The following is a 115,343-nucleotide window of genomic DNA, read 5'->3' on the forward strand; positions in this document are numbered from 1 at the left end:
AGCGGATAACAGCGCCCAATCTGCTCAAAACGCAGACCGGATGCCAGCGCAAAAACCGTCAATCAAATCGCCAAAAGCCAGAAATCACGGGCCACGCACATCAATTGACGGTTCTTCGATCCCTCCAGGTCGGTTCCACGGACCAGATCGCACCCGCGCAGGTCAGCTATGGCCGCGACATGGCACCGCGCCTGACCCCCAATGTGCGCAGCGGGCAGGCTGGCACCATAATGCTGGATTTCGCTGAAACGGATATCCGCGATGTCGTCGCCCAGATTCTGGGCGGTGTGCTGCATGTCAATTATACGATTGATCCGGCTGTTACCGGGGCGGTCACGTTGCATACGGCAACCCCCCTGCTACCAGCGGAAGTGCTGCCAACCCTGCAGATGCTGCTGGGGGAAGTGGGGGCAAGCCTGGGGAAGACCGGCGGCCTGTATCGCGTGCTGCCCGTGGGCGGGAAGGCGGGCAGTGGCGGCGGGGCGGGTGGAAGTATCAGCATGGCTGAAGATGCCGGACTGGCGGGCAGCAGCATGGTTGCCCTGCATTACGCCGGGGCGGAGGATCTGGCCAAGGCGCTCCAGCCTTTTGTGCAGGCGGGCAGCCGGGTTACACCGATGGCGGGCACCAACGCGCTGCTGGTTAGTGGTGATCCCGTTACGCGCGATACGATCGTCAGTCTGGTGCATGCGTTCGATATCGATCTTCTGGCCGGGCAGTCATATGCCCTTCTGCCTGTGCCTTCAGGCAGTGCGAAAGACGCCGCCACGGCATTGCAGGAAGCATTGCATGGGCGTGGGGGCGCCCTGACGCAGGAAGTGCGGGTCATCCCGATGACGCGTGTTGATGCGGTGCTGGTGGTGGCGGCGTCCAGCCATTACATCGACGATGCCCGGCGTCTGTTCGACCTGCTCGAACGGACACGCCGGACGACGATGCGGAACTGGCATGTCTATTACCTGCAGAATACCAACGCGAATGATGCAGCCTACGTCCTTCAGCAGGCTTTCACGCCGGACGACGTTACGGCCCAGCCCACCCAGCCGCCCCAGCCCAATATTCCTGGCGCGGGCAGTCAGCAGATGGGGCAGGGCACGGGGGGCTGACCGGTGGTGGTGGGCTGGGGACCGGACAGGCCATGACGGGCGGCGGCCTGATGGGGGGAGCGGGCGGGGCCGCCTCCCTTCTGGGCCAGCCTGCGCAGGCGGCGGGGACCGGGACGGGGCAGGCGGCCAACCAGAATCCGTTGCTGGGGGGACTGGATAATAGTGGCGGCGGCAACGGCGGGCGGCAGCGCGGTATGCGGATCATTCCCAGCCCGCAGCATAACGCCTTGCTGATCTATGGCACCGATCAGGAAAACGATACGGTGGAGGACATGCTGCGCAGGATCGACATCCTGCCCATGCAGGTCCGTATCGATGCCGTGATCGCCGAGGTGCAACTGAATGATGCCCTGCGTTACGGCACGCAGTTCTTCTTCAAATCAGGTGGGATCAACGGCGTACTGAGCGCCAACAGCCAGACCATCACCACCGGCAGGCTGGCTACCGCCGCGTTCAGCCATACCCTGCCGGGATTTATCATAGGGGGGGCAACGGGTGGCGGTGCGCCCTTCGCCATTGATGCGTTGCAGAACGTGACCAAGGTGCATGTCCTGTCATCGCCACAGATCATGGTTCTTGATAATCAGCCTGCGCGGCTACAGGTCGGGCAACTGGTGCCGATCCAGACCGGATCGCAGTCCAGCACGATTGGCACATCCATATACAATCAGTTTACCTACCAGCCGACCGGCGTCATCATGCAGGTTACGCCACGGGTCAATAATGGCGGGCTGGTCACGCTCGATATCTCGCAGGAAGTCAGTTCCGTCAACGATACGTCATCCAGCACCGTCAATCCTACATTCAACGATCGTTCCGTCACATCCCGCGTGGTCATACAGGATGGGCAGACAGTCGGTCTGGCGGGGCTGATTACCGATACGTCGTCACGTAACAATAGCGGTGTGCCATGGTTCAAGGATATCCCGGTTCTGGGGTTTCTCGCCGGGAACCAGAGCAATAATCACCAGCGTACGGAACTGCTGGTGCTGATCACCCCGCATGTCCTTCATGACCAGCGTGATGCGCAGGCCCTGACCGAGGATATGCGCGAAAGCCTGACCAGTGCCGCCGCCGTGCCAGACGAACTGGCGCGGATGCATTCCAGTGGCAGCGCCGACCCGCAGGCGCGCATAAGGCGCGGCGTGGGCCTTGGGCCATGAAGGCGCGACGGCTGGCAGGCAAAGATAACGGCTTTGCCCTGCTGGTGGTGCTGTGGACGATGGTGATGCTGTCCTTCCTTGCCTTCGCCATTATTGCCACGGGCAGGCGGCAGATGCGCATGGCGGCGCTGGAACGCCTGCACGTGCAGTTGCAGGCACAGGCGGATGGTGGCGTATGGGAAGCCGCGTTCCATCTTCTGGACCCCGCGCGTGGGCACTGGAGCGCGGATGGCGTGATTCATCACGTCCGGCATGATCGCATCGTTATCCAATATCGCATTGTCAGCGAGGGCGGAAAGGTCAATCCCAATCTGGCATCCCCCGATATGCTGGCCGCATTGCTGCGGGTTATCGGCGCACAGGATCGTATCGCACAGACGGTCGCTGCGAATATTCGCGCATGGCGCTTTCCGTTGCAGCAGGGGGCCACGCCCCCGGCGGGGAGTGCGGCTGCCTACGTAGCAGCCGGGCTGACCTATGGACCACCGGGCGCTCCCTTCCAGACGCCCGAGGAAACCGGTCTGGTTCTGGGTATGACACCCGGCCTGACGCGGCAGTTACTCCCCTATCTCAGCCTGTACTGGGATGCCGACCCGATCCTGTCCTTGGCATCGCCCGTTGTCCGGCAGGCTCTGGTCATGACAGGCCGCAATCCGGCACCCGACGATGAAGCGCGTGCGCAGACCATTGTGGGAATAGACGTAACTATCACTGACACGTCTGGTGCGCGTGCCCTGCGGCATGCGGTCATCACGACGCAACCGGGGGGGAATGCCGCCTTTCCCGTGCGGATCGTGCAATGGGATATGCCGCAGAATTACTGATCGCCGCATTTTATATCGATATAATTTCGAAAATTATTTTAACAATAAAGCAACTTGCCGGACAGTCGCCTCGTTCGAGGAGCGTGCGTCACCGGATGTATAGGTTATTGTAAGGAAGGGAACTTCTTCCTGAAAAACCGCATCGGGCGCAATAAAAGCCCATATTTTATAGAGGTCTAATGAAACCACAGAAATATGGCGTGATTGGAACAGTACCGTCGAGTCCATAACCTGCTCTTCGGCGGATGGTCCGAAGGCAGGGTGTACCTGATGCCGGAGGACATAACATGCAAAATACAAATAAAACAGAAAATACAGAGCAGGAACATCCGTTCCATTACAGTATGTTTTTCCAGCGGGCGCGATGGCTCCTGCTGGGGGCGGGCATGCTGGCAGCCAGCATGTCGGGCGAGCCGATAGCGGCCGGGGCGCAGACCGTTGGCGTGTCAGGCTATGCCCTGCCCACGATACATACCCAGCAGGCCTATGATCCCTTTGATACATATACGTCCCGCTGGACGCGCGCGGATGCCCGCCAGATCAGGGCGCGATCCAGCCTTACCAATCCCACGGGGGGCAATTCCCTGCCTGCCCGCCTGACCATGCCCGATATTCCCGCCAATTTCCCGCAGACCAACCCCGATGTATGGGTATGGGATACATGGACACTGATTGACGCGCAGGCCAATCAGTTCAGTTATAACGGCTGGGAAGTTATCTTCTCGCTTACGGCCGATCCCAACGCCGGCTATACTTTTGATGACCGGCATGTCCATGCCAGAATTGGTTTTTTTTACCGGCGGGCGGGTATTCCCGCATCCCGTCGCCCGCGTAACGGGGGCTGGATATATGGCGGGCATCTGTTCCCCGATGGTGCCAGCGCGAAGGTATTCGGATCGACGACCCTTACGCAGAACGCGGAATGGTCGGGGTCTACCCGGCTGGTTAAAGTGGGCGATAACCGGGTAAGCGTGTTCTATACGGCGCTGGGGTTCAACCGTACGGATGCAGGCGCTAATATTGCGCCACCGATTGCGATTATTTCAAAAACAGATGGTCGAATTCATGCGGATCTTACGCATGTATGGTTTACCGGGTTCAACAATCATGAAGGACTGCTGCAGCCCGATGGCGTCTATTACCAGACCGGCCAGCAGAACGAGTTCTATTCCTTCCGCGACCCGTTTACGTTTGAAGACCCGGCCCATCCCGGCTACACCTTCATGGTGTTCGAAGGCAATACGGCGGGTGAGCGCGGGGCTGCGGACTGCACGGCAGCGGATCTGGGTTATCGTTCGGGTGATCCCTATGCCGAAAATCTCAATGATGTTCTCAATTCCGGCGCCACTTACCAGAAAGCCAACATCGGTCTGGCCGTAGCCCTGAACCGATCATTGACCAAATGGCGTTTCCTGCCGCCGATCATTTCGGCAAACTGCGTCAACGACCAGACGGAACGGCCCCAGATCTATATTAAGGACAATAAATATTACCTGTTCACCATAAGCCATCGGACAACCTTTGCCGCCGGAATGGATGGTCCCGATGGGGTCTATGGATTTGTGGGGAACGGAATTCGCAGCGATTTCAAGCCTATGAACTGGGGCAGCGGCCTTGTTCTTGGCAATCCGACCGACCTGAACCAGGCGGCAGGTTCCGATTTTGATCCAAATCCCCTGCAGAATCCGCGCGCATTCCAGTCGTATTCGCATTACGTGATGCCCAGCGGACTGGTGGAATCGTTTATCGATACGGTTGAAAACCGTCGCGGTGGTGCGCTGGCGCCAACAGTCCAGATCAATATCAGTGGCCAGAATACGGCAATCAACCTGGGCTATGGACAGAATGGCCTGGGCGGATATGGTGATATTCCTGCAAACAGATATAATATTGATGTCGTGGCTTTCCTGCAGGATCTGACATCGGGCAACGGTTCAACGCCTACCAACCCACTCGTCGCCCTTGCATCGCTGGGGCAGTGATGATCTTCTAAGGGTAACGGATACGGTTCTTGATGAAGAAAAAGGTGATATTGATGACGCTTTTCTGCGCTGCGATGACAGGTTCCGATATGGCAGCGCAGAAGGCCGATGCCGCACCCCCTGCGGTGCAACCGGGCGAAACATCGCAGTGGCGGCCAATGTTGCATTACGCGCCCCGCCAGTACTGGATGAACGACCCAAATGGCCCCGTTTTCTACAAGGGGGTGTATCACCTTTTCTACCAATATAACCCCATGGCGGCTGAATGGGGGAATATGTCCTGGGGGCATGCCACCAGTACGGACCTGCTGCACTGGCAGGAACACAAGGTCGCCATGATATCCAATGCGGAGCGGGATGTTTTTTCCGGCTCTGTCGTGGTTGACCGGGATAATACGTCCGGACTGGGCACAGTGGAAAACCCGGCCATGGTGGCGCTTTACACCAGCGTGTTCAAGGCGGGGACCGGCCATGAACCCGGTGTGCAGGCGCAGTCACTGGCTTACAGCCGTGACGGCGGCTACACATGGCAGGCATATAAAAAGGACCCGGTCCTGACGCTTGCCCCGGCTTCCAAGAATTTCCGTGATCCTTCGGTAACGTGGTATGCGCCGGGAAAATACTGGGTCATGACAGCCGTCGTAGCGGACGCGCCGGTTATCAAGCTTTACAAATCGGATAACCTGATTGACTGGACCTTCCTCAGTGATTTCGGGCCTGCCGGTTTCGTGCGTCCGGGCATGCTGTGGGAAATGCCGTCCCTGTTTGCGCTGCCACTGGATGGCGATACGGCACGGCAGAAATGGGTCATGATGATTGGCGTGAACCCGTCGAGCATCGCAGGGGGATCGGGGACCGCCTATTTCGTCGGGTCCTTTGACGGGACAACCTTTCAGGCGGAAAACCTGCCACCGGCGGGGTCCGACCCTTCGGCCTATAACTGGGGGGATCATGGCGCGGACCGCTATGCTGTCATGCTGTTTTCAGGCCGCCCGACCGGCGTTCCGCTTACGATTGGCTGGATGAATAACTGGGACTACGCGACAGCGGTTCCAACTGCCCCATGGAAAGGTCAGATGACCCTGCCCATGACGGCCAGCCTCAAAACGGTCAGCGGTCGCCCTCAACTGTGCTTCGCACCGGATGCGCATTACACTGCACTGGTGGCAAAGCATCCTTCTCATTCCTTCAGCGCCCTGAAACTGGACGCGGAACAGCGGGTTCTGCCTGATGCCGCCCGTGGCGATGTGCTGGATATCCAACTGGAAATTCAGGCTAAAGGTGCAAAAAAGGCTGGGGTCGTGGTGCGTGCTTCGGCGGACGGTACAACGGGTACGCGGATCGTTTATGATTTTGAGCACCATACCCTGTCTCTTGACAGGTCCAGATCTGGAAAAACGGATTTCTCTCCCCATTTCAGTCCGGTGCATATCGTTAACATGCCTGCGGATCAGGCCATGTCAGCACATATCATCGTGGACCGCAGTTCTGTGGAGGTGCTGGCTCTGGACGGATCAGTCGTTATGACGGACCTTATTTTTCCACCGGCTGGCGCGGCTCATGTCATTGCCTTCGCAGAAGGCGGGGGCGCCGAATTCAAGCAGTTACGCATCACTCCCCTCAGTGACGGTATAGCGTCGGAATAACCGGGAATATCGTCTGTCTTTCTGTCCATGTTATCCATGGAATGATGATTATGCACCGACCGTTCAACATAAAAGGGAAAGCCGGTGAGCGATAACCTGCCTATCATTGAACAGCGGCGCATCGAAGCGGGCATTCTCAAGCACGTCTATAACACGCTGGTCCAGAGCCATGGGGAAGCCGTCGCCATCGAAACCATCCGTACCGCTGTAGCCCGCTCGGCCATTGAGCAGGGCGAGGCGATGCGTGCGCGGTTCGATCATATGCCCGACCTGCTGGACCTTGCGGAAATCCTGAAGTTCTGGACGGCGGAAGATGCACTTGAGATCGAGGTTGTGGAGGCATCACCCTCCCGGCTGGATTTCAACGTCAGGCGGTGTCGTTATGCTGAACTCTATCGCGCGATGGGGCTGGGCGCGATTGGCGGCCTGCTATCGTGCAATCGTGACGGTACGTTCTGTGAGGGATTCAATCCCGATATCGTGTTCGAGCGGGGACAGACCATTATGGAAGGCGCAACCCATTGCGATTTCCACTATACCCTGCCGCAGACTGAGACGGTGGACCCGGCCTGAATGGCCACCCGGCGCAGGGTTCTAATATGGTAGTATAGAAGATGGGAAGGCTTCAGATGGACCGTAGCTGGCCTGTTCCGTAATTTTTCGGGCAGCTTCATAGGCTGCGGACATTCATAACGTTCTGGTTGAGGTATGACCGTTATGATATCGTATCCTTTCGGTTGGGTTCAGTTCAGATGTAAGTCGGATTGGTGAGTGATGGGTGTTCTTGAAAAAATCAGCGGGTATCGCAAGGAACTGACGGCCATCCGTCAGGACTTTCATGAACATCCTGAACTCGGTATGGAAGAGTTCAGGACATCCGACATCGTTGCCGACCTGCTGGAAAAATGGGGTATCAGCGTTCACCGGGGCATCGGGGGGACAGGGATCGTCGGTGTATTGAAAAACGGGACGTCCGGTAAGTCCGTGGGCCTGCGCGCGGACATGGATGCCCTGCCGATGGATGAACTGGGCAGCGTTCCCTATAAAAGCCGCAATACCGGGCGCATGCATGCCTGCGGGCATGATGGTCATACCACCATGCTGCTGGGGGCGGCGCGTTATCTGTCGGAAACGCGCCGGTTTGACGGGACGGTCAATTTCATTTTCCAGCCCGCAGAAGAAGGCAGTACTGGCGCGGTCGCCATGATCCGCGACGGGCTTTTTGAGGAATTTCCCTGTGACTATATTTTCGGCATGCATAACTGGCCGGGACTTGCCGTAGGCAACTGTGCGATCAACAGCGGGCCGGTCATGGCAGGCGGTGGATTTTTCGAGATTACCGTAAAAGGTGTGGGGTCCCATGCGGCCCGGCCAGATCGCTCCATCGATCCGATGCTGACGGCCTGCCATATCGTTACGGCGCTACAATCCGTTGTTTCGCGCAATATCCCCACGGGAAAGGAAGCCGTGGTCAGCGTAACCAGAATTGAAGGTGGCCATGCCTATAACATCATACCGGAAGCCGTGACCATCGCCGGTACGTTCCGTTGCCTTGATACCGCCGTGCTGCATGAAATGCGCGCACGTATGAAAACCATCGTCACAGGTGTTGCTGCCGCTTTCGGCGCTACGGCGGAAATCCGGTATCCGGTCGAATTCCTGCCGACCGTGAATAACCCGACCTGCGCGGACATGATGGCGAATGCGGCGGCTGACATATGTGGCGATGGCCATGTCGACCGGCATATGAAACCGGTCATGGCATCGGAAGATTTCAGCTACATGCTGGATCGGGTGCCGGGGGCCTATATGTGTCTGGGTAACGGTAATTCGGAAATGCTTCATCACCCGGAGTACAATTTTAATGATGAGGCATTGGTATATGGGGCATCCATTCTGGCAAAAGTCAGTGAGGATGCGTTGTCGGTATAATTTGATAAGAGTATTAACAATTATAAACATTAATAATACAATGCAATTAATTTATAAATAATAAATTATTAATTTTTGTGAAATATATATCATGTATGAAAATAATACATCCACATTGAGCGATGGTATGATTCAGGAATTTATTTTTCACAATAAGTCATTGATGAGCGTTCACCATTGAATGGGTATCTGTTGATGCGATTTCTGCACAGGGAATGATCATGCAGGCGTCTTTCGCTCATAGGGGGGCCACGATCCAGTGGGCGTTGAACGTCGTGTTGGCAAGAAATGCCCCGTAATCCGACTGTTCAGAAAAAGAAACAAACTCGATCGGATCGTAATGCTGACCGGGGATGAGCGTGAGGTGGCGCTGACCCCGGTTGCTCACTCATGCTCCCCTGCGTTCTCTGTCTCTGTGATTTGCCAGAATGGCTCTCAGGGCGTGAAATCAATACAGCATGGGGCAGGAAAAAGGGACAGAAGGCAGGAAGCCGTCTGCCGTTTTATGCAGAGGGCCGTACTCCCTCCTGAATAAAGGGAGAAAATACGCTCGCTCCCTCGTGGCCGGAATCCATTCTGTATGAATTCATTGGTGTCCTGCTCAAGACCTGTGTCGGTCTCGCCCATGCCGGAGGTTTCCATCCCGGACTGTCTCACTATTGCGACAGTTTGGGTATCCTTAAACAAACCTGTGTGAATACGCATGACTCTGCCATGGCGTTTTTCTGTTCATTCATGCTGAACAGATGCCATGGCCGCCAGAAGCAGATGCGCTGCGCGGTTATGAAAAATTATAGAAAGAAACGCAGCATGCGGGAAAATAATAAGAGGTTATTGTCCATCATAACCCTGATCTTGCTCGCCCTGATGGGCCTGTTCCTGTTTCTTGGTGGTGCCTGGCTGCTCTTTCTGGGTGGCTCCTGGTTTTATGTTCTTGCGGGCGGCGTCATGCTCGGCGCTGCATTCATCAGTTTGCGCAAGCCTGCGCTGGCTACCGGCCTTTATGCCGCGCTGTTGCTGGTCGCAACCGTATGGGCCCTGTTTGAAGTGGGCTTCCATATATGGGGGCTGGAAGTCCGGCTGTTTACGCTGATGGGCGTTGGCCTGTGGCTGCTGCTGCCTGCCGTATGGCGGAGTACTGATGACTGGTTTGACGACAAGCGCCCCATTCTCGCAGCCCTTGCCATTTCCTGTGTCGCACTGGTTATCAGCGGCTTCATCCCATATTCCATAAACGGTACCGTTCCTGCCGACCGGATGGCGGCACAGGGGCAGCCTGATACGGCAGGTACGGGAATACCGGATGGTGACTGGACCGCTTATGGCCGCACAGTCGGTGGTGATCGCTATTCCCCCCTTGCGCAGATTACACCCGCCAATATCGGCAAACTCCGGCGCGCATGGCTGACGCGTACGGGGGATGTGCGACAGGGCGGCGAAGGAACGGCCGCAGGCCCCGATCAGGGGCATGAGTTCAATCTGGAGGTTACGCCCATCAAGGTTGGCGATACGCTTTATATGTGCACGCCCCATAGCTGGGTCGTGGCGATGGATGCGGCGACTGGCAAGATCAAATGGAAATTCGACCCACATCCCGATACGGCGGATCTGGCGAAGAATGTCTATGTCGCCTGCCGTGGCGTATCCTATTATCGCATTCCTGATGAAATACAGACTTCCTGCCGCACCCGCATCTACTCCCCGGTGGCGGATGTCCGTATTGTCGCGCTGGATGCCCAGACCGGCAGGCCATGCGATGATTTCGGGGATCACGGATTCATCTCCCTGCGCGAATATCTCGGCCATGTTCCCCATGGTTTCCATTTCGTGACATCACCACCACTGGTTGCCAAAAACCGGCTGATTACCGGGGGCTGGATATTCGATAACCAGGCCAATTTCGAACCGTCCGGCGCAGTGCGCGGGTTTGACGCCACTACGGGTGAAATCGCATGGGCATGGGATGCCGGTCACCAGCCCGAGACATGGAAACCCGGCCCCAATGATGAACTGACGCGCGATACGCCCAATGCGTGGGGCGTCTATACAGCCGACCCTGATCTTGGGCTGGTCTATATTCCCACCGGCAATGCGCCGCCGGATAACTGGGGCGGCACGCGGCGTCCGTTTGACGATGCCACGTCATCTGCCACGATTGCCCTTGATATCGTCACGGGGGAACGGCGGTGGACATACCAGACCGTGCATCATGACCTGTGGGATATGGATATCCCCTCCGGCCCGTCCATGGTTGACCTGCCGGGGCCTGACGGCACGGTCATTCCCGCACTGGTACAAAGCACGAAGCGTGGTGAATTCTTCGTCCTTGACCGCCGGACGGGCGAAACCGTGCCCGGCTATCCTGTAGAGGAACGCCGTGTGCCGACAGCGGGGGCCGCGCCGGATGATCACGTCTCCCCCACGCAGCCTTTCCCTGTCGCCATGCCCACCCTTACACCGCCCGACCTGAACGAACGGGATATGTGGGGGGCAACGCTGCTGGATCAGATGATCTGTCGCATCCAGTACCGCCAGTCCGCCTATGAGGGCCAGTTCACGCCCCCGCATGTGGGCCAGACGACCATCGTTTATCCCGCCTTCTACGGCATAGTGGACTGGCAGGGCATTACAATTGATCCTCAGCGCAAGATCATGCTGGCCAATGCCAGCTATCTGCCATTCCGTATTCGGCTTGAGCGACGGCAGAAGCTGGAGGAACCCGGCACCCTGCCGAAATGGAACGGGCAGGGGGAAGAACCGGCGGCCAAGGGCGATGCCCTGTCGGTCTCGCCTGATTACGGCACGCCCTATGTTGCCTTTACCGATGCCTGGCTCAACCCGCTTCAGATCCCCTGCAAGGGACCGATCTGGGGCACGCTGACTGCGATTGACCTGATAACGCACCGGATTGTCTGGCAGCATCCCGTCGGCACCACGCGCGATACGGGACCGTTCAGAACCCATAACAACCTGCCATTGCCAACTGGCATGTACAATATCGGCGGCAATATCGTAACAAAGGGCGGCGTCGTGTTCATGGCCGCGACGGCGGATGATTATCTGCGCGCCTTTGATCTGGCAAGTGGCAAGGTCCTGTGGCGTGACCGGCTGCCCGCAGGTGGGCAGGCCACGCCGATGACTTACGAAATCGGCGGCAGGCAGTATGTCCTGATCGCCGCAGGCGGCCATGGCGGACTGGATACCAGAAGTGGCGACTACATAATCGCCTATACGCTTGATGGCACCCAGAACGGCGGCACGGCGCAATAAGAACAATAAACCGGAGGTATCCGGCTTCGGCTGGATACCCCCGCCTTTTCATGGAAGTATCCCATGCGTCTGTCAAAACGGTCGGTATGGCTTTGCGCCATGCCCTGTCTTACCCTTGCGTTGGTCATTACCTGCGGCACGATGGGGGCACGTGCCGCGGATATTACGCTGGGTATCATCGGTCCCCACGAATACGATCTGCCCGTCGATTTCAAACCCTTCAACGTGCTGGTGCAGTATGGTGATGGCAATGCGGCGGGAAATACCTACAACAGCCTTGGCCAGCGCAATCCCGGTGGGGGCAGCCATACATGGTCGGGGCTAACAAAATATGTGCATTTCCGCAGTTTTGACGCCATTCCACATGTGGGATTTGCCTTCGAACTGATTCAGTCCGAAAGTTATACGCTGGCAAATGGTACGGATTTTGGTGGTCTAGGTCCGACGATCGTGGGGCCAGCCGCGTGGTTCAAACCCAACCGGCACAGTACCTTCGGTTTCCAGACCTTCATGCAGACCCCGCTGGGCACGCGTACGGCGACATCGACCAACTACTGGTCCAATATATCAAGCTTCATTTTTGATTATGAATGGAAGCATTTCAGCTTTGATGGCGATGCCGGAACGGTTGTCGGCTCCACCCTGCATGTAAAGGGGGCACACAGCTATTCTCCCGGCGTGGTATTTTACAGCAACCTGCGTTTTAGCTGGAAGGCCACCCGGCTGATTGAACCCTTTTTTGCGCTGGACTGGCAGAATGTAAAAGGCACGTATGACCGGACGGCATCCCGATATCTGGATGATTCAAGCAGCCGGGAAATAGCCCTTGGTCTGGGTATGATGTTCAATATTTCACAGCATCTGTCGTTTACGACCCGCTACACGCATTCCGTTGACGGGCGCAACATACCTGAAAGCAACGCCTATTACGTGAAATTTGTCTATCTGTGGTGACAGGGGTCAAGGCAGTTAGGGGCATTGGCGGGAAGGGGCAGCAGACCCTGTCTGTAGAGCATATATTATGGGGCAGGTGGCCTGGCAGCTAAAAAACACTCCGGGCGTATCCCAGCAGGGAAAACGGGCCGCCCTATATTGCCATTTGCCCCGGAAGCTTCCCTTCGGGCTATCGGGGGATGATGCCGGGTATGGCCTGCGATTGATCTTCGCGGTCCTTTATGGACTGTTATGCTGCATTCATAAGGGCCAGCCCTTCAGCGACCGATACAAATTCGCCGCCCATATCGACCCGTTCCCGGCCAAAGCGCCGGATGAACAGGTCGCGTACGGCAGGCACGAAAGACGTGCCACCCGTCAGGAACACGCGATCAATAGCCGTGGCGGGCAGGCTGGCGCGCTCCAGCGCGGTTTCGACCGCATTGTCAAAACGGATCAGGTCGGGCGCGATCCAGCTTTCAAATTCGGCGCGGGTGATGTCTCGGCTGATATGGATATCGCGGTGGTCATATGTCAGCGTGGTGCGGTCAGCCATGGACAGTTCCCGTTTCGCCGCCCCTACGGCGCGGTACAGCGCCTGTCCCTGCTGGTCTTCGATCAGGTTCATCAGGGCATGCAGCTTTTTAGGTTCTGCGGCCGTTCGGGCGACATCGGCAATGTTGCGCAGGGTCTGGGGCGTGCGCATCAGCGCAAGCCGGTGCCAGTGCCCGAGGCTTGCATACCATTCCGCCGGAACAGGCAGCGGCTGTCCGCCCATAACGCGATATGTGGTTGACCGGCCCAGTTCGGGTGCGATCACCCGGTCTATGATGCGATAGTCAAACTGGTCGCCCGCAATGCCTACGCCAGCATAGCCCAATGGTATGGCGCGGTGCGGGGCATCGGGGTCAAAGCGCAGGATGGAGAAATCGCTGGTGCCGCCGCCAAAATCCGCCACCAGAACCGTTGCGGGTTCTGTCAGCCTCTGGGCAAAGCGCCACCCGGCGGCTTCGGGTTCCAGTGCGATATTGACATGCTGGAAACCCGCAGCACGGAAACTGTCGCGCAGGCGCTGTTCGCCAAAATCATTATCCGCTATTTCCCCGGCGAACTGCACGGGGCGTCCCACCGTTGCGGTAACGTGGGCCGGATCAACCTGTATCGTGCGCATGAGACAGGTCAGGAAGCGGGCAATCATCATCTCCAGCGTCATGATCCGGCCAAGCAGGCGTGTCTGACGGAATGAAGCCTGCGCCAGATAGGATTTCATGGACATGATAAGCCGGCTTTCCGCCGGATCTTCCAGATAGGCGTCAATAGCCGCCGGACCGATCGCTTCGTGCAGGGCTGGCTGGCCGGGCCGTGCTTCCTCCTGCCACAGGCACAACAGGGTGCGGCAGGTTTCATCGGGCGGATGGTGGGGGAAGGTGAAGCGCGTGGGTTGCGGTTGCCCGTCGGCGTCAAGCAGGACAACAACCGTGTTGGTCGTGCCAAAATCTATACCAAGCCGCACGTTTCGGGAAGATGTTATGGAAGACATGGCGCCTGAATAAGCATCCCTCCGGCATGTGTCCATCCATCGGCGGAAAAAATTGCATGTTCCGTTATAACGTCATGATACTACGCTATTTTAATGTCCTGTCCTATCGACGGCGTGGAGCAAATATCTTCCGCTACCCCATGAACGGCTACGGTCTGTCCCTGCGCAGTCCCGCAACACAGACGGCAACGATCACCCCGGCAACCGAAAATGTCATGCACCACTCCACCATTCCGATGATGGTGCCGTCCCGCAAGGTGATCACCAGCGCCATGAGGGACGTAATCAGGCGGACTGCCCACATGCCAGTCCGATATGACGCAGAGGAAAGGGGTAACCCGTAACGCACCGGTTGCAGGCCCGCATGACAGGACAGGCACACAACCCACAATAGCAGGGATGCAAGAATGGTCATGCGGTGCGCGCCTGTAAACAGCGGACTGCATGAAGGGCGACAAGCCCGGCCACCAGCCCCATGCCATCCACGCCCATATGGATGGCTGCGTCATGTATCAGGGCCTGCGGTGCGCTGACCATATCCAGCAGCGGCAATCCACACCCCATGATTGCTGCGGCAGCAAGCTGTTCCTGCCAGCCGGACAGGGGGCTGCCGAAAAAAGAGCGGGACAGCGCATGCAATGCGCCCAGCCCCCAGACGGCAAAGAATATGTCAATCTCCATCCCGTCCCGATCGGGCAGCGTGGAGGGCAGCAGCCGATTGCTCCATAAAAAGGCCAGTATGGCCGTCAGCAGGCTGGTCATGCTGGCCACTGTCAGTCCTTCCGCCACGCGGAAGATGGCCAGATGGCCGGATTTGCGCCGCCGCTTCATAAAAAACAGCACCAGTCCGCTTGCGATGACAGCGGTGCCGAACAGGCCGGAGATAAAATAAAGCCATCGCAAGCCGGGGCCTGCAAAACGTGCATAATGCAATCCGTGCATCAATTGCATGGTCGTGGCGATCTGACCCGTATTGAGCGTAACCCCAAGCAGATGCCCATCAGGCAGGCTGAAATCCACATGGTCGCGGGTCAGGTAGGGAGCGGCGGCATCACTGGCAAAAATGCTCATCCGGTCAGGTCCGAACAGGATGAAACCACACGGTCGCCCCCCAAGATTCTGCTGCGCGATGGACAGAAGGGGGGACAGGGGCGGCACAGCTTGCAGGGGCGGCTTAGGCAGAGCGGACGGAGAAGATATCCTCCCCTTTTTCGTCTCGTGCAGCAGGCTATGGGCGGGCATGATTGTGTCGGCATGAACAAGGATGCCGGTGTAGGCAATCATGACCATGAAGGGCAGGGCCAGTACGCCCGCCAGAAGATGAACGTCCAGCCACAACCGGATGCGTGATGTGGACAGGCGCAGCAGGACCACATCAGGCACCAGTGCGTGCAGGTGGATGATGATGCCCGCCCCGACCACGACCAGCAGGCCCATCGCCAGCATATTGACCACACGGATGCCTGTCTCGTGCCCCCCGCGCAACGTATAATGGAAGTTATAGAAGAACTTTCCCCCTGCTGTCCTGCGCGTCGGAATCACCGCGCCGGTAGCGGGGTCGAGAACGTCCCCCACGAATTCATGACCGTTGTAATGGAGGACTTCCAGCATGGGAGACCGGACGGAGGGCAGGACAAGAAAGGCGGCAATACCCCGTGCCTGCTGGCGGCGTAATAGGGTCGTGGCATCCGACAGGGCCATATCGGTGGGATGAGTGGAAAAATGCCCTTCGGTTTCAGGCTGCATCCACCGGGTGATTTCAGTATCGAAAACCGCCAGTGTGCCGGTTGCAAAAACGCATAGCAGGCACAGCCCCGATACCAGACCGACCCAACCATGCAGCCAGCCCATCCGTGTCCGCAGGGTTTCGCGCATCAGGATACGACAAGACCGGAAAGGGCGGCAACGCCACCTGCCGTAATCACCACCATTGCACCCCGATAGCGGGTGTATAGCCCAAACCATGTCAGGATCAGGACCGGCAGGCATGCGAGGGCGATCATGTGACCTGCCGCCGCAGCATCGGCCGGGGTGGGGCGTGCCCGCTGGACAAGATCCATCAGCAGCATATGGGCGACCAGATATGAAAAAAGACAGCCCCCAGCCGCATTGACAAGCCTGTTGAGCATAAGCCGGGATTTCGGGGAGACCGTAACGCGGGACATGGAACTCTTCTGTTACCAAAGGACATATTAATGCGAATTATTCGCATGTCCTGTCTATGCCACAAAGCGACGAGGTTTGCGAAGGGTGTCATTTTGGGGAGCGGGCTTCATCGCGTGAGATAGAAGATGAAGGCGTATGCTTTGTGAGTGGTAGCCCTGAACATAGGAGAGCCGTTGCTGTCATGGAACCGGCCGCCTTCTGTTCGTCAGATAGGGCAGGGAAAGTCCTCTTTTTAGTGGGGGAGGCTGATGCCCGGTGAACTTTCAGAAGCATCGTATCAATCATCAGGCGCTTCAAATGACCGGTCCGTTCAGCTAGGGCAGCGAAACATGTTACTCGCAGGCCAATCCTCAACCCGCACCAGTGAGTCACGGAGTACTGGTCAATTCAACAGATTAATAAGTTCTGGCCCGCAGCAAGGCGCGCCTCGATATATCTTTTGCTGTTACGGAATGTATATTTTTTACACATAGGGAAGCTCTAGGATAAATCCGAAATTTGGATTAACTGTATCGTCATGTGCTAGAAAAATCTAAGAGAGTCATATGAATGTTGCAAGACGAGATATAAAAATACAGTAAAGATTGTATTAGGGATTTAAAGATGATATCAAAAAAAACTCGGATGATGCTATATTTATTATTATCTGCGGTAGCGTCCTGTGTATGCTTCATATTTGGTCAGCATCTTTATATTGATTCTGATGAGGCTAATTATGCACTCGCTGTACAGGACATGGCGCGTGGGAACTTTTTTTTAAAAAATTGGGTATTCTCTCCCGATAATTTTTGGACAATTGATGTCGCGGGCATGTATGCCCTCAGCAGTATATTCGGTAACAAACCGTTGATACCGCACCTTATGGCGGCCCTGTGGTGGGGAGGTATAACTTTTCTTAGTTTAATATTATGCAATATATCGAAAAAATATTACTCATGGCAGAGATGTCTGCCCGTTATATTATTTCTGGCGTTAATGCCGCTTTATGATCATGGTCCCGAAAGTTTCATCTCTTACATACCTTATCATGTAGGTACCGTTTTTTTTGGCCTATGTATTTTTGTATCCATACAGTCAGTGATTAATGGAAAAAATGTTCCATTTGCATTGATGATGATATTTTTATTTACAACGTTAATATCGGCATCAGACTTCTTTGGTGTTGTTGTCGCCATTGTCCCGGCAATCATGGCATTAATTGTGAATGCCAGATCATATGAAGAAAAAAGTTTTGTTCCAAAAATATCAGCATCAATTATATGTGGACTTGTTGCGTCAAAAATAATTCATATCATAATTGTTAAAAATGGCGGATTTTATTCGCGGGAAATCCATGCGCGCTTTCTGCCATTTGATGAATTGCCCCAACGCGCCATTTACACCATACAGTCTGTTCTGGATTTTTTTGGTGTCGATTTCCTGGGGAAACGGGTTGGGAATTCCTTGATCTGTATGCTTCGTGCGATACCCTTCGTAGGAATGGTTTACGGAATTTTCTTATTATCGAAAAGGTTCACCATAAAAGAAATTAATAATTACGATTATTTATCTCGAGTATTCATTTTTGGTTTTTGTATAGATTTTTCTGCTGCGTTCTTTTCTGATTTCTACCTGACGAAGGAAGATATAATAAGATACTTTCTTCCATCTTTTATATATTTTGTATTGTTCTTTTCACGTAATTTTTCCATAAAACCAATAGCGTTTTATGTTCCCATATTTGTAACTGTTATAATCTATCCTTTTTCGTATTATAACCTGTCAGATCATAAATCTGATCCTTTCCATATCGACCATCAGATTAATACAAAGTACATTATTCAGGCTTTGAATGAAAATAATGTGCACCATGGATATGCCGGTTATTGGGAAGGTTCTCTGGTGACATATGAGAGTGGGGAAAAGGTTATCTCCCGGGCGATATATGATGAACATGATCCTGACCACCAGAAAGCATGCAATCTATATCCGCATCAATGGTTATCCAGGCTGGACTGGTACGCCAGAGACAATGTGGAGCAGGAAAAATATTTGTTTTTCATAACGCATGACTTTGTTTCAAAGAATAATGATGGCCTGCTCCGGCGCGATGTTTTCAATACATTTGGAAATCCGGTAAAATCCATACATATCGGTGAAAACACTAATATCGACATATATGAAAAACGGACAGTCGAGACATGCCCTAACCTGTTTATCACCTACCTGTTCGATAAGGATGCTCCCCCACAGGCAATCAGTAAGCGGTAATCTGGAACATTATGAATTCCCACCATTCATTTCCAGCGTCATTCAGGGTGCGAACAGAAACCATCGCAGGCTGGACCGGGGCTTGATCCAACCTGCTGCGACCGTAATAGGGTGATGACAGGCATAAGTAAGGATTGTCCATATCGCGGTATGACAGCATATCATTCCTTAATGTGCTCCCCGTTTTTAATGAGGCATGGGCACGATAGGCTCATTGGGATGGGCGGGAGGAGCCCGGTGCTTTTTGCGTTTCAGGCCCCCGATGTGCCTCAAAACGTATATGGGCGTATTCCTGATCACTTGTCGTCATAGGGGGCAGCAGGAAAGTCGCCGAGCATGATGGAAGTCAAGAGCAGGTCATCCGCCTGTCTGCGGGCGAAAGAGAAACCGGAAGTTTCCCTTGTCCGCGCGGGATTACGCAGACCCTGCTCCATAATCGTCGCAAGGAGGGCCGCTTCGCGCCTTCGTTCTATTTTCGTGATGCCGGGATATTGCTGAATATTGTGCGTGCGAGATTTTCCATGGCAATATCTTGCCCATAGGGATGCACTGCCGTAATCACAGGACTCCATTCCGCCTATGGTTTCGTTCGTGGAAGTGCTGGTCTCGCCTGCAGATATGCAGGTTGATTTCAGGGGGCTGGCGACTTCAATGGCGCACGGGACAGAATGCAGGTATATGCGCACCATGTCGGGAGGTCAGCATTATACGCCCTGTAACATCAACTGATGTCGCAAGACAGGCCGGTGTGTCGCAATCAGCCGTGTCGCGCGCCTTTTCGCCGGGGGCGAGCATTGCACCCGCCACGCGGCGCAAGGTTCTGGAGGCTGCGGCGGCGCTGAATTACCGGCCCAACCGTATCCCCGCCATCATGCTGTCGGGGCGTTCGCGCATGGTGGGCGTTGTGGTTGGGGGGCTGTCCAATCCATTCTACGCATCCGCTCTGGAACGTCTGGCCATATCGTTGCGTGCCGAAGGGTTGCAGATCCTGCTGGTGCATGTGGATGATGCACTGACACTGGATAGTGCGCTGGATCACCTGCTGAGCTATCGCGTCGATGCAGTCGTTACAGCCTTGGCCGTAGGCACGCGCAGTGCAGCGCGCGCGCTGTCGGATATGAAAATTCCCGTAATCTGCTTCAATTCCCGCCTGACTGGACCATGGATATCAACCGTCGTGTCCAACAACCGCGCAGCGGGGAATATGGCCGCGCGCGTGCTGCTGGAATGCGGCGTGAAACGTCCGGCATGGCTGGCCGGTCCCGTGCGCAACACAGCATCGCGTGCGCGCGGACAGGGATTTATCGAGGGGTTACGGACGGATTCCAGTGTATCGGGCGATCTGATCGAACTGCACGGGGATGACAGCTACGAAAGTGGCTACGACGCGATCTGCAAAATGCTTGCGGGTGGTGCGCGGCCGGATGGCCTGTTCAGCAGCAATGATCTCATGGCCTGTGGGGCAATGGACGCGCTGCGGCAACGTGGTGGCCTGCGTTGCCCGGAAGATGTCGTCATGATGGGATATGACAATATTCCCCAGGCTGGCTGGTACGCCTACGATCTGACAAGTTTTGATCAGCAGGCGGAAAGGCTGGTTGCCGTGGCGACGGAACTGCTCGAAACCGCGCTGCAACCCGAAAGCGGGCCGGTATCACGTACCTGCGTGATCGAGGCAAAGCTGGTCGCCCGACGCAGCACCACGCCCCAGTTCATTTAAACGTTACCGATTTTGCGATTGTTTGGCGGCGGCATACCTGTGCATAGCTATGCAATACCTATGCAGCCGCCTGACATCGGGGAGTGAGATTATGGCAGACAGGAATTTCCGCAGCATTCTTACCGGCTCGTTCTCGACGCCCTGCGGTGATAATCCAACGGTGGCAATGATCGAGGCCGCATACCGGCATGCCGGTATCGACGCCCGCTACATTAACTGCGACGTGAAGGCCGAAAACCTGGCCGCCGCCGTGGCGGGGGCAGTGGCGATGGAATGGGTCGGCTTCAACTGTTCCCTGCCGCACAAGGTGGCGGTGATCGAACATCTGGATGAACTGGCCCAATCCGCGCGCATCATTGGCGCAGTGAACTGTGTCTCCATCCGCGATGGTCGATTGATCGGCAACAACACTGATGGCAAGGGTTTCCTTGCCTCACTGCAAAGCGTGACGGACCCGGCGGGAAAGCGCGTGCTTGTGCTGGGGGCAGGCGGGGCTGCACGTGCCATCGCAGTCGAACTGGGACTGGCCGGGGCAAAGCATCTGACCGTGACGAACCGTGATCCTCACAAGGCACGGACGATCGCAGCCCTTGTCGCTGACAATACGCCGTGCGGGGCGGAGGTCATGGCATGGGATGGGAAGATCTCAGTGCCCGAGGGCACCGATATTGTCATCAATGCAACATCAATCGGTCTGGGCGATGCGCAGGCACTGCCACCGATCAGGCTGGAAACGCTGCGGCGCGGCATGGTCGTGGCGGATGTCATTCCCAATCCGCCCATGACACACCTGCTGCGCAAGGCGCGCGCACAGGGCTGTACGGTGCTGGACGGGCTGGGAATGCTTGTCAATCAGGGTGTCATCGGGGTGGAGCTATGGCTGGGGCGCAAGCTGGATTCCGGCGTGATGCAGCGCACCTTGCAGGAAATATTCGGCGTATCGGACTGAAGGGAAGCGTCACCTGACCACGAGGGCAGAACCGGGGCGAAAAGAAAGGAAGGGCCGCATGACAACCGTTTCCAACGCCAGCACTGAACATCCGTCGCCTCGGCACAGGCTGCGCCAGCGCGCGCTTGATGTCCTGCCGCACTTCGCCCATCTGGGCGACAGCAGGCCGCAGGCGCGGCGTTATGTCGGCATTGCCGCGGCCGTGGCGGCGGTGGGTGGCCTGCTGTTCGGCTATGATACGGGCATCATCGCATCGGCGCTGATTTACGTCAGCCAGAGCTTTTCGCTTTCCACCGCCGGGCAGGAATGGGTTGCGGCGGCCCTTAATCTGGGGGCGGTTGCCGGTGCGGTGCTCAGCGGCCCGGTTTCAGACCGCTATGGCCGTCGCCCGGCAATCATGCTGGCTTCGGCAGTGTTCATCCTTGCCTCCTTCGGGTGTGGTCTGGCACCTGATACGACCATCCTTATCATCGCGCGGCTGTTCCTTGGCGTGGCGATAGGGGCCACCACGCAGATCGTGCCGGTCTATGTTGCCGAACTGGCCCCGGCGGAACGACGTGGCGGTCTTGTATCCCTGTTCCAGATGGTGTTTTCGCTCGGCCTGTTACTGGCCTTTTTCGTGGGTTACGAAATGGCGGGGCCACCCGACTGCTGGCGGCCCATGTTCATGCTGGGGGCGGTGCCCGCGATATTGCTGGCGCTGGGCATGCTGTTTCTGCCGGAAAGTCCGCGCTGGCTGCTGCATCATGAACAGGAACGGCGTGCTATTGCGATTTTATACCGTCTGCGCGGGCATCATGATCCCGTCCGGATGGAACTGGACGCCGTCCTGTCCATTGACGAGGACGGGCGTGATGAGGACGCAGGCTGGGGCGCGTTGCGACAGGCATGGCTACGGCCCGCACTGATCGCCGCATTGGGTATTGCGGCACTTTCCCAGCTTTCGGGACCGAATGTGATTGTCTACTACGCGCCAATCATCCTGTCACAGACGGGGCTGGGTCATTCCACGGCGCTGCTGACATCGGTTCTGGTGGGTGTGACGTCCACTATCACAACAGGCATGGGCATTGCGCTGATCGACCGTGTGGGACGCCGCCGGATGCTCCTGCTGATGCTGCCGTTTGCAGCCCTTTCCCTGTTCGTGCTGGGGGCGGTCTTTCTCAGTCCGGCACCTGTTGCGGGCATGCGCATGGTGCTGATGGTTGCGTCGCTGCTGGGCTATATTTTCTTCAATTTCGGGTCGTTATCAGTGGCGGTGTGGCTGATTGCGGCGGAGGTGTTTCCCCTGCATGTCCGCAGCAAGGCCATGGGGCTGGCCAGCGCCACCGTCTGGCTTTCTGACACCCTTGTCTCTCTCGTCACGCTGTCGCTGGTCAATGGGCTGGGTACGACTGGCACGTTCTGGCTGTTTGGCCTTATCAACGTCATCTCGTTCGTTTTTGTCTGGGCTTTCGTGCCCGAAACGGCAGGAACGACGCTGGAAGGTATCGAGACGCGGCTGCGGTCGGGAACCTTTCTCGCACGCGACTGACGGGGAGCAGGGAAACGGATGTGCGGGCTGTGAAGGACCAGCCACGTGCATCGCGGTTTTGCCGGGAGTAGGGAAGGGCCTGTCTTGATGGCTGTGTTATTATCACCCCTTAATCATAAAATACCGGCATAATGGATCAGATCATGCCCTATGCCCGCTGACTTCCTGCCCGAGGGTGCGTGGCATGCGGATGCAGCCAAGGGCCGCCACCAGCGCGATAATGGCTGCCGCAAAGAAGGTTGCATGCAGTTCAGCCAGTCCCACGCCGTGGCTGTGGTCGATGGTCTGGAAAAGGGAGAGGCCGAACGCAGCCCCCGCGACGCCTGCGGCCGACGCAGCCTGTTGCAGGATGGACAGCAGTCCGGATGCCGCACGCCGCTCGTCGGTGGAAATATCGGCAAATGCTACGGTGGAAAGGCTGGTCAACTGCATGGATCGCGTGGCGCCCGCGAAAACCAGCATCAATACCAGCAGGCCCCTGTTCGTATCCGGTGCTGCGAAACCGCATGCAACAAGCGAAAGGGCAACCATCAATCCGTTGAACAGCAATATGTTCCGAAAACCGAACCGCCGTATAATCGTGCTGGTAAAGGGTTTCAGGCCCAGATTGCTACAGAAATAGACCAGAACCCATCCCCCCGCCGCAGCCGGACGTAACCCGAAACCAAGCTGGAACAGCAGTGGCAGCAGGAATGGCATGGCGGAGAACAGGGTGCGAAACAGCACACCTGGATACAGCACGACATAGCGCAGGCTGGGGCGGTTTAGCGGAGCAAGTGAGAGGATGGGCGTGGGGTGCCGCCTGAGGTGCCGTATGGCGGCCCATCCGGTTGCAATGCCGCCAATGATCAGGCCAAGGGCGATTTCGCGGGTACGGCCACTTTCCGCCGAACGCTGGAAACCTGCAAGCAGGGTGGTCAGCCCGATGGCGCACAGGGAAAAGCCCACGAAATCCATGGGGGGCGGTTCGGTTTTTTCTTCCTGCGGGACGAAGCGCAGGATGGCGATGGCCCCTGCCAGCCCGATGGGCAGGTTGAGCCAGAAATTCCAACGCCAGTCCAGTGTCTGGGTAATGAAGCCGCCCAGAACCGGGCCAATGATGGGGGCCATGAGGCCAGGCCAGACGGTTACTGCCTGTGCGCGCATCCATTCGGATTTCGGGGTATGACGCAACACCACGGACATGCCGACGGGCATCATCATGGCCCCGGCCAGTCCCTGCGCGATACGGGCCAGCATGAACATTGTCAGGTCAGGCGCGATCCCACACCAGACGGATGCAAGGGTAAAGGCAATGACGGAGACGAGCAGCAGCGTGCGCTCACCAATTTTTTGCGACAGCCAGCCGGACAGGGGCGACAGGGCAGCTGATGCCAGCATGTAGGCCGTAATCCCCATGGACAGGTCAATGGTTGTTACGCCAAAGCTGTGCGCCATCTGCGGCAGGGATGTATTGATGATCGCGCCATCAAGGTTCTGCATGAATGACGTCGCCGCCATTATCAGGGCGATCATGGGGGAATAATTCTGGCGTGCGGCGGGCGTGCCTGTCTGTCGGGTCATGTGGATCGGGCCGGGTTGGGATCTGGACAATACGCGCGGCATTCTTCGCGGGCAGCAGGGACTGCCCGGTAGGGTTGAGATACCGCCATATCCAGTTCAGATACGCCAGATTCTGCCGCCCGACCAGTTCACGATCCTGTAGCGGCCTTCTGTCTGTGGCTGCTACAGCGCGTTTACTCCGACTGGATTATGAACAGGGGGGCATGATACCCAACGGTATCCCCGTCCTGCGCCAGAACAGTATGAACCACCCCGTCCGCAGGTGCTATGACAGGCAGCCGGACAGGCCCGACTTCAACAAAGGCAAGGATGTCGTCTATTGCGACTGTGCTGCCGGGCCTGATCGCGCCCATGCGGAAAACGCCCATTTCGGGACTGGGCACGGTGTTCTGTCGGACGGACGGGGCCATGGTCTGCGCGACCGGGGCCGCTACGGCGGGTGATAGCGTAAGGGTCAGGACCGCATCATTTTTGGCAAGGGTCAGGTGAGAGACCCCGTGGCGTCGCATTGCGGGCGCCAGCCTGTCCAGCATTTCCAGAAGGGTCATGATGCGGCCGTGCCCATTATGGTTTCCAGATAATGTACATTGATCTCGCCTGTCGCGAATGCGGGTTCATCCATCAGGCGGCGATGCAGTGGGGCCGTTGTCGCAATGCCCGTAATCTGCATTTCATCCAGCGCGGCCTTCATGCGATTGATGGCATCCGCGCGATCAGTGCCGTGAACGATCAGTTTCGCCACAAGCGAATCATAGTGGGGTGGTACGGCATAGCCATCATATAAATGCGTATCGACCCGTACGCCGGGGCCACCGGGCGCGCGCCATTTGGTAACCAGACCGGGGCTGGGGCGTAATGTCACCGCATCTTCGGCGTTGATGCGACATTCCAGCGCGTGCCCGGTGGTATGAATGTCGTGCTGGCGAATGGACAGGGGATGGCCCATGGCGATACGAAGCTGTTCGCGTACAATATCGATACCCGTGGTCATCTCCGTTACCGGATGTTCGACCTGCAGGCGGGTATTCATTTCAATAAATGCAAACTCGCCGCCTTCGTACAGGAATTCGAAGGTGCCCGCCCCTACATATCCCATCCGGATGCAGGCATGCGCGCATAATGCGCCCAGGGCCGCGATCCGTTCCGGGGCGATGCCGCAGGCGGGCGCTTCCTCCACCAGTTTCTGATGGCGACGCTGGACTGAACAGTCGCGCGCGCCCAGCCATACGGCATGGCCGTGGGTATCGGCCAGAACCTGAATTTCGATATGGCGTGGTTTCTGCAAAAAGCGTTCGGCGTAGACGACAGGATTGCCAAAGGCGCGTCCCGCTTCCTCGCGCGCGGTGGCAATGGCCGTGTCCAGTTCCGTCTCATGGTGGACAATCCGCATGCCGCGTCCACCGCCCCCGCCACTTGCCTTGACAATAAGCGGGTAGCCGATCGCCGCGCATATTGTCCGGGCCATGGCGGGGTCCGCAGGCAGCGCGCCGTCCGAATCAGGCAGGCAGGGCACGCCAGCAAGCCGCATCTGCTGTTTGGCGCTGATCTTGTCGCCCATAAGCCGCATGACGGCGGCGGACGGACCAACGAGAACCAGCCCTGCCTGTTCCACGGCCTGTGCAAAATCCGGATTTTCGGACAGGAAACCATAACCGGGATGGATGGCGTCCGCTTCCGTCAGGCTGGCGGCACGCATGATGCGCGGGATGTCCAGATAGCTGCGTGCGGCAGCGGCGGGGCCGATGCATATGCTGTGGTCTACAAGGCGCAGATGGGCCAGACTGCTATCGGCCTCCGAATAAACGCCAATGGTTTCCAGCCCAAGAATGTTGCAGGCACGGACAATGCGCAGGGCAATTTCGCCCCGGTTGGCGATGAGAACCCGGCGGATCTTACGCATTTAGCCGCTCCACGCGGAAGAGCGGCGTCTCCGGCTCGACAGGCTGGCCGTTCGTCACCAGTATTTCCACGATGCGGCATGGATATTCCGCTTCCATGCGCGACAGGGTTTTCATGACTTCCAGAATATACAGTGTCTGCCCTTCCGATACGGTATCCCCCACCTGCACGAAAGGCGGCGCATCGGGTGCCGCTGCAGCGTAAAACTGGCCGTGCATGGGGGCTACGATAATCGTCTGGGCGGGGGCAGCGGGCACTGATGGCACGGAAAGGGCGGGTGGCGCGTCTGTATCCGCCTCGGGGGCGGTGGGTTGTGTCGCCGTGCGCACAAGATGGATGCGTTCGTCACCCTGCCTGTAATCCAGTTCCGCAATGCCAAGCTGCGCCATGCGGGCCATCAGGGTCTCAAGATGGGTAAGGTCGATATTCATGTCCGCTCGATCCGCTTTCAGCACAGAGGTTTTACAATAACGCCCGCATCTTCCAGTCCGGTCCGCACGGCGCGGGCGACCGCCACGGCCTGCGGGTTGTCGCCATGGACGCATATCGTATCGATCCGCGTGGGCAGGAACCTGCCCGATACCGTCTCGATCCCGCCAGCGCGCACCATGCGCACCATCCGCTCCGCCACGAAACCCGCATCATGCAGGACCGCGCCGGGCTGCGTGCGTGAGACCAGATGGCCATGTTCGTCATAGGCGCGATCGGCAAACACTTCCGAGAAGACCGGAGCACCCTGTTCATGGCCAAGGCGTTCAAGATGGCTCAGCGCAATGGCGATGATCGGCAGGCCGGGTGCCGCGCGGCGGACCGCATTCAGGACGGCCTGGGCTACGGCGGGGTCTTTTTCCGTCAGGTTGCCAAGTGCGCCATGCGCCTTCACATGCGTGATCTCATGCCCCGCATAACGGGCCAGAGCGATTGCGGCACCGATCTGGTAGGCGACGATATGTTCGATTTCCGCAGGTGACAGCGGCAGCGCCCGCCGCCCGAAACCCCACAGGTCGGGAAAGCCCGGATGCGCGCCTACGCCCACCCCTTTTTCCTGCGCGATGCGGAATGTGTGGGCCATGACCTGCGGGTCGCCCGCGTGAAAACCGCAGGCAACATTGGCCGAAGTCACGATGTCCAGCATGGCGGCATCATCGCCGATTGTGTAATGGCCAAAACTTTCACCCAGATCGGCGTTCAGATCGACGGTGCTGACAGGCATGGTGTCGTGCTCCATAAGGGCAGGGGTCAGGATGTTACGGAAATGGCGGGGGCAAGATCAGGGCGCAGGGTGTCAATCCCGCATGCCAGTGCGTGCAGGTGACGGGCATCAAGGCGGATGGCCTCGACCGCTTCGTGTCGCGTGATCTGGATGAAGCGGACGGACTGGCCGATGGCTGTCTGCGCCAGTACCCGCAGGTCGGGTTCGATAACGGTTGCGATCTTGGGGTAACCGCCGCAGGTATTGGCGTCCGCCATCTGCACGATGGGCTGTCCCGCTGGGGGAACCTGCACCGTGCCGGGCAGGATGCCGTGGGAAAACAGGTTGACCGGGCTGTCCAGTGTCAGGGTTTCTGTTCCTTCCATCCGGTAGCCCATGCGGTTGGCGCTGGGCGTCAGTTTCCATGGCTGCCCCCAGAAACGATCCTGTGAATTGGCGGTGAAAAGGGCGTATTCGGCGGCAGGCAGCGCGCGTACGACAACATCGCCGCCATCGGGAAGCGGGGTAGGGCATGTCAGTCCGTAACCCGTAGCCGGGAAGGGTAGCGGCGGGACCGGGAGTGTTTGCAGCCGGTCCCCCCTGCGCAGCGCACGGGCGGCCAGACCGCCAAAGCCACCCTTGATGTCCGTTGAGCGTGACCCCAGAACCTGAGGAACATCTACCCCGCCCCGCAGGGTGACGTAGCAGCGCGCGCCTGCCGTGGGGGCGGGAATGGTCAGGATCTGACCGGGACGCGCCTGCATGGCCCAGTCCGGTGGAAGGGGCGTGCCATCCAGCGTGGCAGCGGTGCGTGCGCCGGTCAGGGCAAAGCTGGTGGCATGGTCAAAGCGTATGCGGAAGGGAAAAAAGACAACTTCGATGCCAGCGGCGTCCGGATCATTTCCCAGCAGGATATTGCCATACGCCAGCGCCAGACGGTCCATTGCCCCCCCACGGGAGACACCAAGCGATATGGCGTCCGGTCGCCCGAAATCCTGTATGGTGTTCAGTGTCGAACTGGTCAGGATTTCGATCATCATGCCCTCACGAAGCGGATGGTATCGCCCAGCCTGAACAGGCAGGGTTCGGCACGGAAGGGATCAAACAGCGAAAGAGACGTATGCCCAAGGATATGCCAGCCGGAAGGCGCGGTGCAGGGCATGATGCCCGCATGCCCGCCCCCGATAATGACCGAACCCTGTTCCACCTTCAGCCGGGGGGAGGCGCGGCGCGGCATGGCCAGGCGGGGATCAAGACCGGTCAGGTAGACAAATCCCGGCATCGCACCGATCGCGGCAACGCTGTAGGTGGCCTGAACGTGGGCTGCGACCGTCTCTGCTTCCGTCAGGCCGGCAAATTGCGCCACCGCCGCCAGATCTTCCCCTGCCGTGCCGCCATATGTGACGGGAACCGTGATTTCCCGTGACGGGACGGGATCATCCGGCGCCTGTGCCCATGTTTCGCGCAGCAGGTCTTCCACCGCGACGGGATCGGTAACGGTGACATCGAACATGACCAGCAGGTTGTTGACGCCGGGGACAGCGTGGGTAATGCAGGGATGTTTTGCGATATGGCGGGCCGCTGCCCATATCCGGCGCTGGGTCTGGTCGCTGAAAGCCCCGTCGGCGGCATCCAGCAGCAATCCGCCTGCTCCCGCCATGCTGATACGTGTCATGCCGGGGTCTCCTGCTGTATCAGGTGCATGGTCCCCCGGTTTTCGGTGCGTGATGCCAGGGACGGAATGGTAACGGACAGAAACGTTATCACCACGCGATTCAGCATGAGCTGACAGTCACTGGCAACGGGTTTCTTTTTTATCCGTAACTTTTTCATGCTGGCAGCCTAATTGTTCAACAATCCCTTGACCAGAAAAAATTGTTTCGTATAGGGTTCGTTATGGGATGAATATGATGTGACCCGTTCGGTATCTGGCGGCATTTCATCGTAACTGATTATTTTTAGTAAATATTCCCTATATGACAATAATATAGGCGTTATGTTCTATATATTTCTTTAGTTCTGGCCCCGTCATGGCCATCGGTTTTGCGGATGAAACAGGGATAAAAATGCCGGACCATCTCGTTATCAAAAAGCATTGTTGAACAATGTGATAATGAATTCCCGTATCGACGCTGGATTGCGCCATCCGGCGCGTGGCATGCGATTTATGTATCAGGATGACTGCCTGATTATGGGTCCGGTCAATAAAAATGGATCATGACGAAGAAAATGTATGATGTACCCTTATTCAGATCCCGGCATACTTTCAGCCTCCCGACTTTCGCAACGGGTATGGAGGCTGCAGCCTGCCCGACAGTATCCATTCGTGATCAACCCACAGGAATATTACGGCTGAAATGGTCACGGGCCGGAAAATGATGGTACGTTCTTCCCATCAGTCCCTGCCTGCCAGTGTCGCCCAGCGTCTGCGTGAGGATATTCTGGATGGTGATCTGGTCAGCGGACAGCCTCTGGTCGAAGCGCAGATGGTGGAACGGTTCGGCGTATCCCGAAACACGGTGCGCGAAGCCATGCACTCACTCGCGCAGTCCGGGTTAGTGACCGTTATCAGCCACAAGGGCAGTTTTGTCCGGCAACTGACTGTTTCCGACATTCGGGAGATTTACGAAATCCGCCGTATTGTGGAAACGGGTTGCTGCATCCGGGTCGAAACCGGTCGGTGGACCCAGCTTGCCCCCGTATTTACCGCAGCCTTTACGCAGGCGCGTTCCGCCATGCGCGATGGTGAGTGGCGGATGGCCGGAACAGCCAGCCTGCTTTTTCACCGCCTTCTGGTCGGGGCGTGCGGCAGCGATCAACTGACCGCCTTTTTTGACAATATATGCGCCCAGATGCGGCTGGCATTTCAGATGGTGCAACCGCAGGACGCCATACAGCGGCCATGGCTGGAAAAGGATGTCGCCATTTTTGAAACCCTCAGGGAAGGAAAGACAGGACAGGCCATCACCCTGATCGAGGATTACCTGAAGTATTCGGAAGACCTTCTCTTCACCCTCATTCCCGGAATAGACGAATGAAAAACTATCCTGCCGCCTACCAGATTCCCCCCGACTTCAAATACGCGGTCGATAGGGAGTTCTATAATACCGTCTCGAAATCGGCGCTGTCCCGCCCGCCCGTCCTGTCGGAAGTTGTTCCAATCCGTACCGGCTACGCATGGGAAGTAAAACAGGGGCAGGTTTTCCGTATTGTCGCCCCGGAGGGGCCGCAGGTTGGCGACCTTAACATCTGGTACCGTCACGACCCGCGTGAACGGCTGTGGGCATCGCGCACCCGCCAGCTTGAAGGGGCGCATGTCTCCACCTTCAACCGCCTGTGGTCAACGCTGCCGTTCATGCGTCCGCTCGTGACCATTACGGGGGATTCGCTGAACGATTATGGCGTGGACGCGTATGGTGGCCGTATTCACGACCTGCTGGGCACGCGGTGCGATCCCTACATCAACAAGCTGCTGAGCGGGGAGGAGTTCGACCATCACTGCCATTCCAACCTGACCCGCGCCGTCCTGCCTTATGGCCTGACGGAATTTGATGTGCATGACGTGCTGAATGTGTTTCAGGTAACGGGTCTTAATCACGAAGACCGTTATTTCATGGAAGCGTCCCCCGCACGGCCGGGTGACTATCTGGAATTCTTTGCGGAGGTGGATCTCCTCTGCGCCATTTCCACCTGTCCCGGCGGCGATCTGTCGCTGCCCATGTGGGGGGATGAGGCTGGCAGCACGCTGTCCGTATGCCGGCCGCTCAAGGTGGAAATCTACGATACCGATCCCGCCTGCCTGAAGGGATGGACGCCGCCGGTCCGTTCGGATTATCGCGGGCAGCATGGTCTGCGTGAAGACCGCTCCGGCGTTAACCGATAACCATGACGGATAAACTCGCCCCCCGGCATCTGACGATGATCGCCTTTGGCGGCCTGATCGGGATGGGGCTGCTGGTCGGGTGTGGCAGCGCCATACACAGGGCCGGTCCCGCCATCGTGCTGAGCATCCTGTATGCGGGCATGCTGACATACTGCGCCATGCGGACCCTGTCGGATTATATGGCGCTTGACCCGGACCGGGGTTCGTTCCTTGCCTATCTGGGCACATCGCGCCGTTCGGGGGAGGAGTTTGTCTGTGGCTGGCTTTACTGTGCGTACTGGACCTGCGTCATCGCGGCGGAAGGACTGGGTGGGGGAATGCTATTGCATCAGTATCTTCCGCTGCCCGTCCTGCCGACGGCACTGGCGCTGATTGCGGCGGCATGTGCGCTGAACCTGCAGTCGGTCAGGCTTTTCGGGCAGGTCGAGTTCTATCTGACTATGGTCAAGCTGGTTGCCATCATGGCGTTCTGTGCGGTCTGCCTGGGGGCGGTCACGGTGGACCTGTATCACCATGGCCGTCAGATCCTGCATGATCTGAATGGGATTGATCTGGCCCCGTTCGGGATCGGCGCGGCGTTCTATACCGTGCCAACCATCATGTTCACCATGGCCGGGGCTGAAATCATCACCATAGCCCATCGGGAAACGGAAACATCCAGCCAGACCCTTTCCGGTCTGGCCCGTCTCGTTACGGTGCGGATGGTCGCCTTTTATCTCGTTCCCGTGCTGCTTATCCTGCTGATCCTGCCGTTATCATCTGTCCGGCCCGGATTTTCGCCCTTTGCCGATACGCTGGCTTTCCTGCATGTGCCGCATGGCAAAGCCGTATTCGATGGTGTCATTCTGGTTACGTTACTGTCCTGTATCAATTCCAGCACCTATATCGCGTCCCGCGTCATGAATGAACTGCGGACACATGACCGGGACAGAGCGGGCATGGCGCCCGTGTCGTTCGCATCATGCATCATGGGGGTGTCGGCGGCGGGTGGCATGCTCTGCGTGGGGGCGACACTGTTCAGTGCGGCTGCCTTTTCATTGCTGCTGGATGTCAGTGGCTACATCACCATTGTCGTTTACGGTGTCATCAGCCTGTCCTTCATCCGCTTTGCAACGGGCAGGGCATTATCGCCAATGACAAGGATGCGGGCCTTTATGGCACTGCTGCTCAGTGCCGGTGTGATGTCTGCCGTTATTGGCGGTGATGAGCGACGCAGCGGCCTGGAATGCTTTTTTGTCCTTGTCCTGCTTTTATCTGTCTGTCGTGTCGGGATGGGTCGTCTTGGCCGTTAGGGCTGGATATCCTGCGTGCGTGTTTTCGCCGCCGGTTCGAGTATCCATACGGCTTCCGTTGCCGGGCAGGTCCCTTTCAGTCCGCCCGGTACGTCATGCCGCCTGACGCAGGTGAGATGGAATAGCCCACCATAATACTGTCGGACTTCTGCTTCGTTTACGCTGAAGGGTGGTCCGGGCCTGAATGACTGATCGTATTCAAGGCAGATGAGCAGTTCCGGGGCAGCATCCGTGATTGCGATCACATGCGGAGCATAGGCAGTGCGTGCGGGTTCAGGCAGGGCGATCAGGGCTGCGCGATCATACACGGCATCAACTGGGCCGAGTGCCGTGCGGGTAAGATCGAAAATATTGCCAACGAAAATGCGGATATTCTGGGCTTCCAGACAGCGCAGGCCACCGAATTTCGAAATACGTGGCGTCAGTTCCAGTTCCGCAAATAACTGGTCCACCGCAATCTGGCTCAGTTCGATCCCGACGACCCTGTATCCCTGTTCAAGCAGCCAGTGGATATCAAGGCTTTTTCCGCACAAGGGAACAAACACGCAGGCCTCCGGCGGCAGGCCAAGCGCGGGGAAGTGACGCAGAAGCAGCGGGTTGGGCTGTAGTTCATGAAAGCCGGTTTCATTGCGCTGCCATTTTCCGTGCCAGAATGCTTCATCCACTGTTGCGTTCATTGGTCATGGTCCTCCCCGCTGTATCGGGGCAGGTTGTATCAGGTGTCGCGCAGGCATCACAATACAGGCTGCCGGTCCGCCCGAAGTCAGGCAAACGGGTGGTTACAGTATCACGATCTTACGCAATACGTTTTCCGAAATGTTCACCAGATGGGTGCGTACATATTCAACCGCCAGAAGCGGGCTTTTCATCTCGATCATCTGGATGATGCCCCAGTGTTCGCATGATCCCGAGTGGTCTACACCTTCGTATTCATTTACGATTTTTCTGGCCCGCGCGATGTGGGACATGGCGACCGCGTGCATGTCAGCCAGCGCGGTGTTGCCGCATTCCTGCACAAGCGTGACATGGAAATCATCATTCAGGCGGTAGTATCCCGTTATGTCCTGGTTCTTTATGCACTCGTCCATCCGCTCCTGCAGACGCGACAGTTTCTCGACTGCCGTTTTAGAACCATCCTGCGCCAGTAGTTCGGCGGCGAACTGTTCAATGCTGCGCAGTACCTGAAAACGATCCTCCAGATCGGTGCCGCGAACCGGTGTGACCGTCGCCCCCGAAAAGGGAGTGATCATGACCAGTCCCTCGCGTTCGAGTTCCTTCAGCGCATCGCGCAGGGGGGTGCGTGATACGTTATATTCGCGGCACAGTTCCTGCTCCGGCAGGCGCTTGCCCGGTTCCCATACCCCACTGATGATTTCCGCGCGAAGCTGACGCAGCAGTCCTTTCATAAGGACTTCCCGGTTGGCTGTGCCTTCGCGACTCTTTTTTTCGTCTACGGATATATTCATGGCATCATGTCCATAGCCTGTTTCCCGGCAGGCGGACAGGGCATGGCGCGGGGTCAGAGGTCAAGTTCAAGAATGCTGGCATCGGCTGGCTCCGAACAGCATATCATCATCACGTCCCGGTCGGTTCCCGGCTGGTGCAGGGCATCGCGATGATTGACGCGCCCCTTCAGCACCCGTATTTCACACGCCCCGCAAACGCCCTGTTCGCAGGAATAGGCAACATCCAGATTATTGCGCAGGCAGGCGGCCAGTATCGTCTCGCCGGGCAGGACATGCAGGTCGTATCCGCTTCTGGCCAGACGCACCGTATATCCATTGTCCTGAACGGACGGGACCGCCCCCAGCGGGGCGAAACGTTCGATCAGTAACTGCTGGCTGTTTCCGACCGCCTGTTCAGCTTCGTGTATCATGCGCTCCGGGCCGCAGGCATAAAACAGGTGGGAACCGGGATGGGCGCGGATGATATCGGATACGCGCGGCTGGTCCATGCCGTGCGCGGTCTCGATCAGGGTTACATCGTCCTGCCCGGCCAGTTCATCGTAAAAGGCCATGCGCCCGCGCTCCGGCCCCCAGTAATACAGGTGCGGCTTCAGCCCCGCGCGCCTGCGTGCCCGCCAGATCGACAGCATGGGTGTGATGCCGATTCCGCCCGCCAGTAGAATTTCGCGCATGCCGGGCGGTGGGGAGACAGGGAAAATACAGCGCGGGGCGGAGATCGTGTAGGTCTCGCCCACAATGCTTTCCCGGTGCCACCTGTCGGACCCGCCCCGCCCGTCGGGCATGCGCCGGACGGCGATCTGGTAGGTATCGGGGGCTTCACCTTCGTTCACCAGTGAGTACTGCCGGGTTGTCGTGGCATCGACATGCAGGTCGATATGCGACCCACCCGGCGCGGGGGGTAATGCCGTGCCATCGGGTGCGCGGAACATATATACGTTCACGTCCGGGGCTGCGTAATGAATACTGACAAGCCTGACCGTAAGCACGGCATCGTCCCCCTAAATTGTTCCGTAGGTAATGCCGAGCGAGCGCAGCCAGGTGCGGTATTTCTGCCCCATAAGGTCCGTCCGGTGGTGCAGTTCGTAGCGCAGATGGGTGGGAATGCGTTCTGGGCGCTGGGTTTCGACAATGACCCGGTCCTGATTGAATACGACATCCGCGCGTTCGCGTACGGCCTCCGCTGTGGGGGCGGGCTGGAGATCGGTGGCGGAACAGATGCGCACGATGCATTCCGTCGCGCTGAGCGGCTGGACGGTAAACAGGGTTGCGAAATACTCGCTGTTATTGTCGACCGGCGTGCCATTTTCATCGGCCTTCAGGACGCGTTTTGAAAAACGCGCCAGCAGGGGCCGGAGGCATTTATAGGTATAGAAACCGACAACCGGTATGCCGCGCGCATCGCCCCATGGCTGGAATACGCGCACTTCGGATGAAACCACGCCTTCGTCCCCGATTTCAACGGTATAGGGCGCGATCTCGTCCGGGTTTTCCATAACGCCATTCAGCCCCGCATGCACAAAGGGGAAATGCGTGGCATCGACAAAGTTTTCCACGGCGCGATAACCGTTGGCGTTGTAAGGGTAGGGGCCGCAAAGCACCTTCTGGAAGCGCTCATCATCCCATTCGGGGAAGGGGGCGATTTCCCCCGGATTATCGCCCAGACAGGTCCATACAAATCCGTACCGTTCCGCCACGTGATGGGAAAAGGCACGGGCCTTGCGCATGGGCGTTTCACGCGGGGCGGCGGGGATCAGCGTGCATTCGCCACGGCTGTTGTAGCGCCAGCCGTGATAGGGGCAGACAACCTGATTGTCGCGGATACACCCCTTGGACAGTCGCGCCCCGCGATGGATGCACAGATCCTCCCACACATGGATTTCGCCTGCATCATCACGCCAGGCGATCAGGTCACGATCCAGCAGGCGGACAGGTGCGATTTTGCCTTTTTCAAAATCGGATGAATAGCCAACCGGGAACCAGTCGTTCAGCAGCACCTGGTCTTCGCAGACGGTGGGCAATGTTTCAGGGAACGCAGGCATCATTGACTCCTGACAGGAGGGGAAGGGATGCGCTTATGGTATACAATAATAACGGATTCGCAATGTATTTTTAATGGGGGATCATGCAGGTGGTATGCAGACATAAGGATCATGACGCGCGAGGTGGGATATGGTGGTGAAAGATTTTATAAAATAAAAACAATAAATAACATTGGTATAGCCTGTTTTTTCATATGGTGAGGCAGGGGTATCATGCGTGGAATTCCTGCCATCGTAACGGATAAGAAATATTTTCCTTGAATGGGTTCGTCTTTGTGCATATCCATTGATTGTATACGAACACGCGGGTCAACGACCCGTCTGTGCCAGATCTGAAACGAGGAGTACCGGGCATGTCATCTGATTGTCGCGTGGCCATTGTCGGGGGGGGGATTGGTGGTCTCGCCCTTGCCGCGGCGCTGGAGCAGCGGGGCGTGGACTACCGTCTGTTTGAACGTTCGGCGCAACTGGGGGAAATTGGCGCGGGCGTGCAGATGACGCCCAACGCGGTCAAGGTCATCCGGGCGCTGGGGCTTCTGGATGGGCTGAAGGATGTTGGATTCCTGCCGGAATCACTGACCGGCCGGAACTGGAAATCAGGCAAGACCCTGTTCCGCATGCCGCTGCGTGGGGAGTGTGAGCGGCTTTACGGCGCCAGCTTCTTCCACGTCCATCGCGCCGACCTGCATGAACTGCTGCTGTCGGGCGTGCGGCGTGATCGCATCACGCTGGGCAAGGCATGTGCGCGTGTTACCTCGGAATCTGACGGGGGTGTCGTCTACTTTGCCGATGGTGACAGCTTCTGCGCGGATCTGGTCGTTGGTGCGGATGGTATCCATTCCGCCGTGCGTAAAAGCCTGTTCGGTGCGCAGCAGGCGCGGTTTACCGGGCATATGTGCTGGCGTGCCGTGGTTCCGTTTGACGCGATGCCGGATTTTGTAACGCCGGACTCCTCCTTCTGGATGGGGCCGAACGGGCATGTGGTCACGTATTACGTAAAGGGTGGCCGGGCGGTTAATATCGTCGCCGTTCTGGAAAGTCGTGACTGGGTGGAGGAATCATGGAACCTGCCCAGCACGCGTGAGGAACTTCTGACCGCATTCAGGGGATGGCACCCCAATATCCAGAAATTGTTCCAGCGCGTGGACACCACGTTCAAATGGGGACTGTTCGACCGTGACCCGATGGAAAACTGGTCCGCAGGCCCTGTAACGCTTCTGGGCGATGCGGCGCATCCCATGCTGCCCTTTCTGTCGCAGGGGGCGGCGATGGCGATTGAAGATGGCTACGAACTGGCCCGTGCGCTGGACCAGAATGCCGATATTGCCTCTGCGCTGCGGATATATGAGGAATCGCGCAGGCCCCGTACCAGACGTGTGCAGCTTGAATCGCGTGAACGTGGGCGCACCTATCACCTTGCTTCGCCGCTGGAACAGTTCATGCGCGATTTCAGCTACAGGGTCCGCAATTTCATCAATCCCCACAAGGGCGGCATCAAGGCCAACTGGGTCTATGAATATGATGCCACAGCGACCCCCGCGACCCTTGCGGCCTGATGGAACGTGACCGTAATGTTTCCATCAGATCCGGAACCGTAATAATTTTTTCTTGACATGGCGTCCAAACTGCCGAAACCTGCATATATCGTGTATACGCTATTAATGTGGACCGCACGGTAAATGGTGGTCCGGAATCAGGCAGGACAAGGAGTTTGAACGTGGCGAACGGAGTACGTGTAGGCATAGCAGGGGCCGGTCTGGGGGGCGTTGCCGCTGCGGGCCTGCTTCAGCGCGCGGGATTTGATGTCATCCTGTTCGATCAGGCTCCCGGTTTTGCCCGTCTGGGCGCGGGCATCCAGTTTGGTCCCAATGTTCTCAAGATTCTCAGCCATCTTGACGGGCTGGACAAGAAGCTGGAGGAAATTTCCTGTCTGCCGGATTACTGGGTCAGCCGCCAGTGGGACACGGGCGAAATCATGGCCAAGATCCCCCTGAACGCTGAACGTTCCCGCTATGGGGCGCCTTACATCACCATCCATCGTGGCGACCTGCATCAGCTCATGCTGGACTGCGTGCAGCCCGAACGCGTGCGCTGGGGCCACAAGCTGGTCGATTTTCAGGATAATGGCCGTGACGTCACGCTGAATTTTGAAAATGGCGCGCGCGAGACGGTCGATATCCTTGTCGGGGCCGATGGCATAAACTCGCGTGTACGCGAAAAAATCTTCGGCAGGGAAGAAGCGGTCTATACCGGCTGGCTTGCCCACCGGGCCATCATTCCCGGTTCCGTGGCGCGTGACCTCGGGGCGGATGTGAATGCGAAATGGTGGTCGGATGACCGGCATATCGTGTGCTACTATCTTGATCGTAACGAGGACGAATTCTACCTGGTCACAGGTGAGCCGGGTGAGTGGACAAGTGCCTCGGGCCAGCTACCGAGCACGCGCGCCGAATTCAAGGCGGCGTTCAAGGGTTTCCACCCGCTGGTTCAGGGGTATATCGACGCAACGGATGTCGTGAACAAATGGCCGCTCAAGACGCGCCAGCCGCTGCCGCAGTGGTATGAGGGGCGTGTCGTTCTGCTGGGCGATTCCTGCCATCCGATGAAACCGCATATGGCGCAGGGTGCTGCAATGGCGGTGGAAGACGCGGCGGTGCTGACCCGGTGCATGAGCCTTCTGGGTACGCAGGATCTGGACGGCACGTTCCGGGCCTATTGTGATGCGCGCAGGGAGCGTGCGACGAAGGTCCAGACGATTTCCAACGCCAATACATGGCTGCGCCAGCCCGAAGATCCGTACTGGTGCTATGGCGACAATGTCTACGATCTGAAAATCGGTGCCTGATTGAACCAAAGGGGGACTGCATGGCGGTCAGCTTCTTTCTGACAGTCAACGGCCACCGCCACGAAGTGACGGCGGCGGCCGATACGCCACTGCTTACGGTGCTGCGTAACGATCTGGGGCTGAATGGTCCCAAATATGGTTGCGGGCTGGGGGAGTGTGGCGCCTGTACGGTCCTGCTGGATGGCAGGGCCGCAAGAAGCTGCGTCATGCGTGTCGATACGGCATCGCGTTACGCCATCACAACACTTGAAGGACTGGCGCAGGACGGGCCTGATCCCGTCCAGCAGGCCTTCGTTACCGCGCAGGCCGCCCAGTGTGGCTATTGCCTCAATGGCATGGTCATGACGCTACGCGCCTTTCTCAACACCACGCCCAATCCGGATGAACGCGCACTGAAGGAAGCGTTGCGTTACAATTTGTGCCGCTGCGGCACGCATGTCGAAATCATGCGGGCCGCCCGGATCGCCGCCGGGCTGGAAGGCGAGGGGACTGCATGACCCGCGCAACGGTACAGGATGCGGGTTCCCTGCGCATCTACCGCGCGGCCCTGCCCCCAAAAGGTCTGGCGGCGCGTGGCGAGTTTATTGCCCGCGATGAAACGCTGGTGCAGGTGGATGCCGACAACACGGTCCGGGCATTCTGTGGCCATGTCGATCTGGGGACCGGCATTGCGACCTCGCTTGCCCAGATCATTGCGGAGGAACTCGACGCCCGGCCAGCGCAGGTCCGTATGGTGCTGGGCCATACCGATGAGACCCCGGATCAGGGGGCGACCATCGCCAGTGAGACCATTCAGGTCACATCCATCCCCCTGCGCCGGGCCGCGGCACAGGCGCGACTTGTGCTATTGCAGCGCGCGGCGCAACTGACCCAGCGCCCGGTGGAGGATCTTTCGATCCGTGATGGCGTGGTGATGTGCGAGCCGTCGCTCGCCCGCGGGCCGCTCACGCTGGGGGACCTTGTGGCCGGCGTGGATATCCGCGCATTGCTGGATGAGACGGTTACGGTCAAGAAACCGTCCGAATATCGCATTGTCGGCTCTGAAATGCCGCGCGTGGATATCCCCGACAAGGTCACGGGCCGTGCGGTTTATGTACACGATGTGCGCGTGGACGGCATGCTGCATGCGCGCGTGATACGCCCACCCTATAACGGCTACGACCATGGCCCGTATGTGGCCCGTTCGCTGCTGTCGGTGGACCGGGCTTCGGTGGCGGACGTGCCGGGACTGGTGGATGTTGTCGTTACCGGGGATTTCGTGGGTGTTGTTGCCGAGCGGGAGGAACAGGCGATCGAGGCCGCCCGGCGGCTGAAAGTCGAATGGGCGCCGCTTTCGCTGCCCGACCTGTCCGACCCGGCGGAAGCCATCGGGCACAATCCCTTCACCCCCCGCGTGGTGCTGGACCGGGGGGCGGTGGACGACAGGCTTGAAAACCTCGCCCACCGTCTGGACCGGGAATATTACTGGCCGTACCAGATGCATGGCTCGATCGGGCCGTCATGCTCGGTCGCGGACTGGCAGGACGGCCAGCTGACAGTCTGGTCGGGCACGCAGAACCCCCACATGCTGCGCGCCGATCTTGCGCTGCTCATGGGCATGTCCATTGCCGATATCCGCGTCATCCGTCACGAAGCCGCAGGCTGCTACGGTCGAAACTGCGCCGATGACGTGGGTGGTGACGCAGCCCTGCTTGCCCGCGCGGTGGGGCGGCCCGTGCGCGTGCAGCTATCGCGCGAACAGGAACATGTGTGGGAACCCAAGGGGGCGGCCCAGCTTATCCGGGTGCGTGGTGGCCTTGATACGCAGGGCAGTCCGGTCGCGTATGATCTGGATACCAGCTACCCGTCCAATGTCTCGCCGCTTCTGGCGCTGGTCCTGACGGGCGTGGTCCCGGCGGAAATCCCCGCCGTGGCGCAGATGGGGGACCGGACATCCATCCCGCCATATGACTATCCGAACGCGCGTGTAACCGTAAAGGATATGCCACCCATCGCGCGGGCATCGTGGTTCCGTGGCGTATCGGCCATGCCCAACAGCTTCGCCCATGACAGCTATATAGATGAGCTGGCGGCGCAGGCCGGTGTTGATCCGGTTGAATACCGCCTGCGTCACCTGCCTGATACACGGGCGGCGGAACTGCTGAAGGCAACAGCGGACAGGGCGGGATGGACGCCGCGCACCAGCCCGGTTTCCCCCGACCTGTCGGCGCGCGTCCTGCGCGGGCGTGGCGCGGCCTATGCCCAGTACGTGCATGGCACATTCCCCGGCATGCCCGCCGCATGGTCGGCATGGATCGCGGATGTGGAAGTGGACCGCCAGACGGGCGTGGTCAGCGTCACCCGGGCCGTGGTGGGGCAGGATGCGGGGCTTATGGTCAATCCTGCCGGTGTGCGCCACCAGCTTCATGGCAATGTGATCCAGTCCACCAGCCGCACCCTGACCGAGGAAGTGCGTTTTGACGCACAGGGCGTGGAAAGTCGGGAATGGGGCGGTTACCCGCTGATAACCTTCCCCGAACTGCCGGATATCGAGCCGGTGCTGATGAAGCGTGATGACCAGCCGCCCATGGGGGCAGGTGAATCCAGCTCCGTGCCCAGTGCGGCGGCAATCGCCAACGCGCTGTATGATGCAACCGGCGTCCGCTTTCGTGATGTGCCCTTCACCCCGGAAAAGGTGAAGGCCCGGCTGGATGAGGCACTGGGACCATTCGATCCCGCGCCCGTGGCCCCGTACGTTCCATTGGCTGTTAGCGGGGCTGCGCCCCAGCCCGCCATGGCGCGCAACACATGGCGCAACCGGCTGCGCGTGGGCGGCTTCGCCCTTGCATTCGCAACCGTGGGCGGGGCGCTTGCCACGCTATCGCCATGGCGGGCGGCCATCGCGCCGGTTGAGCCACCCGATCCCGGCCTGTTTTCCGCGTCCGCCATCGCCCGTGGTGCGCAGGTTGCGGCGGCTGGCGACTGCGCTGTGTGCCATACCGCGCCGGGCGGGGTGACCAATGCAGGCGGTTTCGCGCTCGATACCCCGTTTGGTGTCATTTATACCACCAACCTGACCCCGGACCCGGAAACGGGCATCGGGCGATGGTCGTATGAAGCCTTCGCCCGCGCGATGCGCCACGGCATAAGTCGTGACGGGCACCATCTCTACCCTGCCTTTCCCTATACCGCCTTCGCAAAGACCAGCGAGAGTGACATGCAGGCGCTGTATGCCTATCTCATGGCACAGAAGCCGGTCCGCAACGCGCCGCCCGAAACCCGGCTGAAGTTCCCGTATAACCTGCGCTTTACGCTGGCGGGGTGGAACGCCATGTTCCACGATCCGGCCCCGTTCACCCCGGACCCGGCCCGTTCCGTGCAATGGAACAGGGGCGCCTATCTGGTCGAAGGGCTGGGACACTGTTCGGCCTGCCATACTCCACGCAATGCCATGGGGGCGGAAAGCTGGCGGAAAAGCTACCTTGCAGGCGGTGAGGCGGAAGGGTGGAGCGCGCCCCCCCTGTCGGCCCTGTCATCTTCCCCCCTGCCGTGGAGCGAGGATGACCTGTACGCCTATCTGCGCACGGGCTACAGCCGCAATCATGGCCCCGCCGGTGGGCCGATGGCTCCCGTCGTACATGCGATGTCCGCCCTGCCGGACGAGGATGTGCGGGCCATGGCCCATTATGTGGCGTCGTTTGACACCCGCACGGCGGCGGAGCCTGTCAGCCAGCGGCGTGAGGATGTGATACAGGGCGCGCGCGAACGCCAGACGCTGGTGCGTGGTGAAGGCAGCCGCATATATCAGGGGGCCTGTGCCGCCTGTCATGAAGGCGAAGCGGCCCATCTGTTTGGCGCGCGCCCGCAACTGGCGCTGAACAGCAATATCTGGGCTGACAGTCCCGACAACCTGATCCGCATCCTGATGGATGGCGTATCCGCCCCGGTCCATCAGGCTGAAACCGTCATGCCCGCCTATCGCAACCTGCTGTCTGACCGGCAGATGGCGGAACTCATCACCTATCTGCGCGATACGATTGCGGCGGGCAGGCCGGAATGGCAAGGGCTGGAAGCAAAGATCGCCCATATCCGCGCCGAAACCGCCGGGGCGCGCTAATGGCGGGCTGGTTTCCTGCATGGCGTCGCGCGGCGCATCACGATCGGGTCGGACCGGACGAACATCCCGGCGCGTTCCAGACCGTCCTGCTTGGCGGGCAGCATGTGCTGGCCATGACCGGATCAACCGTTATCGGGCCGCTGCTTATGGGGTTTGACCCGAATGTGGCCGTTCTGTTTTCCGGTATTGGCACGCTGGTGTTCTTCGTGGTTACGGTAGGCCGCGTGCCTTCCTACCTTGGGTCCAGTTTTTCGTTCATCGCGCTGGTCGTGGCACTGACCGGTTATTCCGGCCACGGCCCCAACCCCGATGTGGCACTTGCCTGTGGTGGCATCTTTGCAGCCGGAGCCACCTATGCCGCCATTGGCGTGCTGGTCGGCCTGACGGGTACGGGCTGGGTCGAACGGCTTATGCCACCTTCCGTGACCGGGGCGATCGGGGCGGCGATCGGGCTTAACCTTGCCCCCGTTGCGGTGCGTGGGGTCGGCCATGGCGGGGCAGGGACGGCATGCGGCATGTTTGCGCTGCTCTGTGTCGTTCTGATGGCAGGGTATGGCACGGTCTTCGTGCGGCGTATCTCGATCCTGCTGTCCCTTGTCTGTGCCACCTTGGTCTATGCCGTCGTGGCGAACGGACTGCATCTGGCCGCCCCGCTAGATTTTTCCGTGTTGCGGGATGCGCCGTTCCTTGGTCTGCCCCATGTCATCGCGCCACGCTTTTCCGCGCATGCGGCTATATTGCTGGCCCCGGTGGCGCTGGTGCTGGTTGCCGAAAACCTTGGTCACCTGAAGGCGATCGGGGCGATTACCGGCCACTCGCTGGACACCATGACGGGCCGTGCCTTTGTGGGGGACGGGCTGGCGACCATGCTGGCTGCCTCCTTCGGTGGAACAGGGGTCACCACCTATGTTGAAAATATCGGGGTGATGACGCTGTCACGGGTCTATTCCACCCTGACATTCGCCGTGGCGGGGTGTTTTGCGATCCTGCTTGGTTTTTCGCCATTTTTCGGCGCGCTGCTGCGTATGATACCGGATGCGGTGCTGAGTGGTCTCGCCTTGGGGCTGCTGGGTCTGATCGCCGCGACCATGGTGCGTATCTGGATCGAAAACCGGGTCGATTTTACCGATCCCGCCACACTTTTTCCCGTTGGCGTCTGTCTGGTCGCCGGGGCGGGGGACCTGACCATTACCGTGGGCGGCGTGACCCTTGGCGGCATTGCCACGGCAACCATTGCGGCGGTTGGTCTTAACCAGATTCTTTCATTCAGAACAGGAGCGAGGGAGGACCCCCATGCCCGTAAGTGACTTTGAACTCATCCAGTCCTGGCGACAGGTTCTTGAACTCTCCGGCCTGCAGGCGGGGCAGTCCGTCGCGCTGCTGACCGCGCAGGGCACGAATGAACAGACCCTGCGCTGCGCCATCATCGCCGTGCAGGAGAAGGGGGCCATCGCCAACCGGCTTGACCTGCAGCCGGTCAATGGCGGTACGTCGCTGTCGCGTGATCCGCTGGCCTTCGTGGGGACCACGCCGCTTACGAACAACCGCGCGGCGGTCGAAATGCTCAAGGCCAGCGATCTGGTGCTTGACCTCATGACGCTGCTGTTTTCGGCTGAACAGCATGAAATCCTTGCCGCAGGCGGTCGTATTCTTCTGGCGGTCGAGCCGCCCGAAGTGCTGGTCCGCATGACGCCAACGGCGCAGGACCGTGAACAGGTTCTGGCCGCATCGAAAAAGCTTCAGGCCGCAAAACAGATGCGCGTCACGTCACAGGCCGGGACGGACGCCACCTTCGCGCTGGGTGATTACCCGATGCTGGAAGAATACGGCTTCGTGGACAGGCCGGGCCGGTGGGACCACTGGCCCAGCGGTTTTCTGGCCACATGGTCCAATGAAGGGTCGGCGGAAGGGCGGATCGTGCTCGCGCCCGGTGACATCCTGCTGCCGCAGAAAAGCTACCTGACCGCACCGATCACCTGTCACCTTGAAAAGGGGTTTGTCCGCGCGATCGAAGGCGGGTTCGAGGCCGATCACCTGCGCGATTACATGGACAGCTTCAACGATCCCGAAGTCTACGCCGTGTCCCATATCGGCTGGGGCCTGCAGAAACGCGCACATTGGGCCGTCATGGGTTTTTATGACCGGGAGGCCAGCATTGGCATGGACCCGCGTGCCTGCGCGGGCAATTTCCTGTGGTCTACCGGGCCGAATAATGAAGCCGGCGGCACGCGCGACACCGCCTGCCATATCGACATTCCCATGCGTGGCTGCACGGTCATGCTGGATGGCGTGCCGGTCGTGAAGGACGGAAAACTTGTGGAGGACGCGCAATGACCCCTGACACCAGCCGCGACGAGGACCGTTATCGCAAGCAGGGTTTCGGAAACGAAATGGGCATGGTGGGCCGCATCGGCCTGCTGATCATCGATTTCGTCAACGGTTTTGCCGACCCGGAAGCCTTCGGCGGTGGCAACATACCTCAGGCGATCGATCGCACCCGCATCCTTCTGGCCCATGCGCGGCGTCTGGGGTGGAAGGTGGCCCATACCCGCATCGTGTTTGCTGATGACGGGTCGGATGCGAATATCTTCTCGCTCAAGGTGCCGACCATGCTGGGGCTGACGGAAACCAGCCCGGCCTCCGCCATTGTGCCGGAACTGGCGCCGGTGCCGGGGGAATATGTGGTCCGCAAGACTTCACCTTCGGCCTTTGCCGGGACACCACTTGCCGCGTGGCTGGTGTCGCACGGGATACAGACGCTGGTGGTGGCTGGGTGTGTCACGTCGGGCTGTGTGCGCGCCAGCGTGCTGGATGCCATGCAGAACGGCTTCCGGCCCATCATCATTTCGGATTGCGTGGGGGATCGTGCGATTGGCCCGCATGAGGCCAACCTGTTCGACATGGCGCAGAAATGCGGGGACGTGATCGACCTCGACACGCTTCTGTCCCGCCTGCCCAACGCATAGCATTCAAAAGGGAGTTTTCATGACTGATACACGCCTGCTTTACGGTGCCAACGTCCACGCCAACGGCATCCGCCAGCACTACCTGCGTTATGGTGGTAAGGGCACGCCGCTGGTTCTGGTTCCCGGCATCACCAGCCCCGCCATTACATGGGGTTTCGTGGCTGAAAGCCTTGCGGAAAAATACGATGTCTATGTGCTGGACGTGCGCGGTCGTGGCCTTTCGGCGACCGGTCCGGACCTTGATTATGATCTGGACAGCTATGCCGCCGATGTCCGGGGACTGATTGACGCGCTTGGCCTGTCCGATGTGACCCTTCTGGGACATTCGATGGGCGCGCGCATCGCCATTCGTGCCGCGCGGCATAATGATACGTCTCTTGCACGGCTTGTGCTGGTTGATCCGCCGGTCAGCGGGCCGGGCCGCCGTGCCTACCCCGCCAGACTGGAATGGTATACGGACTCGATCCGCCTATCCCGGCTGGGTATGAGTGCGCAGGACATGCGCCGTTTCTGCCCGACATGGACGGATGAGCAGCTTGAACTGCGCGCGGAATGGCTTCACACCTGTGATGAACTGGCCACGCGCATCACGTTCGAGAAATTCCATACCGAGGACATCCATCAGGATATTCCCCACCTGAAGGTGCCGACGCGCCTTGTTGTCGCAACCCGTGGTGGCGTCATTCAGGCCGAGGACGAGGCGGAAATCAAAACCCTTAATCCCGCCATGGAAATCGTTCATGTAGCGGATGCGGGTCACATGATCCCGTGGGATAACCTTCCGGGCTTTATCGAAGCCGTTATCTGATGCAGGCGATGCCGGGACATGCAACTGCATGTTCCGGCGCGGTCGCAGGAAGCTGTCATTCCGATAAAAGCGGAAAATGACAGGCCGCTTCATGGCCCGGTCGGACCGGTCGCAGGCGGGGTTCCTCACTCCGGCAGCGATCGCGCGCATGGGGGCAGCGGGTATGAAAGCGGCAGCCATCGGGGCGCGAGATCGGGCTTGGTACATCCCCGCGCAGGGGGATCGCCCTGTCCCCGCCCACAACAGGGCACGGGATCGCGGCGGTCAGGGCGGCGGTATAGGGATGGGCCGGATGATGCAGGACACTGTCGGTTTCCCCCAGTTCTACAACCGCGCCCAGATACATGACCGCCACGCGATCTGAAATCTGACGCACTACGGCCAGATCATGCGCCACGAACACATAGGTCAGCCCCAGTTGCGCCTGCAGGTCGGCAAACAGGTTGACGATCTGCGCCTGCACTGACACATCCAGCGCCGAAACCGGCTCATCCGCCACGATCAGCCGTGGCGAAAGGGCAAGTGCGCGGGCGATATTGATGCGCTGGCGCTGGCCCCCCGAAAATTCATGGGCATACCGGTCCAGTGCCGCAGGTGGCAGCCCGACAAGATTCATGAGCTCATGCAGTCTGTCCGCTATGACCGTGGCAGAGCGCCTGCGTCCATCGGCGTCCCGATGCACGCGCAGGGGTTCGGCCAGTAGATCGCCAATACGGCGGCGCGGGTTGAGCGATGCGTTGGAATCCTGAAATACCATCTGCATGCGTGGGCGTAGCGGGCGCAGGCTGCGTTCGCCCATCGTGGTTATATCGCGCCCTTCAAACAGGATCTGGCCCGATGACACGTCCGTAAGACGCAGCATGCAGCGCCCCAGCGTGGATTTTCCACATCCTGATTCCCCCACCAGACCCAGCATTTCCCCCGGCATGACCGATAGGGAAACGCCATCAACCGCTTTCAGGCTCTCACCATGCGCCAGCCGGTAGGTCTTGTGCAGGTCGCGTATCGCCAGCAGGGGGGTAACGGGCAGCGTCATGGACCTCTCCCCATCATTTCCCCGGTGGTCAGGGTGGATGACATCCGTGGTGGCAGGGGATGACCTTCGGCGGGCAGAACACAGGCGGCCTCCTGCCCCGGCGAAACGGCAAACAGCGGCGGCGGCGCGATCCGGCAGCTTTCATGCACATAGTTACAGCGCGGGCCAAAGGCGCAGCCCGGCGGACGGTCCTGTGGGGCAGGCGGCACACCGGCAATGGCGGGCAGGCGGTGCGGGCGGGAGCCATACAGGGGCGGGATTGAAGCCAGAAGGGCCGCTGTATAGGGGTGGCCGGGGGCACTGAATACGTCGGCAGTCGGCCCGGTTTCCGCAACGCGACCGGAATAGAGGACAAGCGTGGTGTCGCAGGTCTGGGCCACCACGCCCATGTCGTGCGTAATCAGCAATACGGACGATCCATGCGTGGCGCGCAGTGAGCGGATCAGGTCAAGGATCTGGGCCTGCACGGTCACATCCAGCGCGGTGGTCGGCTCATCGGCGATCAGCAGCGTGGGATTGCATGACAGCGCCATGGCGATCATCGCGCGCTGACGCAGGCCGCCCGAAAGCTGGTGGGGATAACGCTGGGCCGTCCGCTCCGGGTCGGGCACGCCCATGTCACCCAGCAGGCGGATGGTGCGCGCCCGTGCCTGTCGGCGGGAAACCCGTTCATGCGCACGGATCTGTTCATCAATCTGCCAGCCGATGGTGTAGACCGGTGTAAAGGCTGTCATCGGGTCCTGAAAGATCATGGCAATGTCGCGCCCGCGTAACTGGCGGAGGTGTTTTTGCGGCATGCCCACCAGTTCACGCCCCCGGAAGCGTGCCGACCCGCTGACCTGCACGCCCGGCATGTCGATCAGACCCATAAGCGCCATGACGGTAACCGACTTGCCAGATCCGGATTCCCCTACCAGCCCCAGTATTTCCGCTTCATGCAGGGTAAAGCTGACATGTTCCACAATCGGGATCATGCGCCCGCGTGCGGGAAAGCTTACGCACAGGTCGCGGACCACCAGCAGCGGATGGGCGTTACCGGTCATTGCGCACCCTTGGGTCCAGGAACAGGTAGAGCATGTCCACCACCATATTGGCCAGTACCACGAAAATGGCGGAATACATGACGGTGGCCATAATGACCGGCAGGTCCAGCGTGGTCAGGGCGCGATAGGTCAGCCTGCCTACGCCCGGCAGGCCGAACACCACTTCCGTCAGCAGCGCGCCGCCACCCGCAAGCTGTGCGAAATCCAGCCCGAACAGGGAAACGAAGGTAATCATTGCGGTACGCAGTCCATGGCGCAGGAATATGCGCGCAGGTGACAGGCCCTTGGCGCGGGCGGTGCGCATGAAATCCTCGCCTTCCAGCGCGACCAGATCGGAACGCAGCACGCGGCTGTAAATCCCGATGAACATGACCGCCAGTACGATCCACGGAATGACCAGCCCACGGCACCATTCCCACGGGTTTTGCGAAAAAGGCGTATAGCCAAGCCCCGGCACCCACGAAAACAGCCATGTGTCATGATAGCGGGCCTGCGTTATCAGGTTGGCGACCTGTCCCAGCCAGAATACGGGTATGGAAATGCCGATCATCCCCAGCATCATAAGCCCGCGGTCCACCGCGGTATTTTTCATGGCGGCGGCCAATGTGCCCATCACGATCGAAACCGTAACCCAGATGAAAGCCGCCCCGCAGACCAGACAGGCCGTGACCGGAGCCGCCTGCATGATTTCGGGCACCACCAGTTCACCCCGATCAGTGTAGGAAGCCAGATCGCGCGTAACGAACAGCTTTTTCATCATGGTCACGTATTGTACGGGCAGCGGGCGGTCAAAGCCGTATTCCGCGCGGACTTTTTCCATGATCTGGGGCGATGCGTTGCGCCCGGCGATGCGCGCGGTGGGATCGACGCCCGGCGTTGCAAAAAAGACCATGAATACCAGAACCGATACGCCAAACAGCACGAAAGCCGTCTGTCCCGCGCGGCGCAGCAGGGCCATGGTCATCAGGCGCGCTCCGTCATGCCGACCGCCGCGCGGCGTCGCGCACGTCCAGCGCATCACGCAGTCCGTCGCCAAGGATATTGAGCGCCAGCACCACGCCTGCAATGGCCACACCGGGCGCAACGCAAACCATGGGGCGGGTATAGATCAGTCCTTCCCCATCCTGAATGATGGTGCCCCATGATGCGGCGGGCGCCTGCACCCCCAGCGACAGGAAGGACAGCGCGCTTTCCGCCAGCAGGGCCAGCGCCATGAGCAGCGGCCCCATCATGACCAGCGTGGTGGTCAGGTTGGGCAGGATGTCGCGTAGCATGATACGCCATCCCGGCACGCCCAGACAGCGCGCCGCCATCACGAATTCGGCCTGTCGCAGGGCCAGGACCCGCCCGCGTATGGGGCGCGCGGCATAAGGCACGTAAACCAGCGCGATGATGACGATGGGAACAAGCAGGTTGTCCGCGCCGATTTCAAACGGGCCGAGACGTATGTGCTGACTGACCATGACGATGGATAGCGATATGGCGAACAGATAGACCGGCACGGCCCACATGATGTCCAGCACGCGCGATATGACCATGTCGACAACGCCGCCACAGAAACCGGCGGCAATACCCGCCGTCCCCGCCAGCAGCAGACACAGCAGCGCCGCCGAGGCCGAAATCAGCAGCGAATTGCGCCCCCCGTACAGCAGTCGCGCCGCAAGGTCGCGCCCCTGACTGTCCGCTCCCAGCAGGTAGGTCGTCCGCCATGTCGGGCCGATGGGGCTGAGGCCGAGGTGAAGCGGATTGTCATTGGGCTGCATGATATCAACCGGCTGGCCGTCAAACGAAATGCTGCCCGCAACGTTGGAAGTGAACGGGTCTGTCCGGGCCACGACATGGGCGTAAAGCGGGGCCAGAAGGCAGCCCAGCGTAATGAGCGCCAGCACCGCCAGCGCCATCATGGCCGACCGGTTGCGCGCCAGTATCCGTATGGCCTGCTTCCATGGGCCGGGAGACGTGGGACGGGAAGGGGAGGTCATGGTCTGCTGGTACCCGGACACGTGGAAACACGGCGGAACCCGCCACGCGGGTATGCCATGGCTGGATTATATCACTGTTGGATCAAGGATAAGAGACGCCGCGACCATTTTTAACGCAGTCGCCCGACGCAACCGTCAGGGGAATGTTAACACTGTTTCCGGCAAGGTACAGGGCCCCGTCTGCCGGAATGCCCTGCAGGTCCGTAACGGTCGGTGCTTCAGGCGACAGGTGCCGCGATCATGCCTGTTGCATGCTCAGGGTATGGTTCTGAAACAGTTATGTGACAATCCGCCATTGTTTTGTCGTGGTGTGGCATGAGACTACCTTAACATGATGAGTAGGACGATGAAGCACATGAAATCGTTGACAACAGCCCTGATGGCTCTGGCTCTCGCGGCGTCCCCCGTGACCGTTCTGTCATGCGCGCATGCGCAGGGACATGGTGGCGGTGGTGGACCGGGCGGCGGTGGCCATGGTGGTGGCGGACCCGGTGGCGGTGGACCTGGCGGCGGCGGGTTTGGCCATGGTGGCGGTCCGGGCGGCGGTGGTCCCGGTGGCGGTGGATGGCATGGCGGGGGCGGCGACGGATACCGTGGCGGCTGGGGCGGTCGCGGCGGCGGATACTGGGGCGGCGGCTGGGGTGGTGCCTATCCTTACCCCTATTATGGTTACGGCTATCCCGGCTACGGCTACTACGGATATGGCTATCCCGGATATTACGGGTATCCGTATGGCGGGTATGTTGGCGGATGGGGCTGGGGCGGCTGGTAAACCCCTGATTTTCAGGGGCGGGAGACGGATGGCCGTCTCCCGCTACCGGCTGCTTTCGACCATCGTGGCGACAGCATGCGACAGGGGGCTATCTGCGCCCTGTCACCGCAGGCAGTTCATGCCGCAGGTCATCGTGCGTTTCCTGTATATGATCGCGCACCAGTTTCAGCAGCGTCTTGTGCTCGCCTGTCAGCCATGCTTCCAGAATTTCCTCATGCTGGCAGTTCGCCCGTTCCGGGCGGCCCTGCGGACCGAGATGGAAGCGGACATACCGGTCGGCAATGACGTTCAGCCGTTCGATCATGGTATAGGTCAGGTTGCCGGCACCCGGGCGGATCAGCGCCATGTGGAAGGCGCGGTTGCATTCCCCCCAGTCCGCATTGTCCGAAACGCCGCAATCGCGCAGCGCCTCGAACGCCCTGCGTGCCGTGGCATGGTCGGCTGGCCCGGCTTCGCGGCTGCCCGCTACGGTCGCGGTGGGTTCAAGCTGACGACGCAGGTGGAAGACCTCGTCCGCTTCCTCGGCACTCAGCGTATTGACCATGAAGCCGCGATTGGCCTGTGAGCGGACAAGCCCGTCCTGCTCCAGCCGGGCAAGCGCCTCCCGCAGGGGGATCTTGCTGATTCCCAGTTCTGTCGCGATCGTATCCTGACGGATCGGTTCGCCTTCTTCCAGCACCCCTTGCAGGATACGGTCCCGGATCAGGTAATAGAGCTGATCCGCAATGGTCCGTATGTTGAGGGATGGTCTGTTATGTAAGCTGCCCATGGTGATGGGGCCTTTATAACAAGAGACAGAACGGGGCAATCACTATCACACGACCTGAAAACCGGCATGGAAGACATCTTCCCTGTCGATCCAGATTGTATTGAACCCGGTTGAAATGGCTGACCCGGTAATCAGCGGAATGATGGCGGGCTGGTCGCCTGCCATGGTCTCACGTTCGATGCGGCCCGTAAACCGGCTGTGGATATAACTTTCGTGGATGAAGGGCTGGTCGGGCCTGACAATACCCTTGTGCCACAGATGCGCCAGCCGCGCCGATGTGCCTGTGCCGCAGGGGCTGCGGTCGATTGCCTTGTCGCCATAGAATACGGCGTTACGACCCTGTACCGCAGGATTTTCGCCCGGTTCCGCCCACAGGACGTGGCTTACCCCCGCTATGCGCGGGTCCAGCGGATGGACGGGCGTATATGCCTTGCGCACAAGATCGCGGATGATGGGGCTGAGTTCGAGGATACGTCGTGCGCCCAGATCATCAAGGCTGCGGTAATTCCCCTGCGGTTCGACAATGGCGTAGAAATTGCCACCATAGGCAACATCGACCGTAAGTGGGCCAAAACCCGGCACGTCGATGGAAATGCCGGTCTTTGCCACCCATGCCGGAACATTGCGGATGGTGACGGAGGTCACGCGGCTGCCTTCGGTGGTATAGGCGATTTCGATTATGCCAGCCGGGACTTCCAGCCGCAGCCGCCCGTCCTCACGGGGCTGGAGCAGGCCGTTTTCCAGCGCGAATGTCACCATGCCGATCGTACCATGACCGCACATGGGCAGGCAGCCACTGGTTTCGATGAACAGGATGCCACCATCCGTATCGGGCTGGGTGGGGGGATACAGGAACCCGCCGGACATCATGTCGTGCCCGCGCGGTTCAAAACACAGCCCCGTGCGTATCCAGTCAAAACGGGTCAGGAAATCCTGACGCCGTTCGCTCATGCTCGCACCACGCAGCAGGGGCGCGCCACCGGCGACAAGGCGTACGGGATTGCCCGCCGTATGACCATCGATACAGAAAAACGTATGACGCATCGTTATTCCCCTGCTGCACGGGCCCAGATGGCGTGATCAGTAGGCTTCAGTTCCCTATGCCACTGCGTGCCTGCGACTGACGCAAAGGGGCGGGCACGCAGCAGCCGTGTCGGTACGATCGCTGTTTTCAGCGGGCGCAGGGGCGGGTTGCGGCGGCTTTTTCCACCATGGCCGTCACTTCCGCGCGGCGCGCGCCTTCCAGCGGCAGGCGGGGCATGCGTACGCGTTCATTGCCACGTCCCATGATCTGTTCGGACAGCTTGATCGACTGCACCAGATCATGTTCCGCATCCAGATGCAGCAGCGGCATGAACCAGCGATAGATTTCGCGTGCGCGCTCGATATTGCCCTTCTGCAGGGATTCGACCAGTTCGACCGATTCCTGCGGGAAGGCGCTGGTCAGGCCCGAAATCCAGCCTGCCGCACCCAGCAGAAGCCCTTCAAACGCAACATCGTCCAGACCGGCCATCATGATGAAGCGGTCACCGAATTCATTGACCACATCCGTATAACGGCGCGTGTCGGCGGAGCTTTCCTTCAGTGCGACAACGCTTTCCACATCCGTCAGCTCACGCAGCACATCCATGCTGATGTTCACGCGATAGGCGGTGGGGTTATTGTACAGCATGATCGGCAGGTCGGACGCGGCGGCTACGGCCTTCAGATGCGTGACCAGTTCACGTTCCTTGGGCACATATACCATGGCGGGCAGCACCATCAGGGCGTCCGCCCCGATGCGGGCGGCATCGGCTGCAAATTTTACGGCGCGTGGCGTGGTCAGCTCGGACACGCCAACAATGACCGGCACGCGGCCTTTCGCCGTTTCGCATGCGGCTTCGAGTACCTTCAGCTTCTCATCGGGTTCTAGCGAGTTGTTCTCGCCACAGGTTCCCATGATCGTCAGGCCGTGAACGCCGTCCTCGATCAGGTTGTCCAGCACCTTCTGTGTCGCGGCGAAGTCGATCGACAGATCCTCGGCGAACTGTGTGGTCGCCGCAGGAAAAACACCCGTCCACTGCATGGAAACTCTCCTATTGATTCCGCTATCGTTTCGTCTATCGTATACTAAATGATTTGAAAAGGACGAAAACGGCCCATGATCCCGAAATCCGGTCACGCTCCGTCCGCCGTGGTGGTCGGGGGTGGTGTTGTCGGCCTGGCCTGCGCCCTGCGCCTGCGCGACCGTGGATTTACGGTGCGTGTCCTGAATGACGGTACGCCTCGTGATGCGGCTTCGTGGGGCAATGCGGGACATATCGCCACGGAACAGGTCATGCCGCTGGCCACCCCCCATATGCTGCTGTCCGCGCCCCGGCGCATGTTCGCGCTGACCGGCGGGGCGCTGGATATCGGATGGCGCTATCCGGGAACATGGCTGCCGTGGTGCGCGCGCTACCTGCGCGCCAGCATGCCCGCAACGGCACGGCGGGGGCAGGCGGCGCTACGGGCCGTGCTGGCGCGTTCCCTGCCGGCATGGCGGCGGATGGTGGCCGATATTCACGCGGGCGACCTGCTGCTTGAACATGGCCATCTCATGCTGTGGCGCGGCCCGGCGGACCCTGCGCCTGCCATGCGTAGTGTCCTGCGTGCGGATATGGGCAGCGCCACGGCCCGCCCGATGGATGCTGCGGAACTGGATGCGCTGGTCCCGCTGCTGGGTCATGCGCCACGCGGCGGGCTGGTTTTTTCGGGCACCGCGCAGGTCAGTTCGCCCGGCATGGTGCTGGAAACCCTGCGTCAGCGCCTGTCCGCCGATGCAGGATGCGAACTGCTGGATTGCCGCGTGGCCGAAGTCGTATCGACCCCATCTGGCCCCGTGACCCGTCTGGCGGACGGGACATGTCTTGCATCTGATGTGGTGGTGATGGCCGCAGGCGTGGGCACGCGCGGTCTGGTGCGCGGATGGACGCTGCCCCTGATCGCCGAGCGCGGGTATTCCATTGAATGGGATCACGGCGGGGCGGCCACGGTACCGCCGATGGTTTTTGCCGATCACTCCTTCATCGTTTCGCGTTTTGGCGACCGTATGCGGGCGTCCACATTCGTCGAATTCACGCGGGTCGATGCGCCGCCAGACCCACGGAAATGGCGGTATCTGGAAGAACGGGTGCGCGGGGCCGGCCTGCCGGTCCATTCCGCGTTTTCACGCTGGGTCGGCTGCAGGCCCACACTGCCCGATTACCTGCCCGCCATCGGCCCCATACCGGGCATGCCGGGGGTGATTGCCGCATGCGGGCACCAGCATCTGGGGCTGACGCTGGCGCCCCTTACGGGGGAACTGGTGGCGGGCGTGGCGGTGGGCGCGCCGGTTGCCGACCTGCTTGCCCCGTTCCGGCCCGATCGCTTCCATTCGTGGATGCGGGCGGCAACCACCAGAAACATAAACGGAGAAAACAGACCATGACATTGACAGGCACATTGCTGATTGGTGCGCGTGACGTTACGGCGGGGACGCATTTTCTGGCGGTCAACCCCGCAACGGGCGAACAGATGGAACCGGCTTTCGCCTGCGCAACACAGGCGGACGTGGATGCCGCCTGCCGTCTGGCGCAACAGGCATTCGATCCGTATCGCGCCCTGTCCTTTGCCGACCGTGCCGCCTTTCTGGAAAAAATCGCCCTTTGCCTGATCGAGGATACGGACGCGATCGTCGCGCGCGCCGGATTGGAAACGGCGCTGCCCGAAGGGCGGCTGAAAGGGGAAATGGGGCGCACCGTCGGACAACTGCGCCTGTTTGCGACACTGGTGCGGCAGGGTGAATGGTCGGAGCCACGTATCGACCCCGCCATGCCGCAGCGTACGCCCATGCCGCGCGCTGACCTGCGCCAGCGCCATATTGGCGTGGGGCCGGTTGCCGTATTCGGGGCCAGCAACTTCCCGCTCGCCTTCTCGGTTGCCGGGGGGGATACCGTGTCCGCGCTGGCGGCGGGATGTCCGGTCGTGTGCCGTGCCCATCCCGCCCATCCGGGCACGGGGGAACTGGTGGGGCGGGCCATCCGCCGCGCGGTTGCGGCCTGTGGCCTGCCAGAAGGCGTATTTTCGCTGCTTGGTGGGTCAGGGCACGAAGTGGGTGGATGGCTGGTGCAGCATCCGGCCATCATGGCAGTCGGGTTCACCGGGTCATATGCCGGGGGCATGGCCATCTCCGCACTGGCGGCGAAGCGGGCCGTGCCCATCCCGGTCTTTGCGGAAATGGGGAGCATCAACCCCGTTTATCTGTGCCCGCAGGCGTTTGCTGCCCGGACGGATACGCTGGCGTCCGCTTTTGTGAATTCCCTGACCATGGGGGTGGGGCAGTTCTGCACCAATCCCGGCATCGTCATTGCACCGGCAGGGGACGTGTTTGAGGAGTTCGTGCGCCTTGCCGCGACCGCCATCGCCATGCGGGATGCCGGCACCATGCTGACCGGCGGTATCTGCACCGCCTATGGGCAGGGCGTTTCGACCCTGAGTGCGTGCGACGGTGTGACGCTGGTGGGACAGGGGCAGGAAGCGGCCCGGCCCAACTGCGCCCGTGCGGCCCTGTTCCGCACCACGGCGGCGGATTTCATGCGCGATCCGGCCATGCGGCATGAAATTTTCGGTCCGGTCTCGCTTCTTGTTTCCTATTCCAGCGAAGCCGAACTGCATGCCCTGACGGAAAGCCTGGAAGGCCAGCTTACCATCACGTTGCAGATGGATGATGGCGACATGGCCCACGCCCGCGGGCTGCTGCCAATATTCGAGCGCAAGGCGGGCCGTATTCTGGTCAATGCGTGGCCAACGGGGGTGGAGGTCTGTCATGCCATGGTTCATGGCGGCCCGTTCCCCGCAACAACGGATGCACGGACCACATCGGTCGGCACCGGCGCGATCAGCCGCTTCCTGCGCCCCGTCTGTTATCAGGACCTGCCTGATGCGCTGCTGCCGCCCGAACTGGCTTACGACAATCCACTGGGTCTGAGCCGTCTGGTTGATGGAACCATGCAGACCCGCTGATCCCCGCTAACCCACCGGCATGGCGCGGATGACAGGACGCGCCATGCGACGACCCTTATTCATCAAGGAGGCACGTCATGGCCCAGTCGCCACCGGCATTCAATCGTTCGCTTTCCCTCCTTGACCTCACGATGCTGGGGTTCGGGGCGGTTTTCGGTTCCGGCTGGCTGTTCGCGGCCTCGCACGTGGCGGCCATCGCGGGGCCTGCCAGCATCCTGTCATGGTTCGCGGGCGGGTTTGCGGTCCTGCTTCTGGGGCTGGTTTATTGTGAACTGGCCGCCGCCCTGCCCGAAGCGGGGGGCATGATCCGCTATCCCGCCTATGCCCACGGGCCGCTGCTGGGGGCGCTGCTGGGGTTCATTACCGTCATTGCCTATTCCAGCCTTATTTCCATCGAAATCATTGCCGCACGCCAGTATGCGGGATCGTGGATTCCGGGGCTGACGGCCAATAGTGCGGGGGATGCGACCCTGCTGGGCTGGGGTGTGCAGTTCGTGGTGCTTGTGGGGATGCTGCGGCTTAATATTTCCGGCGTCAAAACCTTTGCCCTGTTCAACAATATCATTACGGTTTTCAAATTCATCGTGCCGGTGATGGTGACGGTCATGCTGCTTGTGCACATGCATCCGGGCAATTTCACTGCATGGGGGTTCGCGCCATTCGGTCGGCAGAGCGTGGAAGCCGCCGTGTCGGTTGGCGGCATCATTTTCGCCTATCTGGGCCTTACCCCCATCATCGCGGTAGCGAGCGAGGTCCGTAACCCCCAGCGCACCATTCCCATCGCCCTGACCCTGTCGATCTTTCTGGCCACGCTGGTCTATGTGCTGCTGCAGGTGGCCTTTATCGGCTGTGTTCCCGCCGACATGCTGACGGCAAAGGGATGGGCAGGCATTGATCGCGTGCTGCCGCTACCCTTTCACGACATAGTCATCGCGCTGGGGCTGGGGTGGCTGGCCACCGCCGTTGTGATCGACGCGGTTGTCTCGCCCAGCGGGACGGGAAACATCTACATGGGTTCGACGGCGCGCATCATCTATGCCTGGTCGCGTTCGGGAACGTTCCTGCCGTGGTTTGGAAAGCTCGATACCCGTCATGGCGTGCCCCGTCGCGCCACTTTCCTGACATTCGGGCTGTGCATTTTCTGGATGCTGCCCTTTCCATCGTGGGAGGCGCTGATCGGGGTGGTCTCCTCCGCCCTTATCATGAGCTACGCCTTCGCCCCGGTGGCGGCCGCCGCGCTGCGTCGCTCGGCCCCGGATCTGACACGTCCCTTCCGCGTATCGTATATCCGCGTGCTAGGCCCGGTTTCATTCATGATTGCGAGCCTGATCGTATTCTGGTCCGGATGGCATACGCTTTCGTGGCTGCTGGCCGTGCAGCTTGCGTTCGGGGTCATCTTTCTGGCCGTGCAGGGCGCGCGTGATATGGACGCCATGCGTGAAAACCTGCGTAGCAGCGCATGGGTGCTGGCCTACTTCGCGGGCATGCTGGTGCTGTCGGCCTGCGGGTCGCTGGGCGGATACAGCCTGCTGGCGCACCCATTTGACGATGTGGTGGTGGCTATTTTCTCCGGCCTGATTTTCGTATGGGGCGAACGCGCCGCGTATCGGGACATGCAGCTTCCTGCGTCCAGCCTGCCGCCGGTGGGAACGGTGATGGACCCGGATGTGGTTATCGCAAACGAGCCTGTCATTTCCACCTAGCCGGGGTGGAAAAGGGCAAGATGGTTCATTCCTTGTAATGGGGCCGGGAATGACGGCATCCCGCGTATGGCACGGCGCGCAGGTGATCCGTTCCTTATGTGCGTGTGTAATGAGCTATGGACATCACACCGCGGCAGACAGCGGTTCACCATGGAATGGCAGTCCAGGTCATTCCATATTGGAATGACCGCAGTTGCGATTATCGCTTGCACCTGACGCAGGCTGACTGAAAATGACAGTAACGGATGCAGAACGGGTTTTGCCCCGATGCGTCGGGACAGGTTCCGCCGCAAGGCTGTTCACCGAGTGAGAGAAGACGCGTATGAAAAATGATCCGCGTAGCCATGGCCTGTGGGAAAAGTCAGCCCCACCGGCCCCGCCCACTACCCCCCTGCGGGGGCATGTTGATGTTGATGTCGCCATTGTAGGTGCTGGTTATACCGGCCTGTCGGCGGCGCTGCATCTGGCTGAACAGGGGCGTGATGTCGCCGTGCTGGAAGCCGAGGAAATCGGTTTTGGCGGATCGGGCCGCAATGTCGGCCTGGTCAATGCGGGACTTTGGGTCATGCCCAACTACCTGCTGACCACGCTGGGCCACGAGATGGGTCATCGCGTGCTGGACCTGCTGGGCAATGGTCCCAGCCTGGTGTTCGACCTGATCGCCAGACATAATATCGAGTGCGAAGCCGAGCAGACGGGCACCCTGCACTGTGCGGTTGGCAAAAGCGGGCTGGAAGCCCTGCGTGAACGCGAATGCCAGTGGCAGGCCGTGGGCGCGCCGGTTCACCTGCTGGAACGCGAGGAAGCCATCGCCCATATCGGCAGCACGGCATTCAGCGGCGCGCTGGTGGATGATCGCGCGGGTACGGTCCAGCCGCTTGCCTATGCACGCGGACTTGCCGCCGCCGCCATCAGGGCGGGTGCCGCCGTTCATACCGGCACCGCCGTCAACGCGGCGCAGCGGGCAGGGGAATGGTGGCATCTGGGCACGGCAGGTGGTGGTTCGGTCCGGGCACGCTGGGTTATCGTGGCCACCAATGCCTACACCACCACCATGTGGCCGGAACTGCGTTCGGAAATCGTCAATCTGCCCTATTTCAATTTCGCGACCCGACCGCTTTCGCCTGATCTGCTCAAAACCATCCTGCCATACAGGCAGGGAGCCTGGGATACGCAGAAGATCCTGACATCCTTCCGTCTGGATCAGGCAGGGCGCATGATTGTCGGCAGCATCGGCGCGCTGGACAAGGTGGGGGAGCCGGTCCATCACGCATGGGCACGCCGGGCGCTGGGGCGGATCTATCCGCAACTGAAGGATGCGGTTTTCGAGACCGAATGGTATGGCAATATCGGCATGACCACCGATGCGCTGCCCCGTTTTCATAAGCTTGCGCCCAACGTGCTGTCCATCAGCGGGTATAACGGGCGCGGGATTTCACCGGGCACGGTGTTTGGCAGGACACTGGCGCAACTGATCTGTGGCCAGATCGGGATTGCGGACATGCCGCTGCCCCTGACCCGGCCCCAGGCCGTTTCCGCCACCGCCGCGCGGGAGGCATTCTACAGCTTTGGTTCAATTGCCAGCCACGCTGCTGGCGCCCGGTTCTAGAGCGTCTATATCCCCTTAATAACTTGTAGATCATCCCTGGAGACGAAAGACATATGAGCATCGCATCGGACGTACACAGCCTTCTGGAAAAGATGGGCGTATCGCGCGATAAATATACCGGCGGCACGCTGAGCGTCCGCACGCCCGTTACGGGTGCGGTTCTGGCTGATGTCCCGACCGTTACCCCCGAACAGGTTGAAGCCGCCATCGCGCAGGCCGCGACCGCGTTCGGACAGTGGCGGCAGGTTCCCGCCCCGCGCCGTGGCGAACTGGTCCGCCTGCTGGGCAATGTGCTGCGGGAAAACAAGGAAGAACTGGGCCGCCTCGTGTCCTACGAAGCGGGCAAGGTCATTTCCGAAGGGCTGGGCGAAGTCCAGGAAATGATCGACATCTGCGATTTCGCCGTTGGTCTGTCCCGCCAGCTTTATGGCCTGACGATCCAGTCCGAACGCCCTGAACACCGTCTGGTCGAACAGTGGCACCCCGCTGGCGTGGTCGGCATCATTTCGGCCTTCAATTTCCCGGTGGCCGTGTGGTCGTGGAACGCGGCGCTGGCGCTGGTGTGCGGTGACCCGATCATCTGGAAACCTTCGGAAAAGACCCCGCTGACCGCCCTTGCCACGCAGGCCCTGTTTGAACAGGCGGCCGCGCGCTTTGGTGAAGTGCCTGCTGGCCTGTCGACGCTGCTGATCGGTGATGCGCGGACGGGTGAACTGCTGGTGGAAGACCGTCGCGTGCCGATCATCTCCGCCACTGGTTCCACCCGCATGGGCCGTATCGTGGGTGAGCGCGTGGCGAAGCGTTTCGGCCGTTCGATCCTTGAACTGGGTGGCAATAATGCTTCCATCGTTACGCCATCAGCCGATCTGGACCTGACACTGCGCGCGGTGGCCTTTGGTGCGATGGGAACGGCGGGGCAGCGTTGCACGTCCCTGCGCCGCCTGATCGTGCATGAAAGCGTCTATGACTCGCTGGTCGGTCGCCTGAAGCAGGTTTATGCGAACATCTCCGTCGGTTGCCCGATCGAAGGGAATGCGCTGGTCGGCCCGCTGATCGACAAGGCATCGTTCGAGGCGATGCAGGCCAGCCTGCAGGCTGCGAAGGCGGCGGGTGGCATCGTACACGGTGGGGAGCGGGTGGACGTTCATGGCCCCGAGGCTTTCTACGCCCGTCCAGCCCTGGTGGAAATGTCCGCCCAGACCGGTCCCGTGCTGGAAGAAACCTTTGCCCCGATCCTGTATGTACTGAAATACAGTGAGCTGGAGGATGCGATTGCCCTGCAGAATGACGTGGCGCAGGGTCTGTCTTCCTCCATCTTCAGCACTGACCTGCGGGATGTGGAACTGTTCCTGTCGGCGGCGGGGTCGGATTGCGGTATCGCCAATGTCAATATCGGGCCGTCCGGCGCTGAAATTGGTGGCGCTTTCGGTGGGGAGAAGGAAACCGGCGGTGGCCGCGAAGCCGGTTCGGACGCATGGCGTGGCTACATGCGCCGTCAGACCAACACCATCAATTATGGCCGTACCCTGCCGCTGGCGCAGGGCGTAAAGTTCGACGTTGGCTGATTGATATCATCCAGCAGGTTCATGGTCCCTGAAGGGGCCATGAACCTGCCGAACTGATAAAGAAGTTTTTGGTGAAGCTCTTTTAAAAAAAAAGCTTCAGGTGACGCCGGAACAGCTCTGGCGTTCCTCCATCATACGATCCGGTTTATCATTTCGGTGCCGTTTTCCAGTGCCGTGATGTTCTTCATCAGGATATCGACAACATTGCGTTCATAGAACTGCGTCTCGCCCGCGGTATGTCCTGTCATGACCAGATTGGGCAGCGACCATAGGGGGGAGAAGGACGGCAATGGTTCCTCGGCATAGGTGTCCAGTGCTGCACCCGCAATCCGGTCTGTGGTCAGCGCCTCGATCAGCGCTGCTTCTTCTACAACACGCCCACGGGCGACGTTGATCAGGCAGGCATCGGGGTTCATCGCGGCAAATGCCCTGCGGTCGATCAGGTGTTCCGTCTGCGCGGTAAGCGGGCAGGTCAGGATAACGTAATCCGCTTCATGCAGCGCATCGTGCAGATCAGTCATGTTCACCTGCGTCACACCGGGTACATCCAGCGGACGTGCGCTGTGTCGTGCGCCGCTGACCTGCATGCCCAGTGCCAGACACAGGCGCGCAATGCGATCCCCGATCGTACCCATGCCAACGATCAGCGCCTTTTTTTCCGAAAGTTCCTGCAGGCGGGGGCGTTCATCCGTGCCGGTCGTGCTCCAGCGCGCGATTTTCTGGTTATCGCGTGCTTCATACAGGCGGCGTGCCAGATTGAGCATCAGGGCAAGCGCATGCTCGGCTACGGCATTGGCGTTCACGCCGCGCGCATTGCACAGCCGGATGCCGCGTTCCTTCAGGCGGTCAAGGTCGAACTGCTCCACCCCGGAACTGATCGACTGGATCAGCCGCAGGCGGGGGGCGATATCCAGCAGTTCGTTACGCCACAGCATGGAAACGACCAGTACTTCGGCCTGCGGGATGATCGCCTTCAGGCCATCGAAAGTATCAACCTGTGTGCAGGGGGGGGCGGATGGCCGTTTTTCCAGTTCCGCGCGGATGTCGTAATATACATGGGCTGCGTATATGCGCTGTAATTCATGGTGCGACATGCCGGGAACCTGTCCTTGAAGTGGAATATGTTAAGATAGCGGGAAATAGGCCTGTTCAACCGTGGTACGCAGGCGCAGGTGGGGTTATCCGGCCCCATGCATGCGTGCGACCCGGCAGGCGGCCAGATCCCATGCGGAGCAGCCCACGGATTTGAATACGATGGGACGGCCGGATTCCCTTGCCCGGCCATCCGCTGCCGCCGCAATGGAGCGAACACGGTTCCAGTCCACATTCGCGCGATACAGGTCCCCCGCTTCGGACGGGGCGCCGATCAGGTCATCGACATACAGGTCGCTGTCATTGATGGTCCGTGCGCCAATCTCCGCCATATCGGTACGATAGGCACCCACGCCGATGACAAGGCAGGACGGATTGGCAGGTTCATCGTAAATGACGGACACGCTGCTGGTAACCGTGATGACGACATCGAAGGGGGCTTCATCCGTGCCTTCGGGACGCAGGGTCAGCATCGGCGTCGCATGCTCCGCGCAGAACGCGGCCGCACGGTCATATGACCGCCCGCGGATGGCCACGGTAATGCCCGGATACAGCGCAGATAGCGCCTGAACATGGGCCACGGCCTGCGTGCCGGTGCCGATAATCAGCACGCGCCCGATCTTGTGGTGGGCCAGCAGCCGGATGCCCAGCATGCTCATGGCCGATGTGCGGCGCATGGTCACGGTCGGACCATCGAGTGAAAACAGGAAGCGCCCGCTACGTGCTTCCGCGCAGACGACCTGCCCCTGAATTGTAGGCAGATGCAGTGCCGGATTGTGACCGAAGATGGTCAGCAGTTTTGTCACCATAAGGTCACTGCCGACCGACGGCATGGTCAGCAGGACACCCGTGCCATCCGTGGCCGGTACGGTCATGCGTTCGGGGCATACGATCTGCCCGGACACCGTTTCCCCAACCGCGGTGGCAAGCGCGTCAACCAGCGGAGAAAAGGGCAGGAAATCACAGGTTTCCTGTGCTGAATACTGTTTCATCTGATCTGGCGGTCCGATTGGAATGTTAGGGAATGCAGGGGCTGAAAACCGTATCCCTGTCTGCGGAAATCCATGTGGTTTGCGGATCGTAACATATAAGCCGCACCTGAAAAGCCGTAACAGGCGGTTAGGGCTGGCGTCAGGCGCGCAGGGATGTTTTGCCCGGTAGGGGGCGCGTATCAGTCACGAATTTTGACCTCCAGCAGCTTGCGGTAGCGGTTCAGGCTGCCTTCAAGGTGACGGCGCATGAGCTTCTGCGCCTGTTCGGCGTTTCCGCGCGAAATGGCTTCCAGTATGGCCTGATGTTCTTTTTTGGTATTGTCCAGATAGGCGGGGAGCGAACGCGATATCTTGGCGTATTTCAGGAACAGGTCGCGCGAAATATCGGAAACCAGATGCCCCAGGAACGCCGGAAAACGCGGATTGCCCGCAGCCCGCGCAATAGCCAGATGGAAATCCAGATCGGCCCTGACTTCCATTTCCGGGTCGCGCGTATCCACGGCCACGAACTGCGCATGCATCTGGTACAGATGCGCAAGGCTCTGTGCGGTCTTGCGCTGGGCTGCAAGGAATGCCGCCTGTGTTTCCACCCCGATGCGCAGTTCCAGTATTTCCAGCGCCGCCCGCACATCGTCAATCGGCGTGGCGAGGAAATGGGGGACCCACCTGTCTTCCGTCGTAACGAACGTGCCCGCACCCTGTCGCGTCACGATACGTCCGCCCAGCTTCAGGGATGCAATGGCTTCCCTTATGACTGTGCGACTGACATCGAATTCCGTGCACAGCACGGCGGTTGATGGCAGTTTTTCGCCCGGCATGTAGGTTTTGGCCTGAATACGGCGCAGAAGTTCATCGGCAACGTTTTCAGACAGATTTCCACTGGCATTAATGGCGCGGTACTCCCTTCATCGGTTTCATTTTACACCGGGGCGCGTAACCTGATCCGACTGGTGCATGGTCCGTATTATCCGGTTCCGTGGCTTTAGGCGGTCGTGCCGTCCGGGTCAAAGCGGACCATGGTTCCGCCCCCACTGGCCTGATCGGTGGGCAGGACTTCCATGCGCGTGACATCGACATGCAGCGGCATGTCAATGACGGTGCGGACAAGGCCCGCTACATCTTCGGGCTGGACGGGACGGTAGCCCTCATACAGTGCTGCGCGCGCTCTGTCCGGTCCCAGCGTATCCCGATACAGCGCCGTTTCGACCCGACCGGGCACGATTTCCGTCACCCGCACGCCCGTTCCCAGCAGGTCGCAGCGCAGAGCATCGCAGAACAGGCGGATACCCGCCTTGGACGCCCCATAGACACATGACCCCGGATAGGGGGAGTGTCCCGCAATGGACCCTACAAACAGCACATGCCCCCGCCGTCGCGCGATCATGGGCGGCAGAAGCTGGTGTGTCAGGCGTAGCGGGGCCTTCAGATTGATGTCGATCATCGCGTCGATCTGGCTGATATCCGTATCCGCAAAGGGGCCGCTGGTTGACAGGATACCGGCATTGTTGACCACGATATCAATTTCATGGCTGGCGACGGCGGCGCAGATGGCATCCGTATCGCATATATCGGCCTGAACCGTTATCGCCCCGTATTCGCGCGCCAGCGCCGCCAGGGCGTCCGGATTGCGCCCGGTTGCGATGACGTTCAGTCCCGCCGTGCGCAGCGCGGCGACGATGGCCCGGCCGATGCCGCTGGTCGCACCCGTTACCAGTGCGGTGCGCAGCAGGTGTGATACGGTGTCACGCATAGATGTAGCCCCCGCTTACGATAACCGTCTCGCCCGTGGCGTATGTGTTGCGCGGTCCGCCCATCATGACGATCCATTCGGCCATTTCCTCGGGTTCGGCGGCGCGGTCCAGCGGACTGGCCCTGGCCAGTTCAGGCAGGAAGCCCAGTTCCTTCGCCCGGTCGGTGGCGAAACCGGCCGGGGCGACGCCATTGACCAGTATGCCCCACTGCGCACATTCCTGACCGAAGGATCGGGTCAGACTGACGACCGCCGCCTTTGTCGCCGCGTAATGCGCGTTCTGCGGATGGGCCTTGAAGGCATCGACGGAGGATATGTTCACGATCCTGCCCGTAACGGCGCCGGGCTGTGCGAATTCGCGCATGTGCCGCACGGCGGCGACCATCATGTGATAGGTGCCCTTGATGTTGATCGCGTTTTCAAGGTCCCATTCCTCATCCGTGATGTCGAGGATGGGGCGGCGCGGGTAGATCGCGGCGCTGTTGACCAGCGTATCAATGCGGCCCATTTCGCCAGCCAGCGTGGCGAAGGCGGCGTGGGCGCTGCTCTGGCGCGCAATATCGCCGGTCGCGACATGCACCGATACACCGGGGGCGGACAGTTCGGCGCGCGCGGCTTCCAGCCGTTCGGCGTTGATGTCCACCAGTCCGATACGGGTTGCGCCATCACGGATCATGAGGCGTGCTGTAGCCAGACCAAGGCCCGAAGCCCCGCCGACGATAATGGCTGTAAGATTTTTCATGACGGATCGTCCCGCTTAATGAACATAGGGTGAAGTGAAGGCAAAGGTTTCGGCATGTTCGTGCGATGCGGGCCTGCGACCGCTGCTGACCCCCCATGCGTAGATGCCCCACAGAAACAGCAGGAAGGCCACCAGAAGGGGGATGTTGCGCAGCGTTTCCATGGACAGGTCACGATCAAGCCATGAAAAGCCGATCATGCCGATGTAATAGGCAAATATCCAAAGGGAGCGCCCGTGGTCGCCCGTCATCGTCCGCCGCCCCGCCTGCGTGGCCAGCACATACACGATACCAATCACGATCTGGGCGGAAAGCAGCCATGCCACCGTGGTCCATCCCGCCCACAGGATGATGAAGGATGACAGCACGAAGGTCAGTGGACCAAGCACGGCAAGGTAGCGCAGGCGGAACGGGCGCCGCAGTTCGGGAATGGTCTGGCGGAAGGACGCCAGGATGACCGGCGCAAAGGCGTAGCTCATGACAATGGTGGTGGATACGATGCCGACAAGGCTGCTCCACGAAGGAAAGGGCAGCGTCCAGAATACGCACAGCCCGAATGAAAGGCGCAGCGCCACTTTCTGGCAGGTCGTATCGCGCTTCAGCCCCGTTTCAAGCAGCCATGCCTGCATGACCCGGCATGTGGAACTGAGATAGACATTCGCCGTCCCCATGGGGGAAAGACACGCATCGAACAGTACCAGACGCGCGAGCCATATTGCCCCGGCCAGTACCGTAATGTCGTGAAAGGGCAGGGGGAACCGCTCGCGGACCCCATGCCAGCCATCCTGCAGCAGTGTATGCGGCAGGTTCCCCATGAAGATGGCCTGAAGGGCGATATAGACCAGCGTGACGAAACCCACCGACAGGCACAGTGCCGCGGGCACGTTTTTCTGCGGATTACGCACTTCCCCCGCCGCCGACACGATGGATGTCAGCCCCAGAAAGGAAAACATGATGCCACCGGTGGAAAGGGCTGCCATGATGCCGTCCGCCATATGTCCGTTTGCAAGCGGCACATGAAACGGTGCAAGCGAAAAACTGCGTGACAGCACGATTATGACAAGTGCGGGCACCAGAAACTTCAGAACTGTAACAATATTGTTAACCCATGCGAAGGACTTCGCATTGGATGTATTGAGCCAGTAAATCGCGCACAGCACCAAAAACTGTACAAGCCACCCCACTGCGGACGGCCCCCCGCCCGGCGCCCCCAGAAAGGGGAACCATGTGCAGGCATACTGTCGCGCCGCGACCAGTTCGATCGAAACGATGCTGGAAAACGCGATGATGGTGACAGTCCCCACCATAAAGCCCAGAAAGCTGCCATGCGACAGGTAGGGATAGCGCGCGACCCCGCCGGTAAGTGGAAGGGCTGCGGCCAGTTCGCTGTAGATCAGCCCCAGCAGCAGGGCGATGATACCGCCGCACAGCCATCCGATCATCGCCCCCGGCCCGGCCATGGTGGCGACGGGAGAAGCCGCGAACAGCCAGCCGGAACCGAATGTTGCCCCGCAACCGATCAGGATCAGGTCGAACAGGGAAAGCGTGCGCCCGGATATGTGTGTCGCGTTGCTGTCTGGTGAACTCAACTGCGTAACCTCACTGCTGCCTGCGTGGCGGGCGGTGGCGCCGGCCGGGTGGAATGATCCATACCCGGAACATTACGATATGACATTGACATTTGTATTACAAGTTCCCTAAACCTGTCATGTCACTTTATGGCGCACAGGTGCGCAGTCACCGTGGCTTTCAAAAAAAGGATTGGCGTGGAATGGGCGGAGCCAGAACCTGTCAGGTCGGTGTCGATATCGGCGGTACCTTTACCGATATCGCCCTTGAGGTGGACGGGCGGTTGGAATCAACCAAGGTCCTGACGGATTACGAAGCACCGGAACGCGCCATCCTGAAGGGATTGCGCGAGGTCTGTGCCACGGCGGGTATTGGCCTGTCGGATATCGGCGTTGTCATTCATGGTACCACGCTGGCCACCAACGCGCTGATCGAACGGCGTGGCGCGCGCACGGCGTTCATCACGACCGAAGGCTTCCGCGATGTGCTGGAAATGCGGACCGAAAACCGCTTTGAACAGTATGATCTCAATATCGTCCTGCCGCCGCCGCTGATCGAACGCGCGGACAGGTTCGTGGTGCGTGAACGCCTTGACGCAGGCGGTAACGTGCTGCTGCCGCTGGACGAGGCGCAGCTTGCGGGCGTGGTCGATGCCATCGCGGCGGGCGGGTATGAAAGTGTCGCCATCGGTTTCCTGCATGCCTACGCAAACGGGGCGCATGAACGCCGGGTGCGTGAAGCGCTGCTGGAGCGCATGCCCGCGCTGTCGGTTTCCATTTCATCCGAAGTCTCGCCCCAGTTCCGGGAATTCGAGCGGTTCAACACCGTCTGCGCCAATGCGTATGTCAAACCGGCCATCAAATCCTATCTGGATCGTCTGGTGGCGTCGCTGAAGGTGCTGGGGATCGGGTGCCCGGTTTACATGATCCACTCGGGCGGGGGCATCATCTCGGTCGATCACGCGGCGGAATTCCCGGTGCGTCTGGTCGAATCCGGTCCGGCCGGTGGCGTCATCTTTGCGGAATATGTGGCCCGGCGGCATGGGCGCGACCGGGTGGTTTCCTTCGATATGGGGGGGACGACGGCGAAAATCTGTCTTGTGGAGGATTTCGCCCCCCGCACGGCCAAGACGTTCGAGGTTGCGCGGACCTGGCGCTTCCGCAAGGGCAGCGGCATGCCGATTTCCATTCCCGTGGTGGAAATGGTGGAAATCGGGGCCGGGGGCGGGTCCATCGCCGGCGTCGACAACATGCGCCAGATCCGGGTGGGGCCGCGCAGTGCCGCATCCGAACCCGGTCCCGCCTGCTATGGGCGCGGCGGGGTGGAGCCGACCGTAACCGATGCCAACCTGCTGCTGGGCAAGCTGGACCCGGACAATTTCGCCGGCGGGTCGCTGACCCTGTCACGCGAAGGGGCGATCAGCGCCGTGGATGCAAGGATCGCCAGCCTGCTCGCACTGGACACGCAGGCCAGCGCCTATGGCATCTGCGAGGTCGTGGACGAAAACATGTCCAACGCCGCCCGCGTGCATGCCGTGGAAAATGGCAAGGACATTTCCGGCTTCACCATGATTACCTTTGGCGGTGGCGGCCCGCTGCATGCGGCGCGGCTGTGCGAAAAGCTGGGCATTTCCTCTTTCATCGTGCCGCCCGGCGCGGGGGTGGGATCGGCCATCGGCTTTCTGCGCGCGCCGTTCGGTTACGAATCCGTGCGCAGCGCCGTGGTGGCGCTTGCGGATTACGACACACAGCGCGTTGCCGCCCTGCTGGATGCCATGCGCACGGAAGCTACGGGTTTCCTCAACGCCATTGATCCCGCCATCGTGCCGGTCATCGAATGCACCGCGTTCATGCGCTATGAAGGGCAGGGGTGGGATATTCCCGTCCGCCTTCCGCTGGAAACATTCAGCACCGGCCGCACGCAGGAGATACTGGCTGCGTTCGGAAGCGAATACCGTCGCTACTTCGGACAGACGATTGATGGCGCGCGCAGCGAGATCATAAGCTGGGCGCTGCGTGTCAGCTCACCCCCCGTCCGTGTCGATGTCGCCCGGGCGGTCAGCCACACGCAGCCCGTGCAGCCAAAAGCGCATCGCCCCCTGTTCGATGCCGCCAGCCGGGGTTTTGTCGATGCGGGCATCATCGACCGCCGCACCCTTTCGGTCGGGGATGTGGTGCGGGGCCCCGCCATCATTGTCGAACCCGAAACCACGACCATCCTGACAACCTGTTTCACGGCAACGGTGCAGAGCGACGGCTGTCTGCTCGCCACCCGCCATTGAGGAGCGATACATGAGCGACGCTCTCGCAGATATCCACATGCAGGTCATGTGGAACCGCCTGATCTCGGTTGTGGAGGAACAGGCGCAGACCCTCATCCGCACGGCGTTTTCCACCAGTGTCCGTGAAGCGGGCGACCTGTCCGCCGGTGCGTTCGATCTGGAAGGCCGCATGCTGGTGCAGGCCGTGACCGGCACGCCGGGGCATGTCAACGCCATGGCGGAATCGGTCGGGCATTTCATTACCGATATCGGGCGCGAAAACATCCGCGAAGGGGATGTCTACATCACCAACGACCCGTGGAAGGGCACCGGCCACCTGCATGACATCACCATCGTCACCCCGTCCTTCCATGGCGGGCGTCTGGTGGGGTATTTCGCATCTACCGCCCATGTGGTGGACGTAGGTGGCCGTGGCTTTGGCCCCGATGCGAACGAGGTGTATGAAGAAGGGCTCTTCATCCCCATCATGAAGCTGTTCGATGCGGGCCGGGTCAACGATACCCTGGTGCTGATGATCCGCAACAACGTGCGCGAGGCGGACAAGGTGGTGGGCGATATTTTCGCCCTGACCGCCTGTAACGCGGCAGGCCACCAGCGGCTGGTGGACATGATGCGGGAATTCGCGCTGGATGATCTGGAGCGTCTGGGTGGTTTCATTCTCAGTCATAGCGAGCGCGCGACGCGTGAAAGTCTGGCCAGCCTGCCGCACGGTACATGGACCAACAGCCTGCTGCTGGATGGATATGACGAACCGGTGGCCCTGCACGCGGCCCTGACCATCGGGCCGGAGGGTGTGCATGTCGATTTTGCCGGGACATCCGGCCCAAGCCGCTTTGGCATCAATGTGCCTCTGGTTTACGCCAAGGCTTATGCCTGTTACGGCATAAAATGTATCGTAGCCCCGGAAATCCCCAATAATTCTGCCTCCCTCGCGCCATTTTCCGTCTCGGCGCCGGATCACTGCATCCTCAATGCGCAGCGGCCCGCCCCGGTATCGGTGCGGCATGTGCTGGGGCATTTCGTGCCTGATCTGGTGCTGGGGGCGCTGCATAAGGCCCTGCCTGACCGTGTTCCGGCGGAAGGGGCGGGTTCGCTTTGGAACCTGCATATGAGCCTGCGCCCCCTGCCCGGCATGGAAGGAACGGGCAGGGGGGCGGAAATCCTCATGTTCAACAGTGGCGGCACGGGTGCGCGGCCCACGCTGGACGGGCTGAGCGCTACGGCGTTTCCCAGCGGCGTTCACACCATGCCGGTCGAGGCGACCGAAAGTGTCGGCCCGGTCATCGTCTGGCGCAAGGAACTGCGCGAAGGCTCCGGCGGCGCGGGTGAGTTCCGTGGCGGCCTTGGCCAGTCCATGGAAATCGAGGCGGCGGAAGGCTACTCCCTGCGGTTTTCGGCCATGTTCGACCGTATCAGCCACCCGGCGCGCGGTCTGGCTGGCGGGCAGGACGGCGCGCCGGGGGCTGTCACGCTTGATGATGGCACCGTCATGCGCGGCAAGGGTCAGCAGCAGGTGCCACCCGGGCGCAGGCTCCGGCTCGATCTGCCCGGCGGCGGTGGTTATGGTGACCCCGCGAACCGTGCCCCCGCTGCGGTCGAACGTGACCGTCACAACGGTTATCTGGGGGCGATCCCTTCGGGCAATGTTTAACGACAGGGGCATAGGGCACGACCATGCGTTTTGAAAATCGACGGGCATCGTCGATCCAGCTTTCGGCCTCCATGGTGGTTTCCATGGCCGCGCGTGCGCTGCGGGCGCAGGGGCGGCAGATTGTTGACCTCTCGCTGGGGGAACCGGATTTCAATACCCCGGATAATGTGATCGAAGCCGCAATCCGCGCAATGCGCGACGGGGTCACGCATTATACCGGCCCCAGCGGCCTGCCGCAGTTGCGTGAGGCCATCGTGGCCAAACTGGCGCGTGAAAACGGGCTGGATTACACGCCCGAACAGATCTCCATCGGCGTGGGCGCCAAGCAGATCCTGTTCAACCTGTTCATGGGCGTGCTGGAAAGCGGGGACGAGGTCATCATTCCTGCACCCTTCTGGGTATCCTATCGGGACATGGTGGAATTCAACGGCGGCAGGGCGGTCGTGCTGCCCTGCGGGCTGGAAAGCGGGTTCAGGCTGACACCCTCGCAACTGGCGGCGGCGATCACGCCCGCCACGCGCTGGGTCATGCTCAATACCCCGTCCAACCCGTCCGGGGCGGTCTATAGCCGCGCGGAACTGCAGGCGCTGGGGCAGGTGCTGGCGGCACATCCCCAAATCGGCATCATATCGGATGAGATATATGAGCATATCCTGTTCGGGGATACGCCGTTTGTCTCCTTCGCTGCCGCCTGCCCGGAACTGAAGGACCGGACCATCCTGATCAATGGCGTATCCAAGGCTTACGCCATGACCGGCTGGCGGCTGGGCTATGCCGCCGCCCCGCCGGGTTTTGCCCGCATGCTCAACAAGATGGAATCACAGGTTTCGACCTGTCCATCCTCCATCTCGCAGGTGGCGGCGGCTGAAGCGATGGATGGGCCGCAGGACTTCCTGCACATGGCAGGGGCCGCCTATGCGCGCCGTCTTGCCATCGTGATGGAAGGACTGGCGGGGATCGAGGGGCTGAAGGTCTGCAAGCCTGCGGGGGCTTTCTATGTCTTTCCCGAATGTTCGGCCTTCATCGGGCGCAGGACGCCCGATGGCCGCCGGATCGAAAACGATGTCATGCTGGCGGAATACCTGCTGCATGAAGGTGGGGTTGCGACCGTGCCGGGTGCCGCGTTCGGGCTTGAACCCTATATCCGCCTGTCCTTCGCCACGTCGGAAGAACAGTTGCGGATCGCCATGGCAGCCATGACGCGAACCCTTGGTTTGCTGGAACAGGAATAAGCGCAATCATGTCCAAATATAATCGTGTCCTCATTACCGGGGCCGCAGGCGCCCTTGGGCGGCAGCTTCGCGTATCGGGCCTGAAACTGGCCCCCCAGATCCGGCTGACGGACCGTTTTCCCTCTGCCGATCTGGCGGCGCATGAGGAAGACCGCGTGGCTGAACTGGCCGATTTTGGCGCGGTGCTGGATGCCGTACGCGGCTGTGACGCGATCGTGCATCTGGGTGGGCAGGCGATTGAGGGGACATGGGATTCCGTGCTCAATTCCTCCATCGTCGGGACCTATAACGTGTATGAAGCCGCCCGGCAGTGCGGCGTAAAGCGTATCGTCTATGCCAGTTCGATCCATGCGGTCGGGTATTACGAACGCACCCAGACAATCGACGCCAGCGCACCGACACGGCCCGACAGCCTGTATGGTGTATCAAAGGCATATGCCGAAAACCTGTCGCGCTATTATTTCGATAAATTCGGGATCGAGACGGTATGCCTGCGTATCGGGTCGTGCTTTCCCGAACCGACCGACCGACGGCACCTGATTACGTGGCTGTCGTACCGGGATTTCCGCCATCTGGTGGAAGTCTGCCTTGATGCGCCGCGTGTGGGGCACATGATTTCCTTTGCCACATCGGCAAACAGCCAGTCGTTCTGGGATAACCGGCTGGCATCCGTTCTGGGTTACGCCCCGCAGGACAATGCCGATACGTACCGCGATGCCGTTTTTGCCCGCACGGAACAGGGCGATCCCGATGATCCGGCAGTCCGCTTTCAGGGCGGCAGTTTCTGCGCGGCCGGTCATTTTGAAGATCCGGCATAGGGGGCATGGCCATGTCCGATCTCCGGTCTTCCTATGATGTCGTTATTGTCGGTGGCGGCGTAGTCGGAAGTGCTACGGCCTATTTTCTGGCCAGTAATCCCGACTTTACCGGCTCCGTCCTTGTTGTGGAAAAGGACTGGACGTATGCGCGCGCGGCAACGTCCCTGTCATCCAGTTCGATCCGCCATCAGTTTTCCAATCCGCTGAATGTGCGCATGTCCATGTTCGGGACGGAATTCATCCGCCAGTTTCCCGAACTGACCGCCGTTGATGGTAAGGGCGATGATCTGGCGCTGCATGAAAATGGCTACCTGTTTCTGGCGAATGACCAGCGCGGCAGCGATATCCTGTCGCGTAACCGCGCCACACAGGCCGCATGTGGCGCGCAGGGCGTGCTGCTGACGCCGCGGGAGGTGGCAGCACGTTTCCCATGGCTCAATACCGATGACCTGACCCTTGCCAGCCTTGGTCTGGCGGGCGAGGGATGGTTCGACAATACCGGCTTCCTGTACGGCCTGCGTGCAAAGGCCCGTGCGCTGGGTGTCACCTATATTGAAGACAAAGTGACAGGCGTGACGGGGCAGGGCGGCAGGATTGCGTCCGTCACCCTGCAAAGTGGCGCGCAGGTGGGCTGTGGCGCGCTGGTCAACGCCGCCGGCACGCGCGGCAGGCGCATTGCGGAAATGGCGGGGCTGTACCTGCCGGTCGAACCCCGCCGCCGCAGCCTGTTTGTGGTGGACTGTCGTACCCCGCTACCGGGCAGGGTTCCCCTTACGATTGATCCCACGGGTGTCTTTTTCCGCCCGGAGGGGCGCTATTACCTGATGGGTACCGTGCCGGACCCTGACCCGGCAGTGGACCCGGATGATTTTGCCGTGGCGCACGATGAGTTCGAGGAGCAGATCTGGCCCGTTCTGGCTGAACGCATTCCCGCGTTCGAGGCCCTGAAAGTCGTGAACTCATGGGCCGGGCATTACGATTACTGCACGCTGGACCATAACGTTATTGTCGGTCCGCATCCGGAAGTTTCCAATTTCCTGTTTGCCAACGGCTTCAGCGGTCATGGCCTGCAACAGTCCCCGGCGATAGGCCGCGGCCTGTCCGAATGGATCACCTATGGCGGGTTCCGTTCCCTTGACCTGTCTCCGCTGGGTTATGCGCGTGTGGTAAGCAATACGCCGTTCCTTGAGGAAGCCATTATCTGAATACCGTGCGGGGCAGTCGTGACCGGCTGCCCCCGGATATGCTGGCAAACCGTTATGTACCGGCAATCTGTTCCAGCAGCCATTTATGGAACATGCCCAGTGGCGCCGACATCGCGCGCGACAGGGGGCGGACGAAATAATACGCATCTTCCGTCGGGATGGCATTGGCGACCAGTTCGATCAGCGTGCCATTTTCAAGTTCGTCCTCAATAAGAAAACGCGGAATAAGCGCGCATCCCGCCCCGGCGGAGGCTGCGCTGACGATAAAGCTGAACTGGTCGAATAACGGGCCATGCAGGGTCGTTGCATCGACTTCCTGTGCGATGAACCAGCGTTCCCACGCATCGGGACGCGATACAAGGTGAAGCAGCGGCGCATTAAGCAGATCCTGCGCTTTTCTGAAATTGAGCTGCGCCAGCAATCTGGGGCTGCATACTGGCACGACCTGTTCGCGCATCAGGAAGGACAGGTCCGCCCCCGGCCACTCCGATGGTCCGAAATGGATGGCCGCATCCAGCGTGTCGCCCGCGAATTCAAAGGGTGACAGGCGCGTATACAGATTGACCGTGATACTGGGATGCCGCGTCATGAAATGACCCAGCCGGGGCGTAAGCCACTGGGTGCCGAAGGTGGGCAGCACCCCCAGATTGATGGTGCCCCCGGTCGGATTGGCGCGGAAGGCGAGTGTCGCGGTGGAAATATGCCGCAGCGCATCACGGATTTCGCGCGCATAGACTTCCCCCGCCTGCGTCAGTCGTACCATCTGCCGGTCACGGATGAACAGTTCCGCGCCCAGATGGTCCTCCAGTGCGCGGATATGCCGGCTGACCGCGCTCTGGGTCAGGTTGAGTTCATCCGCCGCGGCGGTGAAGCTCTCATGCCGTGCGGCGGCCTCAAAGGAATAAAGCAGGGATGTGGAAGGAAGAAAACGCCGCGCAATGGCCATGGAGTCAGTTTCCGCTGGGCTGAAGAATGATCCCTGCAAGTTCCCTGTCCGGTGGCAGGGGCTTACCGGATGCCGGGACCGCCGACAGGGAACATCATCGACCCCTTCCCGAAGGGCAACCATTTTATGGATCTGTCGCACGCCGCCTGACGGCCTGACATGCTTGAAATTATGGTGCCGTTACTTCACCTGTCGGGCAGGAACCGGATATGGACTTCCATATTACAGCGCAGCGGGGTGCTGTTTCAGACACTTGAAACAACTTTCCAAAGGGTAAAAAAACTTTCCTTTTTGCGTCATCGCGTGGGACAGAAACTTTTTAACCATCCTGTGCGTTACCATACGATGGCCCCCAGGGCGCAGGGTCGCCATCTGCCATATGGATTGTTTTTGTACGAATATGACGTTCGTATACTTATAAACTTAGCTGATATAATAGGCAATGTTTCGTTATTACGGAACGATAACAACATGTGTCGCTTTTACAACATGATGCCCTGCATGCGTACGGACCCATAAACATTTCGGTTGGCGACCAAACAAAAACTGTTAAACAGTTTTTTAGATAAGGCGACACGTGGGGACGACCATGAAGAAAATGGGCATGAGACGGGCATTACTGCGGTCCGGTGTTGGGTTTGCAGCCGCCCTGACGGTGGGTCTGGTGTTCGATTTACCCACCGCCCATGCCCAGGTTTCGGTATTCAAAAGCATGGAAAAAAGTGATTCCGACATGGCCCGCTGGCTGTCTGGAATTACGCTGACCGGCCAGATCGAAGGGGGCATCATGGCGAACCCCGCGCGTCCCCAGCCGGGTTACAACTTCGGTGACTTCTTTGCCGATCACGCCAATCAGGTGCAGCTCAACCAGGCGGAATTCACGCTTCAGAAAGCCATCGACCCGTCAAAGGGCGGCTACCAGATCGGCTTCACGCTGGAAGGCATGTATGGCTCGGACGCGCGGTACTATCAGCTTCTGGGCGTCAGCGCGCATGAATGGAACGCCCGCTACCAGTTGATCCCGGCGCAGGCCCATGCCGATGTCCACCTGCCATGGGCAACCAAGGGCGGGCTGGACATGCATGCCGGTATCCTTCAGGCCCCGATGGGGGTGGAAACACTCGATCCCACAACGCGCCCGTTCTATACCATTGCCTATACATCGGAATATTCCGTGCCGTTCCAGCATATCGGCGCCATGTTCAACTGGCATGTAACCGATATGGTGGATGTGACGTTCGGTATCGATACCGGCAACCAGACATCCTTTGGCCGGTCCGACAATAACAACGCGCCGGCGGGCTATTTCGGCTTCAACCTAAACGGGCTTGCGCATGGCAAGCTCAACATCATCGAACTGAGCCGCGTCGGGCCGGAAAACTCCCGTTATTCATCCGCAGGCGGGCGCTATGAAGCCGATCATGCCGAACGGTTCTGGAATGACATCAATGCGACCTACGCCGTCAATGACCGCCTGACCCTGACGGGGGAGTTCAACTATATCCACGATGAAGGGCTGAACGGCATCCGCAGCAATGGCGATTTCAAGGCCGCCGATGCCGAAAGCTTCGTCAGCTTCCTGAGCTATAGGATCAACAAGGTGCTGACCTTCAATTACCGTGGTGAAATCTACCGCGACAACAACAATCTGATGGTGTCCACCTTCATCGGCAACAACGCTTATATGGACGGGATTTCCGGTCGTTCCAGCCCCGGCGATGCGCTGATGCCCGGCCCGACCGGCCATGGCACGACCTATGGCGAAATGACACTGGGCGTGACCTACAAGCCGGATCTGGGCCACCATGTGCGTGTGTTCATGCTGCGGCCTGAAATCCGCTTTGACCGTTCGCTCAACGACACCACGCCCTTTAATGGCGGGCGTAATAACGGCATGTTCACCTTCGGTGGCGATGCCGTAATCGGTTTCTGAGTCCTGAAGACCGGGAAGGTCATATGCACCTTCGGTTCACCTGCTGCCGGACGACCGCCTTTTGAGTGGGTGCGCTGCTGAAATTCATATATTTGCGCGTGGTCGTGTGGGGGGTGTTCCCGCAGGGGTGCATATTCCGGGCGCAACGTTTTGTGCCGGGCGATCCGTCCGGTCTTCATGTGTGTGTGCGTCGTGATTCCCCCATGTCTCTGCGGCACGTGCTGTTGCCACCGAATTTGAATTCGCCGCTTAAAAGCCGTTTTCAGGATACCGCGCGCAAGCCGCAACCGATGCGCGTCGTATAATGAGCGAAACCTTACTTGCCGGATAAAGGCCCGCGCGCTGACTGAAGCATGCGCGTATGAACCGCATACTGATTTGCAGGACTGCGTGTTCCGGTTTGGTTTTTTTTGTATAAATCTGCGGATTATCTCTACCGTGGTTATGAAACCCGGTGCGGATGTACCAGCAAATCTTTTCCATCATTCGATTATGGGCCTGGCGCCGCCTGTCCGGATCGCTACCATGATTCCAGTTGGCCCGGACAGGGAATGATGTCCGCTGGCCGGGATGCCTGTGCGATTTTGGAAAACCAGCTATTGCATATACTTGCGATTTCGTAATGATACGAATCAAGTTCAAAACCATCTGGTCCCACCCGACAGGAAGCACCGGATGGCCGCGTGGGTGCTTTTCATCATACGGCTGGAGCGCGCCGGGGCGCTTCCTGCGATTATGGAGGACGAATTGGCTTTATATGTAGCCGTCCCGCCATCATGCCGATCTCTTTCTGCCGGTTCTCGCCCGAACGGACACGGGGCAGGGTGGGGGAAGGATACGGCCCCTGTCCATTTTCCTGCATCGGGGATGATACGGATGCCACCTGTTGGGTACAACGGATGGCAGCGGCCATGATGGCGGGACGGCCTGTGCGCATCGTCGTCATCGGGGCAGGTATCGTGGGGCGTGTCTGCGCGCTGCGCCTGCGTCAGACCGGGGCGGATGTCACGTTGCTGGATTCAGGGGAACATACGCCCGCATCATGGGGCAACGCGGGTCATATCGCAGCAGAATACGTCACGCCCTTTGCGGACGCGCGCATCCTGCCCGGCGTGCCGCGCACGCTGTTCCCGCGCGGTCCGATTGTGCTGGACTGGCGTCATCCCGTCATGCTGGGAACATGGTTCGCCCGTTACCTGTATGCGTGCCGACCTAGCCAGTTCCGTGCCGCATCGGTCGTTCTGCGCGATCTTATGGCCCGCGCCCTACCGGAATGGCAGGATCTGGCAGCGGAACTGGGGCGGCCTGACCTGCTGGATACCACCGGCACATACAAGCTGTGGGAACGACCCGGTCCGGGCATGGCGGCCTGCCTGCGCGGCGATTACGGCAGCGTGGTGACACAGGCGGTACCGGATGCCGAACGTGCCCGCTTTGCCAGCCGGCTAAGCGTGCCGGTTGCCGGTGCGGTGCATTTTCAGGGCACGGCACAGATGCGCGACCTGCGACAGGTGCTGGACACGGTGATGGAAGGCTTCGTACGCGCAGGCGGACAGGTCATGCGTGGCCGCGCCCGGTCCATCGCCTATCAGGGCGGCCGTCCCACGGTCTGGACCGATGACGGCCCGCTGGAAGCCGATCAGGTGCTGGTGGCCTGTGGCATCGGTTCCGCCGCCGTGCTGCGCAGGCAGAAACTGCGTGTCCCGCTCATGGCGGAACGCGGCTATCATCTGGAATGGGATCATGGCGGACGGTGGACCCTGCCCAATATCGTATTTGAAAATCGCAATGTTGTCGTAACCCGCTTTGGCGCAAGGCTGCGCGCCACATCCATTGCCGAATTCACCCGCGCGGATGCGCCGCTTCAGCCGCGCCGCTGGGAATGGCTGGAACGCCATGTATCCGAACTGGGGCTGCCCGTGGCATCGCCCTTCAGCCGCTGGGCGGGATCGCGGCCATCGCTGCCCGATTACATGCCCGCGCTGGGGCCGGTGCCCGATGCGCCGGGCGTTTTCGCGGCCTACGGACACCAGCATCTGGGCCTGACGCTTGCGGCTGTAACGGCGCGCATCCTGACAGCGCAGATGGTTACACCGGCGCAGGCGGGTGAGGTGTCCCCCGCCGCCCTGCGTCCCGGTCGTTTTGGCGGTTGAGCGCAACTGTCTGTATTCCATTCCCCGCAACGGAGAACACGGCTTGACCCCTGACCCCCATTGCCCGGCTGTCCAACCTGATGACCGCGTGCGACTGGATGCCATGCCGCTGCGCCGGTTCCATTTCCTCACCCTGTTTGCGACATCGGGGGGACAGTTCTGTGATGGCTATGTGCTGGGAACGATCGGCGCGGCCCTGCCGGGCGTGGAACACGCCATGCGCTGTAGCGATGTGTGGATCGGCGCGATCGGCAGCGCGTCGCTTGCCGGGCTGTTCCTTGGCTGCCTTCTGGTCGGTCCGCTGACCGACAGGCTGGGGCGGCGCAGGCTGCTGCGGGTCAACATGCCGCTGTTCCTGATCCTGTCCATCGTGCAGGCGCTGACGACATCGCCGCTGCAACTGGTTCTGGCCCGGATATGTCTGGGGGCCTGTCTGGCGGCGGATTATGTGGCGGGGGCGGCGTATCTGTCGGAATTCGCGCCCCGGCGATTGCGGGGCCGTTTCCTTGCCTTCATGATCATCGGGTGGTCGGCGGGGTACAGCATGGCCAATATCTTTGGCATGTTCTTCACGCTGCATGGGGCGAATGGCTGGCGGCTATGCCTGTTCAGCAGCGCCATTCCGGCGTTTGTGGTCATGATCCTGCGACTGTTCCTGCCGGAATCCCCGCGCTGGCTCATGGCGTGCAATCGCCCGGACGAGGCGCAGGCCGTGCTGGATGGCTGTTTCCCCAAGGATCGCGTTTTTGTGGTGCAGGCGGTCACAAAACCGGATGAAAACTGGCGCGCCGTGTTTTCTCCGCCCTGGCGTGTAAGGCTGGGTGTGGGCATCGGGTTCTTTGTGGCTCAGGTCGTGCCCTATTTCTGTATCGGGACATTCCTGCCCGCCCTGTTCACAGCGCTGGGTGTGCGGGATATCTATACCGGCGGTATCGTCTTCAACCTGTTCCTGCTGATCGGGTCTTCCAGCGCATTGTGGCTGGTTGACCGCCTGACGCGGCGTACTTTCCTGATCGGCAGTTTCACCATTGCCGCGGCACTGCTGACGGGGGTGGCCTTTGCATCGTACCTGCCGGTGCTGATGACGCTGGTGCTGTTCGGGCTGTTCGCGCTTACCCTTTCGGCGGCGACCTCGCTGGAAATGGTGTATCTGCCGGAACTGTTTCCGGTGAACCTGCGTGGGGTAGGCGTAGGCATCGCCACGGCTTGCAGCCGTTTTGGCTCGGTGATCGGGACCTTCGTTCTGCCTGTCCTCATGCGGGTGATCGGCACGCCCCTTACGCTGGGTATATGCGTGCTGTTTCTGGTTGCGGGTGCGGGGCTCTGCGCATTATGGGCACCTGAAACGCAGCATGAAGTTCTGTAGGTAGGCTTGCCTGACAGGGTCAGGGCACATCAGGTTCCTAACGCGGGCGGCAGAATGCAGGCGGAAGTGATGCGCCCGGTCATTTTTCTGTGGGTGTGCAGATGACTGGGGGGCGACCCAAAGGGTAACGACCAGTCAGCTACATCCCATTTCCCGATTTTTTTCTTGATGTTTATTGCGCAGAAAAACCGTTGCTGCTGCGGGATTTCTTACCCTCAGCGGCAGGTTTCTACCTTGCCATAAACACTGAGCAAACCCGGTCCGGGCCGATCTTTTTCTACTTTGGCCCGGTGTTGAGATGCCGGATCAGTCCTTCATGAATGCACGATGGCCCCTTCGGTTTCAGACCGGTGGATCGATATGTGGTCATGGGACTCCGAGGCAGCATATTCATTTATCCGGCCCCGTGGTGCGCCCCTGCGCGGGCGGATCGCTTGCGGGGAAGCTTTCATCCAGCGCTTCATCACGACCTTCGTCCTCGTGCTGTTCTTCGGGCGTTGGGGGCTTTTCCCGGTCGGGTTTCGTTGCGTCGGGCATGGTCTGGATTCCTTGCTGAACATATTCACCATCCGGCTTCATGACGCTGCCGGTCTGGTAATGAAGTGGCGGCGGGGGAGGTGCTGGTGTATCAAAGGGAAACGGCTCATTCGGAATACCGGGCGGATATTCCCACGGAAAGGGCGGGCTGGGCGGTGGTAAGGGCGGCTGGCCCGATACCTGGGTGAAGGGTGTCAACATTGCGGTTCTCACTCGGGTTGTGCATGGAAAACAGGAAACTGTAGCCTGTCTGCCCACCGATCGAGCCTGCCTGTGTCATGGGCCTTGCGGTGGTCGCCGTTGGCGGAAGCGGTCTATGCCGACCTGACGTTCCGCTCCGTCTATCCGCCCTTGCCCAGCGGCAGCGGGGCGGGTTTTACCCGGTCGGGCCGACCGTATGTCCGGGTCATGGCTTTCCCGTCTTGCCAAAGAAAACACACTGGCCCTTAAAGCCTTCAGGGGGCGAAAGGTTGCATCTGCCTGCATGGGACGGTGAACCGGGTTGTGGGGTGCGGGAGCGGTGTCAGATTCTCCGTCATGCCGTCCCTGTTACGGGGCCAACCCGGCGCGTTCTGGCACGTTGATATTCCGGGCCGGTACCGGGTGCTGGCCACGTGGCGGGTATGGTGCGCATGTCCAATGTAGAGCGTTTCGAGTTTATCCTGCTCCTCATCGTGCTGATCGTTGGGCTGGATCTGGCGGCGCGCAAGCTGCGCCTGCCGCCCGCCACGGCACTCGTTCTGGGTGGGATTGCCATCGCCCTTATGCCGGGGCTGCCTGTCATCGGGATTGATCCTGATCTGGTGCTGATCGTGTTCCTGCCGCCGCTGCTGCTGGGCGGGGCCTATTTTTCGGTATGGCATGCGTTCCGGGCCAATCTGGCGGGTATTCTGCAACTGGCGATAGGCGGGGTTGCGTTCACGACCTTCGTGGTGGGGGTGACCACGCGCTGGCTTATTCCGTCCATGCCGTGGGCAGGCTGTTTCGCGCTGGGGGCGATCGTGGCCCCGCCGGATGCGGTGGCGGCCAAGGCCGTGCTGCGGCGCGTGTCCCTGCCTGAACGCATCACCACATTGCTGGAAGGTGAAAGCCTGCTGGATGATGCCTCAAGCCTTGTCCTGTACCGTTTCGCCACCATTGCGGCGCTGACGGGGGCGTTCAGCCTTGTAAATGCCGGGGTCACATTCGGGTTGCTGGCTGCGGGCGGGCTGGTTCTGGGCTGCGTGCTGGGATGGGTATGGATCAGGCTGCTGCACAGGGTGCGTGACCGTATCCTCAGCATCACCATGACCCTGCTGCTGCCGTGGGTGGCTTATATCGGGGGGGAGCGGATCGGGGTTTCGGGTGTCATCACTACGGTGGTGGCGGGGCTGGTGCTGGGCTGGCGACAGCATGACGTGTTCAGTGCGGATGAGCGCCTGCGCTGGGCGGCCGTGTGGGAAGTGTTGGTGTTCCTGCTGGAATCGCTTGTGTTCGTGCTGATCGGCACATCGCTGCATGCGATCGCGTTGCGGCATATGGGCACCGGCTGGGTCGTGCAGGACGTGTTCGGCCCGGTGGCGGGTATTGTTGCTGCGGTCCTGATCTCCCGCTTTCTGTGGATGTTTGTGACCGAAGGGCTGCGCGTTGTCTGGCTGCCGCGTGAAATGCGACCCGACTGGCACATGTTTTCCAGCTTTGTCGTCATCATGGGGTGGTGTGGCATGCGCGGCGTGGTCAGTCTTGCCATTGCGCTCGCCCTGCCTGAAGAAATGCCCAACCGCGACATCATGGAGATCGCAACCTTCGTGGTCATTCTTGTAACCGTGCTGGGGCAGGGCACGACCATCGGCTGGGTTATCCGCATGATGGGGGAAGAACGGGCACAGCAGCCCAAAGGGCTGTGGCATTACCTGTCCGTGTCGCAGGCGCGCGCGCTGGTCGCCCGATCGCAGGAAAGCGCGATACGTGAACTGGCCTATGGCGCGGATGGGGAACTGATCCACGGACATCTGCTGGAACAGTACAGCTATCGCGCGGAACTGGCCGAGCGTTTCAGCCATGAACCCGAGGCGTTGCAGGGCCATCAGGACACGCAGCACCGGGTGGTGCTGGCCATCATCACGGCGGGACGGAAGGAACTGCTACGCCTGCACCGTACCGGTGCGATCCATGATGCGGTCCTGCATCAGCTTGAACATGAACTGGATCTGCAGCAGATGATGGCGGAAGGCGGTCTGATCTGATCTGATCTGATCTGATCTGATCTTATGCCATTTCCCGTGCCAGCAATGTCTCAAGCCAGTCCGCAAAAAGCTGGAGCCTGCGCGAAAGATGCTTGCGATGCGGGTAAAGCAGCGCCATGGGCATTGGCTCGGCCTGCCATTCCGGCATGACCGTCACCAGTTCGCCCGCCGCGATATGGTGGCGGATGTCATAGGGCGGCACCTGCACAAGCCCCAGCCCGGCAAGGGCGCAGGCTACCAGGGCTTCGGCATTGTTTACGGTCACGCGGCCCGGCAGGGTCAGGCTGCGGGCCGTGCCGTTTTCCATCCATTCCCATGCTTCCACCCGTCCGGTGGTGGGGGAGGCATAGCGCACGGTTTCATGCCCGTCCGTCAGGTCCGCCGGTGTCCGGGGTATGCCATGCCGGGCGAGATAGGCGGGACTGGCCACGTTGACCAGCGCCAGTTCGCCCATCCTGCGGGCAATCAGGCCGGAATCGGATAACGGTCCGATACGCAGCACGCAGTCCACCCCATCGCCGATCAGGTTGATGGCCCGGTCGGTTACGCCCAGTTCGATATCGATTTCAGGATAACGCTGCAGGAAGGACGGCAGGTTGGGGGCAACCAGCAGGCGCCCGATCCGGCCCGGCATGTCCACGCGCAGCAGGCCCCGGACGCCTGCGCCATCACGGCGGAACAGGCCCTCCGCTTCCTCCACATCGGCTATCAGCCGCACGCAGTGGTCGTAAAAGGCGCTTCCGTCCGGCGTGGGGGCGACGGAACGGGTGGTGCGGGCCAGCAGGCGTGTGCCCAGCCGGGTCTCCAGCTCCTGTATGGCGGTGGAGACGGAGGAGCGGGGCATTTTCAGGGTCTCGGCCGCATGGGTGAAACTGGATGTTTCCACCACGCGGGTAAAGATACGGAACAGGTCGATACGGTCCACGATAACCCCGGGGCAGGCTTATGGTTTGTTCGTAATTTCTGACATGTGTTGTCAGGAATGCACGCTTTATACCGTTAATCTAACTGATAACCTGCCCACCTGAAAAGCGTAACGGAGGGAAGACGGACATGACGGATCATGGCATCAAGGGCAGGACGGTCCTTATTGCGGGCGGGGCGAAAAATCTGGGCGGTCTGATCGCGCGTGATCTGGCCGCGCACGGGGCGGGGGCCATCGCCATTCACTATAACAGCGAGGCGACGCGACCCGAGGCCGAAAGGACGCTCGCGGACCTGAAGGCCGCAGGCGTGCATGCCGTGGCCCTGCAGGCCGATCTTACGCGCGATGGCGCGGTCGCCCGCCTGTTTGCCGATACGGTTGCGGCAATCGGGCAGCCGGACATTGCAATCAATACCGTGGGCAAGGTGCTGAAAAAGCCGATTGTCGAAACGTCCGAAGCTGAATTCGACGCAATGTTCGCTATCAACACCCGCGTCGCCTATTTTTTCATCAAGGAAGCGGGCGTACACCTGAAGGATAACGGCAAGCTGCTGAGCATCGTCACATCGCTTCTGGGTGCCTATACGCCATTCTATTCCACTTATGCCGGGTCCAAGGCTGCGGTTGAACATTTCACGCGCGCTGCATCGAAGGAATACGGGGCACGCGGCATATCGGTCAACGCCATCGGCCCCGGCCCGATGGACACGCCCTTCTTCTACGGTCAGGAAGCGCCCGATGCGGTGGCCTACCACAAATCCGCCGCCGCCCTGTCCGCCTTCAGCAAAACGGGGCTGACTGAGATCGAGGATATCGTCCCTTATGTGCGCTTCATCGTGTCGGAGGGATGGTGGATGACCGGCCAGACCATTCTGGTCAATGGCGGCTATACCACCAAATAGGGTATTTTCATCCCACGCGCCGTGCATGCAGGCGGGACTGTCGGAGCGGTGGCGGGCAGTGGCAATATATTACGATGTTGCATTGACCGTCCGCGCGCGGGCAGGGTAGGCTGGATGCCTCCTGTCCGTTCGTAGGGATGGTCATGCATCTGATCCTGCCTTCCCCCGGTCAATTAATGGATGCGCGCATGCGCCCCGGACATCTCCTTCTGGATGCGGGACGCGCACTGGCGCAGACCTGCCGCCTTGGGGAAAGCGCGTTCATGCGCGCCAGCGGCCTTGCATCGGAAGCGGCCTATAAACGCGCAACCGGCGCGACAGGGCGCATCATGCAGCACGCCCATATCGGCTTTCGTGATGTAGGCCTCACGGTCGAAGGCATGCGCAGCGTACGCGACACATGCGCCGCGCGGGGCGTTACGGTGGATCGTTTCGGCATTACGCTTGACTGGTCGATGGGATATCCGCTGGAAATGCGTGCCCGGGCCGGACGGGGCACGGGTATCGTGATGAATGACACCAGTGACTTCGCCCGCATCGTCAATGCCTGTTCCGCCGCTACGCATTTCGGGGATTTCATGCTCGGCCTGCCCGGTGCGCTGGACAATACGCGGGCGGCCATTGCGGCTGGCGTGACCTCAATCGGTAATCTGGGCCAGTATTTTACCTTTCGTCTGCCCCATTGGGATGATGATGTCGCCACCACGGAAGCAACGGTGACGGCGCTGGGTCTGATCGCGGCGCAGGATGCCGAAATTCTGGTGCATTCCAATCTGGATGACGGCTTTGCCGGGCTGTTTGTGGATATGGGCTGTAGCCTCGGCATGGCGATCATAGAAAAATATATTATCGAGGATCTGACCGGCGCGCCCCTGTCACACTGTTATGGCCATCATTTTTCAGATCCGGTGTCGCGCATGGCCTTTCATGCGGCGTTACGGCAGGTCAACGATACACCCGGCACGATGATTTTCGGCAATACGGTGGCGTATCGCGCGGCGGATGCCGCCAATTACGCCAGCCTTGCCAATTACCTGCTGGCTGATATCGTGGCATTGTGGCGCTGGCCCACGGGCCATGCCATCAATCCCGTGCCGGTAACGGAAAACAGCCGCATCCCTGATGTGGACGAAATTATCGACGCCCAGTGCTTTGCCACGCGCCTTGTGCAGCATGCAGGTTTTTATCAGGATCTGTTCGACTGGCCGCGGGTGGAGGCCATGGCCACCCGGCTGGTGGATGCAGGAAAACGCTTCGCGCAGGATGTGCTGGCGGGCATGGCGGCGGCAGGGGTGGATATTCGTGATCCCGCGCAGCTCATGCTGGCCATACGCCGGACGGGGCCGCGCACGCTGGAAGCATTATACGGCCCCGGTGCGATCGCGCCGGATACCGGCAGCCGGATGCCGGTTGTGGTCGCCCAGTGGGCACGCGAACTGGATGAGATGGCGGAAGAATGGCTGACGACCCAGGGGGCGCTTATTGCCCGCATCCGCGCGGCGGGCGACACGGTTCCGTGTGTATGCGTTGGCACGTCTGATGTGCATGAGCATGGCAAGTATCTGGTCGAGCGTGCGCTATCGGGACTGGGCGTGCGGATTGTCGATGGCGGGGTATCTGTTGATCCCGAAAATCTGGTGGCGCGCGCGGTGGCGGGCAGGGCGGATATTATCGCCGTCAGCACCTATAATGGCGTCGCCCTGCGCTATTGCCGCGAAGTGCAGGCAGCAATGGACGCATGCGGCCTGAAGGCCGGATTGCTGATGGGCGGACGACTGAACGAAATTCCCTCCGATTCCAATTCCGGCCTGCCGGTGGACGTAACTGGCGAGATCACCGCTACGGGGGCCGTAGCCTGCGTGGGGCTTGATGACATGACTGCCGCCATCATGGATGTGCTGCCGGTATCCGCCTGACAGGCCCCCAAGGGCAGGGCAGCATCGCCCTGACAGGTGTCTGAATACAGCTTCAGCCCCGACATTATAAAATGTGCGGGGCCGGAATGGTCGTTTGCATGATCTGTCGTGCCGATAGGCAGCAGGGAAAGTCGATGGGTGCGGGACCTGCCCGCACCCCGCCATCCGTCAGGACTGACCGAGGATTTCTGCCGTGGCGCGTTCCAGAATGGTGGCGATGCGGCGGGCTTCTTCCGTCCCGCAGCCGCGTTTGCTGCGCAGGGCATTCCTGATTCCATGCCGCGCCTGATGCAGCGCTTCGTTATCGGGTCCGTCCGTGCCGTCGGGACCGGCGAAGGCTTCGCGCACCTCCGCCATGCGTCCGCCAATACGGGCCAGTGTTTCCAGAATGGTCGCCGCCTGTTCGCGCCGGGTGTCCAGATAGGCACGGCCTGTATCGGTCAGGGTATACAGCTTACGGTTGCCGTCCTTGCTGGATGCCGTGTGGCCGATTTCATCCAGATAGGTCAGCGCGGGATAGATCATGCCCGGGCTGGGTGTGTAGAAGCCGCCGGAATGTTCTTCCAGTTGGCGGATCAGTTCATAGCCATGCGCCGGGCGCTCGCCCAGCAGGCTGAGCAGGACAAGCTGCAGTTCATCGGAACTGAGCTTGCGTCCGGCGGGGAAGTCGCCCCGGCCCAAACCGCGACCGAAGCCGCGCCCCATCCGGTGGCCAAAGCCATGGCGTCGTCCGCCACGTCCCTTGCCGGATTCATGAGAATGGGAGGAATGGTGTGTGTTATGCTCTTTAATCATGTTTTACGATATAGAATATCTTACGATAGGGTTCAAGCGGATTGCCCATTAAAATATCGTAAGATATGATTTTCGTAACTTAAGCCTTGGCGAACGCTGTTCAGCTAACAGGATCTGCACCCAGATGCTGCATGCCCTTGCGGCTGGCAAGCTGCATCTGGCGCTCACGTTCCGCGTAACGCCTGCGCTGGGCTTCGGTCCGTTCCGCATGGCAGTGCGGGCAACTGATGCCAGCTTCATATTCGGGGGCTTTGCGGTCGGCCTCGCTCAACGGCGTGCGGCAGGCATGGCATATGTCGAACGAACCGGGTTTCAGCCCGTGGCCCACGCTTACGCGCTGGTCGAACACAAAGCATTCTCCGTCCCACAGGCTTTCGGGCTCCGGCACGGTTTCCAGATATTTCAGGATGCCCCCCTGCAGGTGGAATACATCCTCTATCCCCTCCGCACGGACGAAGGCGGTGGCTTTTTCGCACCGGATGCCGCCGGTGCAGAACATGGCGATCCTGGGTGCCCGGCCTTCATTTTTCAGTTCCTGCTGGCGTTCGCGGAACCATTGCGGGAATTCACGGAAGCTGCGGGTGCCCGGATCAATCGCGCCGCGAAAGGTTCCGATCGCCACTTCATAATCGTTGCGCGTGTCGATCACGATGGTGTCGGGATCGGAAATCAGCGCGTTCCAGTCCTCTGGCGCAACGTAGTGGCCGACATCACGCCTTGGGTCCAGTCCCTCGACACCCATGGTCACGATCTCACGCTTGATGCGGACCTTCATGCGGTGGAAGGGCAGGGCAGACGCACGGGAAAACTTGACTTCAAGATCCGCGCAACCGGGCAGGGCGCGTATGACCGCCAGAATATCCGCAATCGCGCTGTCGGTTCCGGCAATCGTGCCGTTTATCCCTTCATGCGCCAGCAGCAGGATACCCCGTATGCCCAGCTTCCGGCATGCTTCAAGCAACTGCGCACGCAGCGTCGTGCAGTCCGCAAACGACGTGAAGTGATAAAGGGCCGCGACACGGATGGGCAGCGCGCCCTCATGCTCGGTCGGGACAACGGGGGAAGTCATATCCATTACACTGCAACCATGGGCTGAAAATTGCCACGTGCAATGGCACGGCACGATGCCGCACCCTGTACGCGGGCAGGAAAGCCCGGCGTCCGGGCATAAGGCAGGGTCAGTCATAACGGAGTTTGCGCCCGATTGCACCATGGCTGACATCAGGCGGATGGATGGTACTGCACGTCCCGGCGGAACATGCTTATATCGCGCCAGTTTTCCAGCCAGACCTTACGGGACGCCATTGTCATGACTGTAACCCTCTATCACAACCCTGCCTGCGGAACCTCGCGCAATGTGCTGGCCATGCTGCGTGCGGCGGGGATCGAGCCGGTCGTGGTCAATTACCTTAAAAATCCGCCAGCCCGTGCTGAACTGGACGTGCTGGCCAGCCGGCTGGTCGTGCCAGTGCGTGAACTGCTGCGGCAGCGGGGCACGCCCTATGCGGAACTGGGGCTGGATAATCCTGCCCTGACGGATGGGCAGATACTTGACGCCATCGCCGCCCATCCGGTTCTGCTCAATCGTCCGGTGGTGATGACCGAACAGGCCGCGCGTCCGTGCAGGCCCAGGGAAGTTCTGTACGAACTCCTGCCCCAAACGCGCCCCGCCGATCCCGCGTCCTGAATTACGCTGCTTTCCGTACCCGGCAGCGTATGAGGTGGATCAGGACAAAGAATATCGATGTGCCCAGACTGGCGATGGCGATCATGCGCTGGTGTGGGTCGAAGGCCATCGCCGCGAAAATGAGAATGACCGCACCAAGCGTTGCGATATTGATGGCCGGGAAGAACGGCAGTTGGAAAGCAGCCCGCTGCCCGGCGGTGCGGGCCTGCCTGCGCGTGACCAGATAGGCTGTCACGATCAGCGAATAGACCAGCAGGATCACCCCGCCGCTACAGCTAAGCAGGAACGCAAACACCGTGCCGGGTGCGAGGATGGATGAAAACGCCACGATCCCGCCTGCGATGGAATTGGCGATGATGGCGTTGACGGGTGTGTGCTGGCGGCCATAGCGCTGTAGCAGGGCCGGGGCATCGTTATGCCGCGCCAGTTCAGCCAGCACGCGCGATGTGATGTACAGGCTGGAGTTCATGCACGATACAACCGCCGTCAGCACCACGATCTGCATGAACAGGGCAGCCCCCGGAATCCCCATGATCTCAAGGGCCGCGATGAAGGGCGAATGACCCGGCACCACATCGCTCCAGGGCACGATCATCAGGATCATGGCGATGGACAGGCTGTTGAACAGCGTAAGCCGCAGGCCGATGGTCCGGGTCACGCGCGCGGCGTTCCGTGCCGGATCGGCTGATTCACCCGCGGCAACCGTCGCGATTTCAGATCCGATCATGGTGAACAGGACAGAGGGGATGATGGAAACCATCGCCACCATACCGTGCGGGAATAGGCCACCATGCCCCAGCACGTTGCGCGTGACCGGCACGCCGGGGCCGAACAGATGCGCGACATACAGGCCGCCTGCCGCCACAAACAGCACGATACTGATCACCTTGACCAGTGACAGCCAGAACTCGCATTCCCCGAATATATGCACGGCCGCAAGGTTGATGAGTTTCAGCGCCACGATCAGCGCCGTGGCCAGCACCCACACCGGCAGGTTGATCCAGTCATGCAGCAGGATGGCCCCGGCAATGGCTTCGCTGCCCAGTGCCACCAGCCAGAAGAACCAGTAAAGCCAGCCTGCGGTAAAGGCCGCGCCATTCCCATGCGCCAGACGGATATATTCGATAAACGATCCCTTGCCCGGATTGGCCGTGACCATTTCGCCCAGCATGCGCATGATCAGCATGACCAGCATGCCCACGGCGACGAAGGCCAGCAGGACCGCAGGCCCTGCGGCGGCAATGGCCGCGCTGCTGCCGACAAACAGTCCCGCCCCGATCCCGCCACCCAGCGCGATCATGATGATGTGGCGGTTCCGCAGCCGTGACACCGGTCGGGCGGGATGCTGGGGGGCTGTCGTATCGCTCATGCCGGATGCTCATTCCACAAAAGACAGGGACGCGAAGTGAAAGGCGCTGGCCCCGGTTCCGACATCATCGGGTGGGGACGCCGACTGTCCGTATCAGCCCGCAGGCTGGATCGGGCAGATGAGGATGCAGGACGCATTTCAGGGATGAAAACCGGCGTCGTATGCCGGAAGCCAGACAGGATCATGCCGGTTTCGGGCTGGTCACGCGCGGGCAGACGGGCCTGTGCGGTGCTTTTTGTTTCGGTTTCATGCCGAACATAGGACAGGAAGCAGGGCAGTCTGTAAAGGGGCAGGTGCGCCACATTATAACAAATTGAAGTTTTTATAATATCGTGAATGAAGGCTGCACCGGGTTGACGGATGGACGGCAATTCGGTGCGGCAGGGGATCAGACGGCGCCGTTTTCCACCACGGGGCGGGTCGCATATACCGGGGGCAGTTCCACAAGATTGACCGGCGCGCCCTGTTCATGCAGGCGACGGGTCATGTCACGGATGCTGTCATGGTGGGTGAACAGCAGGACCTGCGTGGTGCGGGCGAAATCCACCAGTGCGCTTAGCGTGCTGCGGCTGCGGGCATCGTCAAACTGCACCAGCAGGTCATCGGCGATGAAGGGCAGAGGCTCGGCAGACCGGCAGTAGGTCTCCACACTGGCCAGCCGGAACGCAAGGAAAAGCTGGTCGCGCGTGCCCGCGCTCATCTTCTTTACCGGTACGATGCTGCCGTCATGGCGCAGGCCCTGCACCACCGGTTCGTTTGTCGTATCCAGTTCGGTGCGGATGCCCTCGAACGCGCCCCGTGTTGCAAGGGACATGAACTGGCCCGCGCGTGTGACCAGCGGGTCCTGCTCCTGTGCCCGGACACGGTCGATCGCATTGGCGATCAGGGTGCGGGCAAGGGTCAGTTCGGCATATTCTTCCACAATCCGGTGCAGGCGGCTGATTGCGGCTTCGCGCCGGGCGGCGGCCTGCGGGGCTTCGGTATTATGCTCAAACGCACCCAGAGCCGTTATTTCATGCTGTTCGGCGCGGACGGCATCGTCACGTAACTGCTCCTGTTCCTTCAGTTGGTCCTCGATCCGGGCGGTTTCCGCCAGCAGTTCGGACAAGGTCCGTCCGTCAATCGCCTGTTTCAGATCGGCGGGGGACTGGCCATCGGTCATGCGGGATAGGGTATGCAGGGCGTGCTCAAGCTTCTGGTGTACCTGATCGCGGCGGGTCAGACGCTCCGCCAGAAGCTGAAGGCCCTCGGGAGCTTCGCTATGCGTGCGGGCCTGAAGGGCCTGAATATCCGCCATGGCTGCGGACAGGGTCGTCTCGCTCTCGGTAACAGCCTGCGCGGCCCGTTTCATTTCCGCGTGCAGGGCCTCGCGCTGGACACGGGCTTTTTCTGCGGCCTTCCAGTGGTCGCTCAGGGCCAGAGCCGCATCCACGCTATCGGATGGCAGGGCAAGCGGAATACGCGGGCGCAGATCGTCCATCACCTGCGTCAGTTCGGTCAGTGCCTGCCGTGCGTGCGCACGCGCGTCGTCCAGTTCGGCCAGTTGTTCTATATAGGCTGGAGCCGCCGCCCATTCCCCGGCAAGATCACGTGCCGTGACGGGCGCGGCATCGGCGGGCAGGCCGATCACCTGCATGGCCGTCGCCCATTTTCCCTGCCACGCCTGCCGCTCCATACGCAGGCTTTCCGCCTGTTGGGCCTGCTGCGCCAGAACGGGCCGCAGTTCATCGCATTCGCGTTTCAGCCTGTTGTATTCATCATGTTCGGCCACATGCAGGCGCATGGCGGCGGTGACAGATTCGACGCAGGCTGCAAGGCTGGTGCCGGGATCAATGCCGAAGCGTTTCGCCAGCCGTTCCAGATGATCCTGCTGGGTATCGGGCTTTATGCGTTCATGCGCCAGTATCTCCCGTTCGCGGGTGATCTGTTCGGCCCCGGTCAGGATTTCAGTGCGCTGGCGTATGAATGTAGCCAGTGCTTCCGGCGTGACGGCATGGGTGTGCAGGGCCGGGAAGGGCGCGATGAAATCCTGCCAGTGCGTGGCGATCCGTTCATCGGCATCTTTATGGCTGCGATCATAAAGGGCCACCCGGTCGGTGCAGTCCGCAATGCGGCGGCGCAGGTTCTCGATTTCCGCAATGCGGCTGGCTTCGGCCAACAACTGGGCGGACAGGGCATCAACCCTGCTTATGGCGTGATCCAGCGCGGTGGCGTTGACCTGCCGGACAGCATCGGCGGCCACGTGTTGTGGGTCCAGATAGGCATCGCGCACCATATGCCACATGGCGTCGCGCTGGGTCCGGGCGGTAGCAAGCATTTCGGGTGTTGCGGGACTGCCAGTCTGTTCAAGCTGTGTGAGCTGCGGCTGAAGCGTGGTCAGGTTTTCGCGCTCGCCCGCCAGTTTGCTGGCCAGCCTGTCGCGTTCGGTGCGCAACATGTGCTGGTGTTCAGCGGCCATGCGTACGCCATCCGCGTCGGGGCAGGGCAGGTGACGCAGCAGGTCGATACTGCTGAACCCCATGGCGCCCAGCCGCGCATCAAGATCGGCCTGCTGTTTTTCAAGCGCCTGAGCGCGAAGGTCCAGCCGCTTCATTTCCGCAGGCAGGGCGGTGAAGGGGGCCGCATCTTCCGGCAGGGGCAGATCGCGCGCAGCCGCGTGCAGGGTGGACAGGCGTTCCTGCCTGCGGGCGATTTCCAGTTCCGTCTGACCGATTTTCTGCTGCACGCTGTCGTGCTGGCCCTGCCATTGTGCCTGTGCATCGGCTAGCTGGCGGATGGTGTCCAGCACCGCACGCGGTGGCATGCATTGCCGCAGGTCGACGTCCGGGCCGGCGTTCAGACGCTGGCGCAGGCTGGAAAGGCTTTCGTCAATACTGCGTCGCCTGCTGTCATGTTCGGCTTCAGGCCCGCGGTGGGTGCTGACGGCCTGCCCAAGTGAAATGGCGCGCATTACGGGGCCGTGCAGGGCAGCGAGTATGGCGTCCACCTGTGGCACGGCGGTTTTGTGTCCGAGTTCCGTCGCGTGTTCCACTGCCCTGGCGTGGCGGGTGCGGGTGGCGTTGTATGTTTCCAGCGCGGCTGCGATGCTGGCCCCCATGCCCGCCGGCAGGGTGGCCAGATCAGCCTGCCCCGCCAGTTCTGTCTCCAGGAGGGTAATATCGTGCAGTTGCGGCACTGCCTTAACCAGCCGTTCGTAATGGGTGTGCTGGCGGCGCAGTTCGGTCTGTCTGGTGCTTATGTCCGCTTTTTTCTGACGGGCTTCTTCAAGGCTGCGGCAATGCCGTTCATACGCATCATGTCCCAGCGAGGCATCGCGAAGGGTTTTCTGCGCAGCGCCAAAGGCATCAAGGGCTTGATAGAATTCCCGGTCGGCTGACCGCCGGGCGGCGAAAAGCCGTGTCCGGCGTGCGTCTATTTCATCCAGACGCACCATAAGGGCGCGCAGGCCCCCGCCCGCTTCCACAATCAGGCGGCCAATATCGCCATTGGCCCTGAGCAGGTCCATCCCGCCCGTGCGGAGTGTCTCATCATTCAGGCCGAACAGCGCGGCGAAGCGTTCGCGCGTCATGCCCCCCAGTACGGCTGCCAGCCGGTCGTCGCCTACGGTCTCTCCGTCGAAGGTGGACAGGGTGCGCGTGCGGCCCTTGCGGCGGCGCAGGTCCAGTTCCTGCCCGTCCGACAGCATAAGCCGGGCATCCAGCCTGATTTGGTCATTGCCGAAAACCGCGCCATAGGGGGAGCCATGCCCGATCCCGAACAGGAAGTCCGATATGGCGGACAGGCATGTGCTCTTTCCTGCCTCGTTGGGGCCGTGGATGACATGCAGGCCGCAGCCGTCGCCAAAATTCAGGTCCAGTTCGCCAATGGCCCCGTATTTGAAAATCGTGAACCGCTTAATGCGCATCGTCGCCGCCTTCCGGGTTTTCAACCACGGCCAGTGCAAGGTCCAGCGCACGGGCGGGAATGTCCTTCAGGATGCTGTCGCGCATTTCCTCCGTCCGGCTGTGGGCAGGCATGCGGTCAAGCACCCCGGTCAGAAGCTGTTCCAGTTCCGCACGCAGCGCATCGGGTGTTGCCGCCGCCCGTATGTCAGCCGCAATCCGGCCGCCGGTGGACGGATCAAGCACGGCGGGCCGTTCAGGCAGGTGTGTATGCACCTTCAGCCGTTCGAGCCATATTTCATCCGACAGGCTGGCAAGGACCGTCTCGACTTCCAGTTGCAGGTCATGCGGCGCGCGGATCAGGCCGGGGTGCAGCGGCGTCGTGCCGGTCAGTTCCAGACGCAGCGCCAGTGGCCGCCCCTGCGCCTGTTCTACAAGGGCGCTGACGACATCACGGATCAGGGCGGTCATGTCCGCATGCGTGGCGGCGGTGGACAGGTCCACCGTGGCGCTGGCCCAGCGCACGGCGTCCAGTACCTGATGGGCAACGCCCGCCACTTCTCCATCACGGACGGTAACGAGTGATGCACCCTTTGGCCCCGCCTCGCGTGCGTGGCGTCCCTGCAGGTTGCCTGCATAGACTACATACGGGTTTTCATGCAGGATTTCACGGTTATGGACGTGGCCCAGCGCCCAGTAATCGTAGCCGTGGTTGACCAACTGCTCCACCGTGCAGGGCGCGTAGGTTTCATGGCCTTCACGCCCTTCGCAGGCGGTGTGCAGGATGCCGATATTGAACAGGCCGGGAACCGGGGGCGGGTAGTGACGGGCTATGTTGTCCTCGACCTTGCGGCTGCCAAAGCTGCGTCCATGCACGGCAACGCCCAGATCATTCATGGTTCGCGTTTCCGCGCGGGTGGAGGAAAACAGGTACACATTATCGGTTACATGCAGGTGCCGGGCGAAACGGTTTTCCGCATCGTGATTGCCAAGGATCATGAAAACGCGGATGCCCGCCGCCTTCAGCCGGGCCATTCCGTTGACGAAAAACAGGCCGCACTGCGTATCGCGCAGGTCGCCATCGAACACGTCGCCCGCCAGCACCACGAAGCTGCAGTCGGTTTCAATGGCAAGGCTGATCATGTCGTCAAAGGCGCGGCGCGAGGCATCGGCCACAAGGCGCGCGTAATCGCCTGATTTTTCCGTAAGCCCCAGCAGCGGGCTGTCCAGATGCAGGTCGGCGGCATGAAGGAAGCGGAATTCATTCATGCCGCCATCGTAATCCATTGAAAGCGGAAGTAAATGCACCCTGCCCACAGGCGCACGGGCAGGGCGTCACGTAACCCGGCCGGTCTGGTCAGGCATCCGGGTCGGTTATGTCGGTGCAGATGTATTTCATCTCCATATATTCATCCATGCCGTAGCGCGAACCCTCGCGCCCCATGCCGGATTGCTTGATGCCGCCAAATGGCGCGACTTCGTTGGAAATCAGGCCCGTATTGTGGCCCACCATCCCGTATTCCAGCGCTTCGGCCACGCGATGGACGCGGGCATGGTCGCGGGTGAAGAAATAGGCGGCAAGTCCGTATTCGGTATCATTGGCCATGGCGATCGCCTCGGCTTCCGTGCGGAAACGGAACAGCGGGGCCACGGGACCGAATGTTTCTTCATGGGCGATCCGCATGGCCGGTGTCGTGTCCCGCAGCACGGTGGGACGATAGAACAGGTCGCCCGCGCTATCACGCGCGCCGCCACACAGCACGGTCGCCCCGTGTTCCACCGCATCGCGCACATGGGCTTCCACCTTGTCGCGCGCCTGTGCGCTGATCAGCGGGCCGATAACGGATTCCGGGTCGCTGCCGGGACCTACGCGCAGTTCGCTTACGGCTGTGGCAAAGCGGGTGGCGAAGGCGTCGTAAATGCCGTCCTGCACCAGAAAACGGTTGGCGCAGACGCAGGTCTGGCCTGCATTGCGGTATTTGGCTGCAATGGCGCTTTTGACGGCCTGATCGATATGCGCGTCATCAAACACGATGAACGGCGCGTTCCCGCCCAGTTCCAGCGACAGACGCTTGAGCGTGGGCGCGGACTGCGCCATCAGGATACGCCCGACCTGGGTCGAGCCGGTAAAGGACAGCTTGCGGATATCGGAACTGGCGCACAGCGCCTTGCCCAGCCTGATCCCGTCACCGGGCAGCACCTGCAGCAGCCCCGACGGCACGCCCGCCTGCACCGCCAGTTCCGCCAGCGCCAGCGCGGTCAGCGGTGTTTGTTCGGATGGCTTGACGATCATGGCGCAGCCCGCCGCCAGTGCGGGACCGGCCTTGCGGGTAATCATGGCGGCAGGGAAATTCCACGGGGTGATCGCCGCGCATACGCCCACGGGCTGGCGGATCACGCTCAGCCGCGTTGCCGGGTTGGTGGGGGGAATGACATCACCATAGGCGCGCATGGCTTCGCCCGCGAACCAAAGCAGGAAACTGGCGGCATAGCGGATTTCGCCCGCCGCTTCGGCGCGGGGCTTGCCCTGTTCGGTCACGATCAGGGTGGCAAGGTCATCCAGATTGTCCATCACCAGATCATGCCAGCGCGTCAGCACGCCGTGGCGCTGCGCGCCGGTGCGGTTGCGCCACTGGGCCTGTGCCTTCACTGCGGCGGCAATGGCGCGTTCGGCGTCGTCCGGCCCGCATTCGGCCACTTCCGCCACCAGTGCACCCGTGGCGGGATTATGGACGGGGCGGCGTGCGCCATCCGCCGCCGGGCGCCATGCGCCGTCAATCAGCGCATCCTTGCGGAACAGGGATGTATTAGCGAGATACACGGTCATATTCTCTTGGTCTCCCGGCCCGATGGGCTGGTTTGCAGGGACGGACATGGGATCATTCAGCCCCGGCCTGCGCCAGGACCTGTTCGATGATGGCCATGCCTTCATCAATGATTGCATCAGGGGCGGTCAAGGGCACAAGAATGCGAACGGTGGCCCCTTCCGTTCCACAGGACAGTACGATCAGCCCTTTTTCACAGGCGCGCGCACAGATATCCGCCGCAGCCCCGGCGCGGACATCCGTGCCGCCATGGGACTGAAGGATGTCAAAGGCGATCATGGCGCCCAGCCCGCGCGCCCGGCTGATGGGCAGCAGGGCGGTATTGGCGTGCATGCGGTCAATATGGGTGCGCAGCTTCGTGCCGATGACACGGGCGCGGTCGATCAGCTTTTCATCCTCGATGATGTCAAGCACGGCCAGCCCGGCGGCACAGGCCAGCGGCGCGCCGCCATAGGTACCCCCAAGGCCACCGGGCCCAACTTCATCCATAAGTCCGGCACGCCCGATCACGCCCGATAGGGGCAGCCCGCCGCCCATGGATTTGGCAACCGATACAAGGTCCGGCTGCACGCCGGAATGTTCGATGGCGAACATGCGGCCCGTGCGGGCGAAACCGGTCTGCACCTCGTCCGCCACCAGCTTGATGCCATGTTCGTCACAGATGCGGCGCAACGCCTGAAGCAGTTCGACCGGGGCGACACGGAAACCGCCTTCGCCCTGCACGGGTTCGATGATGATGGCGGCGATGCTGCTCGGCGGCAGGTCGGCGGCGAACAGGAAGTCCAGCATGCGCAGGGTGTCCGCCACGCTGACCGCGCCATCGGGGAAGGGCAGGTGATAGACTTCCCCCGGCAGGGTACCGAACGGGGCCTTGTATGGCCTGACCTTGCCCGTCATGGCCGAAGCCAGCAGCGTGCGGCCATGAAACCCGCCGGTAAATGCGATGATGCCGTTGCGACCCGTGGCCGCGCGCGCGATCTTGACCGCGTTTTCGGTGGCTTCGCCGCCGGTGGTGAAGAATATGGTCTTGGCCGGTCCATCGAACGGGGCCAGCGCGTTCAGCTTTTCCGCCAGCGCGATATATGGCTCATAAGCTGAAACCTGAAAGGCGGAGTGGGTGAAGCGGTCAAGCTGGGCCCGCACGGCCTCGACCACGCGCGGGTGACGGTGGCCGACATTCAGCACGGCGATACCGCCCGCGAAATCCACGTAGCGGCGGCCCTCCACATCCCATAATTCGGCATTTTCCGCCCGGTCGGCAAAAACGGGCGTGGCAGTGGCGACCCCACGCGGCACGGCGCGTTCACGGCGGGCGAGGAGGGCCTGGTTCGTTGCGGTCATGGCCTGCTTCATTATCCTGTCGGGTTGGCGGTATGGCCGGATTTTCAGCCTGTCATCCCGGCGTAACGGGTTCACGGCATGATGGGGAGGCGCTTTTTTGGTGGGGCATGGTGATCTTTCGTCACCAACGTTTCGGAACCGGTATGGAACTGCGCCTCAAGCCATGTGCGCAGCAGCGCGAAGGCACGCGCCTGCCACGCCTGATCCGTGCTGCGCAGGACGTAACTGCCCAGTGTCACGTCGCGCAGCGGCACATCCGTTGTCGCAACCCGGACAAGCCGCCCGGCCTTCAGGTCGTCTTCCAGCAGATAGGTATTGGCAAGGGCGATGCCTTCCCCCGCGCGCGCAGCGGCCAGTGTCAGATGCGCCTGCCACAACCGGCTGTGGCCGCTGACCTGCGCCACATTGACCGACTGCGCTGCAAACCACACGCGCCATTCCGTATCATTGTCCTCGATCAGCAGGGGGGCATGCAGCAGATCGGCGGCGGTGCGTGGGGGATGGGCCAGACGGCGCAGGCATTCGGGGCTGGCGACCGGGAACACCAGTGGCCGCGCCAGTTCAAGGGCCTGTATGCGCGGTGGATCGCGCAGCGGGTGTTGGTCATTGATGTAGCGGATATCGGCATGCAGGACCGTGTCGATCCGTTCGGGATCGAACCGGCAGTCTGAATCGACAGGCCGCAGCAGCACGTCCACACCGGGATGGAGCTGTCGGAACGCAGGCAGGCGCGGCAGCAGCCAGTGATAGGCAATGCCGTGGGAACAGGTCAGCGTAAGCTGGGGCATCTGCCCGCGCATGTCAGCCGTCGCGCGGGCCAGACCATCCAGCAGCGGGGCGATGCGGGCATAGTATTCATGCCCCTGTGGGCTGAGGCCGCCTTCGGTCCGGTTGCGCAGTCCGACGCCCAGTGCGGTTTCCAGATCGCGCAGGTGACGGCTGACCACGGCATGATCCACCCCCAGCGCCACGGCGGCACGGCGGATGCCCCCGGTCCGTGCATAGGCCACGAACGCATTGAGGGCAGCAAGCGGGGGGATATGGTATCGCCATTTCATGCAGGCCCGATGCTAGCATGAACGCAGCCGATCAAGAACAGGACAGGGCGCGCAAGACAGGAAATGGCGGCTTTTACCGCGCGGGGCGAACCGGGACGATGGTGTAACGTTCCCACAGGGGCCGCAGGTGCAACTTCTACGTGAAAGTGATCCCATGTCCCGTATCGCGATCGTCTATTTCAGTGGCTATGGGCATACGGCCAGACTGGCCGATGCCGTGGCGCTTGGCGTGGCGGAAATACCCGGCACCGAAGCCGTATCCCTGCGCATAGACCCCGATGGCAACCTGCCCGAAGGCGGGCTGGACCAGTTGGCGGCGGCCGACGCCATCATTTACGGCAGCCCGACCTACATGGGCGGCCCCGCATGGCAGTTCAAGAAATTTGCGGAATCCACCGCGCGCATCTGGCTGGCCGAAGGGTGGAAGGACAAGATCGCGGCGGGCTTCACCAATTCCGCCACGGTCAATGGCGACAAGGCCATTACCCTTATCTATTTCTGGACCCTGTCGCAGCAGCATGGCCAGATATGGGTAGGTACGGGCCTGCTGCCCGCCAACACCAAGGCCAACGGACCGGGGGACGTGAACTGGTCAGGCGGGTCGGTAGGGATCATGGCCATCTCCCCCTCCGATGCCTCGACCGAGGAAGCGCCGCGTACTGGCGATCTGGAAACGGGGCGGCTGGCGGGCCAGCGTGTCGCCCTCATCACATCACGCCTGCGGCCTGCCGGATAACCCTCTCAGCCATGCCGGGGGCGGTCTGGTGATGGGGTCGCTTGTCCGATATGAAAAGGGGATATTCATATCAGGACAGGTGTGGCGTGTTTCTGCGGCAGTTGACATATCTCATGGCGCTCGACCGTTATCGGCATTTTTCCCGCGCGGCGGAAAGCTGTGGTGTTTCGCAGCCCGCCCTGTCAGCGGCGCTGCGGCAACTGGAAACGGAACTGGGCATCACCATCATCCGGCGCACCCGTCGTTTCAATGGTCTGACGGATGAAGGCAGGCGCGTTCTGGACTGGGCGCGACAGACGCTTGCGGCCCTTGACGGATTGCGGCAGGAAGCCGCCTTCGCGCAGGAAGTAGCGGGCGGCAATCTGGCCATCGGACTGATGCCGCCTGCCATACAGGGCATCCCGCTGCTGCTGGAAAGTTTCCGTACCGCAGTGCCCGGACTGCACCTGCAGGTGCGTATGGGTTCCAGTACGGACACCATTCATGGCCTGCGCGAGCAACAGCTTGATCTGGGGCTGGTCTATCTTGACCAGATTCCGCCGGATGGACCTTTTGAAACATTGCCTCTTTACACCGAACAGCACGTTCTGGTTGCGGTGGAACCGCTGATCCTGCCAGCGGGACGGCGGGACTGGAATACGCTGGCCGACCTGCCGCTATGCCTGCTGGGGCCGGAAATGCGTTCGCGCCAGATCGTGGACGCGGCCTTCCGGTGTGCGGGGGTCACGCCCGATGTCGTGCTGGAAACGAATTCGCTTGAAGTGCTGTACGGCGAACTGCTGGCCGGGCGCCTGGCCAGCATCCTGCCGGTTGCGGCCCTGCCGACCCATACCGGCCATGCCCGGTTGCAGGTGCGCCCGCTTGGTCCATGCACCGCGCCGGAGGTCGGGCTGGTCCGTCTCACACCATCCCTGCCCACCGCCCTGACGGCGCGTGTATGGAATGTGGCCAGCAGCATGAACATGCGCGACATTTTTACGATCGGGTAGGATCGATACGCCGCAACGCCCATCAGGCTCCGCAGGGCGCAATCCGGCAGTCCCGGCATCACGTATTCAAGGGATCGCCATAGCGAAAGCAGCGGAACCGGATGAAGGGGGATTGATGATCTGAATGGGCCAGCGCCGAGGACGTGTGATTCGTATCGCAGAAATATGCCCGGTCCCGTCGGGAGCCGGTCTGCGGATAAGGATTCGGGTCTGTCTGGCGGAATGTTGGCTGCCGTGGCCTTGGTCTGGCCGGTATCGGACATGGCGCGCTGGCAATGGGAACAGTCAGTGCGTGCCCGACAGGGCCGCTACCGTTTCAGCCAGTGGGGATGTCCTGTCCATGCCGTGAAGCTGGCGGACGGACTCTGACAAGGGCAGGAAACCGGATCATGCCGGTCAGATATGCCAGTTATCGGTCGCAGGTAGGAATGGGGGGTAGTAGATATAAAAACGGCAGGAACCGAAGTTCCTGCCGAAATTATCAGCCAATCTTCAGATTGACTGCAGAAGACTTGCCGTTACGGCCTCTTTCGAGATCATACGTCACGGCCTGTCCTTCGGACAGGGTCTGCTGGCCAGCCTGCTCAACGGCAGAGATGTGAACGAAAGCATCGGCGCTCCCGTCTTCCGGCTGGATAAATCCAAAGCCCTTCTGGGCGTTGAACCATTTAACTGTTCCTGCGGCCATATCTGGCCTCCTTAAGTAACCGGCACCCCACACGAACATGCGCGGGATCAAGACTTTTCGTTTTATCGGGGATGCCAGACGGCCGCGTAGCGAGCTGCTTTGAAATCTTGTCCGTAGCTGAAAAGTCCAGCCGTGCGATCCTTGTTATAGGGATTGGACGCAGATAGCACGTAAAATATTTAGGAATTGCCAAATTATTTCCGTTACGGCATCGCAAAATCTGCCACATTGGCGGGAAACGGGGGCCTGTGGCACGGTAAGAAATTATGGTGCGCGTGCAGTGTTCCACCCGCCAGAAGCTTTATGCGGGCCGATCAGTCGGGGGGCGGACTGGATTTCGCCCGCCCCCACAGGCCGGGCAGGATTACAGGTTGGCGATCAGCTTCAGCCCCACCAGCGCGGCATTGGGTATGCGGTTCGTCTCCCCGGGGCGGATCATGTATTCAAATTCCGGCTGCACCAGTATGCCGGGGGCCGCGTCGATCGCGTAATAGGCTTCTATTATATGGGAATCCGTCTGTGGCGCGCGCACGGCGGTTCCCAGCGAATACCCGGCTTCATACCGCAGGATCTGCCCTGCCTCCTTGCGGCCGCTGACATGGTACCACGAATACATGATGCCCAGCCGGTCCGTCAGGCGGGAAGGGATCAGTCCGGCGAAGGACAGGCCGCCATAGGCTTCATCCGAAATCGAGGTCACATGCGGCGTATTATGGATGTAGCCTGCCATCAGGTAGCCGCCAGCCATCTGGTTACGCCCGCCACGGCGGTAGATCATCTGGTCCCCTTCAAACCAGAACATGTCCATCGGGGCCGAACGCTGGTGTCCCGCCGCCTGTGTCAGGGCAGCAGGCAGGCCGACCCCGATCTGGTCGGGGTAACGGGTGGTGTCGTGTGCGTAGCCCAGCACGTAATGGCCGGGCATGCGGTTGCGGGTCAGATACGGCTGCCACGTGAATTCGACCGGCAGCATGAGTCCGGTTGCATTCTCGCTACCCCATGCCCAGCCACTGGGATTGTCAGACAGCGCGCTGACCGAATACGCGCCCAGCTGGATGGCGGTATCGCGCGTGGGCCGCAGGCGGATGCGGCTGCCCCATGTCGCCTTGGGGTAGACGCTGAATCCGGGGTCCAGCTTCAGCGCCACGGGGGCCGAGCATGTCACCATGAACGAACACAGCAGCGGGGATGTGGCGAATACATGCGTCAGCGCCATGCGCCCGAACGATACGTCCAGATGGTTGTTCAGCAGCTTCTTTTCGGCATAGAAATCCACCAGATGCGCCACCACGTTGCCCGACAGGCCATAGACTTCCTGCAGGTTGACGTAATATTCGCCCACCCGGTCATGGCTGACCGCATGGCCCGCGCGTTCCATCACCAGTGTATGGACAGACCAGCCCTTTATGCCCGCCATTTTTTCAAGGTCGAAGTTCACCTGCAATGTCAGTTCATGCACGTAGCTCATGCCACGTTCGACACCGCCCTTGATCACGCCCATGGCTTCCCCCTTATAGGTAAAGGCAAAGCTGACGCCGTGGTTGAGCAGGGTTTTGCGCAGCGGCGCAAGCTGGGGCACCAGGTGCCCGCTACCGGCGGTGGGAACGTAGTACGGGTCCTCAAGATCCTGATCGTGCTGGGCATCGAGCCATGCGGGCAGCATGGCGGACGGTCCTTCGTGGCGCAGCAGGGCGTCGAGTTCGATCTTGTGGAACGATTTGTTATCACCGGGGCTGCTGACAGGCGCCACGCTCATGGTGGCAAGACCGGCGGATGGATAGTTGGGCACCCCGCTGGGCGGAATCGGGGTATTGGGCGGCCTGCGGATGGCCTGCGGCGTGGGGCCGAGGCTCTGGGCATCAAGCCGGGCGCTGATCTGGGCTTCCTGTGTCATGCCGTTCGATGGCATGGCCGAAACCGCGCTGCTTGAGACAAGCGAGGGCACAATAGCATTGGATACCTGCGCATGGGCTGTCGCTGCGGGCAGGGCGGTGGTCACCGTGCCCATGGCAAGCAGCCATCTGCATGCGTAGGGAAACGGATGGCGTGCGCGCCCCGTGCGGGCGCACCGTATCTGTCTTTTCATATCTGTCGATTTTCTCGTGGCCCGGTCATGACCGACCGGAGCATGAAGACGCGGCTGCAGGGCCGGAAAGCGGACGACCGTTCAGCCCGGAAGCTGACGGACGGCGGCGGCAGGGACAGCGACAGGCGCTACGGCGCGATACGGGAAAAGGATCATGATTTAACCACCATTGTTTTTATTTTATGGTTATTGTCATTTAATTTAAAATTATTGAAACGTCAAATAATTCATAATTATATTAATTTTGCACTGCACAAATAATAACTTTATTTCAGTAATGCCGGGCTTTGCGTCGCCACGGCTTCATGGTATCGCCCATGCGTGCCATGGGGCATGCCCGTGATGGGGAGTATGATGTGACGACGCTGGTCGGGTTGGTTGCTGGGTTGGTGATGGGTGCGCTGGGAACCTATGGCGTCATGCGCCGGTACCACGCGGCGGGGCGGCTGCCCTATTATGCTGCCCGCTTGCAGGCCGATCCTGCATCCGGCACGGAAACGGACACGCTGGCGGTAGATGACCTGCCGGTGGCCCTGCTGGTTCTCGCACGCAGCGGGCGGCTGCTTCATGCCGGGGCGACCGCACAGGCCGAGTTTGCGGAAGGGCTGGGCACCATGATCCGCCACCCCGTGCTGCAACGCGCCATAAGTGAACTTCAGCCCGGCACTATCAGCCGGGTGCGGATCGAGACGGACGTACCCGTACGCCGCATTGTGGAAGCTTTCATCAAGGCGGGGCAGTGGCAGGGACAGCCCGCCTGTAGCGTCGCGCTGCTGGACGCCACCGCGCGGGAAGCGCTGGATCGCGCGCGCAGCGATTTCGTCGCCCATGCCAGCCATGAACTGCGCACCCCGCTGGCGGCCCTGCTCGGCTTTATCGAAACCCTGCAGGGGCCCGCGGCGAATGATACCGCGGCACGACAGAAGTTCCTTCCCATCATGGCGCGGCAGGCCGCGCGCATGCAGCGCCTGATTGACAGGCTGCTATATCTTTCGCGCGTGCAGATGCTCGAACACCAGCGCCCGCAGGGACAGATTTCCGTGCCGGAACTGTTTGGCCGCCTGAATGATGAACTGCAGGGCAGGCCGGCGGCGGACCGGGCCGATATCGTCATCCAGCCCGCGCCGGATGGCACGGTGCGCGGGGATGTGGACCAGATCGTGCAGGTGCTGCTCAACCTGTGTGAAAATGCCTGTCGCTATGGCCGCCCGCTTCCGCCCGCCGTGGCGCGCATCGAAATCGGCGCGCGCTGGCACGAAGGGGGCGGGCTTGACCTGTATGTGCGCGATAACGGGCCGGGGATCGAACCCCAGCATCTGCCCCGCCTGACCGAACGGTTCTACCGCGTGCCACCATCGGGCACGCGCAACGGCAACGATCAGGGCACGGGGCTGGGTCTGGCCATCGTTCGCCATATCGTGGACCGTCACGGCGGCAGGCTGGACATCTCCAGCACGCCGGGACAGGGCACATGCTGCACGGTCTGGCTGCCGTAACCGTATTCCGCCGATGGTGTTCATTACGTTTTTGGCTTGACCATCCACGCCCATCCATGATGTTCTTGGTGGGCGAGTAGAAGCGGTCTGGACCTGATCCTGGGCATTGCTCCACACAAATCTGTTTCTGATTGGTGGACTGCTGACATGCACGACATTCCCTGAAAAACAGACTTCTGTTTCCAGACCCTGAACCCGTTCGTGTTCAGGCTGCCGTGTCCTGTCCGCCATGTCATTCGGAAAATCTTCTGACCGGAGAACAAGCATGTCTCGCCCCGATATATCCACGCCATCCGCCTACGGGCTGGAAGAACTCAACCGTGAAGCCACGATCGGTGGGCAGGGAACCTGCGTCGATCGCGCCATTCCCCAGATCGACATGTCGGATTACGAAAACCGCAAGGCCGAGATTACCGATGCGCTGTGGGATGCGGCGACGCAGGTTGGCTTCTTTCAGGTACTGAACCACGGCATTGCCGAAGCGGATGTGGATGCAGCCTTCAGCGCCGCATGGAATTTTTTCGACCTGCCGATGGCGCAGAAGGAACACTACCTGCGCAAGGTCGGCTCCAATGCCGGGTGGGAATACCGTGCGCAGGTCCGCCCGTCCACCGGCACGCCGGATAACAAGGAATCCTACCAGATCACCATGTCGAGCATGGACAATATCTGGCCGGATGAAGCCATCCTGCCGGGATTTCAGGAACGCATGTGCCGGTTCGAGCGCCAGAACTGGGAACTGGGCATGAAAATCCTGTCCTGTTTTGCGGTCAGACTGGGGTTCGATGCGGATTTCTTTACCCACAACCATGATCCCGCTTCCGCGCATTACCAGAGTACGCTGCGGCTGATCCATTACATGAGCATGGAAAACGCCACGGACGCGGATTTCGAATTCTGGCGTGCGGGCGCGCATTCCGATTTCGACTGCCTGACCCTGCTGCACCAGCGACCGGGGCAGGGCGGCCTGCAGGTCTGTCCCGGCAAGGATGCGGACAATCCGGCATGGACCGACGTGCCCCCCGTGCGCGGCGCGGTGACATGCAATATCGGCGACATGCTGATGCGCTGGAGTGACGACCGCCTCAAATCCACCCTCCACCGCGTGCGCATGCCACGGCGGGACGAATATCTCGGCCCGCGCCTGTCGCTGCCTTTCTTCTGTCAGGCAAACCGGGATGCGATCATTCAGGGGCCGGAAAAGAAATACGAACCCATTACCGCACAGGCCTATCTGGATGAACGGATCAGGGCCAATTACACGCCGCGTGCGTGAAAGCAGGATACTGCCTCTGGCGTAATGGATCAGGACCCAGCCAATAATGAACCAGACCAATATCGTCATCCGCAACGCATCGGGCATTCTGACGGGACAGCGTGGCGCGCTGGCCCGCCGTAAGGGCGATGTGCATATACGCGACGGACTTATCGCCGCAATCGGTGCGATTGCACCCCAGCCAGATGAAATTACGGTGGATGCCCGTGGCGGTGTGATTACGCCGGGGCTGGTCTGCACGCATCACCATCTGTTCCAGACCATGCTCAAGGGGATTCCCTCGGCCATTGATGCCCCGCTGGAAACATGGCTCCGGCTTGTACCGTCAACTTACTGGAGCCGTATCGACGAAACCGCGCTGGCTACGGCGGCAACAGTCGGCATGGCGGAACTGCTGCTGTCAGGCTGTACCACGGTGGCGGACCACCACTACCTGTTTGCCGATACCTACCGTTATGACCCAGCCCACGTCCTGTTTGATACTGCCACCCGGATGGGCCTGCGTTTCGTGCTGGCGCGTGGCGGTACCACCCATAGCCGCAAGCTCGATACGGACGACATCATCCCCAGCCCGAACGAGGATCTGGACACGATGCTGCGGCGTGTATCGGATCTTGCCGCCCGGTATAACGATCCAGCACCCGATGCCATGCGGCGTGTCGCGCTGGCCCCTAACACCCCCACATGGGGCATGACGCCGGATGAACTGCGGGTATCGTCGCAGGCGGCGCGTGACATGGGGATCGGCATGCATTCCCACCTGTCGGAAACCACCAATTACGTCACCTTCTGCCGGGAACGATACGGCATGAGCCCCGTGCAGTTCGTGGCCGAACATGGCTGGACCGGCCCCGATGTGTGGTATGCGCATCTGGTCCATATGGACGAGGCGGAAATCGCCCTGCTGGCCCGGACCGGCACCGGCATGGCGCACTGTCCGCAAAGCAACTGCCGTCTGGGTTCGGGCATCGCCCCGGCCCCTGCGATGATGCGGGCCGGTGGGCGCGTATCGCTGGCGGTCGATGGTGCTGCTTCCAACGAGGCCTGTGACATGGGTGCTGAAATGCACGCGGCGTGGATGGTCCATCGCGCGGTCCATGGCCCTGCGGCCGTGACGTGCGAGGACGTGATCCACTGGGCCACGGCAGGCGGGGCGCAGGTGCTGGGGCTGGATGGAACCGGTACCGTGCGCGAAGGCATGGCGGCCGATCTGGTGGTGCATGGGCTGGACCGGCCCCGCCATGCGGGGCTGCATGATCCGCTGATTGCCCCTGTGGCATCAGGGGCTGCGGATGTGCGTCATGTCTTTACTGCCGGGCGGCATGTGGTGGTGGATGGCCACATTCCCGGTCTGGACATGCCTGCCCTCATGGCGCGGGCCGCCGATGTCGTGCGCGGGCTGGATGTGATGGGCTGAATTACGGGCGTTCAGGTGCCAAAATAGCTCTGGCGCAGTTCGCGCCGCACGAAGTCCAGAAAAAAGCGCGTGCGTGAGGGCAGATGCGCGCGGGATGGATAGACCGCATACAGGGTCACGTCCTCCCACGCGTAATTGCTCAGGCATTCGATCAGCCGTCCGCATTTCAGGTCATCGGCAATATCCCACAACACCTTCAGCGCGATGCCCCGGCCATTGACCGCCCAGTCATGCACCACTTCGCTGCTGGATGTGGCAAGGCGGGGGGTCACATGGATTTCCTTGCGGGCCTTGGCGTCGGAATATACCCATTCACTGAATATGCGCTGGCGGCGGATCAGGCAGATGCAGTCATGCTTGAGCAGGTCATGCGGCGTGGCGGGCAGGCCCTTGCGCGCGATGTAATCGGGTGATGCGCAGACCACGCGGCGGCTGTTGATGAGGCTGGTGGTCATGACCTCCTGATCCGAGGGCATGCCGGGGCGGATGGCGATGTCCAGCCCGTCATCAATCACATCCAGTCCCGCATCCGACAGGGTCAGGTGAACGGTCACATCCGGGTACTGCCCCACGAAGGCGGCCACGATGCCCGCCAGCATCTTGCGCCCGATTTCCGATGGCACGCCCACGCGCAGAAGTCCGTGCGGGATGCCGGCGCGCGCCGTCAGTTCGGCCTCCACCTCCTCGATTTCGCCGATGATGCGTACGGCATGTTCATGCAGGCGGTGCCCTTCCGCCGTCAGCGCGAAATGGCGCGATGTGCGTGTGACCAGACGGGTGCCCAGACGGAATTCCATCGCGCTGAGGCGTCGGCTCATCGCGGCGGGCGACATGCCCATGGCGCGCGCGCATCCCGCGATGCTTCCGGCGGCGGCAAGGATGCAGAAAAACTTCAGGTCACTGATCTCATCGGGCATAAGGCGTTCCATGATTGCGTCTGACGCACGGTTGGCGTGCAGCCACGTGCTCTACACGAAGATGTGCAGATCCGTATCCTGCGCTTCCTTCAACTATTATCGCAATATCGGGTTCTTATGTCGGATACAGTACAGTCCACAGGTAACGTTTCCCTCCATACGGCGCTGTCGGGCAGGGAACTTCTGGACTGCCCTGTTCTGAACAAGGGGAATGCGTTTGACGGGCGCGAACGTGACCTGTTCGGGCTGCATGGTCTTCTGCCCGCGCGTGTCGCGACACTGGCGGAACAGGTCGATCTGGCCCGTGCGCGGCTTGCCGCCCTGCCGGACAACTTTTCGCGACATGTTGCGCTGCGCGAAATCCAGGATCGCAATGAAACGCTTTTCTACGCCATTGTAGATCAGGCGCTGGAAGCATGGCTGCCCGTCATCTACACGCCCGCCATCGGTCAGGCCTGTATCCGCTTCAGCCATATCTGGACCCGCCCGCGCGGCCTGTTCCTCAGTTTCGAGGACCGGGGCCGGATCGCGGAAATCCTGTCCGCGCCGCAATGGGACAATGTGCGCGTGATCGTTGCAAGCGACGGCGGCAGCATCCTTGGCATTGGCGATCAGGGCGCCAACGGCATGGGCATTCCCATTGGCAAGCTGTCGCTTTACACCGCATGTGGCGGGCTGGACCCGGCCTGCGCGCTGCCCATCCTGCTTGATGTCGGCACTGATAACGCGACCCTGCTGGAAGACCCGGAATATATCGGCTGGCGGCACAGACGTGTGCGCGGGGCCGATTACGATGCGTTCATAGCTGAATTCGTTGCCGCCGTTCACGCGCGCTGGCCCAATGTCGCCCTGCATTGGGAAGACCTGTCGGGCGCCGACGCGCTGCGCATCCTGCGCCGTTACCGTGACCGGATGTGTACCTATAACGACGATATTCAGGGCACTGCCGCCGTAACTGCGGGTGCATTGCTGGCGGCGATCCGGGCCGGGGGCGCGCCGCTGGCGCAGCAGCGGATTGTCGTTTTCGGCGCGGGCGGCGCAGGCTGTGGCATTGCCGACCTGCTGGTGCAGATGATGGTGGCCGAAGGCATGGCGGCGGATGAAGCGAACCGGCGCTTCTTCATGGTCGATATCAACGGCCTTGTGCGCGAAGGCATGGCGGACGTGACCGAAGGCCAGCAGCCTTTTGCCCAGCCTGCTGACATTGCATCGGGCTGGACGGTCGCTGATCCCGCCCATATCACCCTGGCGGAGGTGATGGAGAATGTCCGTCCCACCATGCTGATCGGCACTTCAGGGCAGGGTGGCGCCTTTACCCGCGATATCGTGGCTCCGATGGCGCAGCAATCCGCACGGCCCGTCATTTTCGCGCTTTCCAACCCCACGGCCAATATCGAAGCCATGCCCGGCGACCTGCTGGAATGGACCGAAGGCCGCGCCATTATCGGCACGGGCGGTCCGTTCGCGCCGGTCAGCTATGACGGGCGCAGCCGTCCGGTGGACCAGATCAACAATTCATACGTGTTTCCCGGCGTGGGGCTGGCGGTGGTGGCAGGTGGCATCACGCGCATGACCGATGGCATGCTGCTGGCGGCGGCCCATGCGCTGGCAGGCCTGTCGCCTGCTGCGGACAGCGATGATCCGACCACGATCCCGCTGCTGCCCCCGGTTTCCGAACTGCGTACCGTCGCCATGGCCGTGGCACGCGCCGTCATCCGGCAGGGGCGGGCCGAAGGCGTCGCCCCGCCCGCATCGGACGATGCAACGGAAGCCGCACTGAAAGCAGCCGTATGGACCGCGCAGTACCGTCCCTATGAAAAGGCGGTGGGCGAAGTATCCCGCTAACCGGGCGGCGACTGGCCTGAAGGGCGGGATATTCCTGCCCTGCAGGAACGGTAACATGCCCGCCCACGCAAGACGGGCAGGAATATATGCATATTTCGCGCTTCGGCGGTGCGGCGATGGCGCGCGTGTACTGGCCCCTTAACCTGCGCGCCTTGCACTGGCTGTTCTGCCCTGCACCGCAGGCAGTGGCTTTTGCGCTGCGCAATACGATTGCATCGCTTGTCGCGCTGGCCATCGCATTGTGGATGGAACTGGACAGCCCGCAATGGTCGGTTGCGACCGTATGGTCCGTGGCCCAGCTTGGCCGTGGGGAAAGCATGTCCAAGGCGCGGTGGCGCATTGTCGGTACGCTGGTGGGGGCTGTGGCCGCCGTGGTGTTCATCGCCGCCTTTCCGCAGCAGGCATGGCTGTTTTTCCCGGCGGTGGCGATCTGGATCGGGCTGTGCAGTTTTCTGGCCACGTTCAGCCTGAATTTCCGCTCCTACGCATTCGTGCTGTCGGGTTATACGTGTTCCATCATCGCGGTGGCGGCGGCATCCCAGCCCGATAACGTCTTTTTCATCGGGATTTCGCGCGCGACCTATATCGTGCTGGGCGTGGTGTGCGAGGCAGTGATGGGCATGCTGTTCACGCTCAACCTCGCCACCCGTGCCCGCGGCATCATGGTTGCGCGGGTGGAAGACGTGCTGCACCGCCTGGGCGGGCTGCTGCGTGAAATCGTGCTGCATGAGCGCGACACGCTGCTCCATGCCGGTGAGTTTTCGGACATGCTGGTTTCGGTCCATCAGGGGCTTGAATTTCCCGCCATTGAAATGGGCCGTCACCTGCATGCGGGCGACCATGCGCGCGCGGTGCTGGCGGAAGTGTCAATTCTGGTCACCCGCCTTGTCGGCCTGTCAGGCGGGGCGGAACGCGCGGTACTGGCGGGGGATGATGCCTTTGCCGATACGCGCGGGCAACTCCTGCATCTGTGCGACCGGCTTGCAACCTGTCGGCTGAAGGGTGGAATGCTGGACGAACTGCGTGAACAGGTATCCCACCTGCATGCCCTGTTCGACCGGCGTGCGACGGATGGCATGCAGGAAATGGCCCGCATCACCCATGGGGTTCTGGGGGCCAGCATGGCGGATCTGGGGATCGCGCTTGACCACTGTCACGCCATTTTCAGCCCGCCGGCCCATGACCGTTTCCGCTTCCGTCTGGCGGGGCATAGGGACGTGCGGCTGGCTTTCTACAATGGCCTGCGCGGGGCTGCGGCCATCATGCTGGCGGCACTGGTATATGAACTGACCGCATGGCCCGGCGGCATGGGGTTCATTGCCATTACCACGCTGGTCTGTGGCCTGTTCGCCACGCGTGAAAACCCGGTGGTCGGTACGACCCGTTTCCTGTCAGGTGCTGTGTGGTCCGCCGTGGCGGCGGGCTGCCTTGATCTGGGGATACTGCCGTACCTGAGTGACTATGAGGAATTTGCCTTTGTGCTGGGTATTTTCCTGTTTGTAGGCGGACTGGCGAAGTGCAACCGGGGCACGGCGGGGGCTGCCGCCGCCTACGGGCTGCTCATGCCCAACCTGCTTATGCCCGGTAACCAGAGCCGGGTGGATGAGGTCGCCTTCCTCAACAGTGCGCTGCATACGGTACTGGCGGTCGGGCTGAGCGTTCTGGTGTTCCGGCTGGTCCTGCCATTTCGTGCCCGCGACGAGCGGTTGCGTTTCGGTGCGCATATCCGTGGGGAACTGCGGCGACTGTGCCTTGTGCCGCTTTCTCCCACGCCGCAATGGTGGATCGGCACCAGTCTGGACCGGATCGGGCGCATGGTGCGGCATGCGGCGCAGGAACATGACAGGACGGCAGGGGGTGGCATACGCCTTATGCTGATGTTTTCCGCCGTGGGACTGAATATCCTGCTGCTGCGCCAGCTCAAGCGGCAGCAGCGCGACGGCGCATCGGATGTGATAACCGTTCTGCTGCGCGCCCTTGTCCGTTACCGGCCCGTAAGCCCGCGCGGTATTGCCGTGGTGCGGGCGGCGCGCATGCGCATCGCCCGGATGGAACGTGCCGACCCCGGTAACGGCAGGCTGCTGGAAGTGCTGGCCTGTCTGGACGGGATTGGCCGGACCGCCACGGCGTGCATCGTCG

General features: G+C 60.7%; 96 protein-coding genes (1 of these 96 running past the window's edge). 51 read left to right on the plus strand and 45 right to left on the minus strand.

What is annotated here, in order from left to right:
• Positions 1-104 precede the first annotated feature (104 nt).
• The 7 genes from ACBR42_RS11380 (at position 105) to ACBR42_RS11410 (ending at position 8,653) form a co-directional block, all read left to right on the plus strand.
• The gene (locus tag ACBR42_RS11380) at positions 105-1,106 is read left to right on the plus strand and encodes a secretin N-terminal domain-containing protein (protein WP_371208096.1); all 1,002 of its coding nucleotides are present in this window, start codon (positions 105-107) and stop codon (positions 1,104-1,106) included.
• Between the two features lie 32 nt (positions 1,107-1,138).
• On the plus strand, positions 1,139-2,269 hold the full coding sequence (locus ACBR42_RS11385) for a type II secretion system protein GspD (RefSeq protein WP_371208097.1): 1,131 nt from the start codon (positions 1,139-1,141) through the stop codon (positions 2,267-2,269).
• A complete protein-coding gene (locus ACBR42_RS11390) occupies positions 2,266-3,093 on the plus strand; it encodes a general secretion pathway protein GspK (protein WP_371208098.1) in 828 nt (275 codons plus the stop codon). Before ACBR42_RS11385 ends, ACBR42_RS11390 begins: the two co-directional genes overlap by 4 nt.
• A gap of 287 nt (positions 3,094-3,380) precedes the next feature.
• Positions 3,381-5,075: a glycoside hydrolase family 68 protein gene (locus ACBR42_RS11395; RefSeq protein WP_371208099.1), complete on the plus strand. Its 1,695-nt coding sequence runs from the start codon at positions 3,381-3,383 to the stop codon at positions 5,073-5,075.
• Positions 5,076-5,164: 89 nt separating this feature from the next.
• Positions 5,165-6,721, plus strand: a complete 1,557-nt coding sequence (locus ACBR42_RS11400) for a glycoside hydrolase family 32 protein (RefSeq protein ID WP_371208100.1) — start codon at positions 5,165-5,167, stop codon at positions 6,719-6,721.
• An 84-nt stretch (positions 6,722-6,805) separates the two neighbouring features.
• Positions 6,806-7,294: an L-2-amino-thiazoline-4-carboxylic acid hydrolase gene (locus ACBR42_RS11405; RefSeq protein WP_132303645.1), complete on the plus strand. Its 489-nt coding sequence runs from the start codon at positions 6,806-6,808 to the stop codon at positions 7,292-7,294.
• A gap of 201 nt (positions 7,295-7,495) precedes the next feature.
• Complete coding sequence (locus ACBR42_RS11410; protein WP_371208101.1) at positions 7,496-8,653, plus strand: M20 aminoacylase family protein; 1,158 nt, start codon at positions 7,496-7,498, stop codon at positions 8,651-8,653.
• Positions 8,654-8,891: 238 nt separating this feature from the next.
• Here ACBR42_RS11410 and ACBR42_RS11415 read toward each other — a convergent pair whose 3' ends face one another.
• Complete coding sequence (locus ACBR42_RS11415; protein WP_371208102.1) at positions 8,892-9,041, minus strand: hypothetical protein; 150 nt, start codon at positions 9,039-9,041, stop codon at positions 8,892-8,894.
• Positions 9,042-9,463: 422 nt separating this feature from the next.
• Between ACBR42_RS11415 and ACBR42_RS11420 the strand changes: the two genes are divergently transcribed.
• Positions 9,464-11,923, plus strand: a complete 2,460-nt coding sequence (locus tag ACBR42_RS11420; RefSeq protein ID WP_371208103.1) for a membrane-bound PQQ-dependent dehydrogenase, glucose/quinate/shikimate family — start codon at positions 9,464-9,466, stop codon at positions 11,921-11,923.
• A 99-nt stretch (positions 11,924-12,022) separates the two neighbouring features.
• Positions 12,023-12,877 carry a transporter gene (locus ACBR42_RS11425; RefSeq protein ID WP_243705334.1) on the plus strand — a complete coding sequence of 285 codons (855 nt, stop codon included), beginning with the start codon at positions 12,023-12,025 and terminating at the stop codon, positions 12,875-12,877.
• A gap of 229 nt (positions 12,878-13,106) precedes the next feature.
• Here the strand turns inward: ACBR42_RS11425 and ACBR42_RS11430 are convergent, their stop codons facing one another.
• The 4 genes from ACBR42_RS11430 to ACBR42_RS11445 form a co-directional block, all read right to left on the minus strand.
• Positions 13,107-14,396, minus strand: coding sequence for an Hsp70 family protein (locus ACBR42_RS11430; protein ID WP_371208104.1), 1,290 nt, complete (start codon positions 14,394-14,396; stop codon positions 13,107-13,109).
• A gap of 148 nt (positions 14,397-14,544) precedes the next feature.
• A complete protein-coding gene (locus tag ACBR42_RS11435) occupies positions 14,545-14,811 on the minus strand; it encodes a hypothetical protein (protein ID WP_102324024.1) in 267 nt (88 codons plus the stop codon).
• Positions 14,808-16,271: a PepSY-associated TM helix domain-containing protein gene (locus ACBR42_RS11440; RefSeq protein WP_371208105.1), complete on the minus strand. Its 1,464-nt coding sequence runs from the start codon at positions 16,269-16,271 to the stop codon at positions 14,808-14,810. The genes ACBR42_RS11435 and ACBR42_RS11440 overlap by 4 nt, the downstream gene beginning before the upstream one ends.
• A complete protein-coding gene (locus ACBR42_RS11445) occupies positions 16,271-16,561 on the minus strand; it encodes a hypothetical protein (protein ID WP_371208106.1) in 291 nt (96 codons plus the stop codon). Before ACBR42_RS11445 ends, ACBR42_RS11440 begins: the two co-directional genes overlap by 1 nt.
• A gap of 604 nt (positions 16,562-17,165) precedes the next feature.
• Between ACBR42_RS11445 and ACBR42_RS11450 the strand changes: the two genes are divergently transcribed.
• Positions 17,166-18,812 carry a hypothetical protein gene (locus ACBR42_RS11450; protein ID WP_371208107.1) on the plus strand — a complete coding sequence of 549 codons (1,647 nt, stop codon included), beginning with the start codon at positions 17,166-17,168 and terminating at the stop codon, positions 18,810-18,812.
• Positions 18,813-19,108: 296 nt separating this feature from the next.
• Here the strand turns inward: ACBR42_RS11450 and ACBR42_RS11455 are convergent, their stop codons facing one another.
• Entirely contained in the window at positions 19,109-19,501 is a 393-nt protein-coding gene (locus tag ACBR42_RS11455) for a hypothetical protein (RefSeq protein WP_371208161.1), read from the minus strand.
• A gap of 17 nt (positions 19,502-19,518) precedes the next feature.
• On the opposite strand from ACBR42_RS11455, the gene ACBR42_RS11460 reads away from it, so the two are divergent.
• The 3 genes from ACBR42_RS11460 to ACBR42_RS11470 all read left to right on the plus strand — a co-directional run bounded on the left by ACBR42_RS11460 (position 19,519) and on the right by ACBR42_RS11470 (position 23,015).
• Positions 19,519-20,532 carry a LacI family DNA-binding transcriptional regulator gene (locus ACBR42_RS11460; protein ID WP_371208158.1) on the plus strand — a complete coding sequence of 338 codons (1,014 nt, stop codon included), beginning with the start codon at positions 19,519-19,521 and terminating at the stop codon, positions 20,530-20,532.
• A gap of 91 nt (positions 20,533-20,623) precedes the next feature.
• The gene (gene aroE / locus ACBR42_RS11465; protein WP_371208108.1) at positions 20,624-21,481 is read left to right on the plus strand and encodes a shikimate dehydrogenase; all 858 of its coding nucleotides are present in this window, start codon (positions 20,624-20,626) and stop codon (positions 21,479-21,481) included.
• A gap of 58 nt (positions 21,482-21,539) precedes the next feature.
• Positions 21,540-23,015 (plus strand): sugar porter family MFS transporter, encoded by a 1,476-nt coding sequence (locus ACBR42_RS11470; RefSeq protein WP_371208109.1) that lies wholly within the window; start codon positions 21,540-21,542, stop codon positions 23,013-23,015.
• Positions 23,016-23,156: 141 nt separating this feature from the next.
• On the opposite strand, the gene ACBR42_RS11475 is transcribed toward ACBR42_RS11470, so the two are convergent.
• The 7 genes from ACBR42_RS11475 to pxpB form a co-directional block, all read right to left on the minus strand.
• Positions 23,157-24,578 carry an MFS transporter gene (locus ACBR42_RS11475; RefSeq protein WP_371208110.1) on the minus strand — a complete coding sequence of 474 codons (1,422 nt, stop codon included), beginning with the start codon at positions 24,576-24,578 and terminating at the stop codon, positions 23,157-23,159.
• A gap of 173 nt (positions 24,579-24,751) precedes the next feature.
• On the minus strand, positions 24,752-25,126 hold the full coding sequence (locus ACBR42_RS11480; protein ID WP_371208111.1) for a biotin/lipoyl-containing protein: 375 nt from the start codon (positions 25,124-25,126) through the stop codon (positions 24,752-24,754).
• Positions 25,123-26,478: an acetyl-CoA carboxylase biotin carboxylase subunit gene (accC, locus tag ACBR42_RS11485; RefSeq protein ID WP_371208112.1), complete on the minus strand. Its 1,356-nt coding sequence runs from the start codon at positions 26,476-26,478 to the stop codon at positions 25,123-25,125. The genes ACBR42_RS11480 and accC overlap by 4 nt, the downstream gene beginning before the upstream one ends.
• Positions 26,471-26,908 carry an acetyl-CoA carboxylase biotin carboxyl carrier protein subunit gene (locus ACBR42_RS11490; RefSeq protein WP_371208113.1) on the minus strand — a complete coding sequence of 146 codons (438 nt, stop codon included), beginning with the start codon at positions 26,906-26,908 and terminating at the stop codon, positions 26,471-26,473. The genes accC and ACBR42_RS11490 overlap by 8 nt, the downstream gene beginning before the upstream one ends.
• Positions 26,909-26,925: 17 nt before the next feature.
• Positions 26,926-27,690: a LamB/YcsF family protein gene (locus ACBR42_RS11495; protein ID WP_102324275.1), complete on the minus strand. Its 765-nt coding sequence runs from the start codon at positions 27,688-27,690 to the stop codon at positions 26,926-26,928.
• 26 nt (positions 27,691-27,716) lie between these two features.
• Entirely contained in the window at positions 27,717-28,709 is a 993-nt protein-coding gene (locus ACBR42_RS11500) for a biotin-dependent carboxyltransferase family protein (protein ID WP_371208114.1), read from the minus strand.
• Positions 28,706-29,344, minus strand: coding sequence for a 5-oxoprolinase subunit PxpB (gene pxpB, locus ACBR42_RS11505; protein ID WP_132303679.1), 639 nt, complete (start codon positions 29,342-29,344; stop codon positions 28,706-28,708). Before pxpB ends, ACBR42_RS11500 begins: the two co-directional genes overlap by 4 nt.
• A 700-nt stretch (positions 29,345-30,044) precedes the next feature.
• Between pxpB and ACBR42_RS11510 the strand changes: the two genes are divergently transcribed.
• Genes ACBR42_RS11510 through ACBR42_RS11520 form a run of 3 tightly spaced genes read left to right on the plus strand, consistent with a single transcriptional unit; the run spans position 30,045 to position 32,844 of the window.
• Positions 30,045-30,707 (plus strand): GntR family transcriptional regulator, encoded by a 663-nt coding sequence (locus tag ACBR42_RS11510; RefSeq protein WP_371208115.1) that lies wholly within the window; start codon positions 30,045-30,047, stop codon positions 30,705-30,707.
• Positions 30,704-31,552 carry a DUF1989 domain-containing protein gene (locus ACBR42_RS11515; RefSeq protein ID WP_102324012.1) on the plus strand — a complete coding sequence of 283 codons (849 nt, stop codon included), beginning with the start codon at positions 30,704-30,706 and terminating at the stop codon, positions 31,550-31,552. Before ACBR42_RS11510 ends, ACBR42_RS11515 begins: the two co-directional genes overlap by 4 nt.
• Positions 31,553-31,554: 2 nt before the next feature.
• Positions 31,555-32,844: a hypothetical protein gene (locus tag ACBR42_RS11520; protein WP_371208116.1), complete on the plus strand. Its 1,290-nt coding sequence runs from the start codon at positions 31,555-31,557 to the stop codon at positions 32,842-32,844.
• Here ACBR42_RS11520 and tmpT read toward each other — a convergent pair.
• The 4 genes from tmpT to ACBR42_RS11540 all read right to left on the minus strand — a co-directional run bounded on the left by tmpT (position 32,841) and on the right by ACBR42_RS11540 (position 36,352).
• The gene (gene tmpT, locus ACBR42_RS11525) at positions 32,841-33,509 is read right to left on the minus strand and encodes a thiopurine S-methyltransferase (protein WP_371208159.1); all 669 of its coding nucleotides are present in this window, start codon (positions 33,507-33,509) and stop codon (positions 32,841-32,843) included. The two genes, ACBR42_RS11520 and tmpT, sit on opposite strands and share 4 nt — an antisense overlap.
• 114 nt (positions 33,510-33,623) lie before the next feature.
• Entirely contained in the window at positions 33,624-34,310 is a 687-nt protein-coding gene (locus ACBR42_RS11530) for a GntR family transcriptional regulator (protein WP_118963441.1), read from the minus strand.
• A 53-nt stretch (positions 34,311-34,363) separates the two neighbouring features.
• Positions 34,364-35,251 (minus strand): 2Fe-2S iron-sulfur cluster-binding protein, encoded by an 888-nt coding sequence (locus ACBR42_RS11535; protein ID WP_371208117.1) that lies wholly within the window; start codon positions 35,249-35,251, stop codon positions 34,364-34,366.
• Positions 35,252-35,308: 57 nt separating this feature from the next.
• Positions 35,309-36,352 carry a Rieske 2Fe-2S domain-containing protein gene (locus ACBR42_RS11540; RefSeq protein WP_371208118.1) on the minus strand — a complete coding sequence of 348 codons (1,044 nt, stop codon included), beginning with the start codon at positions 36,350-36,352 and terminating at the stop codon, positions 35,309-35,311.
• Between the two features lie 350 nt (positions 36,353-36,702).
• On the opposite strand from ACBR42_RS11540, the gene ACBR42_RS11545 reads away from it, so the two are divergent.
• The 8 genes from ACBR42_RS11545 (at position 36,703) to ACBR42_RS11580 (ending at position 47,064) form a co-directional block, all read left to right on the plus strand.
• On the plus strand, positions 36,703-37,905 hold the full coding sequence (locus ACBR42_RS11545; protein ID WP_371208119.1) for an FAD-dependent monooxygenase: 1,203 nt from the start codon (positions 36,703-36,705) through the stop codon (positions 37,903-37,905).
• Positions 37,906-38,066: 161 nt separating this feature from the next.
• Positions 38,067-39,194, plus strand: coding sequence for an FAD-dependent monooxygenase (locus ACBR42_RS11550; protein WP_371208120.1), 1,128 nt, complete (start codon positions 38,067-38,069; stop codon positions 39,192-39,194).
• Between the two features lie 20 nt (positions 39,195-39,214).
• Entirely contained in the window at positions 39,215-39,691 is a 477-nt protein-coding gene (locus tag ACBR42_RS11555; RefSeq protein ID WP_132303693.1) for a (2Fe-2S)-binding protein, read from the plus strand.
• Entirely contained in the window at positions 39,688-43,290 is a 3,603-nt protein-coding gene (locus ACBR42_RS11560; protein ID WP_371208121.1) for a molybdopterin cofactor-binding domain-containing protein, read from the plus strand. Before ACBR42_RS11555 ends, ACBR42_RS11560 begins: the two co-directional genes overlap by 4 nt.
• Complete coding sequence (locus tag ACBR42_RS11565) at positions 43,290-44,597, plus strand: uracil-xanthine permease family protein (RefSeq protein ID WP_371208122.1); 1,308 nt, start codon at positions 43,290-43,292, stop codon at positions 44,595-44,597. The genes ACBR42_RS11560 and ACBR42_RS11565 overlap by 1 nt, the downstream gene beginning before the upstream one ends.
• Positions 44,584-45,624 (plus strand): 2,5-dihydroxypyridine 5,6-dioxygenase, encoded by a 1,041-nt coding sequence (locus ACBR42_RS11570; protein WP_102324003.1) that lies wholly within the window; start codon positions 44,584-44,586, stop codon positions 45,622-45,624. Before ACBR42_RS11565 ends, ACBR42_RS11570 begins: the two co-directional genes overlap by 14 nt.
• Entirely contained in the window at positions 45,621-46,256 is a 636-nt protein-coding gene (locus ACBR42_RS11575) for an isochorismatase family protein (protein ID WP_102324002.1), read from the plus strand. The genes ACBR42_RS11570 and ACBR42_RS11575 overlap by 4 nt, the downstream gene beginning before the upstream one ends.
• A 19-nt stretch (positions 46,257-46,275) precedes the next feature.
• A complete protein-coding gene (locus ACBR42_RS11580; protein ID WP_371208123.1) occupies positions 46,276-47,064 on the plus strand; it encodes an alpha/beta fold hydrolase in 789 nt (262 codons plus the stop codon).
• Between the two features lie 55 nt (positions 47,065-47,119).
• Here the strand turns inward: ACBR42_RS11580 and ACBR42_RS11585 are convergent, their stop codons facing one another.
• Genes ACBR42_RS11585 through ACBR42_RS11600 form a run of 4 tightly spaced genes read right to left on the minus strand, consistent with a single transcriptional unit; the run spans position 47,120 to position 51,125 of the window.
• Entirely contained in the window at positions 47,120-48,100 is a 981-nt protein-coding gene (locus tag ACBR42_RS11585) for an ABC transporter ATP-binding protein (protein WP_371208124.1), read from the minus strand.
• Positions 48,097-49,143, minus strand: a complete 1,047-nt coding sequence (locus ACBR42_RS11590; RefSeq protein WP_371208125.1) for an ABC transporter ATP-binding protein — start codon at positions 49,141-49,143, stop codon at positions 48,097-48,099. Before ACBR42_RS11590 ends, ACBR42_RS11585 begins: the two co-directional genes overlap by 4 nt.
• On the minus strand, positions 49,133-50,107 hold the full coding sequence (locus ACBR42_RS11595) for an ABC transporter permease (RefSeq protein WP_371208160.1): 975 nt from the start codon (positions 50,105-50,107) through the stop codon (positions 49,133-49,135). Before ACBR42_RS11595 ends, ACBR42_RS11590 begins: the two co-directional genes overlap by 11 nt.
• 13 nt (positions 50,108-50,120) lie before the next feature.
• Positions 50,121-51,125, minus strand: a complete 1,005-nt coding sequence (locus ACBR42_RS11600; RefSeq protein ID WP_371208126.1) for an ABC transporter permease — start codon at positions 51,123-51,125, stop codon at positions 50,121-50,123.
• Positions 51,126-51,480: 355 nt separating this feature from the next.
• On the opposite strand from ACBR42_RS11600, the gene ACBR42_RS11605 reads away from it, so the two are divergent.
• Positions 51,481-51,897, plus strand: coding sequence for a hypothetical protein (locus ACBR42_RS11605; RefSeq protein WP_162900502.1), 417 nt, complete (start codon positions 51,481-51,483; stop codon positions 51,895-51,897).
• Between the two features lie 88 nt (positions 51,898-51,985).
• Here the strand turns inward: ACBR42_RS11605 and ACBR42_RS11610 are convergent, their stop codons facing one another.
• The 3 genes from ACBR42_RS11610 to ACBR42_RS11620 form a co-directional block, all read right to left on the minus strand.
• Positions 51,986-52,666: a GntR family transcriptional regulator gene (locus tag ACBR42_RS11610; protein ID WP_102323997.1), complete on the minus strand. Its 681-nt coding sequence runs from the start codon at positions 52,664-52,666 to the stop codon at positions 51,986-51,988.
• 45 nt (positions 52,667-52,711) lie between these two features.
• Positions 52,712-53,710 carry a 4-hydroxyproline epimerase gene (locus ACBR42_RS11615; protein WP_102323996.1) on the minus strand — a complete coding sequence of 333 codons (999 nt, stop codon included), beginning with the start codon at positions 53,708-53,710 and terminating at the stop codon, positions 52,712-52,714.
• Between the two features lie 127 nt (positions 53,711-53,837).
• A complete protein-coding gene (locus ACBR42_RS11620; RefSeq protein ID WP_118963429.1) occupies positions 53,838-54,731 on the minus strand; it encodes a dihydrodipicolinate synthase family protein in 894 nt (297 codons plus the stop codon).
• 75 nt (positions 54,732-54,806) lie between these two features.
• Here ACBR42_RS11620 and ACBR42_RS11625 point away from each other — a divergent pair, with 75 nt between their 5' ends.
• The 5 genes from ACBR42_RS11625 (at position 54,807) to ACBR42_RS11645 (ending at position 62,565) form a co-directional block, all read left to right on the plus strand.
• A complete protein-coding gene (locus ACBR42_RS11625; protein ID WP_371208127.1) occupies positions 54,807-56,114 on the plus strand; it encodes an NAD(P)/FAD-dependent oxidoreductase in 1,308 nt (435 codons plus the stop codon).
• Positions 56,111-57,688 (plus strand): aldehyde dehydrogenase (NADP(+)), encoded by a 1,578-nt coding sequence (locus ACBR42_RS11630; RefSeq protein ID WP_371208128.1) that lies wholly within the window; start codon positions 56,111-56,113, stop codon positions 57,686-57,688. The genes ACBR42_RS11625 and ACBR42_RS11630 overlap by 4 nt, the downstream gene beginning before the upstream one ends.
• A 77-nt stretch (positions 57,689-57,765) precedes the next feature.
• Positions 57,766-59,391 carry an APC family permease gene (locus tag ACBR42_RS11635; protein ID WP_371208129.1) on the plus strand — a complete coding sequence of 542 codons (1,626 nt, stop codon included), beginning with the start codon at positions 57,766-57,768 and terminating at the stop codon, positions 59,389-59,391.
• 322 nt (positions 59,392-59,713) lie between these two features.
• Positions 59,714-61,000 carry an NAD(P)/FAD-dependent oxidoreductase gene (locus tag ACBR42_RS11640; RefSeq protein ID WP_371208130.1) on the plus strand — a complete coding sequence of 429 codons (1,287 nt, stop codon included), beginning with the start codon at positions 59,714-59,716 and terminating at the stop codon, positions 60,998-61,000.
• Positions 61,001-61,053: 53 nt separating this feature from the next.
• Positions 61,054-62,565 (plus strand): aldehyde dehydrogenase family protein, encoded by a 1,512-nt coding sequence (locus tag ACBR42_RS11645; protein WP_102323990.1) that lies wholly within the window; start codon positions 61,054-61,056, stop codon positions 62,563-62,565.
• Positions 62,566-62,696: 131 nt separating this feature from the next.
• On the opposite strand, the gene ACBR42_RS11650 is transcribed toward ACBR42_RS11645, so the two are convergent.
• The 6 genes from ACBR42_RS11650 to ACBR42_RS11675 form a co-directional block, all read right to left on the minus strand.
• On the minus strand, positions 62,697-63,659 hold the full coding sequence (locus tag ACBR42_RS11650; protein WP_371208131.1) for a D-2-hydroxyacid dehydrogenase: 963 nt from the start codon (positions 63,657-63,659) through the stop codon (positions 62,697-62,699).
• Between the two features lie 84 nt (positions 63,660-63,743).
• On the minus strand, positions 63,744-64,649 hold the full coding sequence (locus tag ACBR42_RS11655) for a delta(1)-pyrroline-2-carboxylate reductase family protein (protein ID WP_371208132.1): 906 nt from the start codon (positions 64,647-64,649) through the stop codon (positions 63,744-63,746).
• Between the two features lie 179 nt (positions 64,650-64,828).
• A complete protein-coding gene (locus ACBR42_RS11660; RefSeq protein WP_309146575.1) occupies positions 64,829-65,539 on the minus strand; it encodes a FadR/GntR family transcriptional regulator in 711 nt (236 codons plus the stop codon).
• A 92-nt stretch (positions 65,540-65,631) separates the two neighbouring features.
• Positions 65,632-66,399 (minus strand): SDR family oxidoreductase, encoded by a 768-nt coding sequence (locus tag ACBR42_RS11665; protein WP_371208133.1) that lies wholly within the window; start codon positions 66,397-66,399, stop codon positions 65,632-65,634.
• Positions 66,392-67,141 carry an SDR family NAD(P)-dependent oxidoreductase gene (locus ACBR42_RS11670; protein ID WP_102323986.1) on the minus strand — a complete coding sequence of 250 codons (750 nt, stop codon included), beginning with the start codon at positions 67,139-67,141 and terminating at the stop codon, positions 66,392-66,394. Before ACBR42_RS11670 ends, ACBR42_RS11665 begins: the two co-directional genes overlap by 8 nt.
• Positions 67,142-67,156: 15 nt before the next feature.
• Positions 67,157-68,728 (minus strand): APC family permease, encoded by a 1,572-nt coding sequence (locus tag ACBR42_RS11675; protein ID WP_371208134.1) that lies wholly within the window; start codon positions 68,726-68,728, stop codon positions 67,157-67,159.
• Positions 68,729-68,910: 182 nt separating this feature from the next.
• Here ACBR42_RS11675 and ACBR42_RS11680 point away from each other — a divergent pair, with 182 nt between their 5' ends.
• From ACBR42_RS11680 to ACBR42_RS11700, 5 genes are read left to right on the plus strand one after another with little or no spacing between them, the layout of a single operon-like run.
• The gene (locus ACBR42_RS11680; RefSeq protein WP_371208135.1) at positions 68,911-70,989 is read left to right on the plus strand and encodes a hydantoinase/oxoprolinase family protein; all 2,079 of its coding nucleotides are present in this window, start codon (positions 68,911-68,913) and stop codon (positions 70,987-70,989) included.
• A gap of 10 nt (positions 70,990-70,999) precedes the next feature.
• Positions 71,000-72,640 carry a hydantoinase B/oxoprolinase family protein gene (locus tag ACBR42_RS11685; protein ID WP_102323983.1) on the plus strand — a complete coding sequence of 547 codons (1,641 nt, stop codon included), beginning with the start codon at positions 71,000-71,002 and terminating at the stop codon, positions 72,638-72,640.
• Between the two features lie 23 nt (positions 72,641-72,663).
• Complete coding sequence (locus ACBR42_RS11690; protein ID WP_371208136.1) at positions 72,664-73,872, plus strand: pyridoxal phosphate-dependent aminotransferase; 1,209 nt, start codon at positions 72,664-72,666, stop codon at positions 73,870-73,872.
• Between the two features lie 8 nt (positions 73,873-73,880).
• Positions 73,881-74,690 carry an NAD(P)-dependent oxidoreductase gene (locus ACBR42_RS11695; RefSeq protein ID WP_118963418.1) on the plus strand — a complete coding sequence of 270 codons (810 nt, stop codon included), beginning with the start codon at positions 73,881-73,883 and terminating at the stop codon, positions 74,688-74,690.
• Positions 74,691-74,701: 11 nt separating this feature from the next.
• Positions 74,702-75,895 carry an NAD(P)/FAD-dependent oxidoreductase gene (locus ACBR42_RS11700; protein ID WP_371208137.1) on the plus strand — a complete coding sequence of 398 codons (1,194 nt, stop codon included), beginning with the start codon at positions 74,702-74,704 and terminating at the stop codon, positions 75,893-75,895.
• A 52-nt stretch (positions 75,896-75,947) separates the two neighbouring features.
• Here the strand turns inward: ACBR42_RS11700 and ACBR42_RS11705 are convergent, their stop codons facing one another.
• Positions 75,948-76,841, minus strand: coding sequence for a LysR substrate-binding domain-containing protein (locus ACBR42_RS11705; protein ID WP_118963417.1), 894 nt, complete (start codon positions 76,839-76,841; stop codon positions 75,948-75,950).
• A gap of 712 nt (positions 76,842-77,553) precedes the next feature.
• Here ACBR42_RS11705 and ACBR42_RS11710 point away from each other — a divergent pair.
• The 3 genes from ACBR42_RS11710 to ACBR42_RS11720 all read left to right on the plus strand — a co-directional run bounded on the left by ACBR42_RS11710 (position 77,554) and on the right by ACBR42_RS11720 (position 82,293).
• Positions 77,554-78,774: an outer membrane beta-barrel protein gene (locus ACBR42_RS11710; protein WP_243705335.1), complete on the plus strand. Its 1,221-nt coding sequence runs from the start codon at positions 77,554-77,556 to the stop codon at positions 78,772-78,774.
• Positions 78,775-79,673: 899 nt separating this feature from the next.
• Positions 79,674-80,927, plus strand: coding sequence for an NAD(P)/FAD-dependent oxidoreductase (locus tag ACBR42_RS11715; RefSeq protein ID WP_371208138.1), 1,254 nt, complete (start codon positions 79,674-79,676; stop codon positions 80,925-80,927).
• Between the two features lie 43 nt (positions 80,928-80,970).
• Positions 80,971-82,293 (plus strand): MFS transporter, encoded by a 1,323-nt coding sequence (locus ACBR42_RS11720; RefSeq protein ID WP_132303754.1) that lies wholly within the window; start codon positions 80,971-80,973, stop codon positions 82,291-82,293.
• A 390-nt stretch (positions 82,294-82,683) separates the two neighbouring features.
• Here the strand turns inward: ACBR42_RS11720 and ACBR42_RS11725 are convergent, their stop codons facing one another.
• Both ACBR42_RS11725 and ACBR42_RS11730 read right to left on the minus strand, forming a co-directional pair.
• Positions 82,684-82,830, minus strand: coding sequence for a hypothetical protein (locus ACBR42_RS11725; RefSeq protein WP_282760132.1), 147 nt, complete (start codon positions 82,828-82,830; stop codon positions 82,684-82,686).
• A 106-nt stretch (positions 82,831-82,936) separates the two neighbouring features.
• Positions 82,937-83,110, minus strand: a complete 174-nt coding sequence (locus tag ACBR42_RS11730; RefSeq protein ID WP_162900499.1) for a hypothetical protein — start codon at positions 83,108-83,110, stop codon at positions 82,937-82,939.
• Positions 83,111-83,462: 352 nt separating this feature from the next.
• Here ACBR42_RS11730 and ACBR42_RS11735 point away from each other — a divergent pair, with 352 nt between their 5' ends.
• Positions 83,463-85,055, plus strand: coding sequence for a sodium:proton antiporter (locus ACBR42_RS11735; RefSeq protein WP_110547770.1), 1,593 nt, complete (start codon positions 83,463-83,465; stop codon positions 85,053-85,055).
• A 22-nt stretch (positions 85,056-85,077) separates the two neighbouring features.
• Here ACBR42_RS11735 and ACBR42_RS11740 read toward each other — a convergent pair whose 3' ends face one another.
• Positions 85,078-85,980, minus strand: coding sequence for a LysR family transcriptional regulator (locus tag ACBR42_RS11740; RefSeq protein ID WP_165927264.1), 903 nt, complete (start codon positions 85,978-85,980; stop codon positions 85,078-85,080).
• Positions 85,981-86,108: 128 nt separating this feature from the next.
• Here ACBR42_RS11740 and ACBR42_RS11745 point away from each other — a divergent pair, with 128 nt between their 5' ends.
• Together ACBR42_RS11745 and ACBR42_RS11750 are read left to right on the plus strand one after the other, a co-directional pair.
• Complete coding sequence (locus ACBR42_RS11745) at positions 86,109-86,882, plus strand: SDR family oxidoreductase (protein WP_371208139.1); 774 nt, start codon at positions 86,109-86,111, stop codon at positions 86,880-86,882.
• A gap of 188 nt (positions 86,883-87,070) precedes the next feature.
• Complete coding sequence (locus tag ACBR42_RS11750; protein ID WP_371208140.1) at positions 87,071-88,798, plus strand: cobalamin-dependent protein; 1,728 nt, start codon at positions 87,071-87,073, stop codon at positions 88,796-88,798.
• 168 nt (positions 88,799-88,966) lie between these two features.
• Here ACBR42_RS11750 and ACBR42_RS11755 read toward each other — a convergent pair whose 3' ends face one another.
• A complete protein-coding gene (locus ACBR42_RS11755) occupies positions 88,967-89,593 on the minus strand; it encodes a PadR family transcriptional regulator (protein WP_110547747.1) in 627 nt (208 codons plus the stop codon).
• Between the two features lie 100 nt (positions 89,594-89,693).
• Entirely contained in the window at positions 89,694-90,668 is a 975-nt protein-coding gene (locus tag ACBR42_RS11760; protein WP_371208141.1) for a rhodanese-related sulfurtransferase, read from the minus strand.
• A 234-nt stretch (positions 90,669-90,902) separates the two neighbouring features.
• Between ACBR42_RS11760 and arsC the strand changes: the two genes are divergently transcribed.
• The gene (gene arsC, locus ACBR42_RS11765) at positions 90,903-91,280 is read left to right on the plus strand and encodes an arsenate reductase (glutaredoxin) (RefSeq protein ID WP_110547771.1); all 378 of its coding nucleotides are present in this window, start codon (positions 90,903-90,905) and stop codon (positions 91,278-91,280) included.
• Between the two features lies 1 nt (position 91,281).
• On the opposite strand, the gene ACBR42_RS11770 is transcribed toward arsC, so the two are convergent.
• From ACBR42_RS11770 to ACBR42_RS11795, 6 genes are all read right to left on the minus strand, one after another.
• Positions 91,282-92,649, minus strand: a complete 1,368-nt coding sequence (locus ACBR42_RS11770; protein WP_102323972.1) for an amino acid permease — start codon at positions 92,647-92,649, stop codon at positions 91,282-91,284.
• A 388-nt stretch (positions 92,650-93,037) separates the two neighbouring features.
• A complete protein-coding gene (locus ACBR42_RS11775) occupies positions 93,038-96,553 on the minus strand; it encodes an AAA family ATPase (RefSeq protein WP_371208142.1) in 3,516 nt (1,171 codons plus the stop codon).
• Entirely contained in the window at positions 96,543-97,799 is a 1,257-nt protein-coding gene (locus tag ACBR42_RS11780; protein WP_371208143.1) for an exonuclease SbcCD subunit D, read from the minus strand. Before ACBR42_RS11780 ends, ACBR42_RS11775 begins: the two co-directional genes overlap by 11 nt.
• Positions 97,800-97,887: 88 nt before the next feature.
• The gene (locus ACBR42_RS11785; RefSeq protein ID WP_371208144.1) at positions 97,888-99,357 is read right to left on the minus strand and encodes an NAD-dependent succinate-semialdehyde dehydrogenase; all 1,470 of its coding nucleotides are present in this window, start codon (positions 99,355-99,357) and stop codon (positions 97,888-97,890) included.
• A 52-nt stretch (positions 99,358-99,409) separates the two neighbouring features.
• On the minus strand, positions 99,410-100,696 hold the full coding sequence (gene gabT, locus ACBR42_RS11790; protein ID WP_110547772.1) for a 4-aminobutyrate--2-oxoglutarate transaminase: 1,287 nt from the start codon (positions 100,694-100,696) through the stop codon (positions 99,410-99,412).
• 71 nt (positions 100,697-100,767) lie between these two features.
• Positions 100,768-101,754: a LysR substrate-binding domain-containing protein gene (locus ACBR42_RS11795; protein WP_371208145.1), complete on the minus strand. Its 987-nt coding sequence runs from the start codon at positions 101,752-101,754 to the stop codon at positions 100,768-100,770.
• A 154-nt stretch (positions 101,755-101,908) separates the two neighbouring features.
• On the opposite strand from ACBR42_RS11795, the gene ACBR42_RS11800 reads away from it, so the two are divergent.
• The 3 genes from ACBR42_RS11800 to ACBR42_RS11810 all read left to right on the plus strand — a co-directional run bounded on the left by ACBR42_RS11800 (position 101,909) and on the right by ACBR42_RS11810 (position 103,848).
• Entirely contained in the window at positions 101,909-102,490 is a 582-nt protein-coding gene (locus ACBR42_RS11800) for a flavodoxin family protein (RefSeq protein ID WP_110547754.1), read from the plus strand.
• Positions 102,491-102,576: 86 nt separating this feature from the next.
• The gene (locus ACBR42_RS11805) at positions 102,577-103,479 is read left to right on the plus strand and encodes a LysR family transcriptional regulator (RefSeq protein ID WP_162900497.1); all 903 of its coding nucleotides are present in this window, start codon (positions 102,577-102,579) and stop codon (positions 103,477-103,479) included.
• A gap of 234 nt (positions 103,480-103,713) precedes the next feature.
• Positions 103,714-103,848, plus strand: a complete 135-nt coding sequence (locus ACBR42_RS11810; protein ID WP_371208146.1) for a hypothetical protein — start codon at positions 103,714-103,716, stop codon at positions 103,846-103,848.
• 112 nt (positions 103,849-103,960) lie between these two features.
• On the opposite strand, the gene ACBR42_RS11815 is transcribed toward ACBR42_RS11810, so the two are convergent.
• The gene (locus ACBR42_RS11815) at positions 103,961-104,167 is read right to left on the minus strand and encodes a cold-shock protein (protein WP_102323966.1); all 207 of its coding nucleotides are present in this window, start codon (positions 104,165-104,167) and stop codon (positions 103,961-103,963) included.
• Between the two features lie 364 nt (positions 104,168-104,531).
• Positions 104,532-106,253, minus strand: a complete 1,722-nt coding sequence (locus tag ACBR42_RS11820; protein WP_371208147.1) for a carbohydrate porin — start codon at positions 106,251-106,253, stop codon at positions 104,532-104,534.
• Positions 106,254-106,295: 42 nt separating this feature from the next.
• On the opposite strand from ACBR42_RS11820, the gene ACBR42_RS11825 reads away from it, so the two are divergent.
• The 4 genes from ACBR42_RS11825 to ACBR42_RS11840 all read left to right on the plus strand — a co-directional run bounded on the left by ACBR42_RS11825 (position 106,296) and on the right by ACBR42_RS11840 (position 110,442).
• The gene (locus ACBR42_RS11825; RefSeq protein ID WP_102323964.1) at positions 106,296-106,514 is read left to right on the plus strand and encodes a hypothetical protein; all 219 of its coding nucleotides are present in this window, start codon (positions 106,296-106,298) and stop codon (positions 106,512-106,514) included.
• A 56-nt stretch (positions 106,515-106,570) separates the two neighbouring features.
• The gene (locus ACBR42_RS11830; RefSeq protein ID WP_371208148.1) at positions 106,571-107,749 is read left to right on the plus strand and encodes a sensor histidine kinase; all 1,179 of its coding nucleotides are present in this window, start codon (positions 106,571-106,573) and stop codon (positions 107,747-107,749) included.
• Between the two features lie 265 nt (positions 107,750-108,014).
• Positions 108,015-109,025: an isopenicillin N synthase family dioxygenase gene (locus ACBR42_RS11835; RefSeq protein ID WP_371208149.1), complete on the plus strand. Its 1,011-nt coding sequence runs from the start codon at positions 108,015-108,017 to the stop codon at positions 109,023-109,025.
• A 46-nt stretch (positions 109,026-109,071) separates the two neighbouring features.
• Positions 109,072-110,442 (plus strand): amidohydrolase family protein, encoded by a 1,371-nt coding sequence (locus tag ACBR42_RS11840; protein ID WP_371208150.1) that lies wholly within the window; start codon positions 109,072-109,074, stop codon positions 110,440-110,442.
• An 11-nt stretch (positions 110,443-110,453) separates the two neighbouring features.
• Here ACBR42_RS11840 and ACBR42_RS11845 read toward each other — a convergent pair whose 3' ends face one another.
• Positions 110,454-111,359 carry a LysR family transcriptional regulator gene (locus ACBR42_RS11845; RefSeq protein ID WP_102323960.1) on the minus strand — a complete coding sequence of 302 codons (906 nt, stop codon included), beginning with the start codon at positions 111,357-111,359 and terminating at the stop codon, positions 110,454-110,456.
• Between the two features lie 117 nt (positions 111,360-111,476).
• Between ACBR42_RS11845 and ACBR42_RS11850 the strand changes: the two genes are divergently transcribed.
• Together ACBR42_RS11850 and ACBR42_RS11855 are read left to right on the plus strand one after the other, a co-directional pair.
• On the plus strand, positions 111,477-113,204 hold the full coding sequence (locus ACBR42_RS11850) for an NAD-dependent malic enzyme (protein WP_371208151.1): 1,728 nt from the start codon (positions 111,477-111,479) through the stop codon (positions 113,202-113,204).
• Between the two features lie 86 nt (positions 113,205-113,290).
• Positions 113,291-115,343 carry the 5' portion of an FUSC family protein gene (locus tag ACBR42_RS11855; RefSeq protein ID WP_371208152.1) on the plus strand. It continues 23 nt past the right edge of the window, so only the first 2,053 of its 2,076 coding nucleotides appear in the window; it begins with the start codon at positions 113,291-113,293; the stop codon falls past the right edge of the window.

This window comes from Komagataeibacter sp. SM21, from assembly GCF_041402665.1.
GTDB classification, from domain to species: domain Bacteria; phylum Pseudomonadota; class Alphaproteobacteria; order Acetobacterales; family Acetobacteraceae; genus Komagataeibacter; species Komagataeibacter saccharivorans.

Coding starts and splice junctions, on each gene's coding strand:
- ACBR42_RS11495 (WP_102324275.1), bottom strand. CDS start 27,690: ATGCCTGTCAGCACCGTCGATCTGAACGCCGATCTGGGTGAAAGTTTT.
- ACBR42_RS11850 (WP_371208151.1), top strand. CDS start 111,477: ATGTCGGATACAGTACAGTCCACAGGTAACGTTTCCCTCCATACGGCG.
- ACBR42_RS11825 (WP_102323964.1), top strand. CDS start 106,296: ATGAAGACGCGGCTGCAGGGCCGGAAAGCGGACGACCGTTCAGCCCGG.
- ACBR42_RS11820 (WP_371208147.1), bottom strand. CDS start 106,253: ATGAAAAGACAGATACGGTGCGCCCGCACGGGGCGCGCACGCCATCCG.
- ACBR42_RS11630 (WP_371208128.1), top strand. CDS start 56,111: ATGACATTGACAGGCACATTGCTGATTGGTGCGCGTGACGTTACGGCG.
- ACBR42_RS11645 (WP_102323990.1), top strand. CDS start 61,054: ATGAGCATCGCATCGGACGTACACAGCCTTCTGGAAAAGATGGGCGTA.
- ACBR42_RS11750 (WP_371208140.1), top strand. CDS start 87,071: ATGCGCCCCGGACATCTCCTTCTGGATGCGGGACGCGCACTGGCGCAG.
- ACBR42_RS11425 (WP_243705334.1), top strand. CDS start 12,023: ATGCCCTGTCTTACCCTTGCGTTGGTCATTACCTGCGGCACGATGGGG.
- ACBR42_RS11450 (WP_371208107.1), top strand. CDS start 17,166: ATGATATCAAAAAAAACTCGGATGATGCTATATTTATTATTATCTGCG.
- ACBR42_RS11605 (WP_162900502.1), top strand. CDS start 51,481: ATGAAATCGTTGACAACAGCCCTGATGGCTCTGGCTCTCGCGGCGTCC.
- ACBR42_RS11770 (WP_102323972.1), bottom strand. CDS start 92,649: ATGAGCGATACGACAGCCCCCCAGCATCCCGCCCGACCGGTGTCACGG.
- ACBR42_RS11595 (WP_371208160.1), bottom strand. CDS start 50,107: ATGACCATGGCCCTGCTGCGCCGCGCGGGACAGACGGCTTTCGTGCTG.
- ACBR42_RS11615 (WP_102323996.1), bottom strand. CDS start 53,710: ATGCGTCATACGTTTTTCTGTATCGATGGTCATACGGCGGGCAATCCC.
- ACBR42_RS11625 (WP_371208127.1), top strand. CDS start 54,807: ATGATCCCGAAATCCGGTCACGCTCCGTCCGCCGTGGTGGTCGGGGGT.
- ACBR42_RS11565 (WP_371208122.1), top strand. CDS start 43,290: ATGGCGGGCTGGTTTCCTGCATGGCGTCGCGCGGCGCATCACGATCGG.
- ACBR42_RS11500 (WP_371208114.1), bottom strand. CDS start 28,709: ATGATGATCGAAATCCTGACCAGTTCGACACTGAACACCATACAGGAT.
- ACBR42_RS11475 (WP_371208110.1), bottom strand. CDS start 24,578: ATGACCCGACAGACAGGCACGCCCGCCGCACGCCAGAATTATTCCCCC.
- ACBR42_RS11570 (WP_102324003.1), top strand. CDS start 44,584: ATGCCCGTAAGTGACTTTGAACTCATCCAGTCCTGGCGACAGGTTCTT.
- ACBR42_RS11715 (WP_371208138.1), top strand. CDS start 79,674: ATGGCAGCGGCCATGATGGCGGGACGGCCTGTGCGCATCGTCGTCATC.
- gabT (WP_110547772.1), bottom strand. CDS start 100,696: ATGACCGCAACGAACCAGGCCCTCCTCGCCCGCCGTGAACGCGCCGTG.
- ACBR42_RS11560 (WP_371208121.1), top strand. CDS start 39,688: ATGACCCGCGCAACGGTACAGGATGCGGGTTCCCTGCGCATCTACCGC.
- aroE (WP_371208108.1), top strand. CDS start 20,624: ATGGCAGACAGGAATTTCCGCAGCATTCTTACCGGCTCGTTCTCGACG.
- ACBR42_RS11590 (WP_371208125.1), bottom strand. CDS start 49,143: ATGACCGGTAACGCCCATCCGCTGCTGGTGGTCCGCGACCTGTGCGTA.
- ACBR42_RS11735 (WP_110547770.1), top strand. CDS start 83,463: ATGTCCAATGTAGAGCGTTTCGAGTTTATCCTGCTCCTCATCGTGCTG.
- ACBR42_RS11745 (WP_371208139.1), top strand. CDS start 86,109: ATGACGGATCATGGCATCAAGGGCAGGACGGTCCTTATTGCGGGCGGG.
- ACBR42_RS11650 (WP_371208131.1), bottom strand. CDS start 63,659: ATGTCGCACCATGAATTACAGCGCATATACGCAGCCCATGTATATTAC.
- ACBR42_RS11760 (WP_371208141.1), bottom strand. CDS start 90,668: ATGGATATGACTTCCCCCGTTGTCCCGACCGAGCATGAGGGCGCGCTG.
- ACBR42_RS11665 (WP_371208133.1), bottom strand. CDS start 66,399: ATGCGTGACACCGTATCACACCTGCTGCGCACCGCACTGGTAACGGGT.
- ACBR42_RS11520 (WP_371208116.1), top strand. CDS start 31,555: ATGACGGATAAACTCGCCCCCCGGCATCTGACGATGATCGCCTTTGGC.
- ACBR42_RS11575 (WP_102324002.1), top strand. CDS start 45,621: ATGACCCCTGACACCAGCCGCGACGAGGACCGTTATCGCAAGCAGGGT.
- ACBR42_RS11585 (WP_371208124.1), bottom strand. CDS start 48,100: ATGACGCTGCCCGTTACCCCCCTGCTGGCGATACGCGACCTGCACAAG.
- ACBR42_RS11555 (WP_132303693.1), top strand. CDS start 39,215: ATGGCGGTCAGCTTCTTTCTGACAGTCAACGGCCACCGCCACGAAGTG.
- ACBR42_RS11455 (WP_371208161.1), bottom strand. CDS start 19,501: ATGGTGCGCATATACCTGCATTCTGTCCCGTGCGCCATTGAAGTCGCC.
- ACBR42_RS11785 (WP_371208144.1), bottom strand. CDS start 99,357: ATGACCGTGTATCTCGCTAATACATCCCTGTTCCGCAAGGATGCGCTG.
- ACBR42_RS11440 (WP_371208105.1), bottom strand. CDS start 16,271: ATGCGCGAAACCCTGCGGACACGGATGGGCTGGCTGCATGGTTGGGTC.
- ACBR42_RS11410 (WP_371208101.1), top strand. CDS start 7,496: ATGGGTGTTCTTGAAAAAATCAGCGGGTATCGCAAGGAACTGACGGCC.
- ACBR42_RS11800 (WP_110547754.1), top strand. CDS start 101,909: ATGTCCCGTATCGCGATCGTCTATTTCAGTGGCTATGGGCATACGGCC.
- ACBR42_RS11400 (WP_371208100.1), top strand. CDS start 5,165: ATGGCAGCGCAGAAGGCCGATGCCGCACCCCCTGCGGTGCAACCGGGC.
- ACBR42_RS11670 (WP_102323986.1), bottom strand. CDS start 67,141: ATGAAAAATCTTACAGCCATTATCGTCGGCGGGGCTTCGGGCCTTGGT.
- ACBR42_RS11705 (WP_118963417.1), bottom strand. CDS start 76,841: ATGGCCATTGCGCGGCGTTTTCTTCCTTCCACATCCCTGCTTTATTCC.
- ACBR42_RS11700 (WP_371208137.1), top strand. CDS start 74,702: ATGTCCGATCTCCGGTCTTCCTATGATGTCGTTATTGTCGGTGGCGGC.
- ACBR42_RS11655 (WP_371208132.1), bottom strand. CDS start 64,649: ATGAAACAGTATTCAGCACAGGAAACCTGTGATTTCCTGCCCTTTTCT.
- ACBR42_RS11530 (WP_118963441.1), bottom strand. CDS start 34,310: ATGAATATATCCGTAGACGAAAAAAAGAGTCGCGAAGGCACAGCCAAC.
- pxpB (WP_132303679.1), bottom strand. CDS start 29,344: ATGACACGTATCAGCATGGCGGGAGCAGGCGGATTGCTGCTGGATGCC.
- ACBR42_RS11470 (WP_371208109.1), top strand. CDS start 21,540: ATGACAACCGTTTCCAACGCCAGCACTGAACATCCGTCGCCTCGGCAC.
- ACBR42_RS11480 (WP_371208111.1), bottom strand. CDS start 25,126: ATGACCCTTCTGGAAATGCTGGACAGGCTGGCGCCCGCAATGCGACGC.
- ACBR42_RS11445 (WP_371208106.1), bottom strand. CDS start 16,561: ATGTCCCGCGTTACGGTCTCCCCGAAATCCCGGCTTATGCTCAACAGG.
- ACBR42_RS11640 (WP_371208130.1), top strand. CDS start 59,714: ATGAAAAATGATCCGCGTAGCCATGGCCTGTGGGAAAAGTCAGCCCCA.
- ACBR42_RS11435 (WP_102324024.1), bottom strand. CDS start 14,811: ATGACCATTCTTGCATCCCTGCTATTGTGGGTTGTGTGCCTGTCCTGT.
- ACBR42_RS11540 (WP_371208118.1), bottom strand. CDS start 36,352: ATGATGCCTGCGTTCCCTGAAACATTGCCCACCGTCTGCGAAGACCAG.
- ACBR42_RS11385 (WP_371208097.1), top strand. CDS start 1,139: ATGACGGGCGGCGGCCTGATGGGGGGAGCGGGCGGGGCCGCCTCCCTT.
- accC (WP_371208112.1), bottom strand. CDS start 26,478: ATGCGTAAGATCCGCCGGGTTCTCATCGCCAACCGGGGCGAAATTGCC.
- ACBR42_RS11635 (WP_371208129.1), top strand. CDS start 57,766: ATGGCCCAGTCGCCACCGGCATTCAATCGTTCGCTTTCCCTCCTTGAC.
- ACBR42_RS11545 (WP_371208119.1), top strand. CDS start 36,703: ATGTCATCTGATTGTCGCGTGGCCATTGTCGGGGGGGGGATTGGTGGT.
- ACBR42_RS11835 (WP_371208149.1), top strand. CDS start 108,015: ATGTCTCGCCCCGATATATCCACGCCATCCGCCTACGGGCTGGAAGAA.
- ACBR42_RS11725 (WP_282760132.1), bottom strand. CDS start 82,830: ATGCCCGACGCAACGAAACCCGACCGGGAAAAGCCCCCAACGCCCGAA.
- ACBR42_RS11695 (WP_118963418.1), top strand. CDS start 73,881: ATGTCCAAATATAATCGTGTCCTCATTACCGGGGCCGCAGGCGCCCTT.
- ACBR42_RS11610 (WP_102323997.1), bottom strand. CDS start 52,666: ATGGGCAGCTTACATAACAGACCATCCCTCAACATACGGACCATTGCG.
- ACBR42_RS11510 (WP_371208115.1), top strand. CDS start 30,045: ATGATGGTACGTTCTTCCCATCAGTCCCTGCCTGCCAGTGTCGCCCAG.
- ACBR42_RS11390 (WP_371208098.1), top strand. CDS start 2,266: ATGAAGGCGCGACGGCTGGCAGGCAAAGATAACGGCTTTGCCCTGCTG.
- ACBR42_RS11780 (WP_371208143.1), bottom strand. CDS start 97,799: ATGAATGAATTCCGCTTCCTTCATGCCGCCGACCTGCATCTGGACAGC.
- ACBR42_RS11515 (WP_102324012.1), top strand. CDS start 30,704: ATGAAAAACTATCCTGCCGCCTACCAGATTCCCCCCGACTTCAAATAC.
- ACBR42_RS11755 (WP_110547747.1), bottom strand. CDS start 89,593: ATGATTAAAGAGCATAACACACACCATTCCTCCCATTCTCATGAATCC.
- ACBR42_RS11815 (WP_102323966.1), bottom strand. CDS start 104,167: ATGGCCGCAGGAACAGTTAAATGGTTCAACGCCCAGAAGGGCTTTGGA.
- ACBR42_RS11775 (WP_371208142.1), bottom strand. CDS start 96,553: ATGCGCATTAAGCGGTTCACGATTTTCAAATACGGGGCCATTGGCGAA.
- ACBR42_RS11845 (WP_102323960.1), bottom strand. CDS start 111,359: ATGCCCGATGAGATCAGTGACCTGAAGTTTTTCTGCATCCTTGCCGCC.
- ACBR42_RS11600 (WP_371208126.1), bottom strand. CDS start 51,125: ATGACCTCCCCTTCCCGTCCCACGTCTCCCGGCCCATGGAAGCAGGCC.
- ACBR42_RS11420 (WP_371208103.1), top strand. CDS start 9,464: ATGCGGGAAAATAATAAGAGGTTATTGTCCATCATAACCCTGATCTTG.
- ACBR42_RS11680 (WP_371208135.1), top strand. CDS start 68,911: ATGGGCGGAGCCAGAACCTGTCAGGTCGGTGTCGATATCGGCGGTACC.
- ACBR42_RS11620 (WP_118963429.1), bottom strand. CDS start 54,731: ATGCAGTGGACGGGTGTTTTTCCTGCGGCGACCACACAGTTCGCCGAG.
- ACBR42_RS11490 (WP_371208113.1), bottom strand. CDS start 26,908: ATGAATATCGACCTTACCCATCTTGAGACCCTGATGGCCCGCATGGCG.
- ACBR42_RS11830 (WP_371208148.1), top strand. CDS start 106,571: ATGCGTGCCATGGGGCATGCCCGTGATGGGGAGTATGATGTGACGACG.
- ACBR42_RS11730 (WP_162900499.1), bottom strand. CDS start 83,110: ATGACACAGGCAGGCTCGATCGGTGGGCAGACAGGCTACAGTTTCCTG.
- ACBR42_RS11430 (WP_371208104.1), bottom strand. CDS start 14,396: ATGTCTTCCATAACATCTTCCCGAAACGTGCGGCTTGGTATAGATTTT.
- ACBR42_RS11690 (WP_371208136.1), top strand. CDS start 72,664: ATGCGTTTTGAAAATCGACGGGCATCGTCGATCCAGCTTTCGGCCTCC.
- ACBR42_RS11580 (WP_371208123.1), top strand. CDS start 46,276: ATGACTGATACACGCCTGCTTTACGGTGCCAACGTCCACGCCAACGGC.
- ACBR42_RS11795 (WP_371208145.1), bottom strand. CDS start 101,754: ATGAAATGGCGATACCATATCCCCCCGCTTGCTGCCCTCAATGCGTTC.
- ACBR42_RS11685 (WP_102323983.1), top strand. CDS start 71,000: ATGAGCGACGCTCTCGCAGATATCCACATGCAGGTCATGTGGAACCGC.
- arsC (WP_110547771.1), top strand. CDS start 90,903: ATGACTGTAACCCTCTATCACAACCCTGCCTGCGGAACCTCGCGCAAT.
- ACBR42_RS11840 (WP_371208150.1), top strand. CDS start 109,072: ATGAACCAGACCAATATCGTCATCCGCAACGCATCGGGCATTCTGACG.
- ACBR42_RS11710 (WP_243705335.1), top strand. CDS start 77,554: ATGGAAAAAAGTGATTCCGACATGGCCCGCTGGCTGTCTGGAATTACG.
- ACBR42_RS11395 (WP_371208099.1), top strand. CDS start 3,381: ATGCAAAATACAAATAAAACAGAAAATACAGAGCAGGAACATCCGTTC.